Genomic DNA, 115,036 nt, shown 5'->3' with positions numbered 1-115,036 from the left:
TCGAGACCGGAGACGGCCAGCAGCAGCGCGTCCGCCTCACCGGCGGCGAGCTTGGCCAGGCGCCGGTTGGCGTTCCCGCGGAACGGCACGCACTGAAGGTGCGGATGGGTGGCGGCCAGTTGGGCGACCCGGCGCACCGAGGAGGTGCCGATGCGGGTGCCGGCCGGGAGGTCGTCCAGGGTGAGCCCACCCGGATGCACCAGGGCGTCGCGGATGTCGTCCCGCTTCAGGAACGCGGCGAACACCGTCCCGGCGGGCAGCGGCCGGTCGGCGGGCACGTCCTTGACGCAGTGCACCGCGAGGTCGGCCGCACCGGCCAGCAGCGCCGCGTCCACCTCCTTGGTGAACGCGCCCTTGCCCTCCACCGCGGCGAGATCGCCCAGCCACTTGTCGCCGGTGGTCTTCACGGGGACCACCTCGGTTCTCACCTCGGGGTACAGGGCGGCCAACTCGGCCTGGACACGAGCCACCTGGGCGAGCGCCATGGGGGAGTCACGGGAGACGACGCGGATCACTGCGGGGACCGGCATGCGGACACGATAGTCCGCCGCCGGCCCCCGCCGCTCACGGGATGGCGGTTCAGGCGTTGGGGTCGAACGCGATGCCGGACGGCTTCGCCGAGGCGAGGTGGGAGCTGAAGCTGCCGTCCTTCAGGCCGAAGTGGGCGCTGCCGAAGTCGTACGACGTCAGCTTGTCACGCACGCCCGCGGGGTAGCCGTTCCAGCCGACCAGTGGCGGGTACTGCCAGGTCCCCTTGTGGTTCTCCGGCGGCTCGTCGTTGGAGTTGGCGGCACGGAAGCAGTGCGTGCTGATCCCGTCCTTGTGGTAGACGATCTTCGCGTGCGTGTCCTCGAAGCGGATCGTCGAGGCGTTGTGCACGGTGAACGAGCCGTGGTTGGAGGTCGAGACGTACCTGACCTGGTTGTCCTGCACCCACACGACGACATGCTCCCAGTCGTGCCGGTGCCCGCCGAGGCTGGTGCCCGGCAGCGCCTGGTCCTTCTCGAAGTACAGGCCGTACAGGATGCCGCACCAGCCGTTGTTGCACTTGTAGCGCGAGTAGCTGTTGGTGTTGTCGAGGTCCGAGGCGTCCCGGCAGTTGCCGTTCAGCGCCCCGGTCGGGGCCAGACCGCTGTTGACGGTGCCGTCGGCGCTGATGGCGGGCGTCGAGTAGCAGCCGTCCGTGTCGTAGTCGAAGGCCGGCTGGTACGTCCGCTCCAGGCTGTCCGCGTTGGCGGGCAGCGCCGGCGGCGGCGCGGCGAAGGCGGTGGCGGGGAAGGCGACGACGAGGGCCACGGCACCACCGAGTACGGTGAGCCATCTCCTGCGGTGTAGGGCGGACTTCTGCGACGACACTGCGTCCTCCTCCAGGTCCGGGCCAGCCCAACGGCTGTGGGGGGAAAGGCAGTTCAGCTTCCCGGCAATCCCCGTCCGCGCCAAGAGGTCACAGGCGTCCCGCTGGTGAAGGACAGCTCAACAATTGTCTGCCGACACGGCGTCAGGCCAGGTGGTCCGGCAGATCGGCCGTGGACTCCCCGGGCGTGAGGTCGGGTCGCAGCCGCAGCCAGGACGGCTGGCGCAGCAGTCCGGCCCGGGTGCGCGTGCTGTAGCGGACCTCGCCGACCAGCCGGGGCAGCACCCAGTGCGCGCCCGGCGCGGCCGGCGCCGGGACGAAGGGGCAGACGTCGCTGGCGTGCTCGCGCAGCAGCGCCGCGAGTTCCGTGCGCTCCGCCTCGCTCCAGCCGGTGCCCACGCTGCCGACGTACCGCAGCCGCCCGGCGGCGTCGCGCTGGCCGACCAGCACCGCGCCCGGCAGGCCGGTCAGCCGCCCCTTGCCGGGCTGCCAGCCGCCCACGACGACGTCCTCCCCATGCATGTTGCGGATCTTGATCCAGGCCCGGGAGCGCACCCCCGGCTCGTACACCGAGTCCAGCCGCTTGCAGACCAGGCCCTCCAGACCGTGTTCGCGGGTGGCCTGGAGGGCCTGCGCGCCATGACCGACCAGCGCGCCCGGCGTGGACCAGAAGGGACCGGCGAGACCCAGCTCCTCCAGCCGGGCGCGCCGGCGGGTGTAGGACTGCCCGATCAGGGAGTGCCCGGCCAGGTGCATCACGTCGAACAGCACCAGATGGACCGGCACCTGGGCCGCCCGCCGCGCCGCACGCGCCGGGGCGTGCGCGAGACCCATGCGGGACTGGAGCAACTGGAAGTCGGCGCGTCCCTGTTCGTCCAGGGCCAGCACCTCCCCGTCCAGCACCGCGGCCGTGCCGCCGAGTGCGGCTCCGATCGGCAGCAGTTCCGGGTAGGCGGCGGTGATCTCCTCACCGGACCTCGCGCGCAGCACCACGCTTCCGTCGCCGGGGAGATACACCACCACGCGCTGGCCGTCCTGCTTGGTCTCGTACGCCCACCGCGCGTCCTGCGCGGCGGGCGGCAGGGTGCCGGGCGTGGCGAGCATGGGGGCGATCAGCGGCAGGGTCACGGCTTGAGGTGTCGACGGGGCGGGGCGGCCGCACGCGCCCCGCGCGCAGGTTTCCCCTGAACGGCGGGTGGGGTCAGCGGGCCCCGGACCGCGGCGGTACGGCTCGCACCAACCCCGACTGGTGGGCGATGACGACCAGTTGGGCGCGGTCCCGGGCGCCCAGCTTCGTCATCGCCTGCCGGACGTGCGCGCGTACGTCCGACGGACCGACCAGGAGCTTCTCCGCGATCTCCGCGTTCGACTGCCCCTCGGCCACCCGGCCCAGCACCTCGCGTTCCTCGGCGGTCAGCGCGGCGAGGTCCTCGGGAGTCGCGAGCCGGTCCTCGGCGGAGGCGGCCAGGTAACGCGTGATCAGGGCGCGGGTGGCGAGCGGGGAGAGCAGGGACTCGCCGGACGCCACCGTCCGGATGCCGTCAAGCAGCGCGTCGGCGGTGGCCTCCCTGCCGAGGAAACCGCTCGCCCCGGCCCGCAGCGCCTCGGCGACCTCCTCGTCCATGTCGGAGGTGGCGAGGACCAGCACGCGCGTGGCGGACAGCTCCGGGTCGGCGCAGATCGCCGTCGTGGCGGCCAGGCCGTCGCTGCCGGGCAGGTGGATGTCCATCAGGACGAGGTCGGGCCGGTGGGTGCGGGCGAGCTCGATCGCCCGGGCACCGTCGGTGGCCTCGTCCACCACCTCCATGTCGTCGCAGGAGTCGATCAGGATCCGGATGGCGGCCCGGAGCAGGGCCTGGTCGTCGGCGAGCAGCACGCGGATGGTCATGAGGTGCGTTCTTCCCTTGCCTCAGGGGTGGGTACGGCGGCAGTCGGGTGGTGACCTCGCCGGTGAGGTGATCGCCAGCTGGTCGGGATCTCCGGTCGGGTCTGGTCCCATGGTGGGCGATCTTCACCGGGAAAGACGGGCGGTGGCCGCACGTGTCACGAGGCAGGTGCCGTCTCACTCGGACACGTCAGCCGTTTGACTCGACCGGCTTCCGGGGTTTGCCTGGTGGTGCAGCGAACGCCTGACCTCAGGAGGGCGCATGAGCCCCGGTGACCCCGAGCAGCCGCTGACGTATCCGATGTACGGCCGTACGGCCCTGGCCGCCCCCGAGGCCTGGGAGCGGCTGCGGCAGCGGTGCCCCGTCGCCCGCGTCACCCTGCCCAGCGGGGACGAGGCCACCCTGCTCACCCGCTACGACGACGTCCGCCAGGTCCTCGCCGACCCCCGGTTCGGCCGGCTGCCGACCGCGGACGGCGCCGCCCGGATCGCCGAGAACGAGTCCGGCGGCGTCTTCGGCGGCGAGATGGCCACGGCCGTCCCCCAGCGCGGTGAACGCCACCAGCGCTGGCGGCGGACGGTGGGCCGGTGGTTCACCGCCAGGCGCATGAACGCGCTGCGCCCCGGCATCGAGGCGATGGCGGGACGGCTCGTCGAGGAGATGCGCGAGCACGGCCACCCCGCCGACCTGAGGGCGCACCTCGCCTTCCCGCTGCCGGTCCGGGTGATCTGCAAGCTGCTCGGCGTCCCCGACGCCGACCGCGACCGCTTCGCCCACTGGTCGGACACCCTGCTCAACCTGACGCGCTACACGCAGGAGGAGATCGACACCGCGCAGGCCGACTTCACCGCGTACATGTCCGCGCACATCGCCGCCGAACGGCGGCGTCCCGGCGACGACCTGCTCGGTGAGCTCATCACCGCCGAGGACACCGACGGCCACCGCATGTCGGAGCGGGAGCTGGTCGCCACCGGCCAGGGGCTGCTGGTCGCCGGGCACGAGACCACCGCGAACATGATCGGCAAGATGGTGGCGATGCTGCTGGCCGACCGGCGGCGCTGGGAGCGCCTGCTCGCCGAACCGGCGCTGGCGCGCTCCGCCGTCGAGGAGGCGCTGCGCTTCGACGCCAACCCCGGCATCGGCATCCCCCGCTACCTCGACGCACCCGCCGAGGTGGGCGGCACCGTCCTGCCGCCCGGCACCACGGTCGTGTGCAGCATGGCCGCCGCCAACCGGGACGACAGCGCGTTCGAGGCGGCCGGTGAGATGGCACTCGACCGCAGCCCGAACCCCCATCTCGCCTTCGGCGCCGGCCCCCACGCATGCCTCGGCCAGGGACTCGCCCGCATCGAGCTGACCGTCGTCCTCGACATGCTGTTGCGCAGGCTGCCCACCCTGGAACTCGCCGTCCCGGCGGCGGACCTGCGGCCGCTCGAAGGGCTGGCCGTCGGAGGGCTGAGCGAGGTCCCCGTGCGGTGGTGATCACGGCGGGGCACCGTGCCGGTGGTGAGCGTCGGTGCCCCGCCGTCGCCGCTCAGTGCTTCAGGTCGATGCGCGTCAGCAGGTCCGCGCCGCCCTCGCCGGCACAGGACTTGTCGGCCACGTACGCGCGGCCGTCGGCGATCTCGACGTGGCGGGGGTCGACGTGCCGGCCCGGGGGTCGACGTGCCGGCCGCCACGCCATCGATCGGATCCGGGACGTCGGGGCACGCGGCATGCAGCTGGCGCTGGCGCACTGGTCGCCGAGGAACGGGGCGACTCGCGGCACTGTTCCACCGCATGGTCGACGACTCTCTTGCCGCGGCGAGCGACGACGACCCCGAACCGCGGACCACCGCCCGGGCGTGCACCTCCTGATCGCGCGGCCACGCACCGGGTGCCGCCCTCGCTCCACCGCCGAGTAGGATCACGCGGAAGGCGATCCGAGGAGGAACCGTGCCCCCGTCCCAGCCACAAGTCGGCGACGCGATCGAGGACTTCGAGCTGCCGGACGAGACGGGCACGCCCCGCCGGCTCACCGAACTGCTCGCCGACGGACCGGTCGTGCTGTTCTTCTACCCCGGCGCCCTCACCGCCGGCTGCACCGCCGAGGCCTGCCACTTCCGCGACCTGGCCGCGGAGTTCGCCGCGGTCGGCGCCCGGCCCGTCGGCGTCAGCGGTGATCCCGTCGAGCGACAGGCGGAGTTCGTCGGACGGCACACGCTCGGCATGCCGCTGCTGTCCGACACGGACGGCGCGATCCGCGAACGCTTCGGCGTGAAGCGAGGCTTCCAGCTGGCCCCCACCAAGCGGGTCACCTTCGTCATAGCCCAGGACCGCACCGTCCTGGAGGTCGTCCGCAGCGAACTGCGCATGAACGCCCACGCCGATCGGGCCCTCGCCGCCCTGCGCGCCCCGCGCACCCCGTGAGCCGCTGACCGACGCGGCCGCGTCCGCGATACTGACCCCATGCGGCTGCGAGGCAAGGCCTGCGTCACCGCCTCACTGGTACTGGCGGCCGCGCTCGGCTGCGCGAACGGCGACGGCGACGCCACCCCCACCGGCACACCTTCCCCGCCGTCCACCCGCGCCGAGCGCCCGAGCACGGCGGCCCCGACACCGAAACCGCCCGACCCCGTATCCATCCCGGGCCTCATCGCCCGCGAGCACCGGGGCGGCGACCTGCGCCTCGGCGCCGTACGCGCCCGGACCGACGCCTACACCCAGTACGCCGTCACCTACCGGGCGAACGGCCTCACCATCTCCGGTCTCATGAACGTGCCCGAGGGCGAAGGCCCCTTCCCGGCGCTGGTGCTCGCGCACGGCTACATCGACCCCGCCGTCTACACCACCGGCCGCGGACTCGCCCGCGAGCAGGACCTCCTCGCCCGCAACGGCTACGTCGTCCTGCACACCGACTACCGCAACCACGCCGGCTCCGACGACGACCCCGACAACGACGTCGGCCTCCGCCTCGGCTACACCGAGGACGTCATCGCCGCCGTCAAGGCCCTGCGCGGCTCCGGACGCCCGGAGATCGACGGCGACCGGATCGGCCTGCTGGGGCGCTCGATGGGCGGCGGCGTCGTGTACAACACGCTGGTGGTGGCACCGGGCCTGGTGGACGCCGCCGTGGTCTACGCGCCGGTCAGCTCGCGTCCCGAGGAGAACATCGACCGGTTCCAGCGGCCCCGCGGCGACCCGCTCGTCGCCGAGATCGAGGCCGAGCACGGCACACCCGAGGAGAACCCCGCCTTCTGGCGGGCGGTCTCACCGGTCACCTACGTCGACCGGGTGACCGAGCCGCTCCTCATCCAGCACGGCACCGCGGACGACACCTGCCCGCTGACGTGGTCCGAGCGGACCGCGGCCGCGTTCGAGGCGGCGGGCAAGGACGTCCGGCTGGTGAAGCAGCCGGGGGAGGGGCACACGTTCTCCACGCGGTGGCGGGCCTCCATGGACACCACCATGGACTTCTTCGACCGCCACCTGCGCTGACGACCGGCACGGCGTGCCGGTCCCGGCCGGGCGGGTCGGCGCCCTCGGCCGTCCGCGGCGACCTGGGCGAGTGTTCGGCCGCTGCGCACCGAGCGGGCCCGCCGTGGATCGGGCGTGCCGCGCCCCCGTCCGTGCCCGGCCCTCACCAGCAGCCAGGCCTCGGCCTCGCCCGGACCGCCGCGGAACCGGGTGAGCGCGTACTCGCCGCGCAGCGTCGACCCGTGGAGCCGGAACCTGGCGTGCCCCCGCTCCAGCGACTCCCCCAAGTCGACCGGCCGCCCGGCGCGGTCGTGGCTCAGCGGCTCGTACGTACCGCTGTCCCGGACGATCACGGTCCCACCGCCGTACTCGCCCGCCGGGATGACGCCCTCGAACTCCTCGTACTCCAGCGGATGGTCCTCCGTCGGCACGGCGAGGCGCTGGTCCCTCGGGTCGGCGGACGGCCCCTTCGGGACGGACCAGGACTTCAGGACGTCGTCGACCTGGAGCCGGAAGTCGAGGTGCAGGGTGCCCGCGTCGTGGATCTGCACCACGAACCGCGGCGCGCCGCCGGTGGCGTGCGCGCGTCCCTCGGGCTCGCCAGACCTGGACATCCCGTTTCGCGCGGTGGGTCCGCAGCCGGTCGACGTCTCCCACCTCGGGACTCCTTCCGTGCCGCCCCGGCCGCCGGGTGTCCCAGGGCTCCTGAGTCAGAACTCCTCGTGGACCGCGGGGTCCCCGCCGGTGCGCCGGGGATCGCGGTCGGCGAGGGCCTGCATCTGCGCGGGGCTCAGCGTGAACCCGAAGACGTCCAGGTTCTGCCGCTGCCGCTCGGCGTCGGCCGACTTGGGAATGGGCAGCGCGCCCAGCTGGGTGTGCCAGCGCAGCACGACCTGACCCGGCGTCACGCCGAGGGACTCGGCGACGGTCACGACGACGGGGTCCTGGAGCAGCCCGGTGCCCGGGCCCAGCGGGCTCCAGCTCTCGGTGACGATGTGCTTCTCGGCGTGGAACGCGCGCAGCTCCTCCTGCGGGAGGTACGGGTGCAGCTCGATCTGGTTCACCGCGGGCAGCACGCCCGTCTCCTTCTCCAGCCGCTCGATGTGCTCGACGGTGAAATTGGAGACGCCGATGGACCGGACGAGGCCGTCCTTGCGCAGTTTGATCATGGCTCGCCAGGAGTCGACGTACTTGCCGACGCGGGGGAGCGGCCAGTGGATCAGATAGAGGTCCACCTGCTCCAGCCCCAGCCGGCGCCGGGACTCCTCGAAGGAGGCGAGGGTCTCGGCATAGCCGTGGTGCCGTCCCGGCAGCTTCGTCGTCACCACGATCTCCTCGCGCGGGACACGGCTGCGGGCCACCGCGCGACCCACCCCCGTCTCGTTGCGGTAGTTCGTCGCCGTGTCGATCAGGCGGTAGCCCAGATCCAGGGCGGTGAGCACCGCCCGCTCGGCCTGGGCGTCGTCCAGCGGCCAGGTGCCCAGCCCGATCGCCGGGAGCGTCGTGCCGTCGTTGAGCGTGTGCGCCGGAATGCCGTTCACGGTCCACCCTTCAGCCGCGCTGTGCCGTACCGACAGTATGGGCGGGCCCGGCAGCGTTCGCCGCCGCGGTGCGAGCGCCCGTGTGCGCCGCACCGCCCCCGGCGGCCGGCACACCGCTCGCTGCGTCGGAACGCGTGCAGCGCGGACGAGGCGCTGTCGCCACGGCGGGAGATCGCTGCCACGATCGTCCGGAAGGCCTTTCCCGGTTCGGGACGGCGGCGGCGCGTCGCCGACGGCGGTGCCGGAACCTCACGGGCCTTGGGCTGAGCCGACCGGACGACCATCGGAGCGCGCATGACGACGGACGGGGCCATGGCGGGGGAGCGGGCCGCGGGGGTCGAGGTGAACCCCGTCGCCGGGCACATCGGAGCGGAGATCACGGGCGTCGACCTGGCCGGTGAGCTGGACGACGCCCACGTGGCCGCCGTCCGGGAGGCGGTGCTGCGCTGGAAGGTGGTGTTCTTCCGCGGGCAGCGGCTGGACCACGCCGCGCACGTGGCGTTCGCCCGGCGGTTCGGCGAGCCGGTGGCGCTGGGGCGGCGGGGCGGCGCCTCACCGGCCGGCTTCCCGGAGATCGAGACGACCGCCGACCGGCTGGAGTTGGGCGGGCGGTTCGGCATGGAGCACGACGAGTGGCTGCGGCGCCGCCGGCACACCCTGCTGCGCGGCTGGCACTGCGACCACGGCGCCCGCGTCGACCCGCCGGCCGCGACCATCCTGCGCGCGGAGACCGTCCCGCCGTACGGCGGCGACACCACCTGGTCGAATCTGGCCGCGGCGTACGCCGGACTGTCCGCGCCGGTGCGGGAGTTCGTGGACGGACTGCGCGCCGAGCACCGGCTCGGCGTCGGCTACCAGCCCCGGCCCGGCGACGACGCCTACCTCCGGCACCTGCTCGACCACCAGGTCGCCTCCGTGCACCCGCTGGTGCGTGTCCACCCGGAGACGGGCGAGCGGGTGCTGTACGTCAACGGCTACTACGTCGAGCAGATCACCGACGTCTCCCGCGCCGAGAGCCGGCTGCTGCTGGAGATGCTCTTGGAGCAGGCCGTGCGGCCCGAGTACACGGTCCGCTTCCGCTGGGAGCCGGGCAGCGTGGCCTTCTGGGACAACCGCGCCACCATCCACCTGGCGCCCAGCGACAACGCCCACCTCGGTCACCCCCGGATCATGCACCGGGTGATGCTCGCCGGTGACGTGCCCGTCGGAGTGGACGGCAAGCCGTCGCAGCCGATCACCGGCACGGAGCCGGGACGTTGGTGAACTCCGGTGCCCAAGCCACACGGACCTCGGGGGCGTCGAGGGCGCCCGGCTGACGGCCCTGCTCCACCGGGTGGGGATTTCCGGCTGGTTGGCGCAATGCGCGCCTGCCCGGCGTGCCGCCGCCCGCCCCCGGTGATTGTGTGCCGCTGAACCTCCGGGCCGCGGCCCGGCTGGTCCGCGCCACTCAGCCGAGGAGACAGCATCGTGAGTTCCCCCGAGGCCGCGTCCCCGGGCGTGCTCGCCGCACATCTGCTCAAGGGGCAGAAGGCGCTGGTCACGGGTGCCAACTCCGGCATCGGCAGGGCGACCGCCGTCGCCCTGGGCCGGGCCGGGGCCGACGTGGTCGTGAACTACGTGACCGGGCCCGAGGAGGCGGACCGGGTCGTCGAGGAGATCACCGCCTTCGGCGTGCGTGCGGCGGCCTACGAGGCGGACGTCTCCGACGAGGACCAGGTCGTCGCCATGACGGACCGGATGATCGAGGAGTTCGGCACCATCGACATCCTGGTCGCCAACGCCGGCCTGCAACGCGACGCCCCCTTCACCGAGATGACGCTCGCCCAGTGGCGGAAGGTCCTGGACGTCAACCTCACCGGGCAGTTCCTCTGTGCGCGCGAGGCGGCCAAGGAGTTCCTGCGGCGCGGGGTCGTCCCGGAGGTGTCCTGCGCGGCAGGCAAGATCATCTGTATGAGTTCCGTGCACCAGCTCATCCCGTGGGCGGGGCACGTCAACTACGCCGCGTCCAAGGGCGGCGTCCGGATGATGATGGAGACGCTGGCCCAGGAACTCGCGCCGCGGAAGATCCGGGTGAACGCGATCGCCCCCGGAGCCATCGGGACCGCCATCAACCGCGATGCCTGGGAGACCCCCGAGGCCCGGTCGGACCTTCTCCGGCTGATCCCCCGGGCGCGTCGGAGACCCCGAGGACATCGCCCGGGCGGCCGTCATCCTCGCCTCCGACCTGATGGACTACGTCGTGGGCACCACCCTCTACGTGGACGGCGGGATGACGCTCTTCCCCGGGTTCACCACCGGCGGCTGACTCACCTCGCCCGCGTCGGCCCCGAAGAGAAGGTTGCCATGCGCGACACGGCCCACTCGCCGGTGCACGCCCCGCCTCGATCGTGATGCGGGACGGTGTCGTCGGCCCGGTCCACCGGGGCGGCCCGTCCCCCGACAGCGAGGGCGTGGTCGCCCCGTACGCCGTCGGCGACACCGTCTTCGGACCGCATCTCGTCCGGCACGTCCTGGCGTCCCGCCCTGCGCGGGGCGCCGTGTTCCGCGTGCGGTCCGCCGCCCTTCCCCGTCCGCCGGGACACGAGGCGCTGTTCGTGGTCCGGGTGGACAGCCGGCTGGAGCCGGTCACCCGAGGCGGTTGTGGTCACCGCCGGAGAGGGTGACCTGGTGCCCCTGGGGCCCGCGCGGACGCCCGGCGCGATCCCGGCCGGGTGAACGGCCGCGGCCCAGGGCTGGGCGGGCGACGCGTTCAGGGTGGTCCCGCGTCGCGGCGAGTGCGAGAGCGGCGAACGCCTGCCGGGAGTCGCCCTCGACGGCACGCGGGGTCGGTCTCTCGGGCGAGGACGACTCGCCCGTCGTTCCCGGCGAGGTCGGGCTACCGGTCCGGCCCGGCCACCGACCGCAGGGCCGCTGCCAGAACCTCCCCCGGGCTGCCGGACGCGTCGACGGTCAGGCCCGGCTCGTCGGCCTGGAGCGGGTCGAGGATGGCGTACTGCGAATCGAGCAGCCGCGGGGGCATGAAGTGGCCCTTGCGGTGTGCGATGCGCTCCCGGGCCACCGCACGATCGAGGGCCAGGTGGACGAACCACACGTCGGCCCCCGTGCGCCGGAACTGGTCCCGGTACTCCCGCTTCAGCGCGGAACAGGCGGCGACACCGCCGCGCCCGCTCGCCGCCGCCGAGCTGATCCACTCGGTGAGAGATGCCAGCCACGGCCGGCGATCATCGTCGTCGAGGGGGTGCCCGGAGGCCATCTTGGCGAGGTTGGCCGCGGGGTGGAGCTCGTCGCCCTCCAGGAACGGCACGCCCAGGTGCTGCGCGAGCTGTGTTCCGACGGTGGACTTCCCGGGGGCCGACACACCCATGACGACCACCACCCGTGCCCCGTGATGGATGCCGGTCAACGATTCTCCCTCGAGCGGTGGTGGAGGACTGGTACCCGTCCACTATCGCCCGTCACGCCCCGGCACGCGGCGCGAGGCCGTCCGCAGCACACCCCGGCCGGCTCCGAGCCCTCACCGGGCGCATCCGCCCATCGGGCACGGACAGCGGAGCCAGGAGCTGCGAGGAGCACACGCTCGGCACGATCAAGTCGCGCGCCGGGGCGGGGTCTGTCGAGGGCCTGTCGGACCCGCCGGTCGACGAGTGGCATCGGCACGTCGGACGAGGCGGTCCGCGCAACCGGGCTGCGGCGCGGCTTCATCGTCGTCCACCGACGCTCCGGCCGCGCAGCACAGGGACACGCCGTTCGGTCCCGCACGCGGACGGTCCGCGTGCGGGAGCCGGAGTTCAGGTGAGCGGATCGAGCGTCAGATACGCCTGCTGCGGGTTCCCGTCGTGGACCAGGGACTCGTGGTGGCCGACGTCGTCGAAGGCGAAGGCGTACGCCTTTCCGTCGGCCGTCCGGTCATGGACGATCCGGGCGTAGTGGTTGGTCACCGCGTCCTGGTAGAAGTTCGCCGACGAGGTGTCCGGCTGGTTGGGGTTGGTGAGCAGCGTCGAGCGGTTGAAGCCCGCGCACAGGGTGCGGGATATGGGGCCGCGTACCTGGTCGTTGGGGGCGTCGAGAAGCCGGTGGCAGCCGAAGACGCTGCTCGCGTCGGGTTTCTGGAAGCTCGTGACGACCGCGCCGGAACCGTTGGTGAAGGTCATGACGCCACCCGAGACGCGCCCGAAGTACTTGGTGTCGGGCTGGTCCCCGAACGGTGTGACGGTGAGCGTCGTCGTGGCGTACTTCTGCCAGACCCGGTCGATGTAGTCGTTCATGACCGACGCCGGAAGGGCACCGGTCTCCACCCCGTACAGCGGCGACAAGGCGCGCAGCACCGTGCCGTCCGACCGCGTCTGGACCAGCCCGCCCCAGCCGCCCGGCTGGGCCCGCAGCGCGTTGAACACCCCGGTGTAGCCGCCCGGCTTCAGTCGGCCGGTGGTGCTCACGCTGCCGTCGGCGCGCTGCACCCCGACCGCGTAGGGCGCCGAGAACATGTCGACCTGCGTGCTGTTGAGCCACAGGCCGGAGTCGTTGAGGGTGTACTCGGACCAGTTGAAGAGGATGTTGCGGTTCGGGTCGCTCGGGTTCTGCACGGCCGGCTGGACCAGACCGCCCGTGGTGAGGCGGAAGTCGAGCTTCTGCCCGTACGAGAAGTAGATCCGGCCGGACAGCTTGGGGATGCGGACCGTCTTGGACTGCCCGGCGGCCGGGCCGGGGATCGACGCGTCCGGTGCCGGGATCGGCGGGTTGCCGCCGGCCGGCCACGCGTGGAAGACGCCGCTCGCGTCGGCCCAGCCCTGCTGCCCCGTCGTCAGCGAGGTGCCGAGCGTGTAGACGTACACCGGGTCGCCGCGGCCGGAGCTGTTGGTGATCTTCAACGGGATCGTCGCGGGCACCGCGGCGTCCGCGGCCGGCGCGGAGCCGAACGTGAGCAGGGCGCCGAGCAGCGCGGCCGCCGAGGCCGCCGTCAGGAGCCGGTGTTTGAGGCTGGTGAGCACTCGCCACCTCCGTGCGGTGTGGGGGGAGTTGGTTCGGTGGGTTGGTCCGTACCTGTGGGTGAGAGCGCTCTCAGATTCGCGCCAGGGCGCGTGCATGTCAATGCGTGTGATGGCTGTCCACGCGTGCGACAGGGGACAGGCGGTGCCCGCCTGATGCGGACACCGCCCGGGGGTCGTTGAGGAGGGGGCCGTCAGAAAGTGCGCTCCAGCAGGTCCAGCAGCGCGGCCCAGTGCCGCTTGTCGCCCTCCGCGTGGTACGAAGCGGTGTCCGCCTGCGTAAAACCGTGCGTCGCATGGGGGTAGACCTCGCAGCGGTGCCGTACGCCCGCCGACGTCAGCGCGTCCTCCAGGCGCCGGACCTGCTCCGGCGGCATGGACGGGTCCTGGTCGGCGTGACCGAAGTACACCTCCGCGGTGATCCGGTCCGCCAGCAGGTGCGGGCTGTCCGGCGTCTCGGTCGCCGGCTGGGCGCCGTGGAAACCGGCCGCCGCCGCGACGCGCTCCGGGTACGTCCCGGCGGTGAGCAGCGCCAGCCGCGCGCCGAAGCAGTAGCCGGTCACCGCGACCGGGCCGTCCGCCACCTCGGGAAGCTCCGCCAGCCAGCGCAGGTACGCGCCGGCGTCGCGCATCGCGAGCTCGGGGGTCAGCGCCTGCCCCATCGGCATGATCTGCCGGAGCAGCCCGCCGCGGGCCTCGGCGTCGATGAAGTCGGGCAACCCCACGACCGGGGCGCGCCCGTGACGGCAGAAGACGTTCGGCACCAGGACGGCGTACCCCGCCTCGGCCGGCCGGTCGGCCATCGACGTCAGCTGCGGCCGCAGGCCGAAGGCGTCCATGAAGAACAGGACCGCCGGACGCGGGCCGTCGTCGCCGGGGAGGGTCAGGCAGGCGTCGGTGGTGCCGTCCTCGGTGGGGATGTCCACGACTGTTCCCCGTACGGCTGTCATGGGTGGGTGCGCCTCTCCGCGGGGTCGACGACGAAGGCCCGCCGGTTCGGCGGGCCCGACGGCGGCCATCGTGACACGCGCGGGCAAGAACCCCGTCGCCCGCCCCGCCCGCCGCTTACCCGTACTGCTCGAAGCGGGTGATGTCGCCCGCCCCGCGCCGTACGATCTCGGCCTCCCCCTCGGAGAAGTCGATCACCGTCGTCGGTTCGGTGCCGCAGTCCCCGGAGTCGACCACCCCGTCCAGGACGTGGTCCAGCCGGTCCTTGATCTCCCAGCCCTGCGTCATCGGTTCGTCCTCGTCGGGCAGGAGCAGTGTGCTGGACAGCAGCGGCTCGCCGAGCTCCGTCAGCAGGGCCTGGGTGACGACGTGATCGGGGATGCGCACGCCGACCGTCTTCTTCTTGGGGTGCTGGAGCATGCGCGGCACCTCCTTCGTCGCGGGCAGGATGAACGTGTAGCTGCCCGGCGTGGAGGCCTTGATCGCGCGGAACACGTTGTTGTCGATCCGCACGAACTGGCCGAGCTGCGCGAAGTCCTGGCACACGAGGGTGAAGTGGTGCCGGTCGTCCAGCCGGCGGATGGACCGGATCCGGTCGATGCCGTCCTTGCTGCCCAGACGGCAGCCGAGCGCGTAGCAGGAGTCGGTGGGGTACGCGATGAGCGCCCCCGACCGGACACTGTCCGCGATCTGGGAGATGGTGCGCGGCTGGGGGTTGTCGGGGTGCACGTCGTAGTACTTCGCCATCTGCCGAGCTTATGCCGGGGAAGCGGGCCCGGCGGACATGCGGTGCGGGTCCGTGCCGCCGGCTGCCCAGGGCCGAGACCACCGCCGCTCCCACATGGCCACGTTGACATCCCGGGTCCGCCGGGGAATTCGTGTCCGCCCGCACGGCACGCGCCCTCGCCCGTCCCGAGCCCGGTCGTCCCGGGAATCGCCCTGCCCGTCCTCCGCGGCTTCTCACCCCCCGTCCGCGGTCCACCCCGCGAAAGTCCCAGGCCACGCAGTTGACCTTGAGGTAAGGTCCCCGACCAACGTGCCCGACGCGGGCGCGCCGTGACGTGGAAGGAGCGGGAGAGACGTGGCCGGCCGAGAGGGTGAGGGCCGTGGCCCCGACGGGGCGGACGGCGTGGACGCGACGTGGGCGCAGGAGTTGCTCGACCACCTGCGGCCGGCCGGACGCGATGTCCGCAAGGTCGTCGCCTGGCTCGCCGACGCCGCACGCGCGGACGTGGCGCTCCAGGACGACACCGGCACGCTCCTCGCCGGTACCCCCGCCCCGCTCGACGAGGCCCCGGTCGCCGACATCACCTCCGGCCGGCTGGCCTCCGCCGCACTCCAGGACCACGGGCGCCACCTGCGGCTGGTCAGGGTCGAACTCCCGCATTCCGCCGCGGCCGGCGTCCTCGCCGTCTCCCGCCCCGCCCCCTTCGACCGGCGTACCGCCGACATCGTCGCCCACACCGCCGGGGTGCTCGAGCTGCTGCTGCGCGCCCGCGAGAGTGCCGCGGCGGTGAACCGGCTGCGACGCGCCACGTCGGATCTGCGGCTGGCGATCCTGCAACTGCTCATGGTCGAGGACACCGTCTCCGCCCGCCGGGTCGCCGCCGGGCTGTGGCCCGGTCTCCTCGACACGGACACGGCGAGCGTCCACGTCGCCGAGAGCCGCCCCGAGGACCGCGACCGGCTCGCCGAGGAGTGCCTCACCGCCACCTCGGAGCGGGCTCTCGTCGTGCGCTGCCCGGCCATGGACGCGCACGTGATCGTGGTGACGCCCGGCGAGGCCGCCGCCGCGGAACTGCGCAGGCTGGTGAGCGGCCGGCCCGGCACCTTCCTCGGCGGCAGCGCCCGGCAGAGCCTCGCCCAGACGGCCACCGCGTACGGCCAGGCCGTCAGCGCCCTGGCCGTCGCGCACTTCCGCCCGGACAAGTCGGCGGTGTACGCCGAACGCACCCACCCCGAACGCCTCATGGACCCGGCCGCCCTGCGCGGCTGGGCGGCCCGCGTCCTGCGCCCCCTCGACACGCTGCCGCACCACACCCGCGCCGAACTCCTCGCCACGATGCGTCTGGGGCTGGAGTTCACCGCCGTCAACGCGGCCTTGGTGCTCGGCGTCAGCCGCAACACCGTCCGCGCCCGCATGGAACGCGTCGAGGGACTGCTGGGCGCCGACCTGTCCGACCTCACCGTCCGGGCCGCCGTCCACCTGGCCCTGAACACCCAGGCCGGCCTCGCCCAGCAGCCCGACGGCCAGGACGGCGCGGACACCCGGCTGGCCGATCTGCTGGACGGGCCCGCCCTGCACACCTGGGCCGGCGAGCTCCTGGGCCGCCTGGACAGCGACACCCGAAACCCGCGCCGCACCCTGCGCACCTGGATCGCGGCCGGCGGCAACGCGGAACGGGCCGCACAACTGCTGGGCGTCCACGCGCAGACCGTGCGCGAGCACGTGCGCAGTGCCGAACCCGTGCTCGAACGGCAGCTTCTGGCCGGGGGCAGTGACCTCTACGAGGTGGTGCTCGCCCACCTGGCGCTCGGCGACCTCGACCGGCCGGCCCTGTAGGGGCGAATTCGGGCCATCCGGACGCACCTGTGCACGGGTGAGTCCTCGCGGCGACCGATCGGGCATGGACGCGGTTCACAACGAGCCGACCCGGCACGTAGGTTCGAGACGGGCCGCAGGGGCACGACCGGAACGGGGGACCGGTCGCGCCCCGAGCGGCCCGGCCGCACGCCCCGCGCCCCGCCGCCGGCCGGCCCGAAGCGATGAGCGACGGCGCACCTTCCGTCGACCGGGGACGCCCGGAACACCTTCACCAGCAGTGAGTTGTCGTCCGACGCGGCCGTCAGCCCCCGCAGAGCGGCGCCAGCACCGACAGGCTGCCGTTGGCCTGACGCAGTGCCAGCTCCAGGGTGGTCGGCGAGTGCAGCTCGCCGGTGCCGTCGGGCGGGATCAGCCACTCCAGGAACCGGGTCGACCGGTACGGCGGCGGCACCGCCACCCAGGAGCCCTCGCCCGCGTGCCGCAGACCGGCGCCGATCCACTTGCTGTCCGGGTCCGGCGGCAGGAAGAAGCCGACCCGGTGGGCGGCCGTGTCCACCAGCGTCGGTCCCGGCACCGGCAGCGTGGGCCGCCACAGCAGGTCCAGGGTGAGCAGGCCCAGCTGGTCCGGAACGCTCAGCACGTCCCAGAAGCGGCCGGCCTCCAGCAGGGCTATGCCCTCGCCCCGGTCCCAGTCCCGTTTGCATGCCCTGGGGTCGGACGCGGCGGCGGCGAGCCACTCCACTCCGCGCGTCCAGACGAGATCGCTCATGTTCCGCTCCGGGGGATGTCCGCTCGACCCGGGTGCGGGCCGATCCGGCATATGCATGCTGGTAGATATTTCTATCCGGCGGAAGGGGTGGCGCGGCCTGGCGTTTGCGGCGGTTCTGTTCGAGGCCCGTTCCCCTGCTCGACGTACCGCGGGCCCGCCTGTGTGCCCGTCGGGCAGAGGGGTACCCGTGCCGCGCTGAGGGGTCCGCGCCCGAAGGATCCCGTCGAACCGGCGAAGGAGGAGGCCCGGATGACCAGTGGCACGGAGACCGGCGGCGTGACCGGCACGCCGGACAAGGACTACAACCTGATCTGGTACGTGGAGGCGTGTCTGAACAACGCGCTGCGCCTGGAGACGTACATCCAGGACGCGGAACGCGACAAGGACTCCGAGGTCGCGGAACTGTTCCGCAAGGCCCAGGCGGACAGCCGCAAGGGGGCCGAAATGGGCAAGGCCCTCCTGCGCTCCCGGCTCGCCGGCGGCTGATCCGGCCCGCCGGACGGCCGGGGCCCGGGCACCGACGCGCGACGCCGGTGTCCGGGCCCGCGTGCGTGTGGGGCGAGCCGTCGGCCGACGGGGTGGCTTTTTGTCGGCCGACGGACGGCTGTCGCCGTGCACCTTGACGGCCAGTGGCGTGTTGCCCCGCCGGATCCGGGGCTCGGCGCGCCCTCCTCCCCCGCGTCACCTCACGGCAGCGGCTGTTCCGCCCAGATCACCTTGCCGCCGGGCAGGTAGCGTGTGCCCCAGCGTTCGGCGAGCTGTGCGACCAGGAACAGGCCGCGCCCGCCCTCGTCGGTCATCGCCGCGTACCGCAGGTGCGGGGCGGTGCTGCTGCCGTCGAAGACCTCGCAGATCAGGCTCCGGTCGCGCAGCACCCGCACCCGGATCGGCGTGCCGCCGTAGCGGATGGCGTTGGTGACCAGCTCGCTGAGGATCAGTTCGGTGGTGAACGTCAGCTCCTCGAGGCCCCACTCGGTCAGGCGTCGCGTCACCGAGGCGCGTACCTCGGCGACGGCCGCCGGATCGGACGGCACGTCCCAGGCGGCCACCCGATCCGGACCCAGGGCCTGGGTACGGGCGACGAGCAGGGCGATGTCGTCGCTCGGCCGGTCCGCCGGCCGTGAGGCCAGCACTGCCCGGCAGGTGTCCTCCGGTGACGGGCCCGCCTGTTCCAGGGCGGTGCGCAGCAGGTCGAGGCCCACGTCGATGTCCCGTTGCCGGTCCTCCACCAGCCCATCGGTGTACAGGACGAGCCGGGTGCCCTCCCCCACCTCCACCTCGGCCGTCTCGAACGGCAGACCGCCCAGGCCCAGCGGGGGACCGGCGGGCACGTCGGGGAACTCCACGCTGCCGTCGGGCTTCACCAGCGCCGGCGGCGGGTGCCCGGCCCGGGCGATCGAGCAGCGTCCCACCACCGGGTCGTAGATCGCGTACAGACAGGTGGCGCCCGTGACGGGCGCGCTGCCGCCTTCGGCCTCCTCGTCCTGGTCGATCCGGGCGACCAGTTCGTCGAGCAGTCCGAGCAGCTCGTCGGGCGCGGGGTCCAGGGAGGAGAAGTTGTGCACCGCCGTGCGCAGCCGGCCCATCGTGGCCGCGGCGTGCAGGCCGTGCCCCACCACGTCCCCCACGACCAGGGCGACCCGGGCGCCGGACAGCGGCAGTACGTCGAACCAGTCGCCGCCGACCCCGGCCTGCGCCGGCAGATACCGGTACGCGATCTCCAGGGCGCTCTGCTCGGGCAGCCTGCGCGGCAGCAGACTGCGCTGCAGCGTCACCGCCATGGTGTGCTCGCGTGTGTAGCGGCGGGAGTTGTCGATGGACACGGCGGCCCGCGCGACCAGTTCCTCGGCCAGTGCCAGGTCCTCCGTGTCGAAGGGCTCGGCGTTGTCGGAACGCCAGAAGGTGACCATCCCGAGGATCAGGGAGCCCGCCCGCAGGGGAGCGGTGATCAGCGAGTGGATCCCGTAGTCCAGGGCCTGCGAGGTGAGGTCGACGTCCTGCGCCTGCCAGCCCGGCGCGTCCCGCAGGCGGGGCTCGAGGGTCGCCCGCCCGGCGAGCAGGCTGCGGGCCTGCGGCGAGGTGTTGACGAACCGGATCCGCCGGCCCACCGGATACAGCGGCGGGTCCTTGTGCACGCCCGCCAGGGCCGTGCGGCGCAGATCGGTCCGGGACTCCGGCTGCTCGCCGCTCAGCACGGCCTCGAACAGGTCCACGGTCACGAAGTCCGCGAACCGGGGCACCGCCAGCTCCGCCAGTTCCTCGGCGGTACGGGTCACGTCCAGGCTGGTGCCGATGCCCGCGCCGGCCGCGTACAGCATGTCGAGGCGTTCCCGCGCCACCTCGGCCCGGCCGGACAGGGCCCGCAGTTCGGTCGAGTCGCGCAGGGTCGCCACGCTGCCGTGCGGGCCGCCGCGCAGATGGGTGCGCCGCTGGTTGACCGCCAGCAGCCGGTCCTTGACCAGTCGCACCTCGTCCGTGACGACCCGCCCGGAGCTCAGCAGCTCTGCGGTGTCCGCCGGCAGTCCGAGGTCGTCGACGCGGCGGCCCTCGGCGTCGTCCGGCAGGCCGAGCAGCCGGCGGGCCTCGTCGTTGGCGAGCAGCAGGTCGCCGTCGGCGCCGACGATGAGCACGCCCTCCCGAACGGCGTGCAGCACCGCGTCGTGGTGCTCGTACATCCGGGTCATCTCACGCGGCCCGAGGCCCCGGGTCTGGCGCAGCAGCCGTCGGCTCACCAGCGCCGTGCCCGCCGTGGCCAGGACCAGCGCGCCCGCCGCGGTGAACAGCACCAGCGGCATCTGCCGGTTGGCCGCGCCGCCCACGTGCTCGGTGGTGATGCCGGCCGACACCAGGCCGACCACCCTGCCGTCGGGCGCCTTGACCGGCACCACGGCCTGCACCAGCTGCCCGATCGTCCCCTCGATCTCCTCGACGACGCTGCTGCCGGCCAGCGCGGGCCCCAGCGAGCCGACGAACTGCTTGCCGATCCGGTCCGGGATGGGGTGCGTGTACCGGATGCCGTCGGTGTTCATCACGACGATGAAGTCGACCTTCGCCGCCTTCCGGGCCGCCTCGGCCCGTGGCTGGAGGATGGCCGTGGGGTCGGGCGCGGCCAGTGCCGCCCGGGTGCCCGGCGCGTTGGCGAACGTCTCGGCGACCGCCAGGGACCGGTTGCGGGCCTCCATCGTGCTGTCGTAGCGGCTCTGCAGGACCAGGGCGACCACGGCCACCACGACCAGCAGGAGGACGATCACGACCTGGAAGACGAACACCTGCCCGGCCACGCTGCGCCCGCTGAGCGCGGAGCGCACCGCCGCGGCGGGATTTCGCCACGGCCGGTCACCCCGCCGTCCGTCCGGCCCACCGCCTGCGGCCGACCGCGACCGTTGCGTGCTCAGCCCGGGGGCAGGCGTGCCTGCGGCGGGCGCTGGAGCGGGGGGACGGGTGGGCCGAGTCCGGGATCGGCCCAATTGCCGGACCATGTGCCCTGTCTACACTGCCGAGCCCGGGGAGGCGAGGGAAGTCACGCCCTGCGGTGTGGCGGGCGCGACCTGTGAGGGCGCCGGCGCACGGTGCTCAGCCCACCGTTGCGGTCCGGCGGGCGGCGAGGAGCAGCGCGATGTCGTCGGGCCGGTTCGAGGCGCGCCGGGCGGTCGCCGTCAGCCGGTCGGCCACGGTCAGCAGGGAGCGGCCGCCCGGTAGGCCCGACGTGGCACCGGCCTTGGCCAGCGCCGTCCGCAGCGCGCTGATCCCCTCGTCGATGTCGCAGCCGGCCCGCTCGACGAGCCCGTCCGTGTACAGCGCCAGCACGGCACCGGGGTCCATCACCAACTGGCTCACCGGGTACTGGGCGAGCGGATCGACCCCGAGCACCACGCCGCCGGGAAGGTCCAGCACGAGCGTGCGGCCGCCGGGCCGGCGCAGCAGCGGCGGCGGATGCCCCGCGCGGGCCACCATGGCCAGCCCGGTGACCGGGTCGAGACGGACGTAGCAGCAGGTCGCGAACTGGCCGGGGTCGAGATCGATGAGCAGGTGGTTGGTGCCGCTCATCACCTCGTCCGGCGGCCGGTCGTCGAGCGCGAACGCGCGGACCGCGCTGCGCAGCTGACCCATGGTGGCCGCGGCCTGCACCCCGTGCCCCTGCACGTCGCCGATCACCAGGGCGAGCCCGTCCCCGGCCTCGACGACGTCGTACCAGTCGCCCCCGACGTCCATGCCCTGCGTTCCCGGCAGGTACCGGCCCGCCGTCTCCACCCGGGGATGGACCGGCAGCCGCCGGGGGAGCAGCGCACGTTGCAGACCGCGGGCGAGCGCCGCCTCGGTCTCGTAGCGCTGTGCCTTCTCCATGGCGTGCGCGACCAGCCCGGCGAGCGCGGTGAGGACTGTGCGTTCCTCGGTGCTGAAGCTGCGGGGGCGGTCGAAGCCGAGGATGCAGGAACCGATCGGGCGCCCGGACGCGATCAGCGGCAGGAAGGCGCGGGCGCCCTCGACGGCGTCCAGCGGGATGCCGGGGTAGGTGTCCGCCAGCTGCCGCATCGAGTCGAAGAACAGCGGACGGCCGGTGGTCAGCGTCTCCACACCGGGTAGCCGGGCGTCGAGGCCCACGCCTTCGAAGGGTGCGAGGAACCCCGGTGGGAAGCCGGTCTCCCAGGCCAGGTACAGGTGCCGCTCCTGGAGCAGGTAGATGGCGAGGCGGCGGCCGCCGAACGCGGGCAGCACTTCCTGCATCACCACGGCGGAGACCTGCCGGGCCGTGGTCGCCTCGGTCAGCGCGATGGCGAGGGCGATCGGCCGGTGCACCAGTGACCTCGCCGCCACGTCGTCAGCGGCGGCGTCGGCCGCCGGCTCGGGTGCGACCGGGTCCCGCGAGCCGCGCGGGGCAGGGGCGATGACGCAGGTCAGCAGGTCGGGGCCGGGGTGGACGGAGAGGGACAGCCAGTCACCGTCGTACGGCTCCACGTCCCGGGTCTCGCAGGCCCGTTCGCCCGGCGGTGGCCGTCGGACGCGGAAGTGCACGGGCTCGGGCGACAGCAGCGCCGCCCGCAGATGGTCCTCGCACGCCGGCTGGCCCAGCCACGGCACGCCCTCCCACAGCGCCTGCCCGAGGAACCGCGCCCGAGGCTCGGCCAGCAGTTCGGCGGCGCGCTGATTGGCGTACACGATCAGGCCCAGCCGGTCCAGGCAGAACACTCCCTGGGGCAACTGGTCGGCGGCCGCGCCGGCCACCGAGCCCGTGTCCAGCACGATCCCGCCGACCGGTTGGTCCGGATCGGGGAAGGCGGCCTGCGGACACCACAGCTCCACCAGCCGGGGCGCGCCCTCGGCGGTCCGCAGGTGCAACGGCCCGGACGGCTGTTTGCCCCGGGCCGCCTCCTGCAGCAGTTCCACGAGCCGGTCCGCGTCCTCGGCGGCCACGGCCCGGACCAGCGCGTCCGCACTGCACGGCTGTTCCCCGGCGGTCAGCCGCATCAAAACGCGCGCGCTGTCGTCCACCGTGACGACGTCGGTCGCCGGGTGCCAGTCGAAACGGCCGATCCCTCCCGCCGTCGGACGCGTCCCGGGCGGACGCAGGCACAGCGGCTCGTCGTCCCAGGCGAGCGGCACTCCCGCGGCGTCCAGCCGCCGCATGGCGACCCCCAGCTCATCGGCGATGGCGGCCAGCCGGTCCTTCTGGGTCAGCAGTTCGCCGACGTCGCACACCGGCGGCACCAGCACGGTCAGGACGCCGCACGGCGCGGACTTCCCCATGACGGGCACGTTGATCGTTCCCACGGCGTACGGCAGCGCGGCCGCGAACTGCGGATAGCGGCGCATGCTCTCGGTGGTGTTCGGCAGCATCACCGTCACGCCGAGCCGGTAGGCGTCCGAGACCGGGAACCGGCGGTCCGCGTGCAGCCGCCACCAGGGCCGGTACAGTCGAACGGGCAGGCCCACGAGGACGGCCAGGCGCAGCACACCGGGAGAGCCGGAGGGGAGATAGACGCCCGCGGCGCGGCCGTCGGCGGCGCGGACCGCTCGGCCCGCGGCGTCGGCCAGCAGCGCTGCCGGCCCGCCGGGTGTCGCGTTACCGCCCTCGGCGCTCCCAGTCATCGGCCCTACCTCGTCCCTGCGCGCGTGGCGCAGGCGACACAGCAAGGATGCGCCTCGACGGCCCTCGGGCGCACCCGGGCGGGCATGAGTCCGGGGCCGCACGCGAGGGTCCGGCGCGGAGGAGCGGCCCGGACAGCGCGGGTCCGCCGGACGGTGGACCGGATTCCGAGCGGCTGCCCGGAGCGCCTCAGGACGTCCGCAACGTGCGTTTCGCGAGCTCGTACGCCGGAAGCATCGCCTGGTGCTCCGCCGTGTCCAGCCCGCCGAGGTGCAGGACGACCGGGCCGTCCGGCGTGGTCACCGCGAGGGCGCGCTCCGTCTTGGTCCCGTCCGTCAGCTCGCTGTCGTACAGGTACTCGACCTCGGTGCCGTGGAGGTCACCCGTCGCGAACGGCTGGTACGTCTCCTCGCCGACGCCCTTGTCGGCGGCCAGGAACGCCTCCAGTACGGCACGCGTGTCGGTGTCGCCCGGCTCGCCCGTGAAGACCCGCAGGAAGCCGATGTGGCCGGCGGGCTTGGCGTCCACCTCGCAGGCCGCGGTCACCGGTCCCTGCCGCCACACCAGGTCGGCGAGCTCCTTCGGCGCGTCCTGCGCGACGGCGACCGACTCCGCCTCCCAGCGCGCGGCGATGTCGAAGGTGACGGGCAGCTCGCAGGCCGATCCCACCGTCCCGATCGTGCCGCCGCTCTCGGCCTCGCCGGACGCCGGGGTCGCGGTCGCCGGGTCCGCGGCGGCCGATGTGCTCGCCGCCGCCTCGGCGTCGCCCTCCGCCGGCCCGCCCCCACATCCCGTCAGCAGCCCTGCCACCACCGCCGCGTGGACCAGCCCCCGCCACGCGTTCCCCGCCCCCACCAGCACCGCCGTGTCTCCTCCCGGTCGAGGCGGGCACTGTATCCCGGGCGCCGCCCGGGACAGCCCGCGGGCCCGTGACTCAGCGGGCCAGCGCCGCCCGCGCCGCCCCGACCGCCTGCTCGGCGTAGGACCGGCCGAACAGCACGGCGTGCACGAGCAGCGGGAAGAGCTGGTGCAGCGGGACCCGTTCGCGCCAGCCGTCGGCGAGCGGGGCGGCCTCCTGGTAGCCGTCGAGCACCTCGTCCAGGTGGGGACAGCCGAACAGACGCAGCATGGCGAGGTCGGTCTCGCGGTGCCCGCCGTGCGCGGCCGGGTCGATGAGCCAGGCGTGCCCGTCGGCGCCCCACAGCACGTTGCCGTTCCACAGGTCGCCGTGCAGCCGGGCGGGCGGCTCGGGGGGCCCGGCGAGCTCCGGGAGCCGCTCGCAGACCCGCTCGACGACGCTCGCCTCCCCGGCGCGGAGCGTGCCGTCGTCCACGGCGGCGCGCAGGTACGGCAGCACGCGGTGCTCGGCGTACCAGCCGGGCCAGTCGGTGCCGGGCACGTTGCGCAGGGGAGCGAGCCCGATCGAGGCGTCGCGCGGTCCGCCCGGCGGCGCGGCCCCGAACGCCTCGGCCCCGCAGGCGTGCAGCGCGGCCAGGTCCCGCCCGAACCGCGAGGCCGTGCGTCCGTCGGGCCGGCCCTCCGGCACCCGGTCGGTCACCAGCCAGCGCCCGTCATGGCCGTGCACGGCCGGAACCCGCACCGTGCCCGCGGCACCGAGCCACCGCAGGCCCGCCGCCTCTGCCCCCACCCCGCCCGGCGCGTCATGGCGTTTCACCATCACCACCCGGCCGTCGTCGAGGATCGCCTCGACGAGCGTGCCGGACAGCGGCCGCAGGCCGGTCACCGCCCGCCCGGTGAAGCGGGCCGCCGCGCCCTCGGGCCCCTGGTCGCTTCCGTGCACGGCCCCACCGTACGACAGCGCGGAACCGCCGACTTGCGGTATCGGCAAAGGCATTTGTCCTGGAGTCCCGGCCGGGTGAGGCTCGGTCCCAGGACGCCGCACCGGCCCCGACAGCGCCCGAGGAGAGGCCATGACCGAACTTCCCGCACCCACCGAGCCCGCCGCCTTCTGGGAGGCCCGCTACCGCGACACCGACCGTGTGTGGAGCGGCCGCCCCAACGCCCTGCTCGTACGCGAGGCGGCCGACCTGGAGCCCGGTACCGCCCTCGACCTCGGCTGCGGGGAGGGTGCCGACGCGGTGTGGCTGGCGTCCCGGGGCTGGCGGGTCACCGGTGTCGACATCTCGTCCACCGCGCTGGAACGGGCCGCGCTGCACGCCGCCGACGCCGGGGTCGGCGACCGCACCGCCTGGGAACGGCACGAGCTCGGCCGCACCTTCCCCAAGGGCGCCTTCGACCTGGTGAACGCCCAGTACCTGCAGTCCCCGGTGGGCCTCGACCAGCAGGGGGTGCTGCGACGCGCCGCCGAGGCCGTCGCCGACCACGGCACGCTGCTGATCGTGATGCACGCCGGCTGGCCGTCGTGGCAGACGGAGCCGCCCTTCGAGGCCGTCTTCCCGACCCGGGAGAGCGTCCTGGCCGAACTGGCGCTGCCCGAGGGTAGCTGGACCGTGAAGACGGCGGAGACCGTACGGCGGACGAGCGTCTCACCCGAGGGGGTGGAAGGGTTCCGGGAGGACAACGTGTGGCGGCTGCGGCGCCTGTGAGGAGTCACGGCGGGAAGCCCGCGGGAAACCCCGCGAGTCCCTGAACTGCGCGAACCGGCACCGGCGGCCCGCCCCGAGGAGGCACCGGCACCTCACACGGACAGCTCCGTGTGACCGGCAACCGCCACGGGAACTCGTCGGCCATGACCGAGCAGGCAGCACTCCACGCGTCGTACTGGCTCGACACCCTCCCGCCCGGTGACCCGGCACCGCCGCCCGCCGACGACGTCACGGTCGACGTCGCCGTCGTCGGCGGCGGCATGGCCGGGCTCAGCACGGCATGGGAACTGACCCGGCGCGGACACGGAGTCGCCGTGCTGGAGGCCGACCGGATCGCCGCCGGCGTCACCGGCCACACCACCGCCAAGATCAGCGCTCAGCACACCCTCATCTACGACCGGCTGCGCCGCACGCGCGGCAAGGACGGGGCGCGCCTGTACGCGCGCTCGCAGACGGAGGCCATCCACCACGCCGCCGAGATCGTCCACGAGCTGGGCATCGACTGCGAATGGGAGGACACCGCCTCCTACACGTTCGCGCTGGGCCGCCGCCGCATCCCCGAACTGCGGGCCGAGGCGGAGGCCGCCAAGGAGGCGGGCCTGACCGCCGAGTTCCTCACGGAGACGGACCTGCCGTTCCCCGTGGCGGGGGCGGTCCGGGTCGCGGACCAGGCCCAGTTCCACCCGCGCAAGTACCTGCTGGCGCTGGCCGACGCGATCCGCGCCGGGGGAGGGCACCTGTACGAGGGGACGCGCGTCGTCGGGCTCACCGAGGGCGAGCCGTGCGTGCTGACCACGGAGGAGGGCACCCGGGTGACCGCCCGGGCGGTCGTCGTCGCCACGCACTACCCGGTCTTCGACCGCGCCCTGCTCTTCACCCGCCTCTCGCCCCGCCGGGAGCTGGTGATCGCCGCTCCCGTCGACGCCGTCAAGGCGCCCCAGGGTATGTACATCACGCCCGAGCACAACACCCGCTCGGTGCGCACGGCACCGTACGCCGACGGGAAACGGCTGCTCATCATCACCGGCGAGCACTTCACTCCCGGCAGCGGCGAGGACACCGAGGAGCTCTTCGCGACGCTCACCAGCTGGGCCGAACGCCACTTCGGCCCGCTGCGCCTGAGCCACCAGTGGGCCACCCAGGACAACGAATCCACCGACCACGTGCCGCTGGTCGGCCCGCTGCACCCCGGGAGCCGTCACACCTACGTCGCCACCGGCTTCGGCGGCTGGGGCATGAGCGGCAGCATCATGGCCGGCCGGCTGCTCTGCGACGAGATCACCGGGCGCGAGGCGCCGCCGTGGAGCGAGTTGTACGACCCGCGCCGCATCGCGCCCGTGGTGCGCGAGGGCGGCCAGTTCATCCGTCACCAGGCCAAGGTCGCACGGCACTTCATCGGCGACCGGCTGCCGGGCCTGACCCGACCGGGTCCGGACGACCTCGCCCCCGGCGACGGCGCCGTCATGCACGTCGATGGCCGGCGCTGCGCGGTTCACCGCGACGAGGACGGTCGCCTGCACGCGGTGTCCGCGCGCTGCACCCATCTGGGCTGCCTGGTGTCGTTCAACCGTGCCGAGCAGGCCTGGGAGTGCCCCTGCCACGGCTCCCGCTTCGCCCCCGACGGCGAGGTCGTCCAGGGCCCGGCGGTACGGCCGCTGGAACAGCGGGACATCTGAGACGCGGCAGCCCGCCGGAGACCGCCGACAGCGCCCGGGCGGGGCCCGGAAACGCCGCCGAGGGCGTTCTCGTCGCCTCGCGCGCAGGTGCGGGCGACATGATCTGCACGCGACCGGCATCCGGAGGGCCACGCACGCCATCGGTGACGCGGCGGTACGCCACGTCCTCGACGTGGTCGCGGCCCTGGGCCCCGGAAGCCCGCGGGGCGCATCGCGTGGAGCACATCGAGACGGCGGGACGACCTGCGCCGCGCTTCGCCGAGCCGGGCGTGGCGGCGTCCTGCAGCCGCCGCACACCGCCTGCACCCGCCCCGACGGCACCGACGAGTGGGGTCCCCCGCCGCCGGGGCTCCGGGAGGCCGCGCACGCCTGGCGGCTGCGCGACCTGCGCGACGCGGGCGCCATGGTCGCCCGCGGGTCGGGCGGGGTGAGCGGCCGGGCGTTTGGGCCGCGCCCCGGGGGCCACCCGGACAGTGACAGCGAACTCCGCCGACGGCTTGGAGAACATCGTGGCGCGAGAGAAGAAGGCCAAGGCCAAGATGGAACAGGCCAAGGGGAAGGCCAAGGAGGCGGCCGGCCGCGCGGTCGGCAACGAGCGGATGACCGCCGAGGGCAGGATGGAGCAGTCCAAGGGCGATGCTCGTCAGGCCAAGGAGAAGACCAAGGACACGTTCAAGCACTGATCGGGTGAACGACGAGGAGCGGGTCTCCGGCGGGTGCCGGGGACCCGCTCCACGTGTGCGCGGCGACTCGGATTCCGCACGGAGGACACGGACCAGAACTGGCTCGCGCGATGGTCGACGTGCGTATGGTCGCCGTGTCCGGGACAGTCCGGGCCGGGGCTGCGCCCCGAAGGCCGTGGTCGCGGCCCGCCCGGCCGGCGTGCACGGGGAGTCCCGGCCCCAGGGCGGGACCGTACCCGTGCCTGCTCAACTCTTCCTCCACCTTCGCGGTCGACCGGCCATCGGCATGACCACTGATCAGCAACGGGGAGCGCACGCGAACCCTTCCCCTCGGACGAGCCCGGCGTTCGACCGTCGATACGAGCGTTTCCGGCCGAATTCACCGCGTGACTGGGCAGACACGTGCCGTGCGGACGGCGCGAGTCGTCCGCACCGACCTGTTCCTGCCCGAGATGTTCGAGGCCCCCGGCTACACCTCCCCAACGACGCCGCGCAAAGGCGGTGAAGAACCTCAGGGGCGTGCGCGTGAAGGTCCGCGACACCCCGGCGATCCCATGCGCCGGTCTGCGCGTCCCGCAACCGGGGCCACGCCGCGGTCTCCCCCGCGACCGCCGAAGGAGCCGCCGCATGACCACCGCCATCGACACCGCCGGCGCCACGGACCCGCTCGTGTGGCGTGCGGGCTTCATGAAGCGCGTCCCCCGAGCGGTTGCCGGTGGCCCGGTGGCACGGCGACGTCCCCGTCCCGCCGGCGCGGGGGACGGGGACGTCCGTTCGTCATTCTCGGTCCTGGGCGACCAGCGCCGGCGTCGACGGCGTCAGCACCTCACCGCGGAAGAAGGCCGGGCTGCGCCACCGCATCACGGTCATGATCACCAGGCCCAGGGCCAGCAGCCCCACGCCGATCACGAACACCGAGCCCACACCCAGCACGGACGAGCCGCTGCCGTACGCCGGGTCCCACATGTCGATCAGCGTCTTGGCGAACACCGCCGCCAGCAGCACGCCGCCGAGCACCGGGAACAGCCCCTTGAACACCAGGTCGCGGCCGGAGCGCAGCAGTTCGCCACGGAAGTACCAGGCGCACGCGAAGGCCGTCAGAGCGTAGTAGAAGCAGATCATCAGGCCGAGCGCGTAGATGGTGTCGACCAGCACGTGCTCGCTGACCAGCGTCATCACCGCGTAGAACACGCCGGTCGCGACGCCCGCGGTCACGGTGGCCCGCCCCGGCGTCTTGAAGCGGGGGTGCACCCGGGCGTACGACGCCGGCAGGGCCTCGTACGTCGACATCGCCAGCACCGTACGGGCCACCGGGATGAACGTGGTCTGCAGGCTGGCCGCGGCCGACGCGAGCACCGCGACGAAGAGCAGGATGCCGAGCGCGGGGCCCATCACCGGGCCGGCCAGCGCGGCGAAGACGTTGTCGGAGGTCTCCGGGTTGGCGAGGCCGAGCCCCTGGTCACCGGAGCCGACGACCATCTGCGCCGCCACACCGGTGGCGAGGTACGAGCCGACCAGCACCACCATGGCGACCAGCGCCGCGCGGCCGGGGGTACGGGTGCTGCCGCTGGTCTCCTCGTTCGCGGTCAGGCAGGCGTCCCAGCCCCAGTACATGAAGATTGACAGCGACAGGCCCGCGGTGAACGCGCCGAACGACTGCACGGCGAACGGATTCAGCCACGACCACGAGAACTCCGCCGACGTCGGGAACTCGGCGCTTCCCGCCTTCCCGAAGGCCATCGCCACGAAGACGGCCAACACCAGCAGCTGCAACGCCACCAGCGCGTACTGCACGCCCTTGGTCGCGGTCATCCCGCGGTAGCTGATCAGTGTCGCGACCGCGATCAGCGCGAGACAGGTGACGATGTGGACGGCCTTGTTCCCGTCCAGCGCGGCGACGGACTCACTGCCCGTGATCTCGCCCGCCAGCAACCAGAAGTACGAGGTGGCCACGCCGGCCAGGTTCGACAGGACGATGATCGTGGCGATCACCAGGCCCCAGCCGCACATCCAGCCCAGGCGCGGCCCGAACGCCTTCACCGTCCAGGTGAAGGAGGTGCCGCAGTCGGGCATCGCCTTGTTCAGCTCGCGGTAGGCGAAGGCCACCAGCAGCATCGGCAGGAAGCCCGCGAGGAAGACGGCGGGCATCTGCACGCCCACCTCGCCGGCCGTGGAGCCGAGCGTCGAGGTCAGGCAGTACACCGGGGCCACGGTCGACACACCGATGACCGCGCTGCCCAGCAGGCCGACGGAGTTCCCGCTCAGGCCTTTGGCGCGCATCCCCTCGGTGGGGGGCGCGCCCTTGTCTCCGGCCGGGGGCCGTACGTCCAGCTGAGTCATGAGCAGGACGTTAATTCCTGCGGTTTTCGTGCCAACTCCTCGTGACGCCGACCTCGACGGCCTCGAGAGAATCGACTATTCATTGGTGGACATCGCATTTGACCTGGGATTGGAAGGCTCGCCGTCCACTCGGTGCGCCACTTCCCAAGCCGACGTCTGGGTGTCCGATATTCGGTAATCGCAGCGAGGCCCGATGCGGAGGGTTCCAGTTCTTCCCTGTGATCCGCGCCACGTCGGGCCTCACCCTCGTTCACACGCGTGCGGCGAACCGCTGCCAGACCCGGTGACTCTTCAGCAGCCCCGTGACCTCCTCGAGCGCCCCGGTGCCCTCCTCGCCGGTCACCACGCCGGGGGCGTCGGTGGGGACGCCGGCGGGTAGGGGTCGCGCTGGGCCCGCGGCTGCGGGTCGGCCCCGGTCGGGGCGCCGGTGGGGCTCACCGTCGCGGGAGCGGCCTGATCGGGCTAGGGGGGCCAACAAGGTAATGGGGGAGCGGCCCGCTGGGCTCGGTGGGCTCGTGCACGGTCGGTGACTCGGCTCCGGGCCGGCCCGGCACCCCCTCCGCGGGCCCGTCGTCGCCCAGGGCGGCCGCGGCCTTCTCGGCCACGGCCCTTGATGCACCCGCCGCTTCCGCGCCGGGGATCCGTTCGTGGCCGCCGCGTACGCACTGCTCGCCGAGGAGTGGCGCGGGGCACGCCGCCCCGTGCGAGGCGCCACCGGGCGCGACAACGCCCCGCGTCCGGTGCCACCAGTCCCCGATCCCCCGAGACGTGCCGGTACGACCGTCACATGCGCTGCCACAGCGCCGGCGTCCCGGCCGGCGTCCAGGCACCCTGCGCCTGGTGGGCCTGCAGGCACTGGTAGACGACGCCGTCGTGCGTCACCGTGGCCCCGACCGGGTAGACGCGCCCGGCGGCCCATCCGTCGCTCCCGCCGCCCTGCGGGTCCGGCGTCGCCGCACCGGTGGACGCCGTCTTCAGCGTGAGCCCGAAGTCGCTGAGGACCGGGTTGATCGGCTGGTAGAACGTGGTGCCGCCGCTCGTGCAGTCACCGGTGCCGCCGGAGGTCATGCCCTGCGCCTGCGCGCCCGCGATGAACGGGCCACCGGAGTCGCCCGGTTCGGCGCACACCGTCGTCCGGGTCAGCCCGTCGACGACGCCCTCCGCGTAGCTGACGCTCGTGCCGTGCTGCTCGACCTTGCCGCAGTGCCAGCCCGTGGTGGAGCCGGACCGGCACACCGACGCGCCGACGAGCGCCTCGACCGAACCGCCGACCTGCACGGTCTCGCCGCCCTCGCCCTTCACGTCGGCCGTCGCGGTCCAGTCGTTGTTCACGCCGACCCACGCCATGTCCTTGCGGGGGAAGGTGGAGGCCTGGAAGGTGCCCTGTTCGGCCTCGTTGTGGCCGGTGGTCCGGTCGCCGGGGTCGCCGCAGTGGCCGGCGGTGGCGAAGCCGCGCTGCGCGCCCTTGCTCACCGAGAAGCCGACCGAGCAGCGGGCCGCGTCGTTGATGTAGTAGGCGTCGCCGCCGGTGATGTTCTCCAGCAGTCGCGGCCGCTTCGTCGTCACCCGGACGTCCACCTGCTCGGCGTCGAGGCGGGCCGCCGCGGCGAAGGTGGCCGCGGTCGTCCTGCTCGCCGCCTCGATCACGACCCGGTTCTTCGGCATGTCGACGTACCACTGCGGCGTGTAGCGCGTGCTGACGCGGGTCGCGGCCTTGTCCAGCCGTTCCTTGACGGCCGTGAGATCGCTCAGGGACGCCTTCACCACGGCGGCCTTCGCGCCCTGCCCCTGGATGGTGGTCACGTCCGCCTTGCTGGTGGTCGCCACGGTGAGCGTGCTCGAGGTGGCGCCGGTCACCCACGCGCCGGCGAAGCGCTCGCCCAGCGCGAGCCGGAGCCGGCCCGCACGGGTGCCCGCCTCCGCCTCGTTCACCAGCCGCGTCGCCGCCTGCTGCGCGGTCAGGCCCAGGTCACGCTCCAGGGCACGCAGCACCTGTGCCGACGGTCTGTCGGCCCCGAGCGTCTGCGTCGCCGAGGGCGGCGGACCCGCCGCGGGCGGTGGCTCGGCGGCCGCGGTCGAACCGATTCCGCTGAGCACCAACGTGCCGACCGCGACCAGCACCGTACGGCGCCCGGTCGCGGCATGTCTGTGCAGCATGCGCATGGTCTCCTTCCAGTCAGGTACGGGGAGAATCCGTCCCGAAGCCCTAGGGCTTGCCTGGAAGGGGCCGCGCGATGTCCTTCGCGCGGCGGTTTCGCGCTTTGGTGACGGGCAGGAGCGCCAAGTGCAGTACGGCGCGCCCGGGCGTGGCGTCCGTCCACCCGCGGTTACGGCACGCGCGCGTTCACCGGTACGTGGTAGACGTGGAAGGCGCGGCCGATCACCGGCTGCGCGACATTGCGGACGCGAACGCCGCCGCTGGTCATGCCGTGCTCGGTGCCGGCGTGTGCGTGCCCGTGCACCGCGAGGTCGGCGCCCGCGGTGTCGATCGCCTCGGCCAGCAGATAGCTGCCCAGGAACGGATAGATCTCCAGCGGCTCGCCGGCCAGCGTCTCCGGCACGGGGGAGAAGTGCGTCAACGCGACCCGCACGTCGCAGGTTTCGCCGGCCAGCTGCTCCAGCGCCGTGCGCAGTCCGTCGGCGCACCGGCGCGAGTACCGCACGAACTCCTTCATCAGCGGCTCGCCGAACTCACCGGCGTTGCGCCCCACGAAGCCGCCGCCGAAGCCCTTGGTGCCGGCCACCCCGATGCGCATCCCGCCGGCGGTCACGACCGTGGCCCGTCCCTCCAGCACATCGGCACCGGCGTCCTCCAGGATGGCCGTGACCTCTTCGGGGCGCTCGTCGTGGTGGTCGTGGTTGCCCAGCACGGCGACGACGGGCACGCCGAGGTCCGTGATCTCCCGGGCCACCACGCGGGCCTCGTCCGGCGTTCCGTGCCGGGTGAGGTCCCCGGCGAGCAGCAGCACGTCGGCACAGTCGGGCAGCGTTTCGAACGCAGGGCGCAGCGCGCCCTGGCTGTCGGGACCCATGTGGATGTCCCCGACGGCGGCGATCCGGATCATGCGATGTCCTCCGCGTGATCGGGCGACGAGCAGTCGGTCACCACGAGGTCGTCGTGCACCGGCAGCCCGGTGAGCTCCTCCTGGGCGATGCGGCGCACCTCGTCACGGCACTGGGCGGAGGGCACGGTGCCGGTGAGCAGCACCGCCTCGCCGCGTACCTCGATGCGCACGCCCAGCTCACCGAGGTCCCCGGCGGCGAGCCGGTCACGGAGGTGGGCGACGCGGTACTCCAGGTGCTCCGGGCCCGCGGCGGCGGGCGCGCGCTGTGCGTCGGGGCCGGTCATGGCTGCTCCTCCCGAGGAGTGATCACGTTCAGGCGTTCGAGCAGGAACAGGAAGGCGGCGGCCATCGCTTCGTCCCCGACGTCCCCGCGGATCCGCTCCCAGTCGACCTTCTCGCGCAGCGCACGGGCGATCGGCAGCACCGCGCCGAAGTCGCAGTGGTGCTCCGAGAAGGCGGCGAGCAGGCTGGACAGCAGGTCGGTCGGCGCCAGCACCGGCATCCGCACCGAGTCCACCGGGATCTCCTCCGACCGTTGCAGCATGCCCGTCGACACGGGCCGGTGCGCCAGCTCGAAGATGATGTCGATGTCCTGCCCGAAGCACGTCGACTTCAGCAGCCAGTCCTCCGGCGGCGTGCGCACCGGCAGCCCGGCGTCGCGCAGCGTGGCCGCGACCGCGTCGGCGTCCTCCGGCCTGATGCAGAAATCGGCGTCGTGCTGCAGGTTCTCGCTGGCCCCGTGCGCATAGGCGGCCACACTGCCCGCCAGCGCGAACTCGTGCCCGCCCCGCTTCAACAGCGTGCCGACCTGCTTGGCGGCTTCGAGGATCGCCTGGTTGCGATCTCGCGGCAGTTCGTGCGTCTCCTCCGGTCCCGGCTGCTCGACGGGCGGCTGTGCCGCCAGCCGGAGACCGGCCCCCTCGGCACGTGGGGCGAGCGTCGCGTCGTCGCCGTTCTGCACCATCCCGATCACTCCCTCCGCGCAGCCCTGTGTACCCGCCCCGCACGGTTCGACACAGCCCCGTACGGGCGCACTCACTGTCTGCTCTGGGCATGGACACAGCAGGCCGGGACGCCCGTGGGACGCTCGTCGCCCTGTGGCGGGCCGCCGAACGGTTGCGGGCCATGGCGTACGACGTCTTCCTGGCGCACCAGCCCGCCGTCGCCTGGAGCGAGTTCGCCCCCTGCGGAGCCACGCCCGGCATGCAGGCAGTGGGCGTCGTCGTCGACCTGCGGGACGGCCGCGAGATCTTCTTGGACCTGACCGTCTCTCCGGCGGACGAGGCCTTCTTCGTCGAGGCGGACATCGGCCTGTACGGCCTGGACGACGAGGAGAACGGCGGCTACCGCTGTCTGCTGGAGATCCCCGACGCGCGGGCCGACTCGCTCGACGACCTCGTGGCGACGATCGAGGACCGTGTCGGACGGCTGATCGAGGCGGGGCCGGACGCGGTGCGCGGGGTCGGGGCCTTCTCGCGAGATGCCTTCCGCGTGTTCGGTCAGGGGCGGACGGGTACGGGGCGGGCCGCCCCGCGCGTCGGTAGCGTGCCGGTATGGACTGGATGCGCTGGGCCGACCGCAGCTGGCCGCTGCTGGCTCGGGTGACGCGTGCGCACGTGGCGGTCTACCGGGCGACGCGGGGCGTCGTCGGGCACCGGTTCCCGGGCGGGCCGCCCATGCTGCTCCTGGAGCACCGGGGTGCGCGGACGGGGCGTCTGCGTACGGTGCCGCTGGTGTACGGCGTCGTCGGGCGTGACCTGGTCGTGGTGGCGTCCAAGGCCGGCTACCCCCGGCACCCGGCGTGGTTCCACAACCTGCGGGCCTGCCCCGAGACTCACGTGCAGGTCGGGGCGCGACGCCTCCCTGTGCGTGCCCGTGTCGCCGATCCGGCGGAGCACGAGCGTCTGTGGCCGGTGATGGTCGGTCTCTACCGGCCCTTCGAGACCTACCGGCGGCGGGCGGGGCGCGAGCTTCCCGTCCTGGTACTCGAACCGAGGCCGTGAGCGCCCCGGCACCCGGGCGGCCGGCCGTTCGTGCGGCCGCGCGGCGCGGGCGTCCGCCTGACGACCGGCCCCGCCGGGTCGGGGCGATGGTGTGTTCCCGCGTGTGGCGGCGAGCGTTGTCGATGTGCGGCGCGGTCCGCTCGGCCACGTCCTGGGCGAGGCAGGCTTCCGCCTTCCGGCGCAAGGCGCCGACAGCTGATGTGCGCCGCCATCGCCGTGTCCTGGCCGGCGGCCGGCTACGACGACGCGACATCGGCGGTGACGCTGCTGATCGCCGGGCCTTGTCGGGATGCGGGACGCCGCCGACTCGCGCAGCGTGGAAGGAGGAACGCCCGAGAGCCCGGCCCGGGTGCCCGCCTTCACGAGGAGAACCGCATGGCGAAGGACAAGAAGCGGGACGAGAACCTCAAGAAGGGCGACGAGGTCGCCTGGAGCAGCCACGGCAGCGAGGCGGAGGGGAGGGTCGAGAAGAAGATCACCAAGCGGACGAAGGCCGCCGGCCGGACCGTGGACGCCTCGCCCGAGGAGCCGCAGTACGAGGTGCGCAGCGACAAGTCCGGGAAGTCGGCGGTGCACAAGCCGTCGGCCCTGCGGAAGAAGAAGTGACGCGGCGTGCGCGACGAGGACAAGCGTGAGACGTGGGAAGCGTTCAGCGAGTTGGTCAACATGACGCCGTCGGCGCTCGGTGACTGGCTCGACTCGGACGCCTCCCACCAGGCGGGCCAGCACAAGGACGGTGGTGAGTCCACCGGGCACGCGTCCGGGCGCCGCATTCTCGACATCCTGCGCAGCACGAAGGGCGACCTGTCGGACGACGACTACCAGCACATGCGCAAGGTGGTCGGCTACATCCGCCGCCACCTCGCCCAGCGTCCCTCGGGAGACGTGAGCGATTCCCGTTGGCGCCACTCGCTCATGAACTGGGGCCACGACCCCCTCGCCTGAGCGGGCCGCGCGAGCGAGGGCGAAACACCCGGAGCTGCGGAAAAGGTCGTCGTGGCCCCCGCCGGCAGCGGGTGAGCACCGGGCCGCGCGGCGCTTGCCTCCCGCGCGTCCGGCCGAGCCCCCGCCTGCATCAGGCGCGCCGCTGCCTCGCGGAGGTGGCGCCGAGGTGCGCCGTTCACTCCGTTGATCCGCAAGCTCGGGCGTCCGGGCGGCGACGCGGGCGGATCCGAGGGCGGGGACATCTCATGCCCGTACCACGGGCCGGCCACGGGGCCACGCGGGCGCCCCCGGATTCCCTCGAAGGCACCCGCCGACGACCGCAGGGCGGCCGACCATGGTGCCGTACCGGTTCCACGCCTGCGCGCCGCCGCCGTGCCCCGCCTGGAGCACGCCCGCTCAGCCGACGCCCGCCGGCGGGGCTAGCGTGTTTTTCAAGGATGGGTCAGCCGAGGACGGGGACGCAGACCATGGCCACTGACGACCGGCACGACGCCACCCGCTCCACCGCACCGGCCGGCCGGCTCCCCGACGATCACGTCATCGTCATCTGCGGGGCGACCGGCGACCTGGCGCGTCGCAAGCTGCTGCCCGGCCTGTTCCATCTGGCGAACGCGGGCCTGCTGCCCACCCGGTACCGCATCGTCGGCACGGCCCCCGCCGCCGACGCCCTCGGCGACGAGGAGTTCCGCGAGCACGCCCGGCAGGCCGTCGCCGAGTTCGGGCGGGCGGCCCCCGAAGGTCCCTCGTGGCGGTCGTTCGTGGAGACGCTGTCCTTCGGGGCCGCCGACCCCGGCGACCCGGCACCGCTGCTGGCCGCCGTGCAGGAGGCCGAGCGCGCCGTCGGCGGCAGCACGCGGCGGCTGTTCCATCTCGCCGTACCGCCGGTGGCGTTCGGCTCCGTCGTGACGATGCTCGGCGCGACCGGGCTGTCCGACGGCGCCCGGGTGATCGTGGAGAAGCCCTTCGGCACGGACCTCGCCTCCGCCCGCGCGCTCAACGACACCCTGCACGCCGTCTTCGACGAGTCCCGCGTCTTCCGCATCGACCACTTCCTCGGCAAGGAGTCCGTCGACAACATCCTCGCGCTGCGTTTCGCCAACGGACTGTTCGAGCCGGTGTGGAACCGCGACCACATCAGCCATGTCCAGATCGACGTGCCGGAGAGCATCGACATCCAGGGCCGTGCCCGCTTCTTCGAGGGCACCGGCACCTTCCGGGACATGATCGTCACCCATCTCTTCCAGTTGCTCGGCTTCGTGGCGATGGAGCCGCCGCCGAGGCTCGACGCGCGTTCCCTGCGGGAGGAGAAGACCAAGGTCTTCCGCAGCCTGCGGACCCTGGACCCGGCGAACGTGGTGCGTGGCCAGTACGAGGGCTACCGCGACGAGCCGGGTGTCGCCCCCGGCTCCGACACCGAGACCTTCGCCGCGCTGCGCGTCGAGATCGACAACTGGCGCTGGGCCGGCGTGCCCTTCCACCTGCGCTCCGGCAAGGCACTGGCCGAGGGACGCCACATGGTCACCCTCACCTTCCGCCAGCCACCCCTGCGCATGTTCCCGGCGACCGCGCCCGACGGCACGACCCCCCGCCCCGGCACGCTCGCCATCGACTTCGACGACCCCGGCCGGATCACCGTCCGCTTCCTGGCGAAGGAACCCGGCCCCGACATGCGGCTGGGCCGGGCCGAGATGGTCTTCGACTACGCAGGCTCCTTCGCGCAGGAGCATACCCTGGAGGCCTACGAGCACCTGATCCTGGAAGCCATGCTGGGCGACCAGTCCCTGTTCACCAGCGCCGAGGGCATCGACCGCCTGTGGGAGGTCTCCGAGCCCCTGCTGAAGGACCCGCCGCCGGTCGAGCCGTACCCGAAGGGCTCCTGGGGGCCGGACAGCATCCACCGGCTCGTGCGGCCCCACCACTGGTACCTGCCGGACGGGAGGTGAGCCGTGCTGGGCCTGCCCGATCACATCCGTGCCTGTCTGTTCGACCTCGACGGTGTCCTGACGCAGACCGCGAAGGTCCACGCCGCCGCCTGGAAGGAGACCTTCGACGCCTATCTCCGGCAGCGCGCCGAACAGGAGGGCGGCCCCTTCGTGCCCTTCGACTCGGGCGAGGACTACGACGCCTACGTGGACGGCCGGCCCCGCGAGGACGGCGTGCGCACCTTCCTCGCATCGCGCCGCATCGAGCTGCCCGACGGAACGCCCGACGACGGGCCGGACCAGGAGACCGTGCGCGGTCTGGGCAACCGCAAGAACCACCTGGTGCTGCGCATGATCCGCGAGCGGGGCGTGGAGCCGTACCAGGGATCGGTGGCCTTCGTCCGGGCGGCCCGGGACGCCGGTCTGCGGCGCGCCGTCGTCTCCTCCAGCGCCAACTGCCGCGACGTGCTGGTCGCGGCCGGGATCGAGGACCTCTTCGAGGAACGCGTGGACGGCATCACCACGCGCGAGCAGGGCCTGCACGGCAAACCCGCGCCCGACACCTACCTCGCGGGCGCCCGTCTCCTCGGCGTCGAGCCCGCCGCCGCGGCCGTGTTCGAGGACGCCCTGGCCGGTGTGGAGGCCGGGCGGGCCGGCAACTTCGGTGTCGTCGTCGGCGTCGACCGGGTCGGCCAGGCGGCCGAGCTGCGCCGGCACGGGGCGGACCTCGTCGTGACCGACCTCGCCCAGTTGCTGGAGGGCGCAAGGTGATCACCCATCCGTCCTTCGCGTGCGAGCCCTGGAGTCTGCGCGAGACCGAGTTGAGCCTCGACGTCCTCGCCCAGAGCGAGTCCGTGTTCGCGCTGGCCAACGGGCACGTCGGCTGGCGCGGCAACCTCGACGAGGGCGAACCGCACGGGCTGCCCGGCGCGTACCTCAACGGCGTCCACGAGGTGCATCCGCTGCCGTACGCGGAGGCGGGCTACGGCTACCCGGAGTCCGGTGAGACGGCCATCAACGTCACCGACGGCAAGGTCATCCGGCTGCTGGTCGACGACGAACCGTTCGACCTGCGCTACGGCCGGCTCGTCGCGCACGAGCGCCTGCTGGACTTCCGCACCGGTGTGCTGAGCAGGACCGTCGACTGGGTCAGCCCGGCCGGGACCGGGGTCCGCGTCGTCTCCCGCCGCCTGGTGTCCTTCACCCAGCGGGCGATCGCCGCCGTGGAATACCAGGTGGAGGCGCTCGACACCCCGGTCACCGTGGCCGTCCAGTCGGAGCTGGTCGCCAACGAGCAGCTGCCCCGCACGTCCGGCGACCCCCGGGTCTCCGCCGTGATCGACGCGCCGCTGCGGGCGGAGGAGCACTTCGCCCAGGACACCCGGCTGCGCCTGCTGCACTGCACCGGCCACAGCGGCCAGCGGGTGGGTGCCGCGGCCGACCACCTCGTGGAGGGGCCCGACGGGACCTCCTGGTCGGCCGAGAGTGAACCCGACGTCAGCCGCCTCACCATCACCGCCACCCTGGCCCCCGGCGAGCGGCTGAGGCTGGTGAAGTTCGTGGGCCACGGCTGGTCGGCCCAGCGGTCGCTGCCCGCGATCCGGGACCAGGTGGAGGGGGCGGTCGCGGCCGCCCGCAGTTCCGGCTGGGAGGGTCTGCTCGCCGAGCAGCGGGCCTACCTCGACGACTTCTGGTCGCGGGCGGACGTCGAGGTGGACGGCGACGAGGAGATCCAGCAGGCCGTCCGCTTCTGCCTGTTCCACGTGCTGCAGGCGGCCGCCCGGGCCGAGGGCCGCGCCGTACCGGCCAAGGGCCTGACCGGCACCGGCTATGACGGCCACGCGTTCTGGGACTCCGAGTCCTTCGTGCTGGCCGTCCTCACCTTCACCGCTCCGGACACCGTCGCCCCGGCCCTGTGCTGGCGGCACGAGACGCTGCCCGCGGCGCTGGGGCGGGCCCGCCAGCTCGGCCTGTCCGGAGCCGCCTTCCCCTGGCGGACCATCAGCGGCGCGGAGTGCTCCGGCTACTGGCCCGCCGGTACGGCCGCCTTCCACGTCAACGCGGACATCGCCGACGCGGTCGTACGCTACGTGGCCGCCACGGGCGACGAGCGGTTCGAGCGAGGGCCGGGCCTGGAACTGCTGGTGCACACCGCCCGGCTGTGGCGGTCACTGGGCAGTGCGGACGCCGAGGGCCGCTTTCACATCGACGGTGTCACGGGGCCGGACGAGTACAGCGCCGTCGCCCGCGACAACCTGTACACCAACCTGATGGCCCGCCAGAACCTGCGGGCGGCCGCGGCCTGGGTGCTCCTGCATCCCGACGAGGCGGCGGCGCTGGGGGTCACGCCGGAGGAGGCCGCCGCCTGGCAGGGCGCCGCGGCCCGCATGGTCGTGCCGTACAACGACAGGCTCGGCGTGCACGAGCAGTCGGCGGGCTTCACCACCCTCAAGAGGTGGGACTTCGACCGGACGGCACCGGAGCAGTACCCGCTGCTGCTGCACTTCCCGTACTTCGACCTCTACCGCAAGCAGGTCGTCAAGCAGGCCGATCTCGTCCTGGCCATGCTGACCTGCCCCGACGCCTTCACTGACGAGGAGAAGGCCAGGAACTTCGCCTACTACGAGGCCCTCACCGTCCGCGACTCCTCCCTGTCCGCCTGCTGCCAGGCCGTCCTCGCCGCCGAGACCGGACATCTCCGGCTCGCCTGGGACTATCTGGGCGAGGCCGCCCTGGTGGACCTTGAGGACCTGGAGCACAACACGCGCGACGGACTGCACATCGCCTCCCTCGCGGGCACGTGGATCGCTCTCGTGGTGGGGCTGGGAGGCATGCGCCAGTACGGCGGCGCCGGTTCCGGCGAGCCGATGGTGGGGTTCGCGCCCCGCCTCCCCGAGCAGCTGGCCCGTCTGGCCTTCACCCTGCTGATCCGGGGCCGCAGGCTGCGGGTCGAGATCACCGACGGCACGGCACGCTACGTCCTTCTGGAGGGCGAGCCTCAGGACCTCTTCCACCACGGTGAACGCTTCACCGTCACCACCGGCGAACCGACCGGGCGGCCGATCCCGCCCGCCCCCGCCCGCCCGGAGCCCCGTCAGCCATGGGGACGTGCGCCCGAGCGGCGCGAGCCGGCCGGGCCACGGACCCTCCGGCTCCCCTGACTCGCTTGTCAACGCCCTCGCTCACCGGAGGCGGTCACGGAGCACGGACCGCTGCCGCCGCGCGCCGCCCGCGTAGCCGCCGGCCAGTACTTCGAGGCCACCGAGGACGGCGGTGCGTTCCTGTACCGCGTGACCGACGCAACGGCCCGGTTCGTCGCCCGCGCCGACGACATCGGCGGGAGGACCTGACGGGCCGAGCGGCACTCCGCCGGGCCGGCGGGCGAATCGTCCGAGCGCACGAAGCAGACACCGGGCCCGTGCCCGGTGAACAGTCCTCGGCTCGTGGATGACCGGTGGGTTGCCGCTCCGTATACTCCGCCCGAGCACCGCCCGTCCGAGCACCCGGCCAGAGAGTCCGCATCCCGTCATGAAGAACGCCCTGCCTCCGCTGTCGCCCAACTACGCAACGCGGAGAAACCGCGCCTACCAGGAAAGCGTGGAGGTGCACGGGAAGTGGCCGGTCGAGTTCCAGTTCCGCCCGGCTCAGGGCGACCACCGGCACCTGCTGGTGGTGTTCTCGTCCGTGGGCAGCAAGTACGGCTTCGGCAACGCCCTGGACAGCGTGAAGTGCAACGTCCTGCGGATCCGGGACCACTTCGACGGCGGGGCCTCCTACTACGTGGCCAGGAACATGGACTTCAGCGTCACGGACTCCATACAGGCCCTCATAGAGGCGCACATGCGGCGACTGCGGGTGACCAGGGACGAGGTGACTCTCCTCGGTGCTTCGAAGGGCGGCAGCGCCGCGCTCTACTACGGCCTGAAGTACGACTACAAGAACATCGTGGCCTCGACGCCGCAGTATTTCCTGGGCAGTTATTCGAAGGGCCACGGTCAGCTGGGGGACGCCGTCCTCGGCGAGGGGCAGTCCGACGAGAACGTGGCCGTCATGGACGCCGTCATGAAGGACCTCCTCGAGAAGGACGCGGACCTCAAGAGGAACATCTACGTGGTGTCCTCTCCCGGGGACTACCAGTACGAGCAGGAGGTGGAGCACTATCTCCCCGCGCTGCGGGAGTACGAGAACTTCAACTTCCTGTTCGTGGAATCCCCCACGGTGCGCCGGCACGACGAGGTGGTCCGGCAGGCGCTGCCCTCGATCCTCAGCATCGTGTACTCCCTGACGGAGGGTGCCGCGCCGCGATGGGGCGAGGTCCGGACGGGGACCGATGCCGAGGACCCCGAGGCGGCCACCGCGTACCTCGCCGAGCTGCGCAAGAGCGACACCGCCCTGGCCACGCTCACGCGCGCCGAGTTCACGGACGGGCAGCTCCAGTTGAAGGGTCACGCCTTCCTGCCGGGCGTGTCGCCCGACGGACCGACCGCCGAGACCAAGCGGCTCGTCCTGGAGAAGGACGGGAAGACCTGGGTGTACCCGCTGGAGACGACCAAGGAGATCAGGCTCTACCGGGACTACTTCGACGAGTACTTCTGCGAGTACGCCACGGGCGGGTTCGCCTCGCGGGCCGACCTGACGTTCACCGATCTCCCGCAGGGCACCTACGACGTCTCGGTCTGCGTCACGAGCGACGACGAGGGGATCGAGCGGCGCACCCGGCTGATCTCGCACAGCGCGGTCGACCGGCGCCAGGCCGGCGGTGACGCCGAGCTTCTCTTCCGGGGCGGCAAGGGCGGCCTCAAGCTGGTCAAGAGGAGCATCGTCGGCGTCGATTCCCCGGGCGTGTGCTTCACCGCCGTCAAGGCGGAGGAGCGCGACCGGAAGGTCCATGCCGAAGGCGTCTTCTTCCTGCCCGGAAGGAACGCCGACCGCGACGCGCACGCCTTCTACTACCTCGTGCTCCAGGGGAGGTCCGGATGCCACTCCTTCCCGCTGGGCGCGAGGAAGAACCCCGATGCCGTGCGGCCGCACAAACTGCCCGGAGACCTCGGCACCTACGACTTCGGGTACTTCACCACGGGGGCCGCAGGCGTCGACGTCTCCGGAGTTCCGGAAGGCAAGTACAACGTGCTCGTCTCCATGAGCGCCGGTGGTGCCCTGTTCACCAAGAAGGCCGGAAAGGTCACCCTGAAGAAGCCCCGCTGAACGAGCAGCAGACCATCTCATGATGAGACTGTTATGGTCGAACGCATGAGACGGACGTCGTTCGATGGCTGGCCCTGCTCCATCGCCCGCACGGTGGACATCCTGGGCGACGGCTGGACGCTGCTCGTGCTGCGCGAGGTCTTCTACGGCGAGTCACGCTTCGACGGTTTCATCGGCTCGCTGGGCATCGCCCGCAACACCCTCGCGGACCGGCTGCGGCGCCTGGAGGACGCGGGGCTGCTGCGGCGAAGCGTCTACCAGACCGAGCCGGTCCGGCACGAGTACCTGCCGACGGACAAGGGCCGCGACTTCTTCGGCGTCCTCGCCGCGATCAACGCCTGGGGCGACCGCTGGCTCGCCGCCGAGGAAGGCGTCCCCGTGGTCATGCGCCACACCACCTGCGGCCACGACACCCAGGCCAAGGTGGTGTGCTCGTCCTGCGGCGAGCCGCTGCGGCACGGGGACGTGGCCCTGCGCACCGGGCCCGGTTACCCGGCGCGCCTGCTGAAGCGCCCCGACGTGCAGGCTCGCTTCGGCACCGGCCCGGGCCCGCAGGAGGTCGCCGACGGACGCACAGGTTCGTGAGTCGGCCCGTCGCCTCGCGTTCGTGCGGGGCGACGGGACCGTCAACCGGTCCGCGGCGGGGCCAGGATCACGCCTCCCCGTCGACCTCCCGAACCAGCTCGATCGCCCTGCCCAGCGTGTCCAGCCGGGCCTGGAGGCTCTCGCCCGCCGGATACATGCGCACGGTGTCCACCCCGGCGTCGCGCCACACCCGCAGCCGCCGCCGGACCATCTCCTCCGTGCCGATCAGCGTGGTCGCCAGCACCATCTCGTCGGTCACGAGGGCGGCCGCGCCGTCGCGGTCACCCGCCTGCCACCGCTGCCGCACCTCCGCCGCGACCTCGGCCCACCCCTGGCGGCCGTAGGCCCGGTTGTAGAAGTTGGTCGAGGCGGAACCCATACCGCCCAGGCTGAAGGCGAGTTCCTTCTTGCGGCCGGCGACCAGGGCGCCGAGCGCCTCCTCGTCCGGCGCGAAGGCCACCTCCGCGCCCTGGCAGACGTCGAAGCCGGCACGACGGCGGCCCGCCGCGGCCAGGCCCCGACGCAGGGGGGCGAAGTAGGCCTCCGCGGCGCCCTCGGGCACGAAGCTGGTGCCGAGCCAGCCGTCCGCGACCTGCCCGGTGAGCTCGAGCATGGCCGGTGACAGTGCGGCCAGGTAGAGCGGGACGGGATGCTCGGCGCGCAGGGAGAGCCGCATGGGGACGGCGTCCCCGCCGGGCAGCGGAATCCGGAACTCCGAGCCCGCGTAGGAGATCTTGCCGCCCGCGACCGCCTGCCGGACGATCTCCACGGTCTCGCGGACACGCGCCAGGGGGCGGGCGAACGGCACGCCGTGCAGGCCCTCCATCACCTGGGGGCCGGAGGGACCGAGGCCCAGCAGGAAGCGTCCGCCGGACAGGTTGGACAGGGTGATCGCCGTCTGGGCCAGGGCGACCGGGGTGCGCGTGCCGACCTGCATGATCCCGGAGCCGAGCAGCATCCGTTCGGTGCGGGCCGCGTAGAACCCCAGGGCGGACGGGGCGTCGGAGCCCCAGGCCTCGGCCACCCAGCAGACGTCGAGCCCGAGTTTCTCCGCCTCGACGACGAAGTCGGCCTGCCCGGACCAGGTGCCGAAGCCCGACGCCTCGACCGTCGTCGCCGTGCGCATCACGCCTCCGCCCACGTCTTGATGTGCCGGAGCGTGGCCGTCATGTTGCGCTCGAACTCGCGCATGCGCACGAACACGATCTTCTGCTCCTTGTCCGGCATGGCCGCGATCGCGAAGGACAGCCCGGAGGGGGCGGGTCCCAGTTGCATCCACTGCGAGAGTTCGGTCCCGCCGTCCCTGGGCGCCAGCCGGAACCGCCAGACGGCCGAGGGGTTCTCCGGGTCGACGACCGCCCAGGCGAAGACCTGCGGAGGCTCGCACTCGACGACGGTCGACACGGTCTCCCACTCGCCGAGGTCGGGGTGCGCGCTGCGGCCGACGAACCGGGCGCCCACGCACGGCCCGTCGGCTCCGTCGACCCATTCCACCGACCGCAGCTCCGTGCTGGTCCCCGGCATGCGCCGCACGTCCGAGACCAGCTCCCACACCCGCTCCGGCGGGGCGTCGACCCAGGTCGTCACCTCGACCGTCGGTGTGTCCGCATACCGCGCGCCCGTCCACTCCATCGTGTTGGCCTCCTCGTCGGCAGGGGTCGCTGCCGGTAGAGTTGCTTAATAAGACTTAGATGGTCAAGGGGTTGTGCAACGAGCGGACCAGCGTCCGGTCACCGCCTCACGCCTCCCGCACGCTCACGCCCGCGCCGGTAGGGGCCGCCGCAGCAGGTAGGCGGCCGCGGTCGAGGCGAGAACGGCCATGCACGCGATGAACACCAGTCCCGCGTCCGGCAGGCCGACCGGGCCGGTCAGCGCGCCGACGCCGATCACCGGAACCGAGATGCCCGCGTAGGCCACCACGAACAGCGTCGAGATGACCGCCGCGCGCCGATCGGCCGGTGACGCCTGTGCCACCGCGGTCAACGCAGCCCGGAACGCCAATCCCTGCCCGATTCCGCCGACGAGCGCGCTCAGCACCACCAGCGTCATCAGGTCCCAGTGCAGCGCCCCCGCCAGCAGCGCCAGCCCGGCGAGGAGCGCGGCGCAGCCGAGCGGCAGCGATCGCCGCGCGCCGACCCGGCCGACCGCCAGTTGCCCGGCGGTCGAGGCGAAGAAGGCCAGCGCGACGACCAGCCCGCTCACCGCGTGGCTGTCCACGTCGAGGGACTGCGCGAGGAACGCCGGGCTGACCGAGGTGAACACCCCGAACAGCGCGAAGCCCACGAACGAGGCGATCGCCGCGGGCGCGAACACCGCCCGCACCTGCGCCGGCAGAACGGGGCCGTGCGGCCGTACGGTGCTCAGCGGCCGGCGCTCGCGGACGGTCTCCGGAAGGCGCAGCAGGACGGCGGCCGAGCAGGCCACCAGGGCGAGGTGCACGACGAACGGCAGGTACAGCGGCCAGGGGGCGTACTGCGCCAGCACCCCGGCGAGCAGCGGACCGCAGCCCAGTCCGCCCATGTTGGCGGCCGTCGCCACGAACGTGGCCCGCGAGGAGCCGCCGTGCGGCGCCAGTTCCATCACGTACGCCGTGGCGGCCCCGGTGAACAGGCCGGCGGACAGCCCCGAGAACAGCCGCCCGGCGTACAGCCAGCCCAGCTCGGTGGCGCACAGGAAGCAGACGGCGCTCGCGGTCGCGCAGCCCAGGCCCCACAGCAGCACCGGGCGCCTGCCGACGGTGTCCGAGGCGTTGCCCACCAGCAGCAGCACGCCGATGACGGCGAAGGCGTACACGGCGTACACGACGGTGACGGTCAGCTCGGAGAACCCGAACTTCTCCCGGTAGAGGGGGTACAGGGGCGTCGGCAGCGTGGTGCCGGCCATGCACACGGCGAACACCGCGCCGCCGAGCGCGCAGGCGCGCCACCCTCGGCGGTCACCGTTCATGCCGCTGACGGCGACCCTGCGCGCGGTTCATGCACCGGACGCGCCCGGCGTGAACGTGACCGGCAGCCGCACCGGGCCGCGCAGACCGCCGGGCCGCCAGCTCAGCTCCGTCGGCGGCACGGCCAGGGCCAGGTCCGGGAGGCGGCGCAGCGCCGTGCCGATGGCGATCTGGCCCTCCAGCCGGGCGAGCGGCGCGCCCAGGCAGTAGTGGATGCCGTGCCCGAACGCCAGGTGGCCGTTGTCCTGCCGGGTGACGTCCAGCCGGTCGGGGTCGGCGAACCGTGCCGGATCGCGGTCGGCGATGGCGGAGGCGATCAGTACCGTCGCGCCGCGCGGAACGGCCACGCCCGCGATCTCGACGTCCTCCCGGGCGAACCGGGCGATGCCCGGGCTGACCGGGCCGTCGTAGCGGAGGAACTCCTCGATCGCGCCGGGCAGCAGCTCGGGATCGTCGCGCAGCAGCCGCAGCTGGTCGGGGTGGGCGAGGAGCGCGGCGATGCCGCCGCCGATCAGGTTGACCGTCGTGATGTAACCGGCCACCAGCAGCAGGAACGTCATGGCGATGAGCTCGTCCTCGTTCAGCCGCTGCTCCTCGTCGCGGGCGGTGATCAGCGCGCTGAGGAGGTCGTCGGCGGGCCGGGCGCGCTTGGCCTCCAGGAGCTTGGTCAGATACGCGCGCATCCGCTGCCACGTCTCGTTCACGACCACCGGGTCCGGCATCTTTTCCCCGCGCAGCAGCAGGTCGTCGGTCCACCGCTGGAAGTCGTACCGGTCGTCCACCGGTACGCCGAGCAGTTCGCTGATGACCGTGACCGGCAGCGGCAGCGCGAAGTCCGCGACCAGTTCCGCCCGGCCCGCCGGAACCACCGCGTCGAGCAGCCGGTCGGCGATCTCCTGGACCCGGGGCCGCAGCTCCGCGACCCTGCGCGCGGTGAACGCCTTGGAGACCAGGCGGCGCAGCCGGGTGTGGTCGGGCGGGTCGGAGCGCAGCATGTTGCTCATCATCGACTCGCGCTCGAACTCGGGCAGCTGCTCCATCAGCCGGGTGTCCGACGCGTCGCGGACGTCGCTGCTCAGCCTCGGGTCGGACAGGGCCGCGAGACCGTCCTCGTAGCGCGTGACCACCCAGGCGTCCAGGCCGCCCGCGATGATCGCGCGCCGGACCGGGCCGTCCTCGCGCAGCTGCCGGTAGAGCGGGAAGGGATCCGCCACGAAGGCCGGATCGGAGTAGGGGAGAAGGACCGGCTGCTGGGTCATCACGCCTCCCGGGCACGCACCGCCGATGCGGGGCGATTTGCTGCTACTTGTGGGTATGCGTACCAGTGTGACCGATCGGTGGCGCCGACGGAGGGACGGAAACGCGATGGACGGGACCAACTCCTTGGAAGCCGCGGAGCGGACCACCTGCTGCGTGGTGGGGGGCGGGCCCGCCGGCATGGTGCTCGCCCTGCTCCTGGCCCGGGCCGGGGTGGAGGTGACGGTCCTGGAGAAGCACGGCGACTTCCTGCGCGACTTCCGCGGCGACACCGTCCATCCGACCACCCTGTCGCTTCTGGACGAGCTCGGTCTCGGGGAGCGGTTCGCCCGGCTGCCGCAGCGCCGGGTCACGACCATCCAGCTGCCCCTGGGCAGGGACGGGACGCTGGTCACCGTCGGGAACATCGCCGCGCTGCGGCGCCGGTACAACTACATCGCGATGGTGCCCCAGTGGGACCTGCTCGACCTCCTCGCCGACGAGGCCGGCCGCGAGCCGGCCTTCACCCTGCGCATGGACACCGAGGCGACCTCCTTCCTCGTGGAGCGGGGGCGCGTCACCGGGGTGGCGTACCGCACGTCCGACGGCCGCACCGGCGAGCTGCGGGCCACCCTCACGGTGGCCTGCGACGGCCGCGGCTCGCTGGCCCGCTCGCTGCCCGAACTGGGGCTGCGCCGGTTCCGCTGCCCGATGGACGCCTGGTGGTTCCGGCTGCCCCGGCACGACGGCGATCCGCACGGGCTGGTCGGAGGCGCGGGCGACCGGTTCATCAGCGCCATGATCGACCGCGGGGACTACTGGCAGTGCGCCGCGCTGATCCCCAAGGGCAGCGACGCCACGCTCCGCGCAGCGGGTCTCGAACGGTTCAGGGACACGTACGGGGCCGCCGTCACGTGGGTCGCGGACCGGATGGACACCCTCACCTCGTGGGACGAGGTGAAGCTGCTCGACGTACGGCTGGACCGGCTCCGGCACTGGCACCGGCCGGGGCTGCTGTGCATCGGGGACGCGGCGCACGCGATGTCGCCGGTCTTCGGCATCGGCATCAATCTCGCCGTCCAGGACGCGGTCGCCGCCGCCCGCCACCTCGTCGGACCGCTGAGCGGCAAAGCGGCCGGCCTGCCGGCGGCCGTGCGCCGCGTCCAGCGCCGCCGCCGGCCCACCACGGCCCTCACCCAGGGCCTGCAACGCCTCGCCCACGCCCGCGTCATCGAGCCGGTCCTGGCGGGCCGGCCGCCCCTCGGCCGGCCGCAGCGCGCCAAGCGCGTGGCCGAGCTGGTCACCACCTCGCGCCGGCTGAACCGGGTGCCGGCCTACTTCCTGGCCTACGGCGCCCTGCGAGAACGCCCTCCCGCGGCGTCCGTCCGACGAGACTCCCGTCCCGAAGGGGCGGGCTCACCGTCCTCCCGGTCGGACCCCGGCCACACGTAGGGCAGATCGTCCGGTACGCCGGGGAACGCCTCCGCGTAGGCCTGTGGGTCCTTGCGGACGAGGGCCGAGCGGTGACTGCGGTGGAAGGCCTCGTCGCCGAGCCACGGCGGCAGCTCCCCGGCGGCCGCGAGGGCGGACTGGTCCCGCACGGGAGCGCCGGGACGGCTCGCGCCGAACCCGGCGACCAGGGAGGCGGCACAGCTGTCCTGATGTCCCTGCTCGCGCCACACCCGGCAGACCTCCAGCCCGTACCGGACCAGGGCCTCCTCGTACCCGCTCCACATGCGCACGGCCGGATGTCTGCGCCACCCGTAGCCCGGCACGGTCAGGCCCCGCAGGACCTGCAGCGCCTCGACCCGCTGCTTGCCCAGACGGCGACGGTCGAGGAGCAGGGCGGAACGCCGGAAGTCCGGATCGGGCAGGAACGTCTGCATCATCGCCGTCCTGACGTCGGGGGAGCGGGGAGGGCGGGCGCCCACCCGGGAGCGGCCCGATCGGCCGTGCGACCGGGCACTCAGGGGGCGTGGTCCGCCGCCGCGCGGTCGGCCTCGCCGCCCGCGCCGAGCAGTCCGGTCGCGTGGAAGGGCTCCTCCGCCTCCAGACGGGGCAGGCGCCTACGGGACACGCGCAGCACCAGCGGAGGCAGGGCGGCACGCACCGGCTGCACCAGCCGCAGCCAGGACGGCGCGTACACCGCCGTGCGTCGGCGTTCCAGGCCGCGCACGATCCGTTCGGCGACCTCCTCCGCGCCGTACACGCGCCGGGCGGGCGGCGGCATGTGGAGCCGCAGCTGCCGCAGGACGGCGTACCGGTCGGCGTCGCGCACCATGTCGGTGTCGATCCAGTTCAGGTAGGCGATGCCCACGCTGACGCCGTGGTGCGCCACCTCCGCCCGCAGGCTGTGGGCGAAGGCCTCGACGCCGGCCTTGGAGGCGCAGTAGGCGCTCATCAGGGGGGCCGCCCCGAGGGAGGCCAGTGACGCCACCTGCAGATAGTGGCCCGCCGTGGTGATCAGGTCGGGCAGGAAGGCGCGGGCGGTGTGCGCGCTGCCGGCGAGGTTCACGTCGATCACCCGCTGCCAGGTGGCCGGGTCCGAGGTGAGGAAGGGGCCTCCCTCGGCGATGCCGGCGTTCGCGATCACCACGGAGGGGGGACCCAGGCGGGCGCGTACGGTGCGGGCGGCGCCGGCGAGGGCGGCCGGATCGGTGATGTCGACCTCCAGGGCCACCGTCGCGGTGGGCAGAGCGGTCGCGACCGCCTCCAGCTCGGGCCCCTCGTGGCCGAGCAGGGCCACGCGTGCGCCTCGCCCGGCTACCGCGCGGGCCAGCGCCGCGCCCAGTCCCCGGGCGGCTCCGGTCACCACGACCGTCCGGTTGCCCAGCGGGCTGCTGTGCATCGGTGGTCCCTCCTCACCGGCTCGACACAGGTCCCTGGATGCCTTCCCGTCCCGGGGCGTGGCCGGATGCGCCGGGAACGGCTCATGTCTCCGGCACGGGCGGCACGGCGGTGTGGTCCGGGTGCCCGATCGTGCGGCGGGCCTCCTTCATCTCCGCCTCGTACAGGTGGTCGCGGCCCTGCGCCAGCTCCCGCACCGCGCTCGACTCCAGGTCGTGGAAGGGGCGGTAGTAGGTGGCGTCGTAGGCCTCGACGATCTGGAACGTCCAGTGCCCGGGAATGACGTTGCGCCCCAGGATCTCCGTGCGGACGCGCTGCGCCCACTGCGGGTGACCCGCCTCGTGCAGCAGCTCCACCGCGCGATCCAGTTCCAGATCGGCGGTGCCGGTCAGCTGGTGGAAGTCGTACAGCCGTCCTCTGGCCCGTTCCGTCGTCTCCAGAGCCTTGGACAGCGCGCCGAGCGCTTCGACGGTCTTGTCGCCGACGCCTTCGGGGCGCCGGTGCCGACGGTCGGGGCCGTCCGCTTGTTCGTTCATGGGTTCTCCTTCACAGAGTGGTGCGGCCGGTGCGCCGCCGAGCGGAGCTTCGCGGGCGCTCAGCGTTTCGCCCCGGTGCGGTCGCGCCGGGCGAGCAGCCTCTGGGCGTCGGCCAGACCGGGCGGCCGACGCCGGTGCAGCGCGGCGCGGGCGGCGTTGGCTCCCGGGGCGCCGTGCACGCCACCGCCCGGGTGCGCCCCGGACGAGGCCAGATAGAGCCCCGGAACGGGGGTCTCGGGGCGCCCCGTGCCGGGCGTCGGCCGGAAGACGAGTTGCTGGTGCAGAGCCGTCGTGCCGCCGTTGATGGCGCCGTTGATCAGGTTGCCGTCGAGCGCCTCGAGCGTCGGGGGCGCGAGGATGCGCCGGGCGCGGATCAGCGCACGGAATCCCGGGGCGAAGCGCTCCACCTGCCGTTCGACCCGGTCGGCCATGCGCTCCTGGTCCTCGGTGTCCCACCGCCCGGTGACGCCCTCGTCGGCGGCGTCGGCACGGACCTCGTGGGGCACGTGCGTGTACGCCCACGCGGACTCGGTGCCGGCCGGGGAACGGACGGGATCGGACGTGGTCATCTGGCCGAAGAGCAGGAAGGGCCGGTCCGGCACCTGCCGCATGGCGATCTGCGCGGCGAAACGGGTCAGCTCGTCCACCCCGTCCGACAGGTGCACCGTCCCGGCCCCGCGCGCCTGCTCCGCCCGCCAGGGCACCGGACCGTCCAGCGCCCAGTCCATCTTGAAGGTGGCGAAGTCCCACTGGAAGCGGCGCAGGTCGGCCAGCACCTGCGCGGGCACGTGCTCGGCGGCCACCAGTTCGCCGTACAGGGCGGGCACCGACACGTCCGCCAGGACCGCCCGCCGCGCGGCCACCGACCGTCCGCCCGCCGTGCGCACGCCGACGGCCCGCCCGCCCCGCACGACGATCCGCTCGACACGCTCCCCGCAGCTCAGCCGGGCGCCGCGCGAGCGCAGCCGTCGCACGAGAGCCTCGGTCAGCGCACCGGAGCCGCCGACGGGAACCGGGAAGCCGTGCGTCTGGCCCAGCATCGCCATCAGCCAGCCGAACCCTCCGCTCCCCGCCGCCTCGGGGGCCAGATCGGCGTGCAGCGCGTTGCCCGCCAGCAGCAGACGGCCGCCCTCGCCGCGGAACTCCTCCTCGCCCAGCCGGCGCACCGGCAGCACCAGGGAGCGGGCCGTGCGCAGCCCGCCCGCGGTCCGGAGCCGGACGGCCAGCCGGGCCGTCGCACGGACCGGGGGAAAAGGCGTGAACAGGGCGTTGAGCAGATCGGGCTCCAGGAGCTGCCACAGCTCGTGCAGCCGGCGCCAGGCAGCCCCGTCGCCCTCGGCGAAGGCGTCCAGTGACGCGGCCGTGACGTCGACGTTCCGGTTCAGCACGGCGCAGCTGCCGTCGCTGAGCGGGTGGGCCAGCACGCTGGGCGCGTGGCTCCAGCGCAGCCCGTGGTCCTCCAGCCGCAGCCCGGCGAGGACGGGGGAGGCCGCGGCCAGCGGGTAGAAGGAGCTGAAGAGATCACTGACGAAGGCCGGATCGACGCCCCGGTCGTGACGCACCGCGCCTCCCGGTTCCGGTTGCTCCTCCACGACCTCCACGCTCCACCCGGCGTCCGCCAGCAGGTTGGCGGCCACCAGCCCGTTGGGCCCGGCTCCGATCACGACGGCATCAGGCACGGCCGGCCCCGCCCGTGCCCGGGGCGGCCGCGCCGGCGGCGGCCGTACGGGCCGCACCTCCGCGGGCCTCCTCCTCGCACAGCCGGGCGAGACGTCTGAGCATGGCGCGGTGCCGCAGCTGGATCAGCACCTCGAAGCCCGCGTTGTGCAGCGTGCCGCCCGCTCCCTGGAGCGGGTGCTCGTCCACGAGTACGAGGCAGTGTTCGCCCCACGGCCGCAGTTCGATGTCGATCCGCGCCGTGCCCAGCGGGCCGGCGTGGGCCTCCAGTTCCAGACCGACGCCCTCCTCGCAGCGGCGCACGACCGTCTCGTTGGACAGCCGAAGCGGCCCCACCGGGATCTCGTAGCGGATCGCGGCGTCCTTCTGCGGCCACTGGCCGCGCACCGGCTCGGCCCCCGAGGGCCCCACCACCCATCGCGGGTAACTGTCCGCGTCGGCCAGAACGGCCCACACCTCGGCCGGACGGGCTTTGATCAGACGATGACGTACGGCCACGTGTCCCTCCGTGCTGTGCGGGAAACCGGCTGCCCGGCCGGCCATCGCCGAGTGCCCTGCGCGGCAGCGGTCCAACCAGCACCAGGTGAATCGGCTGCGGCGGCACGCGCAGGGGCGGCGCGCGTACCCGATCCGATCGGGCACAGGACGTCGGGTGGCCGCTCCCTGGCGTGGTGAGCGCGAAAGAGGAAGGAGGCCCGGAGTGCCGGAACGTCTCAACGAGGCCCTGGATCACACCGAGTGCCACCGCGACCAGCAGGTCGACGTGGCCGAGCGGCGCGGATCGCGGCGACCTCGGAGTACCACCTGCGCCGGACGTTCTCCGCGCTCGCGGGCGTGCCGCTGTCGGAGTTCGTGCCGCGTGGCCCTCGGCGGACCTCGGCCGGCAGCCCGGCCTCGATACGGGCGAACTGGGCGGTCAGGCCGCGCAGCCACATGTCGAGGTCGACCAGCGCGGGCAGCGGCGGCCCGGCGGGCTGCGAGGAGGTCGGCGGCGGGGGCATCGACGGCACGGCCGCGCCCGGCGGCCAGGGCGTCGGTGGCACATCGCCGGTTTCCGAGGCCGTCCGCCGCGCCCCGTCCGCGCCCGAGGGCCGCCCCGGACGCGCCCCGAGTGACGGCGACGGCACTGCCTGCTCTCCGTCCGGCCGGGTGGGCGCCCCCTGGTTCTTGTCCGGTGGGGTGGGCACCGCGTGCTTTTCCTCTGGCCGGGTGGGCACCGCGTGCTTTTCGTCCGGTGGGGTGGGCACCACGTGCTTTTCCTCTGGCCGGGTTGGAGCCCGCTGGTTCTCGTCCGGTGGGGTGGGCGCCGCGTGCTTTTCCTCTGGTCGGGCTGGCGGCCCCTGCTTTTCGTCCGGTGGGGTGGGCGCCGCGCGCCTCCCCTCCGGCGGCGGCCGGTCGTCCGCGCACAGGGCGGCGACGCGCTCCATGGTCTCGGCCAGCGTTCGGGCGCCGGCGCGTGCCCAGGCGGCGGCGTCCGGGGACAGAGCGCAAGCCGGCAGGTCGAAACGGGGCAGCCACTGGGCGCCGAGCAGGACGTGGTTCGCCGTGATGAGCACGGCTTGCCAGTCGGCCCGGGCGGGTACGCTGCCCGCCGGTTCGCTGCGGAACTGGGCGTAGGCGGACTCGGCGAGGCGCAGCCGGTGCAGTGCGGGGAACGTCGGCGGGGGAGCGGCCGAGCCCGGCGGCACGGCCGTCAGCACCGCGACGGTGCCCTTGATCAGCGAGGCGCACTCCCGCAGCAGCCCCGCCATGGTCCTGCGCACCTCCCGCCGGGCGCCGGCCGGCCAGGCGAGCATCGCGCACAGCAGACCGATGGCGCTGCCGGTCAGCACGTCCACGATCCGCGCCCCGGCCAGGTGCCAGGACGCCGGCGCGATCTGGGCGAACGCGGTGGCCACCACCAGCGTGAACAGTCCCTGCGCCCAGGCGATGCCGAGCAGCGGCCCCAGCGCGAAGGCGATCAGCATGCCGGGCGCGAGGATCGCGGCGTACGCCTCGGGGTGCGCGCCGAGACCGATGAGCAGTGCACCCGCCACGACGGCGCCCACGAGGTTCCCGGCGACGGCCCGGCGGATGGCCGTCCAGGTCGCCCCCACGGTCGTCCGGCTCAGCGTCAGCACCGCCAGCAGGACCCAGAAGCCGTGGGTCAGGTCGAGCGAACCGGCGACGAACCGCGCGGTCGCGAGCGCGACGGCGGTCCGCAGGGCGTTCTGGAACTGCACCGAGCGCACCGTCATGTTGCCGGTGATCCGGCGCACCCACAGGTACGGCGTCGACGCCTCCGTGTACCAGAAGAGCTCCCGCGGCTCGATCGGCGGCGTGCGCCGTCCGTCGAGCCCGACCCGTACGGAGATCTCCAGGATGCGCACCGACTCGGCGACCGCCAGCAGCGCCGCCTGCCGACGCAGCACCGGCACCGGCGGAACCTCGTCGGCGGGCCCCGTGACCTGCCGCATGCGCACCTGCTGGAAGCGGAGGATCGCGTCGTCCATCCGCTGCGGTCCGGGCGAGGGCCGACCCTCCCGCAGGGCCGCGGCGGTCCGGTGGCACAAGGACGCCACCTGCGGCAGCAGCGATCCGGACGCCGTGTCGGGGCGGGCCGTGCCGTCTTCGCCGTCCCCGGAGCCGCCCCGGACGAGCTCGCGCAGTTCGCCGGTGTCGGTCAGATGTGCCAGCTGTTCGAGCAGCCGGCGCGCGGCGGACCCCGCCTGGGACAGGCCGCGGTCGGCGCGGCCGGGTCCCGCGGGGCGCTCGGCGGGCGGGACCTCGGACAGGCGCAGGCGCTCGCCGGCCGCCCGCAGCGCGCCGGGGGAGAGGTCGCTCCGGCCGGCGATGGTGTCGCCCGCCGTCGCCAGCGCCTTCGCGAGGCTCGTCCGGTACGCCGGTCCCGGCGGCTGCGGCAGCAGGAACCGCTCGCACAGCGCCAGCACCACCACGCCGTAGGTGAGCCCGGCCAGCCGCAGCCACAGGGTCTGGGGCTCGTACGGCGGGAAGCAGGCCAGGATGTAGAACAGCTGGAGTCCCGGCGCCGCCCCGGCCGGCCGTGGCCCCGCGATCGCCGCGAAGGCGAGGAGGAAGCCCACGACGAGCATCCCGAGCACCGCCGCCCAGGTCGCCACCGCCAGCACGGTCCCCAGCGCCACCAGCACCAAGGCCACCGGCAGTGCCTTCAGCATCACCTCGGCGCGCTGCCGCCCGGACCCGGGGATCGAGGACAGCATGCCGAGGGAGATCGGCGCGAACAGCGCGTACAGCGCCGGCACCGGCTCCTGGAGCCCGTACAGGAAGGGGTAGAAGCCCGCGGACGCGGAGAGCGTCACCCGCACCGACCGGTGCACGACTTCCGTCCGTCGCGATCCGCCCTTCACGGCACACGCTCACCGCGGGACGCGCCGAGTATCGGCGCCCGGCCGAGGACCACGAGCCGGTGACGTACCGCCAGGAGGACGGAGGAGCCCGCCAGGATCACCGCCCCGCCGCACCGCAGGTCCGGGTCGTACGCCGTCCGCGGCCCTCGCCGCGGTGTCCTCGCCGTGACCGCGGCGGCGGCCCCCGCGGGCGCGCCGCCCAGGATGACCGGGGACATCGACTGGACGCCCGACGCCGCGCAGGCCCGCTCGGGCACCACGAGCCGCACGGCCAGGACCGGCACGGCCAGGTTGAGCGCGGAGATGTCGAACTGGACGCAGAACAGGGCGACCGCGACCGCGATGAACGCCCCCCTCCGCGCGGCCGGCGAAGCCTCAGCGCGCATGTGCACGCTCCTCTCGGGCGGCGCCGCGGTGTCGTGGGCGGGGCGGACGTGCGACCCACTGCCCATTGTCGACCGGCCCCGACGGGACCGCAGCCCGGACAATCCCGTCCCCTGCGGGCCTGTGCCGGGCCGACCACGAGGGCGGAACGGCGACTGCCGCGCCGGCCCCGCGCCCCGCCTCCCCGGGTCCCGGCGCGCGGCCGGGACCGGGACCGGAGGCCGGGATCCCCGGCGCTCATGTCCCGTGCACGGGCGCCGGCCTCGTCACGTCCGGTAGCCGAGGATGGTCATCATCCCGGACTCCGAGTGGTACTGGTTGTGGCAATGCAGCATCCACAGGCCCGGGTTGTCGGCGTAGAAGTCGATGACGAGTTTGCGGTGGGGCAGCACGTGGGCGGTGTCCTTGCGGGCTCCGACCGCGTCGATGCCGGTGAGGGCGAACGTGTGGCCGTGCAGGTGCACGGGGTGCCACATGTCGGTGGCGTTGATGAGGGAGATGCGGACTCGTTCGCCCTCCCGGATGGGGATGCGTTTCTCGATGGAGTAGGGCTCGTGGTCGAAGCCCCAGTCGAAGTTCTCCATGCCGCCGGTCAGCTTGAGGCGCATCTCGCGGTCCGGGTCGTCGTCGTTGAAGGCGACCGACTCGTGCGGCACGAGCCGTCTGGCGGGCACGAGCCGGCCGTCGAGCTCGTCCGGGTGCGCGGTCGGCCCGGGGACCCCGCCGCTGCTGGTGCGCAGGACCGCAAGGGCCCTCGCGCCCTTGCCCTCCGCGATCGCGACCAGCGGGAACACCCCGTCCTTGGCGGTGACCAGCACGTCGTAGCGTTCGGCCATGCCGAGCAGCAGCGCGTCCGTCGTCGTGTGCTCGACCGGGTAACCGTCCGTGTGCGTCACCGTCATCTCGTGACCGCCGAGCGCCACCCGGAACGCCGTGTCGCCCCCGGCGTTGATGATCCGCAGCCGGATGCGGTCCCCCGGCCGGGCCCGGAAGACCGAGGGGGCCCGCGGGAGACGGCCGTTGACGAGGTAGTGCGGATAGTCGACGTTGCCGCCCACGCTCTGCAGGATGCGGCTGCTGGAGTTGTGCAGAACGCGTGAGGGGCCCGCGGCCCGGGCGGAGGTCGACTCGTGCTCGCCCGCGGACTCGTCGCTGCCCGGACCGTGCTGTCCGTCGCCCTCACCCATGTCCATCGGCGCGGCATGGCCGCCCCGCAGCTGCGCGAGCACGCCGTCCGGGGTGGAGCCGGACACGCCGTCCACCCAGTCGTCCAGCATGACGACCCACTCCTTGTCGTAGGACAAGGGCTCCCTGGGATCCTCGACGATCAGGGGGGCGTACAGGCCGCGGTCGAGCTGCATGCCCGAGTGCGAGTGCAACCAGTAGGTGCCGGGGTGCGGGACGGCGAAGCGGTAGGTGAAGTCCGCGCCGGGCTTGATGGACTGCTGGGTCAGGCCCGGTACGCCGTCCATGTCGCAGCGCATCCGCACACCGTGCGAGTGCAGCGTCGTCGCTTCGCGCAGATGGTTGGCAAGGGTGAGATCGAGGACGTCGCCCGCGTTGATCCGGATCTCCTTGCCGGGCAGCGTGTCGCCGTACGCCCACGACCTGACGGTACGTCCGCCCAGATCGAGGGACGTCTCGATGGCGGTGAGCGTGAACGTGCGGACAGGACCGGTTCCGCGTCTCCTCTCGGCGGCGAGGACCTCGGGGCCGGACGGGTTGACATACCCCTTGGGCCCCTTGGGGACGAAGCCGCCGCCGCTGTGCCTGCCGCCCCTGTGGCCGGTGGGCCCGGCCTCGGGCGGTGCGTCGGATCCGGAGCAGGCGGTCAGAGCTCCCGAACCGGCGGCCACGATCGATGCACCGAGCAAGGTGCGCCGCGTATATTTCTGCATGTATGAATAAGACCTGTTTTGTGCCCTTATATGTGAGAACCGAAGCGGCGCGTCTCGCGAATCGCCGACACCGCCCGAGGGGAGCATCGTCGGCTGCGCCGCCGAGCAGCCGCCGGCCACGCGGTGCGGCCTGACGGGCCGGCACCCGTGCGCGGGAACACTATGAACACAAAAGATCAGGCCATGGCTCCGCGTCCTGCCCGTTCCTAGCATCGCTGCGCCGGTGCAAGGGATGCGCCGGCGGAGGCAGGGAGCAGAACCTTGATCAGACGCACCCAAGCGGCCCGTCGTCTCCCCGGAAAGCTGCGCACGGCGCTGGCCGTCGGCGCGGCGGGCGTCCTCGTCGGCACGCTCACCGGCGCGACGCCCGCCGCCACGGACGCCCCGCGCCCCGCTGCGACCGTCTGTCCGGACGGCCTTGCCGGAAAGGCCACGTGCTACACCGGGCAGGACGCGAGCGGCGCCCACTACGCGATCGCCGTGCCCGAACGGTGGAACGGGTCGCTCGTCGTGCACGCCCACGGCGGCCCGGATCTGGGCGACGCCTCCGACCCCCAGCGCAGCCTTGACGACCTGGGGCGATGGTCCGTCATGGTGGACCAGGGATACGCCTGGGCCGGTTCGTCGTACCGCCGCGGGGGCTACGGCACGCGGATGGCCGCGGCCGACACCGAGAACGTACGGCGGCTGTTCGTGTCCGAGTTCGGCCGACCGGACCGGACGTACGTGCACGGCCAGTCATGGGGCGGGAACGTCGCGGCGAAGGTCGTGGAACTCCACGGCGGGAAGAACGGCCCCTACGACGGGGCGCTGCTCACCAACGGCGTCCTGGCCGGCGGCTCCCGCGGCTACGACTACCGCGTAGACCTGCGGGTGGTCCACCAGTACTACTGCGGCAACCACCCCCGGCCCGGCGAACCGCAGTACCCGCTGTGGCAGGGACTGCGTGCCGACTCCACCATGACGGCGGCCGGCCTGCGCGCCCGCCTTGAGGAATGCACCGGCTACGCCTCCGCCCCGCAGGACCGCACCGCGCTGCAGCAGCGCAACCTCGACGACATCCTTGCCGTGACGCGGATCCCCGAACGCACGCTGGAGTCCCATCTGCGATTCGCCACCTTCACGTTCCGCGACATCGTGCACGCGCGCCTCGGCGGCCGGAACCCGTTCGGCAACGAGGGCGTGCGGTACTCCGGATCGCACGACGACGCGGCACTCAACGCCGGAGTCGAGCGGTTCGCCGCCGACCCGGCCGCCGTCCGGGACCTGTCCTGGGACAGCGACCTGACGGGCCGGGTCGCGGTTCCCGTCCTCACCCTCCACGCGATCGACGACCCCACGGCGTTCGTCGAGCACGAGGCGGCCTACCGTGCCACTCTGGAGGGCGCCCACCGCGACCGTCACCTCGTCCAGACGTTCACCGACGAGCACGAACACAGCGAGCTGAGCAACGCGGAGTACGCCACCTCCCTGGCCGCGCTGGACACCTGGGTGCGCACCGGAAGGAAGCCGACCCCGCGATCGATCGCGGCGTCCTGCGCGACGTTCGACCGCGCCTACGGCACCGGCTGCTTCTACCGCCCCGACTTCCGTCCGGCTCCCTACGCCTCCCGGGTCACTCCGCGCCCCGGAGGCACGCACTGGCCCGCCATGACCGCGAGGCAGGAGAAGGCCTGGAGCCGGGTCGAGGGCGTCGGCATAGCGCCGTAGCGCATCCGCCCCGGTGACGCCGGCCGGCCCCGGCCTCCCCGGCCGTGCGGACCGCGCCGCTCGTCAGCCCGCGATCGAGTCGAGCTGTTCGGCGGCCGGCCGCACCGGCCACAGGTTTCCTCCCGGCGGTGCCTCCAGCCACGGGACGGCTCGCCTCGCCGCCGTGTCGCCTGCGTCCGCGGCCGCGCGGGCGACGTCTCCGGCCGCGTACCGGTGGAACTCCAGCTCCGGATGCGGCCAGTCGGCCGCGCCGGTCGCGGCGGGCAGCAGATACCGCACGGCCGCCGCCAGGTTCTGGCCGTCGGGGCCGCGGTGGGCCCACAGGTCCACGCCGACATGGCGGCCGACCGCGGCCAGTCGGGTGTGGGCGACGAGGGCGAACGCCGAGTAGTGCCAGCTCCTGGTGCGTGCCAGTTCCAGGGGCTGGCTGCCGTCGGCCGCGATCTGGGTGTCGATCCGCTTGCCGGCCGCCGCCCGCACAGTCGTGCGGGCCAGCGCCTCGTCGCCGGTCGAGAAGGCGAGGGCGGCGACCAGCAGGTCGTAGAAGGTGCCGTGGTTGTTGGCGGCCGCGGCCTCCTGCGCGCCGAACGCGCTGGTCGTCAGCCAGGTGAGGAAGGCGGTGTTCCACCGCCGCATGCCGTCGCGGTCGCCCCGGGTCCAGCCGGGAGCGCCGGTGTCGAGGATGGCGAGGGCGTCGACGACACTCGTGTACGACTGGGAGAAGTCGATGATGCCGATGGCCCGCCCGTCGAACCTGCACGGAATGAACTGGGCGTGGTCGAGGTGCGGGTTCATCCGCGTGGCCGGGTCGAGGAACCAGGTGCGCAGGATCTGCGCGGCCTTCTGCGCATACCGCCGGTGACCGGTGTAGTACCAGGCGAGCGCGAGGTCGTAGGTGGAGTCGAAGACCTTCTCGACGTCCTGACGGTCGGTGCCCGAGTCGACCTCGGGGTTGCGTTCCCCGTCCCGCTGCACGTACGGACAGCCCCATGGGTTGTCGGGCGCGGGGGTCGTGGTAGGCCACCAGTAGGGCGCCTGGCTCAGGTAGTCGTGCACGTCGCCGCTCGGCGCGGGACGCGGTTTGTCCACGACCGTCCACGGCCCCTGATCCAGCCACCCGTCGGCGCGCCGCGTCAAGGCCGACACGGCGCGCCGGAGTTCGGGATCGCCGCGCCGAAGGTCGGCCTTCGCCTGCCGGAGCCGGAAGCCGTCGAGAACCGCCGTCCTCGGCGTGGCGGGCGCCGCGTGCGCGGAGGCCGAGGGGACGACCGCGGCCAGGAGAGCCGTGATCAGCGCCAGGACCACGGCCCGCGCAGACCTTCCAGCCATCGCACCCCCATTCATATGAGTGAACAGAATTCACGTTCAAGGTCGTGCGAGCGTAGGCGTGCCGAGCGTGCGGGGCAACAGGTCGCACAGGAGAGGCGCATCTGAGCCAGGGTTTGTCTGCGGGGTTGACGTGGCAGAGGTGGCGGTCCACGTTATAGCTCGCTCGTCGGTAAAGTTTCCCAACCTTCGACTCGACGCATCTCGATGTTCATGTGGGTGAATGGCGGAGTCGCGGTACGGAGTCGCTCGTGCGGGACCCCGCAGGAGCCGAGGACGCGAAGGGAGTCGGCCCGTGACGGCAGACCAGCGCCGGGGCAGCGGCACAGCCCCCGTCGGAGGGATCACCAGACGGGGGCTGCTCGCCGGGGCGGCGCTCGTGGCGGCCGGCGGCACGGCCGAGGCCGCCACCCGCGAACCGGGGCAAGTCCCCACCATCTGGCGGGAGTTCCTGAGCGATCCCTACACCCACCCGCAGATCCCCTTCGTGGGCCGCGCGGGCTGCCGCGGAGGCGCCGTGCGCCTGCCCCGCCGTCCGGTGGTGGCCGACGTGTGCGACCACGGAGCCGTGACGGACGGCAGGACCGACTCCGCTCCCGCCATCAACCGTGCCATCGCCGCTGCCGCACGGGCCGGCGGCGGCACGGTCGCCATTCCGCCCGGCACCTACCGCATCGACGACGTCATCCGCATCGGCCACTCGAACGTCGTGCTGCGGGGCGCCGGCAGCGGCCGGACCACCCTCCTCGCGACCCGGCACCTCACCGAACTGATCGGCGCCTACGGCTCCCGGTACGGCGGCGACAAGTCGTCCTGGTCCTGGGCGGGCGGCCTCATCTGGCTGGCGCCCGAGGCCCGTTGGACCTCGCTGGTGGCGGCGATCAGGGCACGGGAGTGGCCCTTCGAGGGCTGGACCGGCAACCGGCGGGACGAGTGGCGCCCCCTCACCGCGGTCGAGCCCGCACGGCAGGGCTCCCGGACCGTGCGCGTCGCCGACCCGTCACCGCTCCGCCCCGGCGCTCTGGTCCTGCTCCGCCTCACCGACGACGCCGACCACACACTGCTGGAACACATGGCGGGCGACGGGCCCGGCCCGCAGGCGTACTTCTGGGACGACAAGACGAAACTGACCTCGTACGTGCCCTACGAGTGGCCGGTCCGCATCACCCGCGTCCGCGGCCGGGACGTCACCCTCGAGCGTCCCCTTCCGCTCGACGTACGCCCCGAGTGGCAGCCGTGGCTGACCACGTCGGTCACGCCGCTCACGGGGGCGGGCGTCGAGGGCCTGACCCTGGAGGCCGTGGAAACCCCCCAGTCCCCGCATCTGCTCGACAAGGGCTACAACGGCGTCGTCCTCCAGTGCGCCTACGACTGCTGGGTCGACGACGTGACGGTACGGCACGTCGACAACGGATTCGGCCTGGTCGCCGCCTCGGCCTGCACGGTGCGGCGCACGCGGGTGGCCGGACGCGGCACCCACCACCCGTACTTCTGCCGGGAGGGCTCGCACGACAACCTCGTCGAGGACTTCACGATCGAGCAGCGCACCACTCCCGCACCGTCCAACACGCAACTGCACGGCATCAACGTCGAGGGCCTGTCCTCCTGCAACGTGTGGTCGCGCGGCGTCATGGAGATGGGCACCTTCGACAGCCACCGGGGCATGCCCTTCGCCAACGTCCGCACCGACATCACCGTCAACAACAACGGCCGCCACGGCGGCGACGCGAGCGCCGGCCCGCTGTTCGGCGCACGCTTCACCCACTGGAACATCCGCGTCACCAACGGCCGCGCGGGACTGATGAAGATCGACGGCCTGGCGCCCTGTTCCGCCACGGTCGGCATCAACCAGGTGCGGGAGTTCGACCAGATCGACGTCCCCGACTTCACGGGCGACCTGAACTCCCGCCTGGAGCTGTACGGCACCACGGACGCGGTGCGCCCACGCAACCTGTACCGCGCACAGCGGGACCTGCCCGACGTCTGACACGCGACCGCCCCGAGCCTGCGGGTGCGCTCCGCGAGGCACCCGGAACACCCCTCCCCATCCCCCACTTGACGGAGTAGGCAGCCATGAGTCTTACCCGGCGTAATGTCCTTGCCACGGCGGTCGGCACCGCCGCCGCGGTCGGTGCCGCGGCCCCACCGGCCGGCGCCGTCGAGGCCCGGTCGCAGGCGTCGACCGAGAGCGAACTGCGCGCGGCCGCCGACTACGCGGTGGAGAAGATCTCCTCGGTCGCGCCGGGCGTGCGGGCCTTCCCCGTCGGGACCAGGTTCGAGAAGTGGGTGTACTCCCAGAACGGCGACTGGGTGGGCGGGTTCTGGCCGGGCACCCTGTGGATGGCGCACCTGCACAGCGGAGACGACGCACTGCGCACCCTGGCGCTCGACTCGGCACGGCGGCTCGCTCCCCGCCAGTACGACACCACCACCCACGACCTCGGCTTCCTCTTCTACCCGTCCTGGGTCACCACCTGGCGTCTGACGGGCGACGACAGCTGGCGCGCGGGCGCCGTCAGAGCCGCCGACTCCCTCGTCCAGCGGTACAACCCGCAAGGGCGGTTCATCCGCGCCTGGGGGGCGCTCGACGATCCGAACAACGCCGGGCGCGTCATCATCGACACGATGATGAACCTGGATCTCCTCGCCTTCGCCAGTCGGCAGACGGGCGACGAGAAGTACCTCGACATCGCCGTGCAGCACGCCACCACGGCCCAGCGCGTCTTCCCGCGACCGGACGGCTCGACCCCGCACGTCTTCGACTTCGACCCGGGCACCGGCGCACCGATCGGCCCGAACACCGTGCAGGGCTACAGCGCCACGTCGTGCTGGGCGCGCGGACAGGCATGGGGCCTCTACGGGTTCACCACCATGTACCGGCGCACCGGCAACGCACAGTTCCTCGCCACCGCACGCAGACTCGCCGACTTCGCGATCGGGGCGCTGAGCGCGGACCACGTGCCCGTCTGGGACTACCGCGCACCCCAGCAGCCGAACGACATCAAGGACGCGTCGGCCGGCGCGATCACGGCCTGCGGCCTGCTCGACCTGGCCGCCGCGACGGGCCGTACCCACTACCGGGACGTGGCCCTGCGGCTGCTCACCGCACTGGCGCGGACCTGCCTGACCCGGAAGTCCCCCCGGGCCGAGGCGGTGGTGGCGCGCTGCACCCGCAACCGGCCGGCCGAGGACGGGATCGAGATCTCGCTGCCCTACGCCGACTACTATCTGCTGGAGGGCATCCTGCGCGTCCTCCGCCCTCAGGACGTCGACCGCGCGATCGACCTGTCGACCGTCTGACGCGGACGACGGCCTCGCCGGTCGGCGGTGCGCGCAACCCCCACCGCCGACCGGTGACGCCGCCGGGGCACCTCAGGTTCGATCTGGCGGAAATTTCCGGCATACCCCTGCCACATACATCCCCAACCGGGCATTCTGTAGAGCCGTTCCGGCCTTGTTCCACAGGGGGGTCCGTCATGGCTGGTGGAAATCGTGGCGCGCTGGGGCAGTTGGTCAGAACCCTGAGCCTGGCGACCCTGGCGACCGTCTACGTCGGCAGCCTGCTGATCACCTACCGGCAGCTCCACGCGAAGCCCGTACTGGAAGAGGTCATAGGTGCCCCCGACTGGACCCGCGCGGTCCTGGTCATGGGCCTGGTGGTGGGCGGCGGCCTGGGCACGGCGGCCGCGATCGTCGACGGCCGCCGCGAGTTCTCCTCCTGGTTCCTGACGGCCGTCGGGGTGGCCGCGGCCCTCGCCTGGAGCCTGTGGGCCTCGCACAGTTCGGGAGAGGCCGACGTGCATCTGCTGTTCGCGGCGGCCGCACCCGTGACCAGCCTGCTGGTGTGGGCGGAGCTGATGAGGCAGTTCCGCAACCGGCGCACGCAAGCCGCGCCGGTGTAGCGGGAGATCAGCCCACCGGCGACGGACGTCGGCCGAGGGTGTCCACGTGCGTCGCCCCGGTGAACTGCCCGGTGTCAGCGCTGCAGACGGACGGTGAAGTGCCGCTCGGTCTCGCCGGCGGGAACGGTGCGGACATGGCCCCGCGCGGTGCTGTAGTCGCCGGACCCGCCGGTGATGCCGACGTCGACGGACGACGGGGCGGGCAGGTGCAGCAACGACTGGGCGGTGAACTGCCCCTCGGGGAGCGCGAAGGTGCCCAGGCACTGCAGGGCGGCGGGACTGACCTGGGTGTAGGTGCAGACGGCGCTGTGATCGCCCACCTTCCTGCCGTCACGGTAGAGATCCTCGTGCACGATCCGCTGGTCCCCCACGCTGACTCCGGGCTCTCCCACGTCGACCTCTCCGGACGAGGTCTGCTTGCCGACCAGCCGGAAGGTCTCCACCCGGTGGTTCTCGGCGGGCGCGTCGGCCGCCGCCGAGGGCGCGAACGCCGCACCGCCGACGAGGGCCGCGGCCGCGGCGACCACTGCGCCCAGGGAGCGCAGCCTTCTTGTCCCGGTGATGTTCGGCATCTGACTGCTCCGTTCACCTGTTTGCGTGCAGATGTGCGGACGTGCGGACGCGGGGATGACGAGGTTGGCCTGAACAGTCTGTGTCACCAGCATAGGCGTGCCGCACGCCCGTTGGCGGGTGGGGCCGGCGGCGCCGGGCGGCGTCGACGCAGGTGCGGCGGGGTGCGCCGCCCCGGATCGCCCCGAAGGCGTCGCCCCGTCATCCTGGAACGGTAAGGGCTCGCCTCGCTGTCGGAGGGAGGGGCGATGAAGGCCGTACGAACGCACGAGCGCGATGCCGGTGTGGACGGCCTGGTCGTGGAGGAGGCACCGTACCCGTACGCCGGTGAGGGCGACGTCATCGTGAGGGTGCGCGCGGCCTGTTTCACCCCGGACGAACTGAACTGGCCGGCCACCTGGGTCGACCGGGGCGGCAGGGCCCGGGCGCCCGTCATCCCGGGACACGAGGTGTCCGGTGAGGTCGCCGAGGTGGCGGTCGGCACGACCGGGCTGTCGGCCGGTCAACGGGTCGTGGGGCTGACCGACTGGAACCGGGACGGCACGCTCGCCGAGTACGTGGCGGTGGAGGCGCGCAATCTTGCGCCGCTGCCCGCCGGGATCGACCACGTGGAGGCGGCGGCGCTGCCCATGCCGGGCCTGACCGCCTGGCAGGGCCTGTTCGTCCACGGAGGGCTGGAGGCCGGGCAGAGTGTGCTGGTGCACGGGGCGGGCGGGGGAGTGGGCATGGCCGTGACCCAGCTGGCCCGCGATGTCGGGGCGCGCGTGATCGGGACCGGGCGGGCGAGGAGCCGGGACCTGGTCCTCGAGCTCGGCGCGGAGGTGTTCCTCGACCTGGAGCATCCGGCGTGGGAGGAGGCCGTGGGCCGCGTCGACCTCGTCTTCGACGCCGTCGGCGGGGACGTGCTCGACCGCTCGGCCGCCCTGCTCCGGCCCGGGGGCACGCTGGTGAGCATCGCCCAGCCGCCGACCGTGCGGCCCGAGGACGGTCGGGCCATGTACTTCATCGTGGAACCCGACCGCGACCACCTCCGGGAGATCGTCGGCAGGCACCGTCAGGACCGGCTGCGCCCGTTGGTGGGCGCCGTCCACCCGCTCGACCGTGCCCCGGAGGCGTTCCGCGCGAAGAAGGGAACGGCCGGCAAGACGGTCATCCGAATCGAGTGAGCTCGGCCAGGTCTCCGTCAGTCGCCGGGGCCTTCCGGACGCACACCCTCGACGAAGGCCGCCTCGACCTGGGCGACGCGGTCGGCCTCCTCGAACACGCTGAGGACCTGGGCGGCGGGGACGACGAGAGCGCCGGACGCGTCCGCGAACACGTAGTCACCCGGGCGGACGGTCACGCCGCACACGACGACCGGCCGGTTGGCCTCGAACGGCGTGACGACGTCACCGCCCCACTTGCTCGTCTGCCCCCGGCAGTAGACGGCCAAGTCGTACGTCGCGATCTCGGGGAAGTCCCGGATGCGCCCGTCCGCCAGGACGCCCGCGAGATCCTGCGCCGCCACCAGCGCCAGCTTCGACCCGCCGCCCAGGGACACGTCGGGATGCCCGTTGCCGGCCAGGACCAGCACGCGGCCCCGCGCGCCCTCTCGGACGGCGTCCCGGAACAGCCGGGAGAAGCTGTACTGCTCGGGCGGCAGGATCTCCTGGCAGGAGGGGAGGAAGGAGATCGTCACGGCGGGGCCCAGGAGGACACGCCCCGGCGTCGGGCTCACCAGGCCGTCGATGTGACACCGGTGGCGGTGCATGCGTCCCATGGCATCGACGACGTCTGGGGTCCGCACGCGCGCGGCGAGCTCCCGCACGCGGTCGTTCCTGTCTGGCATGAGGTCTCCCGAGCCTGCGTACGGCCGGTGCGTGGGCGGTGGGAACGAATTCGGAGCGGCGGGCCGTGGCGGTGCACTCCGCGTCAGGCCGGTACCGGCATCTGGACGTACGCCAGTCCGCCGGCGTCGAGCCACATCTGGGAGGGGGAGCGGACCAGGCGCATGAGAACGCCCTCGCAGCCGGGACACCGCAGCACCATGCCGGGACCGCCGAGGTACGCGTGCGCCTGGGCAAGCACCATCTCCTCGTCGCAGCCGCGGCACCGTCCGGAGGCCATGGTCATGTCCGTCCCGAACACGGACTGCAGCTCTCCGGCGGCGGCGTTGCCGTCGAGAAAGTCAGGCGTCTGGCTCATGGGGATCACCTCCCTCCCGGGCTTGCGTACTGCTCATCGACTATTGACTGGGCCCGAAACGCTCGGTCCGGATGCGCGCGGGGTGGTGACCGAGGGCCACGAGCAGGCCGGCGGCCGTTTCGACGAAGCCCGTCGAACCGCAGACGTAGCAAGTGGGTTCGAAGTCCGGCGGCCACCCGGCGCTCGACAGGTCGGAGGCGGTGAACCGCCCGGGAGGACGCGGCCACTGCGGTGGGGTAGAGCGGCTGTAGAGGTACGTCTTGTCCAGACCCGGGTCGTCCAGTCGCAACTCCGACACGAACAACTGGTGCTCGGGGCTGCGCACGGAGTACACCAACCGGAACGGCGTACGACTGCCGACCGCGCGACGCATGCGGATCATCGCCATCAGGGGCACCAGCCCGGATCCGCCGCCCACGAGCAGGATCGGCTCCTTCTGCTCGGGACGCCACACGAACCAGCCGCCGACCGGGCCGCGCAGCTCCACCACGTCACCCACGGCGAGATCTTCCGTCAGGTACGGGGAGACTTCACCGTCGTCGACGCGCTGCACGGTCAGCTCGACGTGCTCGCCATCGGCTGCTGATGCCAGTGAGTAGCTGCGCTGTGTGCTGTAGCCGTCTTCCGCGGTGAGCCGGACATCGACGTGCTGCCCGGCCAGATGGCCCGGCCAGTCCGGCACCTCGAACACGAGGGTGCGTGCGACCTGGGACTCGACGCGCCGATCGGTCAGACGGGCGGGCTTCCAGCGCAGCCGGCCCCCTAGTCGCCTTGGTACCGCTGCTCGCGCCATGGGTCCCCATAATTGTGGTAGCCGACGTTCTCCCAGAAGCCCCGCTCGTCCTCGTCGAGCAACTGAATGCCGCGCACCCACTTCGCGGACTTCCAGAAGTACAGGTGCGGAACCAGCAGTCTGGCGGGGCCGCCGTGCTCCGGATCGAGTTCCTCGCCGTCGAAGCGGTACGCGATCCACGCCTGTCCGTCGAGAAGGTCCTCCAGGGGCAGGTTGGTGGTGTAGTCGCCGTAGGAGTGAACGAGCGCGTACTCGGCGCCGGTCTCGACGTCCTCGAAGAGGACGTCCAGGGACACTCCCTGCCACTCCGTGTCGAACTTCGACCACTTGGTGACACAGTGCAGGTCGACGGTCGGTGTCTGGCTGGGCAACGCCATGAGCTCGGCCCAGTTCCAGATGTGCCGATCGCCCGTCTCCGTGCGAATGGTGAACTCCCATTCGTCCAGGTCCACTCTTGGTGTGGGTCCGGCGGACAGGACGGGGAATCCCGCCGTCTCGTACTGCCCAGGAGGAAGTTTGTGCCGCGCATCCCGCTCTCGGCCGTGAAATCCGCGTGAAATGATGGGCATGTCGTGCCCCCATTCTCAGAACCGGGCCTTCTCCATTCTCCCGGACGGCGCCCGGCTCAGCATCTCGCGGGCCGAGGTCCGTCGCAGAGCGGCCTGGTCACCGGTGACGCTGCGAGGTGGAGCGGGCACGGAACGGGCGCATGGCGGATGTGCGCCGGCTCGGCGGATACGGGTGACGACGGACGCTGCCCCGTTCCGCTGTGCTGTGGGCCGTTGATCGTCCTAGGCTGATGGCACGAACTCCTCCTACCGGGCCGCCACGAGGCACGCGGCGTTCCGGACCTGAACGCCCGCTGCGTCCAGGGCCGCACTCAGCCAAGGAGATCGATCGATGGCCGCCAGCAATCTGGTTCTTCTCGGCAACGCCGGCGGCGTGGGCCGCACGGTATTGCGGCAACTGCGGGAGCACGGCGTGCCGGTGCGCGCGATGGTGCGCCGCGACGACGACCGTGCGGCCGAGCTGCGCGGGCTCGGCGCGGAGGTCGTCGTCGGCGATCTGACGCGGCCCGAGACGGTTGCCGCGGCGCTGGACGGCGTCGGCAGGATGTACTTCGCCATGCCCGTCTCACCGGACCATCTGCTGGCCGCGACCGTGGTGGCCAGCGTGGCACGCGAGCACGGAGACCTGGACGCACTGGTGGGCATGTCGCAGATGACGGTGTCCCAGATGACCGCCACCAGCACCGCCGAGTCGCGCCAGCAGCGCCTGCACTGGCTGGCGGAGCAGGTGCTGAACTGGTCGGGGCTGCCGGTGGTGCACATCAGGCCGACGTCGTTCCTGGACAATCCGCTGTTCACCGTGTTGCCGGCGCGCACGATCCGGGAGAACGGCACGATCGCGCTGCCGTTCGGCACCGGGCGCACCTCGCCGGTCGCCGTCGAGGACGTCGCCCGAGTCGTCACGACCGTGCTGCGCGACCCGGGCCCGCACATCGGACACGTCTACGAGCTGACCGGCCCGCGCTCGGTGGACATGACGGAGATGGCCGAGGAGTTCTCCCGGGCGCTGGGGACTCCGGTGTCCTACGTGGACGTCCCGCCGGACCGGTGGCGGGCCGAGATCCTCGCGAAGGTGGGCCTGCCGGCGCACACCGAGGAGCACATCGTCACGATGGCCCGACTGCACCGGGAGAACCGCTACGACCGTGCCACGGACGACGTCCAGCAGCTCACGGGCGTGCCCGCGCGATCGGTCGAGGAGTTCGTGGCCGCTCGCAAGGACTTCTACCTGGGTTGAGCGCGGCAGGCGGCACGTTGTGCGACGCCTGTGCGTGGCTGATTCCGCACGTCGTGTGAAGAAGGTCGTCCTGGGACTACTGTCGGCAGCATGAGCGAGACAACCCAGCGTTCCGTCGTCGTCGAACGCACAGGCAACGGCCAATTCGTCGCGACCAACGCCCGCGGCGGAACGATCAGTTTCGGTACGGCGTCCGATGCCGGCGCGGACACCGGGTTCACCCCGGTCGAACTGTTCCTCGCCGCGCTCGGCGGCTGCACGGCCGCGGACGTCGACACGGCGACAAGTCGCCATGCGGAGCCGAGCGAGTTCTCCGTCGCGGTGACCGGAGACAAGAGCAGCGACGATCTCGGCAACCGCATGGTCGACCTCAGGATCACCTTCACCGTCGCCTTCCCGGACGGTGAGGGCGCGGATCGGGCCCGCGCCATTCTGCCCCGTGCGGTGAAGACCTCCCATGACCGTCTCTGCACGGTCAGCCGCACGGTCGAGACCGGCACGCCCGTGACCGCGACGATCAAGGACGCCTGAGGTCGGAAGACGCCTGAGGTCGGAGGACGCCTGAGGCCGTCGGCCGACCTGTTCTCCCGCCGGTCCCTGCCGACGGGATGCGCACGGATTCCCGCCGGTGCATGGTGGATTGGTCTGCTGCTGAGGCTGTGCCTGTGGCTGCCCGGCCGGCCTCGTCATTCTTCTCCAGGCCCAGGTAGGTGATCGACGTGGATGAGACTGCCCGGCAAGTGATCATCGTCGGCTCCGGTCCGGCCGGCTACACCGCCGCCCTCTACGCAGCCCGTGCTCTGCTGAGTCCGTTGGTGTTCGAGGGGTCCGTCGCCGCCGGCGGTGCGCTGATCAACACCACGGACGTGGAGAACTTCCCGGGTTTCCCGGAGGCGGTGCTGGGCCCGGATCTGATGGACAGGATGCGGACGCAGGCGCATCGCTTCGGCGCGGAGATGGTCCCCGAGGACATCGTGGAAGCCCGTCTGGACCAGGAGGTCAAGGAGGTCGTCGACAGCGCCGGAAGGACGCACCGGGCCAGGGCGGTCATCCTCGCGACCGGGTCCCGCTACCGCGAGCTGGGTCTGGAGAACGAGAAGCGGCTGTCCGGGCGCGGCGTGAGCTGGTGCGCCACCTGTGACGGCTTCTTCTTCCGCGACCAGGACGTCGTGGTCGTGGGCGGCGGCGACTCCGCTCTGGAGGAGGCCACCTTCCTCACGAAGTTCGCCCGCTCGGTCACCGTCGTGCACCGCCGGGACAGGCTTCGCGCCTCGAAGATCATGCAGGAGCGGGCAGGTCGCAACGACAGGATCCGTTTCCTGTGGAACCGAGAGGTGGTCGACGTGCTGGGGGAGGACAGAGCCACCGGCGTGCGCCTGCGTGACGTGAACACCGGGGAGGAGAGCGACCTGCCGGTGACCGGGGTCTTCATCGCCATCGGGCACGATCCGCGCGTCGAACTGGTCAAGGACCAGGTCTCTCTTGACCACGCCGGCTACGTCGCCGTCGAGGGCCACTCCACGCGCACGAACCTGAACGGCGTGTTCGCCTGCGGCGACGTCGTCGACCACGAGTACCGGCAGGCGATCACCGCCGCCGGGACCGGCTGCGCGGCGGCCCTGGACGCCGAGCGGTACCTCGCGGCGCTCGACGACTGCATGACCGCGGACGAGGCCCGCCTCGAGGCCGTGACCGTGGCCGAGCTCGTGCACTGAGACGGTCGCGGTCTTGGCGGGCGGCGAGGAACTCGACGACGCGGTCCTCGCACGCTCCGCTATTCAGGGGCGCGTGACATGGGTGACGTCACCCGCCCGTCGTTGATCAGGACGCCGCGCGCTTCGGCAGCCGCCAGTTCGGCCGCGGGAAGTGGCAGGTGTACCCCTCCGGGTACCGCTGCAGGTAATCCTGGTGCTCGGGCTCGGCCTCCCAGAACGGTCCCGCCGGCACGACCTCGGTGACCACCGTGCCCGGCCACAGGCCGGAGGCGTCCACATCGGCTATGGTCTCCTCGGCGATTCGCCGCTGCTCGTCATCCACATAGAAGATGGCGGAGCGGTAACTGGCGCCGATGTCGTTACCCTGCCGGTTCTTCGTCGTCGGGTCGTGAATCTGGAAGAAATACTCCAGAATCATTCGGTAGTCGGTTGCCGCGGGATCGAAAATGATCTCAATCGACTCGGCGTGGTTTCCGTGATTGCGGTATGTCGCATTGGGCACGTCGCCGCCGCTGTATCCCACCCGAGTGGTGAGTACGCCGGGAAGCGCTCGAATGAGATCCTGCATGCCCCAGAAGCAGCCGCCCGCAAGCAGCGCCTTCTGTTGTACGTTAGTCATGAACCGTTTCTTCCCTCTTCTGTCGGGGGACTGTCCTTCTTCCCCGTGTGGCTCAACCATGGCCTCGGGGGAGATATTCCTGGTGACGACGCTCACACACCCGCTTCTCAGCGCCCGCTTTCCACTTTGCCCTTCTCGCACCGGATGTTCCCGAAAAGGGTGGAAATCTGCGGCACCGAGCAGCGCGATCACCGCTTCGAGCCCGTCGTGCCCCCGAACGGGATCATCCGGGTTCGCTGGCGTATTTGTGGATCAATTGATTGACTCAATCCTCATTTTGATCGAATGTGCCTAGCTGTCCATTTTCGGCCGTTGATACTTTAAGCTTCCTTGCGTCACGCCAGGGAGCGCGCTGGGGGCGCGCGTCGCAGGGGGAGCTGGTTGTTGTGCGCCGTGGATCGCGTTGTGCGGCCCTGTTGGGCTGTACCGCCCTTTTCTTTTCGTCACTGCTGGTCGCGGTGCCCGCCCACGCCGCGGATCCGACCGCTCCGTACGCCGAACTCGCCCCGGATTCCGGCCGCCTGGTGCCCGGAGGGCAGCCGCTGAGGGTCGACGCCCTGTTCCACAACACGCTGGACGCCGACGTCACCGACAGCTTCATCGTCGCCGTGGGCGCCCGACTCGCCCCGCCGCCCTCGGCGCTGACGCCCGATCAGATCACCGTGGAGTGGTTCGACGCGGCCGCGTCCGTGTGGCGCTCGGTGGAACTGACGTCCGGCGACACCGCGCTCTCCGGCTACCTCAGCACCGACGACGGACTGCCGTCCGTGGGTTCCCTCCCGGCGGGCGAGACCGCCCGGATCGGCCTGCGCATCTCGCTCGCCCGCGCGGTACCCACCTCGACCACCCTCCAGTTCGTCGCCCAGGGCCTCGTCCAGCCCATCCCGGGGGTCGACCCGGTACCCCTGATGGACGGCAAGGCGTCCTACTCGGTCGTCGCCGAGGCGACCGCCACGCCGTCGCCCACCGCCACGGCCACCAGTTCGGTCAGCGCTTCACCCAGCGACTCCGCGAGCCCGAGCCGCAGTGTCTCCGCCTCCGCCACCACCTCGGTCTCCGCCACGCCGTCCACGCCTTCCACGTCCTCCGCGCCCCCCGCGCCGGCTCCGTCGTCGTTGTCCGGCGGCAGCGGAGGGGACCAGCTCGCTGACAGCGGCACGCCAGGACTGGCCCTGCTCGTCGGCACGGCCGCTGTCGTGTCCACGGGCGGTGTCGCTCTGGTCGTGACCCGGCGGCCGCGCCGGGACTGAGGCCGCGCGGCCTTCGGACGCGTACACGGCGCCGCCGGCGCACCCGGCGTCTCATATCGCGCGTCCCGGTCCTGGGCCCGATCCGCACGTCCTCGTCCCTTCACGTCTCACGGGAGATCCCCATGCACCAGCGCACGGGCCAGGACGTCCTGCGCGACGTGGTCCGCAGTGTCGTACCGGCCGAACTGGACAAGGTCGACGCGACCTGCCGGGCCTATGCGGCCAGGCCGTATCCGCCGCAACGCCTGCACCGGTCGGCCGGGGACCCGCTGGGCACCGGCATCGAGACCGCCGTTCTGCTGCCGGTGCTCGTGGCGGTGGTCGCGCAGGTCCTCGCCGACCTCGCCTCCGGGCGCATCCGGGCGGGCGGCGCCCGGGTCGCCCGGTGGTGGCGCAGGCGCCGGCAGCGCGAGGAGGCCGAGGGCCGGCGCGTGGCGCTGACCTCCGCCGTGCCGGGGCTGTCCGAGGTGACGAGGCAGGAACTCACGGAGTGGGCCCTGGCCCAGAGCCGTGCCGCCGGCCTGTCTCCTGCCGAGGCCGGGGAGTGCGCCCGGATCATCGTCATGGCCGTGGTCCGCTCCGACGCGCCCCCGCCGCCGGGCGGCGCCGAACCGGACGCTCCCGAAGACCCGGGCGCCGCGCAGTCACCGGCGACCGCACCGCCGTCATGACCACCGCGCGGGGCGCCGTCCGGCCGCCCACCGAGCCACGCGACGTCGCCCGCGCGCTCACGACCAGCCCGCTGCCGCTGCCGACCACCACACGCCTGGTCCTGCTGGGCCTGGTCGCGTGCGCCGGCGCCTCCTTCACCGCGTGGTGGTGGCTGGTCCTGCGCCGCGGCAACTGGCCCGGCGCCCAACTCGGCTGTCTGCCCGCCACACCGGACATCCCGGACGCGGTGCTCGCCCGCTTCACCGGCTGCGTGTACGACGTCCGGCTGGCCCAGTCGGCAGTGGTGCTGTGCGGCCCGCTCGCGCTGCTGCTCCTGGCCCTGCTCTGGCGGGCCGCCGGACGCCGGCTGAGCCTGTGGTGGTGGCGGGCGAAACCCGACGCGTCGGAACTGCGCGCACGCCTGGACGCCGTACTGCCCGACGGAGCCGGTCCCCGGCCGGCGCTGTGGGTGCGTGGTCGGCGCGTCGGCGTCCGGGCCCGGGCGTCGGGCACCCGCCGCGCCCCGTGGATCGTGGCCGACTCGAACGTCTTCAACCTCCCCGACGGGCGGGTGGAGGCGATGTTCCGGCACGAACTGGCCCATCTGCGGCTGCGGGACGTGGGCCGGGTACGGCTGGCCTCCGCGGCCTGGTGGATCCTGCTCGTCGGCTGCACCGCGCCGGTGAGCGCCGCTCTGACACGGGAGCCGGGCGCGCTCGGCACCGGTGTGCTGGTGCGGATGACGCTGGTCCTGGTGATCACGGGTCTCAGCCTGTGCGCGGTGCTGCGCGCCCGGGAGTACGACGCCGATCTCCGCGCGGAAGCCGACCCGCGCGCACCGCGCGGCGCGACCGCCGACTACATCGGCTCCGGCCGCTCGCCGACCCCTCGCGAACGCCTGCTGGCGCGGGCCGGACTCGCCAGCCATCCCACCCCCGCGAGCCGCCTGGACACACTCGCGGACCCGGTGCGGACCTGGGGACTGTCGCCCTTCGACTGCTTGGCCACCGGGCTCGCCGCAGGGCTGATCCTCACCGACCTCGCCCTGCTGGTCGCCGCCCTTACACCCGAACGGACCCAGCTCGCCTACACCGTGGCGGGCGCCCTGACCGGCTGGGCCGTCGCCGGTGTGGTGACGGTGGCGTGGTGGCGGGCTGTCGCCGTGGGCCACCGCGACGCGACCGGCCGGCGCGCGGCGACCGCCGGGGCCGCGCTCGGGTTCGGCGTGCTCGCCGGAAGCCAGCTGTCCGGGCGCGCGGCCGGCGCATGGGTACGGGACACCACGACCGCGGACGGACTGGCCACGGAGCTCTCCCTCATCGATGCCCCCTGGCCGCGGGCGACGGCCCTGGCGGCGGTGCTGGTCGCCGGCGGTGCACTGTACGCGGTCTGGACCACCTCCCTCGCCCGTGCGACGCGGGCCGCCGTGTCCGGGCCGCGCTCGGCACCCGCCTGTGCCGCGGCCGTCGTCCTCTCCGGGCTCCTGGTGGCCGTACCGCTGGGCAGCTGGTTCCTGTTCGCCCGGCTGACCGCCGCCGGGCAGGGACACGTGCGGTGGGGTGTGATCGACACGCCCTGGTGGGTGGCCGGGGTGGCGCTGAGCGTCGTCGGCGCGCTGCTTCCGCTGGTGGCCGCAGGGAACGTCCGGCAGGCAGCCGTACCGGACCCGGCCGCCGTACGACGGCCCCGACCCCCGGCCGTCCTCGCGGTCGCCGGAGCACTGGTCCTCACGGGAGCCGTGTGGGCGACGGTCGGCGGCGAGTTCGCCGAGGAGGCGGCGCCGCGGTCATCGCAGTCCGCGAGCTCCGTGGTCTCCGGGGCGCCCGGCGTCGGGCAGCCCTCCGAGCCCTCGGGCAAGAGCAGCGCTCCCTCCGGTTCCCCAGCCACCGGCGACGTCGATGCCGATGTCGACGAGTCAGTCCCGCTGGACCAACTCCCAGATCTCCCGCCCGAGCAGGAGCGCACGCCCGAGATGCGCGCCGACCCGGCGCTCGTGTGCCGTGCGCTCACCCTCGGCGGCACCGCCGTCTGGAGCGACCCGCGACATCGGCGCGACACCGCGGAACTGCTGGGCGGCGTCGACGACACCGTGCTGCGGTCCGCGTCGGCCGTGCTGCGGCGCGACCCTTCCGGCCCCGTCGACCGCGACGCAATGGTCGCCTCGCTCCTCCGCTGCGACCTGTACTTCCGCTACCACCGCTGATTCACGGCACCCGAAAGAACCGACCGGCCCCCGCAGGAGGTACGTGTGAGCAGAACCCCCGCCCGTCTCCGCCTCACCGCTGTGCCGGTCGTGGTGGCCGTACTGGCCGCGGTGCTCACGGCGTGCGGTGACGGCGACGACCGCGCGGACGGCGTCGTACCGACCGGGTCGTCGTTGACCGTCCCGTCCCACACCGCTGGGACGGCGACGAGTTCCGGCTCGCCGTCGCCGAAGCCGTCCACCGGCTCACATGCGCCCAGCCGGACCCCGGGCGAGTCGCGCACGACTGGTGACACGGCCGGCAACAGAGGTTCCGGAGGCGGTGGCGGTTCCGGAGCCTCGGGCGGACCCGGAGGCTCAGGTGGGTCTGGGGGACCGGCGGTCCCGGCAGGCTCCGGCGGCTCCGGTGGCTCCGGTGGATCGGGAGGCTCGGGCCGGCCACCCGCCAGGACGACCGCTCCCGCTCCCGACGGGCCTCCCGCCTCCGCCGCTCTGTCCGCCGCCCTCCTGACGACGGCCCAACTGCCCTCCGGCTATGTGAAGACCGTGCTGGAGAACGATCCCCCCACCCGCTCGGACCGCTCCGAGTGCGTCAACACGCTCAACGCCCTGGAGTCCTACCGCAGCACCCGCCCGGGCGCGGTCGAGAGCCGGGTGACCTTCGCCCAGAGCAAGAGCGGACCGTTCCTCCAGGAGGTGCTGCGCTGGTTGCCGGCTGCGGGAGCGCGTCAGGATCTCCAGCAGGCGGCGGACGTGCTGTCGGGATGCGGGAGGTTCAGCATCGGCTGGAGCGACGGCACCACCGGCACCGAGGGGGTGGTGGCGCACGGATCGGCGGGGATCGGTGACGCCTCGTGGCACGCCACGGTCACCGTCACCGCCGAGACGTTCACCGTGCAGGAGACGCTCGTCCTGGTGGTCGTGGGGAAGACGCTGGTCGTCCTCAGCGAGGCGGGCAGTCCCACGGCGCCCTCCCGTTCCCGCACACTGGGGCTTGCCCGTACAGCGGCGGCACGCGTTCCCTGACCGGGGTTCGGGGGCACGGCCGACCGAGTCGCACGGGCGCGGGCTGAAACGGCGGCGTCGAACGCCGCGCGCGGGCGGAACGCTCCGCGGTCACCCGCCGCGGCTGAACGCCGCGCGGTCGGGGAGGTGGCGGACGAGCAGCACCGTGTCCCACGCCTGCCCCTGCTCGGCGACCAGGGGAGTGCCGCCGTCGCCGGCGTACAGCAACTCGCCTGCGTACCGCTCGAGGAAAACGCCCGCCCGCCGCGAGTACTCGTCGTAGGAGGCGCGGCCGTCGGGAGCGAAGCGCAGCAGGTTGAGCATGACGACGGGGACCGACCGGGTCCTGCGCCATCAGCCGCGCGAGATCGGCTCCCTCGGGGGCGACGGCCAGGCGATCCCCTTGTGGGCGCGGCTGCTGCGGAGGCTCGGGCAGAGGCCTGGAGGCCGCGCACCCTCCCCGCACACCGTCTGGTCGGTCCGCCTTGCGGGGAGACTCGGCGGCCGCAAGGCCCTTTGGTCCGTGGGTAGTTGCCTGTGCGTGGCTCATGCCGGAGCACGGCGAAGGGTCCGGGCGCGCGGGTGCGCCCGGACCCGTGACTCACGCGGCGAGAGCGTGACCGGGGTGCAGTACCACCTTGGTATAGCCCTCGATGCGCTTGTCGAACTTCTCGTACGCCTGCGGAGCCTGATCCAGCGGCAGCTCGTGGGACACCACGAAACTGGGCTTGGCCCGCCCGGCGATGATCATGTCGCGCAGCTGGCGGTTGTACCGCTTGACGTTGCACTGGCCGGTGCCGACCTTCTGGCCCTTCTCGAACATCCTGCCGATCGAGACCAGGAGTTGGCCGTGCTTGGCGTGCTCGTCGGGTCCGCCCGGGTCGGACGGCACATACAGGCCCGGTACGCCGAGCCTGCCGGTCGCCCGCACCGTTTCGACCAGCTCGTTGAGGACGATCGCCGGTTCCTCGTGGCTGGCGTCGTGCGCCTGGGCCTGGTAACCCACGGCGTCCACGCCCTTGTCGGTTCCCTCTCCGTTCATCTGTTCCTTGATCTGCTCGGCCGGGTCTCCCTGGGTGAAGTCGATGGGGATGGCCCCGATCTCCTCCGCCTTGGCGAGCCGCTCGGGCACGCGGTCGACCGAGAACACCTTCGCCGCACCGCGCAGCAGCGCCGAGTAGGCCGCCATCAGGCCCACTGGTCCGGCGCCGTAGACGGCCACGGTCTCGCCGGGTGTGACCTGTGCGAGCTCACAACCGTGGTACCCGGTCGGGAAGATGTCGGCGAGCAGCACGAAGTCCGTCTCGAACTCCTCGCCCTGAGGCAGTTTCAGGCAGTTGAAGTCGGCGAACGGAACCCGCATCCGCTCCGCCTGACCGCCCTTGTACGGGCCCATGGCCACGTAACCGTAAGCGCCGCCGGCGAAGCCGGGGTTCACCGTCAGGCAGAATCCCGTCTCTCCGGCGAGGCAGTTCTTGCAGAATCCGCAGGCGACGTTGAAGGGCATCACGACGCGGTCACCCTCGGACAGGGAGGTCACGCCGCTGCCGACCTCCTCGATGACACCGAGGTTCTCGTGTCCGAAGACGATGCCCGGCTCGGCCGCGGTGCGGCCCTCGTACATGTGCAGGTCCGAACCGCAGATGGCGGTCGACGTGACCCGTACGAGCACGTCGTTGGGGTGCTGGATCTGCGGATCGTCGACGTCCTTCACCGTGACGCTGAAGGGCCTCTCGTAGACAACGGCTTTCACCCGTGTCACCTCCCGTCGAGCGCTGGAAGGCGGCTGCGAGGGGCCGCGGCCGGGGACGCACATCAGGCGTGGGCCCTGGATGTGCGCCGGGCTGTCGGGCCCGCCTCACCGCCGGTACTTCCAGGTAACGCCCGCGGGTCAGGGGGTGCAACCCGCCTCGGGGTCAAGGCCGGAACGGTGCGTCGAGCGGCGCTTCCGCCCAACGGCACGCGGGGCAGATGATCTGGGCGCCGCGTCCGTAGCGGTGCGTGAGCCCCTGACAGCGCGGGCAGTATCCGACCTCGTCAGGGGCGCAGCCCAACAGTCGCGCGGCGGCCGTCCGGTCTGTCGCGGGGTCGATGCGCTGGGGCATCTCGTCCATACGTCCGAAGGTACGTCCGGCTCGCACGCCGCGAGCGGTCCGGCGCCGTCGACTCCCCGGTGACGACGTGCTGCCAGTGATCGGCGACTGTACGAAGCGGAGGCGCGCCGAGTGCGGTCGGAGATCGGCTCCGGCTGCACTCCGAACGATCGGGCGGCCTCCCAGGGGCACCGGCGGTACGGGGAACGGGTCCCGGAGGGAGGCTCGGTCCACGGGATGGCCGGGCTCGACACGGCGGGCTTCGCTGAGCCGCAGCAGCGGTTCACCCGAACCCTCCCGCGCACCCCACTCGACCGGGTCCGGCACGACCCCGACGATGTCGCCCGCACCGGCGCGCCCCACACCCCGGCCGACGAACCACGCCTCGGTCTCCTCCAGCACGACGGCTCCGCCGTGCCCCTGTCGCCGGAAGGTGTTCACCGGCGAGCCGGCCCGACCTGCGCAGCGCTCGGTCTCGGTGCCGGCCCACACCGTGTCGGCGTCGGGCGGGCCCGCCGAAAGGCGTCAACGGGGTGGGATCGCCGCCTCGGCCGCCGCCTTGATCCGGGCGCCGAAACCGGCGGCGTCCTTGCGGAGAGTTGCTCGGTGACGCCGCTCGGCGGGATCTGCCTGTGCGTCGTCCACGACGGGACCGTGCGGGACCACAGCTTCCCAGGGATCGACGACGAGGCCTTCGGGCCCGGCGACGTGGTGCTGTTCGCGCCTCCCGACCCGCATGGCCGACGCCCTGTGGCAGATGGCCGGCCCCGGCCCGCGCCTGCGGGAGCTCTACGAGACCGACCCCCGGCTCGGCCACGCCGTCGTCGAGGTGGAACCCCGCCTGTGCCGCGTCCTCGCCGCCTTCCTCACCGGAATCGACGCCGGATGCCCCGCGACGGCCGGGGGAGCGGGTGAGGAGTGAGCGGATGGTGCGGATCACCTGAGTGCTTGTTTCTTGGGTGCTCGGTAGCTCTAACCTCGCGCTTTCACGAGGTGGGGTGTCCGAGGTTTGATCAAATAAGCGGAGAGTGCTCCTGACCTGCAACGATGGGACTTGTCTAGGGTCCTGTCGGCTGCACTGAAAGAAGCACTCTCCAGGTGAAGAAGCGTATCGGGTCCTACCCGCGTGTCCGCATCGAGGGCGGCGGCCGCCAGGTGGTCTCCCAGGCAGGGGGCGTGCTGCTGGTCGAGACCGTCCGCAAGGCCGGCTTGGACACCGCGATATCAGCGGCGCTGACGCCGTGGCGGAAGGCTCGTGCGGTGCACGATCCGGGCAAGATCCTGCTGGACGTGGCCCTGGCGATTGCGCTGGGCGGGGACTGCCTCGCGGATGTCGCCATGCTGCGGGCCGAGCCGGCAGTGTTCGGGCCGGTGGCCTCCGACCCGACGGTCTCCCGCCTCATCGACACCCTCGCAGCCTCCGGAGAGAAGGCCCTGCGGGCTATCCGGGCCGCGCGGGCCGAAGTCCGGCAACGTGTCTGGTGGTTGGCCGGCCGGGAAGCGCCTGATGCGGGCGGCACGGTGACCGTCGACCTCGACGGGGTGCTGGTGATCGCGCACTCGGACAAGGAGGACGCCGCACCCACGTGGAAGCGGACCTACGGGCACCACCCGCTGATGGGGTTCGTCGACCACGGACCAGGCGGCACCGGTGAACCGGTCACGGCCCTGCTCAGACCGGGCAACGCGGGCTCGAACACGGCCACCGACCACATCACCGCCACCCAACTGGCCTTGGCCCAGCTGCCGAAGAAGTACCGGCGCGGACGTCGGACCCTGATCCGCACCGACTCCGCGGGCGGCACCCACGACTTCGTCGCCTGGCTCGCCCAGCGGGGACGGTGGCTGTCCTACTCGGTCGGCATGGTGATCACCGAGGCGATCCACCAGCATGTGCTGAAGGTTCCGGCATCGGCCTGGACGGCAGCCGTCGAGGCGGACGGCGAGATCCGCGACGGCGCCTGGGTCGCTGAACTCACCGGCGACGTCCTGGACGGCTGGCCGGAGGGCATGCGGCTGATCGTCAGGAAGGAACGACCGCATCCTGGAGCCCAGTTGCGGCTCACGGATGCCGACGGCATGCGGCTGACCTGTTTCGCCACCAACACCTCGGGCCGGCCGATCGCCGCCCTCGAGCTCCGTCACCGGCTGCGGGCCCGGGCCGAGGACCGCATCCGCGCCGCCCGGGCCACCGGCCTGCGCAACCTGCCCCTCCACCGCACGGCCCAGAACCGGATCTGGCTGGAGATCGTGCAGATCGCTCTCGAGCTGCTGGCCTGGATGCCGATGCTCGCCCTGACCGGCAAGGCCCGCCTCTGGGAGCCCCGCCGACTACGGCTTTGCCTGTTCACCGCGGCCGGACAGCTCGTGACCACCGGCCGCCGGCGGATCCTCCGCCTGGCCGGGCACTGGCCCTGGACCAGCCACCTCACCGCCGCTCTCGAACGGCTCGCACTCCTGCCGAACCCCGGCTGACCAGCAAATTCCCCGTCCCTACTACAGCACCTCACCACCCGGAGCAGTGGAACCCGGCGCCCCCGAGACGACACTCGGGCCCTCAGCCTGCCCAGCCTCCGCCACCCGCAACAAGATGGTCCGCCGACTCCGTCAGCGGACCATCAAGAAAGATCGAGGCTAAGCTCTGCGGATGACCTTGGAATGGGAACAGGTAATCGTTCACTCGGAAGATCCGGCGGCCCTGGGCCAGTGGTGGGCCGAGGCTCTGGGGTGGGTCGTGGTCCAGTCCTCCGACGACGAGTTCGAGATCCGGCCGGAGCCGGATCGCCTGCCGGGGTTGGACTTCGTCCGTCTCGACGAGAGCAAGAAGTCCAAGAGCCGACTGCACCTGGACTTCAGGCCGGACGATCAGGAGGCCGAGGTGGCCCGTCTCGTGGCTCACGGTGCGAAGCGTGTCGACATTGGCCAGGGTGATCAATCGTGGGTCGTACTGGCAGACCCCGAAGGCAACGAGTTCTGCGTCCTGGGCCGGCGGCGTCAGTGAGGCTCATGCCTGGGCGCGGTCGACCGTGAAGCACCGGGGCAGGGTGGGTTGGTGCCTGATCCGGTCGCGGAGTGCTTCGAGGTTCGGACGGGCCCCACTGATCGAGCAGCACGCCCAAGCGGTCGGTTCGAACGGTTCAGCCGCACGGCGCGCGACCCGCGTCCGCGCCCACGGCGACGGCACCATGGCCACCCCCGAGGTGTTGAGGGCGGATGCGTCCCCTCGACCCTTATCGCCGTGGGCACCGGACCTGGCGGTTCGACGGTTCGCCGAAGCCGCACCTCCTCCCGCCCCCCGGACGGGAGGCCCCCGGAAAACGCGCGTGCGTTCGGAATCCGGCCCGTGCCAGGATGGCGCCGGGAAGCGAGGTGTCGTGGACGAGTTGAGGCGATTCCGCCAGGCACTGGTCGCCTGGGCGGCCGGTGGAACAGCGGCGGACGCGGCGGCCGCGGTGGCGCGGGAGCTGGCCGACGGCCGTGTGCGGACGGTCGTGCTCGTCGAGGGGACCAGTGATCAGGCCGCGCTCGAAGCGCTGGCCACGCGCTACGGTCGCGACCTCGGTGCGGAGGGCATCGCGGTGGTACCGCTCGGAGGGGCGACGAACATCGGGCGCTTCCTGGACGTGTGCGGTCCGTCGGGCCTCGGCCTCCCACTGGCCGGCCTGTGCGACATCGGCGAGGAGCGGCATTTCCGGCGCCATCTGGAGCGGGTGGGGCTCGGGACCGGCCTCACGCCCGTCGGACTGGAGGCGCTCGGGTTCCACGTGTGCGTCGCCGATCTGGAGGACGAGCTGATCCGCGCCCTCGGGCCCGAGGGAGTACGGCAGGTGATCGAGGCACAGGGCGAGACGCGTCCCTTCCGCACCTTCCAGGGCCAGCCCGCGCAACGGGAACGGCCCGTCGAGCACCAACTACGACGTTTCATGGGCACGCACAGCGGCCGCAAGGCACTGTACGCGCAGGCACTGGTGGCGCACCTGGACCTCCAGCACGTACCCCGCCCCCTGGACCGCCTCCTCACCCACGTGTGACCCGCCGTGCCCAGCACGGCGTGTTCTGTCTGCGCGCAAGCCGATGGCCGGGTCCCGAAGCGTCTACCGTCACCGATCAGGACCGGTCGTTGACGGGCGCGGCCGGAGGGCGGTGGGCCCGGACGAGGGTGCACCAGCGGTCACGTGATGGATATCAGGGACGGAACCGGCTGCGGAAGCGGGACCAGGAGGGCTCGGAGGAGTGCGTTGCGCGCGAGAGTGGTGCGGACGTCGCACCGTCGGGGCAATGGAACACCGGTGTGTGCGACGGCGACCCGAGCAGGGCGGGGGGACACCGCGCTGCCGGCAGCGACGCGACGAACCGTGTGTCGCCTGGAAGACGGACTCCGGCCGTTGGCACGGCCCCCACCAGACGGTCGGTTCCCACACCCCTGCGACGAGCGCGGCTGCCGGCATCGGAAGCATCCGGAGGCATCTGAGCAGCGGATGACGAGCGAGGCGGCCTGCCGGACGACTCGCGGGCGCCGGGCAGGCCCAACTCACTCACTGGAGCGTTACGAGAGTCACTGCATGATCGTCCGCGGTAGGTGGGAGGGCGTGCCGACGCAGTAGTAGACCTGCAGGGTGTAGCCGCGCCCGATGGTGACCATGGTGGGTTCGTGGGTGGTCCGGTACGGATGCCCGGTCGGCTTCTCGCCGTCCTCGCTGTCCTGCCCCTCCTCGACCGGACGCCAGCTGCCGGTCGCCCCGTCCCACTCGCTGCTGCCGATGGTGAGGAGGGCTTCCACGGGCCCGCCGCACTCGCCGCAGTGCAGTTCGTCGGAGTCCGCCGCATCGCGGAAGGTGAATGCGGCCGGCCATCCGCCTGCCTTCCAGCCGGGTGCGACGGACAGATCGTTCCCGTAGTCCACCGACTGCTCCTCGGACCACTTCAGCAGACGCGCCGCCCATTCCTCGTCGAGGAGGTGGGACGGGGGGAACTCGCGCACCGGTTCCGGATGCAGCAGGCACGGCTCCGGGACGTGGTCGCCGTCCTCGACGCAGGCCGGCTCGGGCGGAGCGGCCAGAACCTGCTCCACCTGTGAGGACAGCCGCCATCTCAGCTGCACGGCCGGGGAGCATCCCTCGATCTCGGCGGACGGCACCCACAGCACCTGCAGCAGGTCCGTCCCCTCGGGGAACGGAAGTCCGGGTACGTCACGGGCGTAGAACTGCGCGAGCGGAATCAGCGGCTGCGGCCCCGGCGGCAGTAGTTCCGCAGAGTGTCCCGCGTGTATCCGGTCCACGAGTTCCTGCTCCCGCTCGTTGAGCAGGTTCTGGCGAGGTCCCCGGGGCCGTGACCACGCCCGCGTGAGAACGGCCCGCAACGTGCGAACGTCCTCCAACGTGGTCAGTCGCCCGGAGTACCGGTACGTCGGCTCGTGCTCCGGCCAGGGCTCGTCCGCCGGCCACAGCAGCGGTCCGCCAACCGAACTGTCGTGGACGGTGGGTGCACCCGGGAGGGGGTGCAGCCGGACGGCCGTCCTCGCCAGGCTCGCCAGTTCCGGAAACGCGACGGTCACGTCCAGCGGGCGCGACGGTGTTGTACGTGTCATGTCATCCCTTCCCAACGCCGGTCCTGTATCCAAGCACGAGGCACGGACAGTCCGGTCGGGCGGCGTCAGCGTGCCCGCTGTGGCCGGCTGCTGTGGCTGCGGCCGAGCCCTGGTGCCGGGGAGCGCAGAGGGAGTTGCCCTTCCCCGAGCCCGTACGGCGTCGCCCTGCTGCCGTGCCCGGGGAGACCCCGAAGGCCGGACTCCTACGCCGACGTCAGTACGAGCGCTTACTCCCGCCGTCAGACGCTCCGTACCCCCGGTGCCCGGCACGGTGGTGCGTGTGAAACTCAGCCGCCCGGCACGCCGGGCCTCACTCGTCGTTCATGTCGTCGCCTCCGCGGGCTGGCTCGGGCTCACGTCCGGGTTGCTCGCACTCGCCGTCACCGCCTCCGCCACCGGATCCGCGGTGACGGTGGAGGCGTCCGTGCGGGCCATGAAGCTCTTCGCCGACTGGCTCCTGCTCCCCGTCGCGCTGCTCACGCTCCTCAGCGGCCTGCTGCTGTCCTTGGGAACACCGTGGGGGCTGGCGAGGCACCGATGGGTCTACACGAAGTTCTGGCTGACCCTGGCCACGATCACCGCCACGGCGTTCGCCCTGCGCCCCGGGGTGAACACCGCGGTCACCGCTGTGGCGGCCGGTGAGGGGCTGCCGGAGTCCGGGGACATCCTCATGGGACCGGTGGTGTCGCTGTCCGCCTACCTCTTCATGACGGCGATCTCGGTCCTCAAGCCCTGGGGACCGACCCGCCGGGGCCGCAGGCTGCGCCCCGCGGCGCGCGGTCCGGCGGCCGCCGGGCGCGCAGCGGAGACGGTGTGACCACCGGCTCCGCCGTGCCCCGTGAGGGATACGGCCGTACGGCGTCCCGGTGCTGGTGAGCAGTACGTTCTGCGGCGGCGTGCCACCAGCCGGGTGGAGACGGACCGACGACCGCGGAGGTGGGCTGGTCGGGATGGAGCCCGAGCCGTCGGAGCGCGTCAGGGGCGACGCGTACACCGAACCAGCCCTGCCAGTGGCCGTCCGGGCCGATGCCGCAGGTCAACTCCCACTGGATCTCGTCCGGGCCGAAGGGCATCCAGTCGATGCCGCGCTCGCGCAGTCAAGCGCCGGCGGCTGCCATCGGGTGGGGGCGGCCCGGCAGGTTCTCGTATGCGGCGATGGTGATCCACGCTTCGCTGGGTGTGTCCACGGCGTCCATGATGCCGGGCCTCCGGCCGTCCGTCCTCCCCATGCGTCGGGGACGACGATGGGGACAGCGGCCCCGTGGATCGTGCACCGGGAGAGGCTTTGACGGAGTGGGCCGCGATGAAGGAGCACGCGCAGGAGCAGAAGAAGGCAGCACGTCGCGGCTCACGTGCGGACAAGGCCGCGGAAGCGGAGCGGGACGTGCTCGCGAAGATCGCCGAGACGCCGGACTCCGACCGGATCCTGGCCGAGCGCGTCCATGCGATCATCACGGCCGACTCCACGTGACGGCGCAGGGGCCCTGAACCGACGGCTCAGGGCCCAGTGCCCCCAACGGACCGCTCAGCGTCTCCTACTGCCGACTCGACGCCGCCTCCGCATGCCTCGGTGCCGTCTCCCGGAGTGGTTCGGCGCAGGTCTGTCGTCCGTCACCACGCTCGCCCCGCGATCGGCGCGGATGAGTGCGATCACCGTGTCGGCAGTGCGGTCGAGGTGGCTTCGGCCGTCGGGCAACTGCGCCGCCGGGCTGATGTAGCTGCGCGGCCCGACGTGTGTGGCCGGGTCCAGCGGATGGTCGGTGATCTTCCCGGCACGCCAGGCCCGGTTCCACGCGCTGCCGCGGAACAGCCGCCAGCGCTGCGGGAACATCCAGGTACCGACCCGCTCGATCCGGTCGCTCGCGCTGGTCAGCCGATGCACGTGCTGGGCACGCGAGAGGTCGTTCGCGCCGTTGTGGAACCCACCGAGCATGATCAGCAACAGCGGGCAGCGCAACTGGGCGTGCAGTTCGTCCACGGCACCGCAAGCGACCTGGGCACCCCCGCTGTAGCTGAGCAGGACGACGGGGATGCCGCTGTCGGGCCGGTACCCGGCGAGCCGGAGCTGCGTGGCGATCTGCGAGCCGACGGCCCGGTTGTACAGGGGCCGGTACCGGTGGTCGGCGGCGACGAAGATCTGCATGACGTTGTGCAGGAACAGCAGCAGTCCGATGCGGCGCTGCAGCCACGCCCACACCGGCCGATCGGCCAGCGGGTCGGCCAGTGGCGAGTAGGGCTGCACCTGACCCAGCACCCGCAGTTCGGGCGCTCTGGCGAGCAGGGCCTTGACCAGCTGGCCGCCGTCCCGGCTGTCGCGGACGCGGCGCTTGCCGATGCCGTCGAGGTACACCAGGTAGGCACCTGGGGGACCGTCAGGGGCCGCGCCCCGGGCGTAGGGCACGCCCTTCGGGAGCACGGTGGTGGGGGACCGCCAGCCGGCGCCGTAGGCCAGCACCTCGTAGCGGGCCAGCAGAGCTTCGGCGAGCAGGGCCGGTCCGATTGCGAAGGCCCAGAGCACGAAACCGTTCATGCGATCGACTCCCTCGACTCCCTCGCCTCCATCGCGCTGAGCCCGACGACCAGACGCCGTACGGCCTCCACGGCGACACCGAGACCGGCGCCCGCGGCGGCCACGCAGCCGACGGCACTCCACCATCCCAGCCCGGTCGCGGCGGCGAGCGGGCCGGCCAGGCCGGCCCCGACCCCTACGAACAGGCAGAGGTGGAGGAAGGGTCCGAGCAGGGGAAACGCGAGGACGGCGGCGAGCACCAGCGGGGCGGCCAGGCCCGGCGTCCACACCAGCCCGTCGGCCGACGGGGGAGAGGACAGCACCAGTTCGGCCAGGGTCCACGCGGTCAGCGGCCACAGCGCGAACACCACGCTCTCGACGAGGCCGCCGGCCACCAGCAGCCCGGCCACGAGGGTGCGCGGCATGCCGGGTCGGCGGACCGCCAGGGGAAGGATGCGCCCGGCGGCCTCCGACACCCCGGCGAGGACCAGCAGGACGACAACGACGAGCGACATCACTCAGCCTCGCTGCGACGGATGGACGGCGTGCGGACACCGGACGAGCCGGCCGCGTGGATGTAGTGCTCGAGTTCGTCGGCGGCGCGCCGATATCCCCCGGCCTCCCGCTGGGCGATCCGCAGGGCGGCAGCGGCTGCCCGGAAGCGCGGGTCGTCGAGCAGCCGCCCGGCGAGGTCGCGCACGGAGGCCTCGGAGACCTTCGGGTTACGGATCGACAGGCCGGCGCCGAGCTCCACGACGCGACGGGCCACCATCGGCTGGTCGGCGCCCTGGGGGACCACCAGCATCGGCACCCCCGCGTACAGGGCCTCGTTGACGCTGTTCATCCCGCCGTGGGTGACGAACAACGCCGTACGGTCCAGTACTTCCGGTTGCGGGACGAAACGGCGGGCGAGCACGTTGGCCGGCAGGGGACCCAGCGCGGCGGGATCGGTGTGCCCGGTCGAGACGACCACGGTGCCGCCCAGCGGGGCGAGCGCCAGGGCGAAAGCGCGCAGCAGCTGCGGGTCGGTGTCGAACACCGTGCCCAGCGACGCGTACAGCACCGGGTCCCGCAGCTGGTCGGCCGGGAAGGAGGGGTCGTCCGGGCGGGCGCCGATGCTGGGCCCGACGAACCGGTAGGACTCGTCGAAATCCTCGGCGGCGGGCTGGAAGGCCCGAGAGGTGAAGACCAGGTTGAGCGGTTGGCGGATGTTGCCCAGGTCGAGCCAGGGCAGCCCGCGCGTGTCGAAGTCGTGGCGCAGGCCCCGGCGTGATCGCAGATAGCCCTGGAGGCTGCGTGGCCGGGCCGTCGCCGCGGCCAGCAGGGCCCACGAGCCGCGGGTCGGGCTGGGCACGCGCCGGTCGTACGCGAAGGTGGTGAACGACGACACGGCCGGCACCCCGAGTTCGTGGCCGGCGACGGCGCCCCATGGACAGGCGTTGTCGTGCACGATCAGGTCGGGCCCGATGCGGCGCAGATCGCTGAGCACCGTGGGCAGCAGGCGGACGGCAGTGCTCGCCAGCCCCGCGATCAAGGTCGCCGGTATCGGCGGGTCGGGCAGCGGCTGCTCGCCGCCGGGGTAGAGGTGCACCATCGCCCCCGCGGCGGCGATCTCCTCCCGGAACGAGGGTGTCGTGTGGTACGTGACGGTGTGGCCGCGTCGAACGAGTTCGGCCACGATCGGCAGCGTCGGGTTGACGTGCCCGCGCATGGCGATGTTGAGGAACGCGATGGTGCTCACTGGGCGACTCTCCACGGGGAGGAAGCCGATGCCCTGTCCGGGTCGGCCTGCGGGGTGAGAACGTCGTCGATGCGATACAGGCCCGGCCCGCTGACCCGCAGTCCGTCGAGGAAGTGTCCCGCGGTGCGGGAGGCGGTGCTGATCAGCCGCTGCGCATGGCCGAAGTCCCACGGGGCGGGCCAGGCCTCGACGCCGGTCGGCAGGACGACGGTCGGGATGTGTCCGGACACCTCGCGCAGATCACGCTCGATCCGGTGGTGCGCGAGCAGGAGCCGGGCCCTGGCGGCGATCGCGCCGGGACGGCGGCGCGGGACGGTCGGGCGCAACGGCGAGTTCTCCGGCCCGGTCGCCAGCACCACCACGCTGGCCGCCCCGGCCCGCAGAGCCGCGAGTACCGGAACGTGCGCGATCACGCCGCCGTCCACGAGGGTCCTGCCCTCCCGGTCCACCGGGGGCAGCATCCCGGGAATGGCGGCGCTGGCCAGCAGTGCGGACTCCAGGTCGCCGTGGTCGAGTGACACCGGGGCGCCGGTGCGCAGGTCCATGGCCACCGCGGTGAACGGGACGGCCAGTTCCTCGATCCGGGACGGCAACCCGGAACGGGCGATGAGCCGGCGCAGGCCGCGATCGGTGAAGATGCTGGTCCGTGACGGCAGGTAGCCGAGCGGATACACCTCACGGCGCCGCAACCGGCTCCACACGCCGTCCAGCCATGGCGCGGCCCCGGCGGGGTGGGCGGCCGCGATGGCCCCGACGAGGGCGCCCACCGAGCTTCCGATGATCATGTCGGGGACGAAGCCGCGCTCCTCCAGCGCGTACCCGCCGCCGACGTGCGCGGCTCCCAGCACGCCACCGGCGCTCACCACGACGGCCACGGGCCGGGGAAGGGCGTGCAGGCCCTCGGAGGACACGAGGCTCCCGGGCGGCGGGCTCGATGACAGGCCGAGCGTCCCTTCGACGCCGGTCGTGGCGCGACCGACGCCGGTCATGGTGCGACGTGTCCCCCGGTCACGGCCGGAGCCACGCGTCGAGTCGCCCCCGCCGAAGCCCGCGCGAGCCCATGGGACCGGTATCCGGCCACCAGCAAACATCTTCATCCACCTCTCTCACCACGGCACGGGATCGGAGTGCCGTGTCAGCCGCCTCCGGGCGGCAGCCCGACTTGCGACGCCAGCCGCCCGACGCGTCGGGCGAAGCCATCGCTGAGACGTGCGGCGACGCGCCGCAACGGTCCGGAGCGAGGCGCATGGCGTTTCGCGGGCGCCGTGGGCGTGGTTCCCGCACCGTGAAGCCTTGAGGTGGAGCCGGTCGCCGCCGTGCCCTCCGGCAGGGGGACTGGCTGTGCGGCGTCCACCGTGTCGACGAACGCGACCGTCTCGGCGAGGGGCGCCCGGCCCGTGCGGAAGCAGCGTGCCGTGTCGTCCTCGAATCCGATCGACATGCCGCAGAAGAGGATGAGCTGGTCCGGTGGTGACAGGATCTCCGCCACGGTCGTGTGGAACTTCGCCCAGGCCATCTGCGGGCAGCTGTGCAGCCCTTCCGCGCGGAGCAACAGCATGACGGTCTGCAGGTACATGCCGACGTCGGACCACTGGGCCGGGCCCATGTCGCGATCGACGTAGCAGAAAAGGGCGGCGGGCGCGCCGAAGCACTCCCAGTTCGCGGCAGCGGCCCGCTGGCGGGCCTCCAGATCCTCGCGCGCTATGCCGAGCGCGCCGTAGCGCTGCTCACCGAAGGCGGATCGGCGCTCGCGGTACGGGGACTTCAGGACGGGCGGGTACTGCTGGTACTCCGGCTCGTCCCAGGCGTCGCCCGCGGTCAGGCGCCTGCAGGTGCGCTTCTTGAGTTCGGCCAGCGCTCCGTCGGTCAGCACGTAGACGTGCCACGGCTGGAGGTTCGATGCGGAAGGCGTGCGGGTGGCGGCGGACAGTACGCGGTCCAGTGCTTCCCTCGGGACGGGCCGGTCGGAAAAGGCCCGCACGGCCCGTCGGCTGGTGACCGCCTCGTAGACATCCAACATCGCCCACCTCCGGGCTGCTCGATGTTCATCGTTCGTTACACCCGAGATAATATCATTCGTTACCATCTCAAGCGATACTTTCATTGTGCATGAATCAAGCCGGGTGTTAAAGGGGCGTGAGCGGCCCGACGGGCGATGTCCTGATGGTGGACAGCCCGCGCATCGATACGACGGCGACGGATGTCAGGGGTGAGGGCCGCGTACGCCGTCAGGGGTGCCCCGCGGCGCCGGGCAGGGGTCGCGCTGACGCGTGCTTACGCTTCTTCGCCCGCGGGATGGGCGAAGCGGGTCAGCAGATCCATCAGCTGCTGGGCCTCTCCGGGCTCCAGTTCGGCGACCAGGCGCTTGGTCAGGGGCTCCGCGGCCACGTGAGCCGCGTCGAAAATCTCTCCACCCTTGGGCGTGATCTCCACCGCGCGGGCTCGCCGGTCGCCCGGGACGGCCTTGCGCACGGCAAGCCCTTTGTGTTCCAGGTCGTCCACGACCCGCATGATCCCCGCCTTGTCCGTCCCCGTCGCCGCGGCCAGGTCCCGCTGCATCGTGGAACCGCGGTTCACCAGCACGACCAGGACGGCGAAGTGCCGCAGCTCGATGCCGAGCGGCCGAAGGGCCTCCGTCATGACCGCGGCGGCACGCCAGTGCGCCCGGCGCAGCAGCAGACCGAGGGCGAAGGGCGATGCGTCCCCGGGCCGGTCGGTCGCGCGCGGGACGGTGCTGTCATGAGGGGCGTCGGCGGTCATGGCCGCACAGTACCAGCCGTCTTTTCACTCGATACGGTATCGCTTGAAACCAAGCGCGACGGTTGTCCGTCTCCCCGTCGAAGGTCGGGGCGACGCGGAGACGGACAACGTGTCCGGCCGGGCCGGACGCGGCGGCTGGCTCAGCCGAACTGACCGGGCTGGTAGTCCCCGGCCGGCTGCTGGTTGATGACGTTGATGCGGTTGTAGGCGTTGATGATGGCGATGAGGGACAGCAGGGCGACGAGCTGGTCCTCGTCGTAGTACTTGGCGGCGTTCTGCCAGGCCTCGTCGGTGACCCCGCCGGCCGCGTCGGCGATCCGGGTGCCCTGCTCGGCCAGCTCCAGCGCGGCGCGCTCGGCGTCGGTGAAGACCTTGGCCTCCCGCCACGCGGCGACCATGTGGAGACGCTCGTGCGTCTCCCCGGCGTGGATCGCGTCCTTGGTGTGCATGTCGGTGCAGAAGCCGCAGCCGTTGATCTGGCTGGCGCGGATCTTGACCAGCTCCTGCGTCGCGATCGGCAGCCCCGACTCCGACACCACCTTGTTCGCCGAGTTGATGTGCCGGAGCACCTTGCCCGCGAGGGGGTTGCCGAAGAAGTTGAGACGCGGATCCATGTCGATCTCCTTGCTGGGTTGCGATGACACACTTCCGACCGGACAGCGCCGCGGTCTGTGACAGCGGTGTGTGTGGCGTGCGTCACCAGTGCGGCCCCGCCGGGCCACTCGTCACCCGCTGACTCGGGGTGCTGCCCGAACCGGGTGTCACGCGGATCCGCCAGGAGGGCACCCGAACGGAAGGCGCGGGGTCAGGCCGCGGCGGAGTGCTCTTCCGGCTCGGTCGCGTCGTTGCCGGTGGCCTTGCCGCCGGGGAGGAGACGCAGATGGCGGGGCCGGGCGTGCCGGGCGGGGTGCGGTTCCCGCTGGAGCGTGTCCTCGATACGGCTCATGACGACCAGCAGCAGGCTGAGTCCGGGCAGCAGCAGGACGGCGAGCGTGAGCATGGGCTTTCCCCTCCCTGTATGGCCGTGACAGGCGGGTGCCCGGGAAAGCCGCATTGATAGACGGCGCGACACGAAAAGCACGCGACTTCTCGGCGAGCCGCGCTCACGAGCTCACCGGAGGCACGCGCACGCAGCCGAGTTGGCGGAGGAGCAGACCCTCCACCAACTCACTGACGTACGCCTCACCAGGCGGGCGAGCTCAGTGCTGCTCCGGCAGGTCGCGCTCGGCCGGCACCGGAACCCGGTCGTCCGTGGGCGCGGTGGCGGAGCGCGCGGACGACGCGGGCGTCGGCTTCTTCCCGCAGAACGCGGCCTCCAGCGTGCCGCCGAGCGCCGTGTTGGCCTCGCCGCGATTGGAGGTGTTCGCCATCGCCGACAGGCTGCGACGGCCGTCGCGGGTCGAGAAGGCGTACGTGTAGTAGCCCTGGACCGTGCCGGTGTGGCCGTACACCTGCGTGCCGCACGACAGGTCGTAACGGCGCAGACCGAGCCCGTAGAAGCGGGTGTTGGTCGTGTCCGTCGGCGTCACGGTCGTCATGGCCCGAAGCATGGCGGGGGACAGCAGCCGACCGCTCATGAGTGCGCTGGTGAAGGTGTTCAGGTCGGCGGGGCTGGAGACGACGGCCCCCGCGGACTGCGCCCACGACACGGTCTGCTCGGTGGAGTCCACGAGCGGCGCGCCGGCCTCGTCGGAGTGCAGGTAGCCACGTACGTGCAGTCCCTTGATGCGTGTCTGCGGGTGGACGTACGAGGTGTGCCGCAGCCTCAGCGGCTTGATGATGCGGCGCTGGTAGGCGTCGGCCACCGGACGGCCCGTCAGCTTCTCGATGAGCATGCCGACCACCACGAAGTTGGTGTTCGAGTACTTGTACGCGGCGCCGGGTTCGGTGGTGGGGGGCTCGGCGAGGGACAGGTCGACGAGCTCCCGGTAGCTGAACACCCGGTTCCGCACGGCTTCGAAGCCGGGCACGGTCTGGTGGAACATCGCCTCGGTGTAGTCGGCCAGGCCGCTGCGGTGGGTGAGCAGGTGCCGGACGGTGATGCGGTCGTCGGGCAGCAGCCCCGGCAGGTACTGATTGACCGAACGGTCGAGCTCCAGCCATCCCTCCTGCACCAGTTGGAGCAGCACGACGCTGGAGAACGTCTTGCTGACGCTCCCGATCCGGAACCGCGCAAGCATGTTCATCGGCGCCCCGGAGGCCCTGTCGCGGACTCCGGCGGTACGGCTCCTGACGCCGTCCGGCGCGGTGTAGCGCGCCATGGCGCCCGGCGCGCCCTTGGTCATCGCGGCGTTCAGCGCGGCGACCACCCCGTCCATGTCGGGTGCGGGCGAAGCGGGCGCGTGGTCGACGGCGGCGGGGACGGCACGGGGCGCGGCTGGAGCGGCCGACGCGCTCGCCAGGGGAGCCACGCCCCCGGCGAGCGCGGCGATCACGGTGACGCTCACAGTCAGGCGTCGGTGCGGCGACAGGGGCACGATGACTCCTCGGTTGCTTCCTGGACACGTTCGACACGGCGCTTCGGCGATCGGCCCACGGCGGCGGCCGGCCGCGGACACCCATGGATCATGAGTGCCTGAACACCGCACTCGGTTGCCGACACGCGACGCGAATCGCAAGTCGCCGCGAGGGCGAAGGGGTTCGGTCGGACGCGGTCGTGCGCGATCAGAACGCGCTGACAACCGTCGAGGAGGTGCGCCGCACCGAACGCCCGAGACGAGGAGTCGTGCCCGGGCGGCTTCGGGGGCCGGTCCACGCATCCGGACGCTGCCGGTGACCGGCCGACGGGAGTGTGACGCGCGGGAGTTCACCGTCTCCCGCGCGTCACGGTCGGGTCAGATGCCGAACGCGGCGGCGTAGTGGACGGTGCCGCTCGGCAGCGGGTGGTCGTTGTCGAGGCTGAGTGCCATCACGGCCTCGTCGGGCACGTCGATGGTCAGGCCGATGCCGTGGTCACTGGCGCGGGTGAACCCGAACCGTGGGTAGTAGGTCGGATGCCCCAGGACGACCACATGGTGCTCGCCCTGTGCCCTTGCCGCGGCCAGGGCAGCGCGGACGGCCGCGCTGCCCGCACCGGTGCGCTGCCGCTCCGGGCGGACGGCGCACGGGGCCAGGCACAGGGCCGCTGTGGTGCCGATGTGGCAGCGGGTCAGCAGGGCGTGGCCCGCAGGGCGGCCGGTCTCGTCCGCCGCGACGAGGGAGAGGCCCTCGATCCAGGCGGTCGGGTCGGCGCGCAGGGCGTCGACGAGGTCGGCCTCGGCGGAGGTCGGGAAGGCGGTGAGGTTGATGTCGCGGATGGCGGGGATGTCGGCGCTGGTTTCGGCGCGCGTGATCCAGGTGTTGCCCATGACGGTGGAAGGTCCGTTCCAGAAGATGTCCGTGTGGTGGTGCCCCGCGAGCTCACGCTCTCAGCGAGGCGAGGCAGGAGTCAGGCCACGGCCCGGGACGTGAGGGAGACCCGGACACGACGCATGGTGGCCTTCAGCACGGTCATCAACCCCACCTCCCTCTTCCTCGGCTCCAGATCCGGCACGGGCACGGCAACCCTACACCGCTGAGACGGCCCTACCACCCGTCACGCCGTACGCTCACGGGTCTCCCCGTCGGGATCACCCGCCGACTGGGCGCGCAGTTCCAGGGCGACGTGCGGCGACAGCGCGCGGAGGAAGTCGGGCGCGTCGAAGATCTCGCCGGCCGAGGCGACGCCGGTCGCCCTGATCCGGCCCGTGAGGATGCGGTCGACCGCTTCCACCGCGAGCGGCGCGGTGACGGCGTAGATGTCCTGGCCCGTGGCCACCGCGCGCCGTTCGCTGTCGCCGGAGCGCACGACGGCGTCGACGAGGAAGGTCTGCGCGGACCGGCCGTGCTCGTCGGCCGCGGTGGGCGCCGGGGTGTCGGGGGCCGACAGCTCCCTGGCCGCCTCGACGGTCATGTAGGTGCGCACTTCGGGTATGGGCAGGTGGCTGGGCACGGTGACGACGTCGGCCATCGTGAACTCCCCGATGACGGCGCGGGGCCCCATCGGGTCGGGGAACGCCCATTCCACGGTCCGCAGGTCGTCCTGGTGGTACTCCAGCCGCCCGTTCCTGTAGCGGACCTTCCGTCCCCCGCGCCGCCGACCGGAGACCGCGCCCGCGGCACGCGTCCCGGCGGTGGGGTGCCAGCCGCTCAGCCCGTACGCGACGTGTGCCTCGTCCGCCTTCGTCCAGTCGCCCATCGCGGTGCTGATCAGCAAGTCGCCGAGGCCGCCGTAGAAGGCCATCGCGGGGACGACGACCGCTCCCTCGGCGCGGGCGCGGTCCGCGAAGTGCGTGAACGTGTCGACGTTGGCCTCGATCTCGGCCGCGACGTCCACGTACGGGATACCCGCGCGCAGGGCCGCCTCGATCACCGGCGCGGCCGTCGTGGCGAAGGGCCCGGCGCAGTTGATGACCGCTGCCGCACCGCCCAGTGCACGCTCGAGCGCGGCCGGGTCGTCGACCGACGCCGGACGGGCGTCCACACCGGCTCCGAACTCCTCCGCGAGCCTCGTGAGCCGGTCGGCGTCACGGCCGGAGAGGACCGGGACGAAACCGCGCTCCCGCAGGTGTGCCACCACGAAGCGCCCGGTGTGTCCGTACGCGCCGTACACCGCGACCTCGAGCCCCGCTGTCATGGGTGTTCCTTCCCTCGCACTGATCCGCGTTGTCGTGCCACGACCATGCTGTCGGGAACAGACGTCCCACACGAGTGTCCGGAACGCCATGACCCGTACAATTCCGGACGTGAAGAACACTGTCGCGCTGGCGCTCACGGACGGGATGCTCCCCTTCGAACTGGCGATGGCCCAGGAGGTGTTCGGCTCCGCCCCGGCCGAGGTGGCGGAGCCCTGGTACGACCTCGTGGTCTGCGGGCCGGGTCCCGTGCGGGTGGGCCGGTTCCTGCTGGAGCCCGACCACGGCCTCGACCGGCTCCCGCATGCCGGCACCGTGATCGTCCCGGGCTGGGCCGACGTCGACCAGGCGCCGCCCGCCGCCCTGGTAGACGCGGTGCGCGCCGCCCACGAGGCCGGCGCACGCGTGGCCTCCCTGTGCACCGGCGCGTTCGTGCTGGCGGCCGCCGGCCTGCTGGACGGGCTCCGCGCGACCACGCACTGGGCGCACACCCAGGTCCTGGCCGACCGCCACCCCCGAATCGAGGTCGACCCGGACGTGCTCTACGTCGACAACGGCCGCGTGCTCACCTCCGCCGGCAAGGCCGCGGCCATGGACCTGTGCCTGCACCTGGTCCGCCTCGACCGCGGTTCGTCGATCGCCAACACGGTCGCCCGCCGCCTTGTCGTCCCGCCGCACCGGGACGGCGGACAGGCCCAGTTCGTCACCACCCCGGTGCCCGCCCCGGACAACCACCCCCTGGCCGCGCTGCTGCCCTGGGCACTCGAACGACTCGACCAGCCGCTGACCGTGGAGGACCTGGCGCGCCGGGCGAGGATGAGCTCGCGCAACCTGGGCCGCCACTTCAGGGCCGCGACCGGCACCACCCCGCTGCAGTGGCTGCTGACCCAACGGATCCGCCACGCCCAGGCGTTGCTGGAGACCACCGACGACAGCGTCGACACCATCGCGGCGGCCACGGGGATGGGCACCGCCACGACACTGCGCAGGCACTTCCATCGCACGGTCGGCGTGCCTCCGGACACCTACCGCCGCACCTTCCGTGCGAGGAACCGGCCCGGGCCCCTGCCGCAGCAGACCAGCGCCTGACGCGCCCGCGACCCTGCCGCTCGGATGCGGCGGCCACCCGCACCTGGGTTCTGCCCCCGTGCACAGCGAAGGCCCGCTGCCGACCGCCCCCGGCGGCGACAGCGGGCCATTCCCGCTCGTGACGGTTCAGCGCGTCACGACGTGCCGCTCGTTGGGTACACAGTGGGTCATGGTCAGGCCCGTGACATCACGCGGCGGGTTCTTGCCCAGGTTGCCCAGCCGCTTGCGGTCCTCGTCCGTGAGGTCCTGGCCGGCCAGCGGCTCGAGACCGGCGACGTCCTCGGGGCCGATGCCGAGGCCCTCGCCGACGCGCAGGCCGAGGTCGTTCTCGACCAGCAGGAAGTGCCAGACCATGCGCTCCTGCACGGGGCGGTCGCACTGGGACAGCAGATCGGTGAAGTTCCGCACCAGGTCGTCGCGCTCCCACTCCTCCATGAGCAGGTAGCGCTGACCGGCCTGCATGTAGTCGTTGGTACGCGGGATCCGCTTGCGGGTGAGCCTGCCGTGGATCTCCGGGCCCTGCTCGTCGTGGGCCGGGTACTGCGCCTCGCGCAGACCGCCGGTGAGGGACGGCTCGTAGTTGACGTGCGGGTTCTCGCCCGCGCCGTCCACGTGGTACGTCATCAGGCCGTCACGCTGGTTGGTGCGCACATCGGCGTTCTTGGCCTGGTTGACGGGGAGTTGGAGATAGTTCGGGCCGACCCGGTAGCGCTGGGTGTCGCTGTAGGAAAAGGTCCGGCCCACCAGCATCTTGTCGTCCGAGAAGTCCAGGCCGTCGACGAGGACGCCGGTGCCGAAGGAGATCTGCTCGTTCTCGGCGAAGAAGTTGTCCGGCATCCGGTCGAGCACCATCCGGCCCACCGGCTTCGGCGGGAAGTCCTGCTCGGGCCAGGTCTTGGTGTCGTCGAGCGGGTCGAAGTCCAGCTCCGGGTGCTCGTGGTCCTCCATCATCTGGACCAGGAGCTCCCACGCGGGGTAGTCGCCGCGGGAGACCGCCTCGTACAGGTCCTTGGTGGCGTGACCCAGGGAGTCGGCCTGCACGTTGGCGGCGTCCTCCTCGGTCATGGAACGCACGCCCTGCTTGGGCATCCAGTGGTACTTGACGAGAACGGTGTTGCCCTCGGCGTTGACCCACTTGTACGTGTTCACGCCGAAGCCCTGCATGTGGCGGTAGTCCGCGGGGATGCCGCGCGGGCTGAACAGGTTGACGAGCATGTGCATCGACTCGGGCGTCTGCGACATGAAGTCGAAGATGCGGCGCGGCTGCTGCTCGAAGGTGACCGGGTCGGGCTTGAGGGCGTGGATGACGTCCGGGAACTTGATCGCGTCGCGGATGAAGAAGACGCCCAGGTTGTTGCCGACGAGGTCCCAGTTGCCGTCCTCGGTGTAGAACTTCACGGCGAAGCCGCGGGGGTCGCGGGCGGCCTCGGACGAGTCGCGTCCGCCGATGACGGTGGAGAAGCGGACGGCCAGGTCGGTGCGATTGCCGCGTTCCTGGAACAGTTTGGCCCGGGTGTAGCGGCTGATCGGCTCGTCACCCCAGCTGCCGTAGGCCTCGAAGAAGCCGTAGGCCGTGACGCCGCGGGCGTGCACGACGCGCTCGGGGATGCGCTCGCGGTCGAAGTGGCTGATCTTCTCCAGGAACTGGTAGTTCTCCAGGGTGGCGGGGCCGCGGGCGCCGACCGTGCGCTGGTTCTGGTTGTCGTAGACCGGGTGGCCCTGGCGATTGGTCAGCACCCTGCGGTCGTCACCCGGAGCGGGTCCGGTTCCGGATACGTCCGTCATGTTCTGGGGCTCCTTCGGCTTGTGGCAGGTGACAGGCCCCGGCGCGGCGACTCGGGCCGGTGGCGTCGGACCGGGCGGGTACCCGGCCGGTCGGCGACACTCACGCATCCGACCGCACATCAACGGGCGGCGCGACCGCTGACGGCCCATCGGGGGACGCGGTCCGGATCCGGCCTCGACCGCTCAGTGCGGGCCGGGTCAGTCACCGGTTCGACTCGTGATCGCGGTCGTCCGGGAGAGCGCGCGTGCTGCGGCGGGTGTGCCGCGTACGCCGCGGCGCCCGGTGCCGACGGGAAGGCCGCGACGGCACCCGACGTCTTGCCCGCCGACACGCGTGCTCCTCACCACCTGGAATCGGTGGCGCCGACGGTCACTCCCCAGGTGCTCGGGAGGAGGCGGATCGGCGTGTCGCTGGGACAGACGGGTGGCGCGATGACACGGCTGGACGGCTCGGATGGTGAGCGGTGGCGGCCTGGTTGACGGTGGTTCATGTCGAGGCCGGGTCTATTCGAGCTGATGCCCTGTCCGCTGCCCGGCCACGGCGGAAGGACACCGATATGCGTTCTGCCCGCATTCTTCTCGCCACGGCGGCCGCCTCCGCCGCCCTCGCCTTCGCCACGCCCGGCGCCGCTCTCGCCGCGCCGGCCGGCAGCGAAGGAGGGGACTCCTCGTACAGCAGCGACCACGACAAGGGCGACCACGACAAGGACAAGGACAGCGACTACGACAAGGACAACAACCACGACGAGGACTACGACAAGGACAACAACCACGACGAGGACTACGACAAGGACAACAACCACGACGAGGACTACGACAAGGACAACAACCACGACAAGGACCACGACAAGGACCACGACAAGGACTACAGCAAGGACTACGACAAGGACAGCAACCACGACGGGCCGCGCGGCGGAATGCACACGGGCGGCGGTGCCCTCGCCGCGGTGCGGGGCGACGACTGGAGCTCGGACCACGACGGCGGTAAGCACGACTCCTCCGACTCCTACAAGGACAAGGGCGGCAAGGAGGAGTGGGGCGGTGACGACCACGGCAAGCCGCGCGGCGGCATGCACACCGGTGGTGGCGCCCTCGCCTCGCCCGGGGTCACCGCGGGTGGACTGGCGATGGTCGCGGTAGGCGCCACCGGCCTGTACGCGGTGCGCCGTAGGAAGGCCACCGACCCGGCTTCCTGACCGGTCCTACGTACTCACCAGGGATGCGGCCGCCGCCGGCGCACACCGTGCTGGCGGCCCGCGCTCCCGAGCCCCGAAGCCCGTGCTGCCGTGCCCGAGTGAGGTGATGTCCGATGGCAGCAGATCCCTCCTCCACGCCCTCCGCTCAGCCTGCGGCGAACGGGCAGTATTCCGGCCAAGGCGGACGACTGACCCTGTGGGGCGTGGCGATCGTCATCATCGCCGCCAGTGTGTTCGGCGACCACCAAGGGCCCGGAACCGTCCCGGCGACCTCCGCCTCCGCACCCGCGACCGCCTCCATCTCTCCCGACGCCGACACGCGCCGGGCCGCGCGTCCACTGCCCCGTGCCACACCGATCCGGTTGCTCATCCCGAAGATCTCCGTGGACGCCCCCTTCACCCCCCTGGCCATCGGCGCCTCGGGGCAGCTCGAGCCTCCGTCCGCGACCGACACCAATCTCGTCGGCTGGTACGCCAAGGGCGCCTCGCCCGGCGAGCGGGGTACCTCGATCATCGCCGGGCATGTCGACACGGCCACCGCGCCCGCCGTCTTCGCCGGCCTCTACGAACTCCGGCGCGGCGACCGCTTCTCCGTCGACCGGTCCGACGGGCGCAAGGCGGACTTCGTCGTCGACCACGCCGAGACCTTCCCGAAGGACGACTTCCCCGACGAGCGCGTCTACGCCGACACCGCGCGCTCCGAGGTCCGGCTCATCACTTGCGCGGGGGACTACGACCACTCGGTGAAGGACTACACCGAGAATCTGGTGGTCTTCGGCCACCTTGTGTGATGTGGCTCGTGGCTGGTGCGCGTCCGGCGGCGGACTCCGCCGCCGGACGCGCACGCTCGCCCGGCGTGTCCGCGCGGTCCCGCGGCGGTCGCCGTCGAGCGGCCTGTCCCGGTCGACCGACGCCGACCGGGCGTCTCGGCCGGCAGGCCCGGCGCACCCGCCGTCAGAGCAGCGAGTCGGTGATCACGGCCGGCCGCCGCCGACATGCCACGTCGTAGGCCTCGGTGGCGGCCCGGGCTTCCCGCTGACCGTCGGAGTACCGTCCGGTGACCCCGGCCGGGTCGGGGGCGTCGACCGGACGGCGGGTGGCGATCACTCCCTGCTCGAGTGAGCCGACGACGTCGATACCGGTGTGCCGGGGCAGGCCTCCCTCGCCGCCGGTTCGGGGGTGACGGTGCTGCCGAGCTACCTGTGCGAGGACGATCCCGCGTCGGGGACACTCGTGGCCCTGCTGTCCCCGGAGGACCCGCCCATCAACTGCGACTGTTGCGGTTGCCCATCCGTCACGACGCCGACAGGGTCATGACGCCGGGACCGCCGAAGCGGACATCCGGCGCCGCCCGGCCCCGTCACGGGCGCCGACGGACACCTCGCGTCCCGGTTCGAGCAGCGTCACGGTGCGCGCGTGTGCAGCGCCGGCGGATGCCTTATCGCTCCCGCACCCGTGAGCCGTGGTGCGGGCGAGCGCCTCGCAGTCTCTCCCGCTGGGCGGCCACGCTGTCCAGGAGCATCTGCAAGGCGGTCGGGTACGCGCTGGTGATCATGCGGGAGGCCAGCAGGGGCGCCGCCTCGGCGATGCGGGGGTAGGTGTCGGCGGGCAGCGTCGCGTACGTCGAGCGCCACATGTCCTCGTCCGACCGCAGCGACTCCTTCGGCAGCGCCAGCGACGCGGCGTCGAGGGCGGCGAAGGCCAGCGTCTGGTCGATGAACGCGTGGTAGATGCGGACGGTGTCCTCCAGCGGGAAGCCGGCCGTGCGGAGGATGTCCAGGACCGCCTCGTCGGCGGCGAGTTCGTTGGCCCGCCCCGAGACCCGGCTGGAGGTCAGCTGGGCCGCCTGCGGATGGGCGACGTACGAGGCGTGGATGCGAAGGCCCACGCTGCCCAGGTCGGGCCGCCACTGTCCCGTGGGCTGCCAGCCCTCCAGCGCCTGCCCGATGAGCCGGTCGCCGATGGCCAGGATCAGGTCGTCCATGCCCCGGAAGTAGCGGTACAGGGTGCTGGGATCGCAGTCGAGGACCAGGCCCAGGCGGCGAGCGGTGAGCCCGGCGCTGCCATGTTCCCGCAACAGGCGCAGGGCCGCGTCGACGAACAGGTCGCCGGACAGCACGGTGCCGCTCCTGGTGGGGCGGCGCCGCCGCCGGTTTTCCTCGGGGACGACGGACTTCGGCAACTGCGGCTCCTCGGGCGGGGGCCTTATGCCAACGTCATTGACCTTAGACGGGCGCGGCGCCTTTGATTCCGGCAGGGGCCCCTGAGCTTCGACCGACACTCGACCGATGGGCGGAACTGATCATGCGCGTACTTCTCGTGGGAGCGGGTGGCGTGGGCACGGCGATCACCCGCATCGCGGCCCGCCGGCCGTTCCTCGACACCATGATCGTCACCGACTACGACCGGGCGCGGGCCGAGGCGGCCGTCGCGTCGCTGGGGGACCGTGGCGACCGCTTCCGGGCGGAGCGGGTGGACGCCGGGGACGAGGAGGCCGTCACGGCACTGCTGCGTCGCCACGCGTGCGACGTCCTGCTCAACGCCACCGACCCGCGCTTCGTGATGCCCCTGTTCCGGGCGGCGCGCGCCGCGGGCGTCACCTATCTGGACATGGCGATGTCGCTGTCCCGGCCGCATCCCGAACGCCCTTACGAGGAGTGCGGGGTGAAGCTCGGCGACGCGCAGTTCGCGCAGGCGGCCGAGTGGGAGGGCAGCGGCACCCTTGCACTGGTCGGCATGGGCGTCGAGCCGGGCCTGTCCGACGTCTTCGCACGTCATGCGGCCGACGAACTCTTCGACGAGATCGAGGAGATCGGCATTCGCGACGGCGCCGATCTCACCGTCGACGGCCTCGTCTTCGCACCGTCGTTCAGCATCTGGACGACGATCGAGGAATGCCTCAACCCGCCGGTGGTCTACGAGGCGGAGCGCGGCTGGTTCACCACCGAGCCGTTCAGCGAACCGGAGGTGTTCGACTTCCCCGAGGGCATCGGCCCGGTCGAGTGCGTGAACGTCGAGCACGAGGAGGTCCTCCTCGTGCCGCGGTGGATCGACGCGCGGCGCGTCACCTTCAAGTACGGCCTGGGCACGGAGTTCATCGACACCCTGAAGACCCTGCACCTGCTGGGACTCGACCGCACGGAACCCGTCACCGTCGCGGGCCCCGGCGGCCCGGTCGCCGTCTCGCCCCGCGACGTCGTCGCGGCGTGTCTGCCCGACCCGGCCGCACTGGGCGAGCGCATGCGGGGCAAGACCTGTGCCGGCACCCTGGTGCGCGGCCTCAAGGACGGGAAGCGGCGCGAGGTGTACCTCTACCACGTCGTCGACAACCAGTGGTCCATGGCGGAGTACGGCTGCCAGGCCGTGGTGTGGCAGACGGCGATCAACCCGGTCGTCGCCCTGGAACTCCTCGCGTCGGGCAACTGGACCGGCAAGGGCGTGCTCGGTCCGGAGGCCTTCCCGGCCCGCCCCTTCCTGAACCTGCTCACCGAGTACGGGTCCCCCTGGGGCATGCGGGAGCAGTGAGCGGAGCGAACGGCCGGCGCGGCATGAGGGCGTGCGCACGGCTGGAGGCGCGGACGGGGGCGCGGTGGCCGAGTGCGGTGAACGGACCCTCGGCGCTGGCGGATACGGGGGGCGGCCGGCGGAGCGGCCGCCCTCGGCCGCCCACCCTCGCGCGCCGGCGTCACCGGACGGTCGTGGCGCCCCACACGTGTCAACTCACCAGGTCACCCGCCCTGTCCGTGACGTCCGAGGTGTCCAGCCGTCCAGCACCCCCGTCGCCTGTCGCCCTTGCGACATGTCCCACCTGTGCCACGAGGAACCGGTGACACGGAGTTCGGCAGCGGCCGATTCTGTGCAGCACCAACTGTGCAGCACCAACGGCAGCGAACAGCCGTGTGGCCGGCAGGGGACCGCGGCGCCAACGCGTCGCATATACGACGGAAGGTACGCATCTGATGAGACGGATACGCCTCGCGGCCGCGGCGGCGGCGGGGTTGACGATGCTCGCCGGCGCGGTCTCGCCGGTCGCGGCGGGGGACTCGGACCCGAGGGCGGAGCAGGCCGCCGTCCCGACGACGGCCGACGGTGCTGCCGACGTGCGCCTGATCACCGGCGACCGTGTCACCGTCACCATGGGAGCCGACGGCCGCCGAACCGCATCGGTGCAGCCGGGGGAGGGCCGCGAGCGCATCCTCTTCCGCACCGTCGAGGAGGACGGGCGCCTGCTGGTCCTCCCGTCCGACGCGGCCGAACTGGTCGCGGCGGGACGCCTGGACCGCAAGCTCTTCGACGTCACCGCGCTGATCGCCCAGCGCTACGACGAGGCGCACACCGACACGCTGCCGCTGATCGTCGGGGACGCGGAGGGCGTGGCCGACGCGAGGCTGCGGAACGTGACCGCGCTGGCCGCGGAGGGGACACCCGCCCGACGACTGCGGAGCATCGACGCCCAGGCCGTGCGGGTACCGACCGAGCACCTCGGCTCCTTCTGGAAGCGTCTGCTCCCCGCCGGGGAGGGCGCCGCCCGTGCGGCCGGCACCCCGAAGGTGTGGCTGGACGGCCGGGTGCGTGCCTCCCTCGACCGGAGCACCGCGCAGATCGGCGCGCCGGAGGCGTGGAAGGCCGGCCTCAAGGGCGACGGCGTCAAGGTCGCCGTCCTGGACACCGGTGCGGACCCGACGCATCCCGACCTGGCCGGACGCATCAGCGAGGCACAGGACTTCTCCGGCAGTTCCGGCACCGGTGACGCCTTCGGGCACGGCACGCACGTCGCGTCCATCGTCGGCGGCTCCGGCGCGGCGTCCGACGGCAGCCGCAAGGGCGTGGCCCCCGGCGCCGACCTGCTGATCGGCAAGGTGCTGGGCGACGACGGCTACGGCAGCGCGTCGCAGGTCATCGCGGGCATGGAGTGGTCCGTCGCCCGGGGCGCCAAGGTCGTCAACATGTCGCTCGGCTCCAGTGAGCCCACCGACGGCACCGACCCGATGAGCCAGACCCTGAACGAACTCTCCGAGTCCACCGGCACGTTGTTCGTCGTCGCGGCGGGCAACTCGGGCCCCGCCCGGGGCACGATCGGTTCCCCCGGCGCCGCCGACGCGGCGCTGACCGTCGGCGCGGTGGACCGGGACGACTCCCTCGCCGACTTCTCCAGCCGTGGTCCCCGGGCCGGCGACGAAGCCGTCAAGCCCGAGGTGACCGCACCCGGCGTGGGCATCGTGGCCGCCCGGGCGACCGGCACCACCATGGGAGAGGTGGTCGACGGTTCCTACGTGGCCGCTTCCGGCACCTCGATGGCGACCCCGCACGTCGCGGGAGCGGCGGCACTGCTCGCCCAGCAGCACCCGGACTGGTCGGCGACCCGGCTCAAGGACGCGCTGACCAGCACGGCACGCACCATCGCCGGCCAGCAGGTCACCGAACAGGGCGGCGGCCGCATCGACCTCGCCGCGGCCACCCGGACTCCCGTCACCGCCACCGGCACCCTCGCCCTGGGCACCTACGGGTCCGACGAGAGCGGCACGCACACCCGCACCGTCCGCTACACCAACCACTCAGACAAGGCCGTCACCCTCGGCCTGCGCGCCGGGCTGGCGACCAGCAGCGGCCGCGAGGTCGGCTCCGGCGCCCTGCGCCTGGACGCGGCATCCCTGACCGTGCCGGCGGGCGCGACGGCCGAAATGCCGCTCACCGTGGACCCCTCCCGTGCCGTGAAGGGCGACTACTACGGATACCTGACGGCGTCCACCGCGGACGGCACCGTCACCGTGCACACGACGCTGAGCCTGATCGTGCGCGGCCCCGTGCACAAGCTCACGATCGTGTCCTACGACCGCGACGGCCGGCGCGTCCACGCGCTCCCGAACATCTGGGGGGCCGAGGGATTCGTGGGGTACACCGACCGTGACAACGCCGTAGCCGAGGTCGAAGAGGGCACGTACCAGGTGACCTCCGGAGGCATCGAGCAGGAGAACGGCAAGGAGGTGCTGCGGCACATCGTCCTGCCGGAGATCCGGGTCACCAAGGACACCACCGTCGTCGTCGACCCCCGCAGGACCACCAAGGTCGAGATCCGCACACCCAAGCCGGCCGAACAGAGCGGCATCCTGAGCTTCCAGACGTACCGGGAGATCGACGGGCACGGCTGGCTCGACGGCACCATGTACTTCGACGTCGCCGAAGAGCTCTACGTCAGCCCCACCGAGCAGGTCACCGACGGCACCTTCGAGTTCGCCTCCCGCTGGCAGATGGTCGCGCCCCTGCTCCAGACCGAGGTCGTCGGCGATCGCAAGGACCTCGACGCGTACTACATGCCGCAGTCGCCGCTCTTCGACCCGCGCGGCGCGAAGCTCACCGCCGTCGACGCCGGCACCGTGACCGAGCCCGACTTCCGCGACGTCCGCGGCAAGCTCGCCGTCCTCACCGACGAATCGGGGGTGGGCGGAGCCGAGTTGACGGAGCAGGCCGCTGCCGCCGGCGCCCGCGCCGTCATGGTGGTCCACTTCAGCGACATCGGCTGGACCCGGTGGACGCCCCACGGGGACCGCTGGAAGATCCCCACCGTCAGGGTCGGCGCCGGCACGGGAGCGGAGTTGCTGCGGCGGATCGCGCGGGGCACCACCACCATCGCCTTCAGCGGCACCGCGCGCAGCCCGTACCTCTACGACGTCATGCAGGTGGCCGAGCAGCGCATCCCCGAACGCGTCGTCCACACGGTCTCCGAGAGCAACAGCGCCGTGGTCCGCTCCACGTACGCGGACAACGGCGGTGAGCCGTGGGCGGCGGAGCAGCGCTTCGCCCGCCGGCCCTACCAGGAGTTCATCTGGCTGCAGTACACCCGGCACGCGCCGACCGCCTTCACCCGCACCGAGTACGTCACCTCGGGCGACACCGAGTGGCACCAGGTGGTCCACCACCACACCCTGGCGGACGTCGACACCCCGCTGAGCGCCGGCCTGCGCGAGGCGCCGCGTACCTACCGGGCGGGCGAGCAGGTGCGCAACACCTGGCAGGGAGCCGTCGTCCGGCCGTCCATCCCGCGCGGTGGAGAGCCCAGCACGCGCAGCGGGAACATGCTCCGGCTGCGGATCCCCGAGTTCACCGACTCCCAGTCCGGCCACTGGTCCCGTCTGATCCAGACCGGCGGCGGAGGCATCGGCACGCGGGAGGTGACGACGATCGACACGGCGAACGCGGAGCTGTTCCGCAACGGCGAGAAGGTGATCGATCTCGCGGACGCGTGGCGGAACGTCGAAGTGCCCTCCGGGGACGCCGCGTACCGGTTGCGCCTCGAGACGACCCGCGAGTCCGGCGACTGGGACTATGCCACCTCCACGGACACCTCCTGGTCGTTCCGCTCCGACTCGACCACGGAGGCGACGCGGCTGCCACTGCTCCAGGTCGACTACGACGTACCGGTCGACGCGCGCAACGCCGTGAGTCCCGGCCGCTCGTACTCGCTGGGCCTGACGGTGCGCAACCAGGACGGGCTCGACGCTCCGCGGGGCGTGCGCACGGTGGTCGAGGTCTCCTACGACGACGGTGAGCACTTCAGCAAGGTGCCGGTCGAGGCCCGGGGCGGGAACGTCTTCTCGGCCACCGTCGTCAAGCCGGCCTCCGTCCGGAGCGACGCCTTCGTGACGCTCCGCGTCACGGCCGAGGACGCGCAGGGCAACTCGATCCGGCAGACCGTGAACAGGGCGTACCTGCATCGCGGCTGACCTTGGATGAACGGGTGGCGGGTGAGAGGGGCAATGCGCCCTCTCACCTGCCACCATGGCGTAGTACGGTCCTCAACGATTGGAGTGAGTGAACATCATCCTGTCCCAGGAGGACGCTTTGACGCTGGAGGCCGCTGGAGTCACAGGCACCGAGGAGACCATCTACCGCCTTCTCGTGGACGTGGGCCGTGCCTCCGCACAGGATGTCGCCGACCGGTTGGGGCTCCAACCGGCAGAAACCCAGCGACTTCTGACCGCGCTGGCCTCCAAGGGCATGGTCAGCCAGAACGACGTACTGCCCCGCCAGTACGTCGCCACGCCCCCGGACGTGGCCCTCCTGCCCCGGCTCAAGCGCTCCGCCGAAGCCCTCGATCTCGCCCGCGCCGAGGCGGCCGGGCTCCTGGAGACCTACCGCGAGAACCTGCGCCGGCGGGACGCCGGTCATCTGATCGAGGTCATCACCGGAGCCGAGGCGCTGCGCCTGCACCTGCGGCAGATCCAGGACGGGGCGCGCGACGAGTTGCTCTGGTTCTGCAAGGCGCAGTACGTGGCGATGCCGTCCGGCACCAATCGGGCCGAGTTCGAGGCGCTGGCCCGCGGCGTGCGCTACCGGGTGCTGTACGAGAAGGCCTTCTTCGACGACGAGGGTGCCGTCGATAACGTTGTCGAGGGGGTGCGGGCGGGCGAGATCGCCCGATCGGTGCCCCATCTGCCGCTGCGGCTGGCCGTGGCCGACCGTGCCATCGCCGTCTGCCCGCTCGTGCCGGGCGGCCCCAACGGCAACCCGGACGAGCCCACTGCCGCGCTGGTGCGCGACAGCAATCTGCTCGCCGCCCTGATCGCGCTCTTCGAGCGCTACTGGGAGGACGCGGTGCCGCTGGTCGTGGACGACACCGGATCCGTCTCGGGCACCGACGGCGCCGGCGCGTCGGACCCCCTGTCCGCCACCGACCGGCGCCTGCTGTCACTGCTGGTGGCGGGAGTGGCCGACAAGGCGATCGCGACCCAGATGGGGCTCAGCCGGCGCACGGTGCAGCGGCACGTCCAGCACATGATGGAACTCGCCGGAGCCACGACGCGCATGCAACTCGCCTGGCAGGCGGCCCGGCGGGGCTGGTTGTAGCGGGGCCGGCCGCGCGGGACACGCATGGCCCCGGGACATGTCGAGGCACGATGCCGGACAGCGCGACCGGCGAACGGCCTTGACGGCGTGTCCCCGGCGGGACGGGGACACGCCGTGCGCCGCGCGGCAGGATCAGGGGGCGGAGAAAGAACCGGGGCGCGGTGTCGTCGCTCACGGAGGCGGCTTCACCGTCGTCCAGGGAGACGTCCTTGGTCTCCCTGCCGAGCAGGAGCGCGGTCGGCGTCAGCACCGCCATCGCGGAGAGGCAGGGGCCGACCAGCCACGGAGAGCCGTCACCGGCCTCCCGCAGCGCCACTCGCGACGGCGTTGGATCGGCGAGGGGCAGACCCATTGGCGGTCGGTCCGGTCGCACGTGATCAGCACCTGGCCGGATCGGCGTACGCTCTTCGGTCCGTGCACTGGTGGCAGGTGCTCTGGCGAGCCGAAATGGACACTCGGGTGTCGCCCGTCGGCCGTGGTGTGGGTCATGAGGTTGCTGTGAATCGGTGAGCCGGTTGAACACACCCGCTTCGGGGCGCGTATGGCACGCGGGGGAACTCATGCCCGGCCGACCAACGCGTAGGAGTACAAACCGTGAGACACAACACGCGCAGACGTCCAACCGGCGCGCGGCGCGCGACATTCGCCGCTGTCGCGCTGATGCTGGGCGGCGGAGGGCTCGTCGGTGTCAATGTGTACGCCTCTGCAACCGACGGCGGTTCGGGGGGCGACGTCGGTGACACCACGAGCGCGTGGGGTACTGCGACGATCGACTGCCCCGACGTCGGGGAACGGCTGACCGCGGTTCCCGACGCGGCGCGGGCGGAGGTCGACAAGGAACTCGCCCTGCTCGACCAGCAGATCGCCGACGCCTACCGGCAGTTGCAGCAGCAGTCGACCGGCTCCGCCGAGGAGGCGGTCGTGCAACCGCTGACGGAGCAACGCGCGGCGACGATCGAGCGCATCGCCCTCGCCCTGGACAACGCGGGCGAGCGGCCGGACGGGCTCGAGGCCCTGGCGGCCTGCACTTTGCAGGAGGTCGAGGGCGCGCAGGACCCCGAGGGTGAGGGCCAGGCCGGTGACGGCTCCGCCGGCGCGGAGGGGGACGGGCAGGCGGACGGGGGTGATCAGGCCGGCGACGGACAAGGGGGAATCGGCGGCCAGGCCGGCAACGGCCCCGTCGCCGCGGACTACGCGGACATCACCGGCGTCCAGCCCAACGTGCCCGCCCCGCAACAGACGGAGGGCGCTTCACGTGGCACCTTCACGACCAGCTGCGGTGTCAACGCCGAGGGCCTGTTCAACTCGGACAACGTGATCGTCGCCCCCGGCGTCACCAACGGAGCGCACCACTTCCACGACTACGTCGGCAACCAGGCGAACAACGCGTTCGCCGGCGACGAGGATCTCGCGGCCGCCGAGACCAGCTGCGTGGACCCGGGGGACAGGTCGTCGTACTACTGGCCCGTGCTGCGACTGCAGAACGGTACGCAGGAGCAGGACGCCCAGTCGCCCGGCGGCGGAGTGGAGGGCAACGCCGGTGAGATCGTGACGCCGAAGGAGGTCACGCTGACGTTCGTGGGCAACCCGCTCGGTGAGGTCACCGCGATGCCGCGGCTGCTGCGCATCATCACCGGCGACGCCAAGGCCTTCGTCAACGGCCCCGCCAACGCGAACGCCTCCTGGAGCTGCACCGGCTTCGAGGACCGCCAGCTGAAGGACAAGTACCCGCTCTGCCCGTCCGGCAGCGACGTGGTGCGCACGTTCCGCTTCCAGAGCTGCTGGGACGGCTCCAACATCGACAGCGCCAACCACCGCACGCACGTCGCGTTCGCCGACGCCTCCGGCAACTGCCCCGCCGGCTTCCGCGCGATCCCGCAGCTGGTGCAGCGGATCGTCTACGACGTCGACGCGCCGAGCCTGAACGACGGCGGCCGGACGACGCCGCTGTTCGCGGTGGACTCCTTCCCGGAGCAGCTCCACAAGCCGGTCACCGACCACGGCGACTTCATCAACGTCTTCGACGAGGACCTGATGGCGGAGATGGTCGACTGCATCAACGGCGGGCGGCAGTGCCAGGCGGGCGCCGGAGACGGCGACGGCGACGGCGGAGGCCAGGACGAGCCGACGGATGCTCCTCAGGATCCGGGCGCCGGCGACGGCGGGGCGGAGCAGCCGGGTGACGGCGGCGCGGGGGAGCAGCCTGCTGAGCCGGGTGACGGCGGTGGCGAGCAGCCTGCCCAGCCGGGTGACGGTGGTGGGGACCGGCCAGGCGACGATGCAGGGGGTGAAGCCGGTGCTGGTGTCGAGCCCACCCAGGCACCGGACGACGAGGCTCCCGCCCCGTCGGACGGCACCCCGGAGACGACCGCACCGCGTCCCGTGGAGCCCAAGGCGGCGAGCACGTCGGCTGTTCCGTCACCGGCCGCCACGTCCCGGGCGCCCGCAGCCGCCGCTGGGACCGGCGGCTCCGTCACCGGGGCGTCGGCCGGACAGCAGGTCGCCGCTCCGCAGGGGGAGCAGGGCGGACTGGCCGAGACCGGCGCGAGTCTGTGGCCCGCCGCAGCCGGCTCCGCACTGCTGCTCGCAGGCGGCGTTCTCCTGATGCGAACCCGGCGCCGTCAGAGGTGACGACACCGGGCTGACCTCGACGTGCCCCCGGCGCCCGCAGCATCGGTGTCGGGGGCACGCGCGAGCGCGATGCCGAATCCGTCGCTTGAACCGCAAGGCGGCTCCCACCGGACAGCGGGCGAACATGACTCACTGTCGGTGCCGCATGCCACGATGGCGCACATGGGGATCTTCGAGTGGGAGCCACTGCTCGAGCGGTGGAGCGATGGGCGCCCGGAAGCGCTGGCCGCACGGGAGCCGGAGTCGCTCCAGGTACTGGACGAGGACATCGTTCGGCACCGTCGGCTGGGATTCGCCTCTGCCGATTCGTCTCGGACGACGGCCCTGGACGAGCGCGTCCTGGCGCTCGGGATGGAGCAGCCCCTGCCGCCGTCCCTCCGCTCCTTCCTCGAGACGGCGAACGGCCGGCGCGACGCGGGCCGGCTTCGTCCACCGGCTCGCGGGGGCGGAAAGCATCGAGCCGTACGGAGGTGCTCCTCGCCGGCATGTGGGGACGGGCCCTGCAGCTGGCGCTCGACTCGGACATGACGGATGTGCTGCTCGGCCCCGGCGATGTGGGTGCCGAGTGCCGTGCCCTGGGCGCCATCGCGGCGACGTTCGGTGTCTCGCTGCCCCGGTTCGCCCTGGACCACGGCGGACTGCCCACGCTTTCGACACGGCCGTGGATCGCGATGCCCGGTCCGGGGGAGTCGTGTGCGACGCTCACCGGGGTCAGGTACAGGTCCGGGCCGAGGTGAGGGAGCCGACCGATGTACCGGACGCCGGCGCATCACGTTTCCTTCAGCGGCGCGTCCGGCGCTTCGACCCCGGACCTCCTGAACGCAAGGAGGGGATGGGGGGCCATCAGGGTGGTCGCGAGCCGTGTCGGGTGTCTGCCGCGGGCACCGTTGGCCATGCTGGGCCACGAGTGGCGGCACCCCACCAGCGACAAGGAGCACGGCATGCCGACGGATGCGGTCGGACGA

General features: G+C 72.5%; 100 protein-coding genes and 6 pseudogenes (2 of these 106 only partly in view). 48 read left to right on the top strand and 58 right to left on the bottom strand.

Annotated features, from left to right (window positions below; genetic code table 11):
• The 4 genes from hemC to IPT68_RS02745 all read right to left on the bottom strand — a co-directional run.
• Positions 1–530, bottom strand: the 5' portion of a protein-coding gene (gene hemC, locus IPT68_RS02760) for a hydroxymethylbilane synthase (protein WP_189701554.1). It extends 403 nt beyond the left edge of the window; the window shows 530 of its 933 coding nt (coding positions 1–530); it begins with the start codon at positions 528–530; its stop codon lies beyond the left edge, outside the window.
• Between the two features lie 49 nt (positions 531–579).
• Entirely contained in the window at positions 580–1,356 is a 777-nt protein-coding gene (locus tag IPT68_RS02755) for an NPP1 family protein (protein WP_189701555.1), read from the bottom strand.
• Between the two features lie 142 nt (positions 1,357–1,498).
• Positions 1,499–2,482: an ATP-dependent DNA ligase gene (locus tag IPT68_RS02750; protein ID WP_189701556.1), complete on the bottom strand. Its 984-nt coding sequence runs from the start codon at positions 2,480–2,482 to the stop codon at positions 1,499–1,501.
• Positions 2,483–2,555: 73 nt separating this feature from the next.
• On the bottom strand, positions 2,556–3,242 hold the full coding sequence (locus IPT68_RS02745) for a response regulator (RefSeq protein ID WP_189701557.1): 687 nt from the start codon (positions 3,240–3,242) through the stop codon (positions 2,556–2,558).
• 259 nt (positions 3,243–3,501) lie between these two features.
• Between IPT68_RS02745 and IPT68_RS02740 the strand changes: the two genes are divergently transcribed.
• Complete coding sequence (locus tag IPT68_RS02740; protein WP_189701558.1) at positions 3,502–4,722, top strand: cytochrome P450; 1,221 nt, start codon at positions 3,502–3,504, stop codon at positions 4,720–4,722.
• Positions 4,723–4,774: 52 nt separating this feature from the next.
• Here IPT68_RS02740 and IPT68_RS02735 read toward each other — a convergent pair whose 3' ends face one another.
• Positions 4,775–4,924, bottom strand: coding sequence for a hypothetical protein (locus tag IPT68_RS02735; protein ID WP_189701559.1), 150 nt, complete (start codon positions 4,922–4,924; stop codon positions 4,775–4,777).
• Between the two features lie 251 nt (positions 4,925–5,175).
• On the opposite strand from IPT68_RS02735, the gene IPT68_RS02730 reads away from it, so the two are divergent.
• Both IPT68_RS02730 and IPT68_RS02725 read left to right on the top strand, forming a co-directional pair.
• Entirely contained in the window at positions 5,176–5,649 is a 474-nt protein-coding gene (locus tag IPT68_RS02730) for a peroxiredoxin (protein ID WP_189701560.1), read from the top strand.
• Between the two features lie 39 nt (positions 5,650–5,688).
• Entirely contained in the window at positions 5,689–6,717 is a 1,029-nt protein-coding gene (locus tag IPT68_RS02725) for an alpha/beta hydrolase family protein (RefSeq protein ID WP_228040209.1), read from the top strand.
• Positions 6,718–6,767: 50 nt separating this feature from the next.
• Here IPT68_RS02725 and IPT68_RS02720 read toward each other — a convergent pair.
• Together IPT68_RS02720 and IPT68_RS02715 are read right to left on the bottom strand one after the other, a co-directional pair.
• Positions 6,768–7,353: pseudogene (locus IPT68_RS02720) on the bottom strand (DNA polymerase ligase N-terminal domain-containing protein); the annotation flags it as partial.
• 53 nt (positions 7,354–7,406) lie between these two features.
• Positions 7,407–8,237 carry an aldo/keto reductase gene (locus tag IPT68_RS02715; RefSeq protein WP_189701561.1) on the bottom strand — a complete coding sequence of 277 codons (831 nt, stop codon included), beginning with the start codon at positions 8,235–8,237 and terminating at the stop codon, positions 7,407–7,409.
• Between the two features lie 294 nt (positions 8,238–8,531).
• Here IPT68_RS02715 and IPT68_RS02710 point away from each other — a divergent pair, with 294 nt between their 5' ends.
• From IPT68_RS02710 to IPT68_RS02700, 3 genes and pseudogenes are all read left to right on the top strand, one after another.
• A complete protein-coding gene (locus tag IPT68_RS02710; protein WP_189701562.1) occupies positions 8,532–9,500 on the top strand; it encodes a TauD/TfdA dioxygenase family protein in 969 nt (322 codons plus the stop codon).
• Positions 9,501–9,749: 249 nt separating this feature from the next.
• Positions 9,750–10,542 (top strand): annotated as a pseudogene (locus IPT68_RS02705) (SDR family oxidoreductase).
• A gap of 85 nt (positions 10,543–10,627) precedes the next feature.
• Entirely contained in the window at positions 10,628–10,900 is a 273-nt protein-coding gene (locus tag IPT68_RS02700) for a hypothetical protein (protein ID WP_189701563.1), read from the top strand.
• Positions 10,901–11,112: 212 nt separating this feature from the next.
• Here the strand turns inward: IPT68_RS02700 and IPT68_RS02695 are convergent, their stop codons facing one another.
• From IPT68_RS02695 to IPT68_RS02680, 4 genes are all read right to left on the bottom strand, one after another.
• Positions 11,113–11,601: a gluconokinase gene (locus tag IPT68_RS02695; RefSeq protein ID WP_189701621.1), complete on the bottom strand. Its 489-nt coding sequence runs from the start codon at positions 11,599–11,601 to the stop codon at positions 11,113–11,115.
• A 424-nt stretch (positions 11,602–12,025) separates the two neighbouring features.
• Complete coding sequence (locus IPT68_RS02690; RefSeq protein ID WP_189701564.1) at positions 12,026–13,225, bottom strand: glycoside hydrolase family 64 protein; 1,200 nt, start codon at positions 13,223–13,225, stop codon at positions 12,026–12,028.
• Positions 13,226–13,416: 191 nt separating this feature from the next.
• The gene (locus IPT68_RS02685; protein ID WP_189701565.1) at positions 13,417–14,172 is read right to left on the bottom strand and encodes a dienelactone hydrolase family protein; all 756 of its coding nucleotides are present in this window, start codon (positions 14,170–14,172) and stop codon (positions 13,417–13,419) included.
• Between the two features lie 115 nt (positions 14,173–14,287).
• A complete protein-coding gene (locus IPT68_RS02680) occupies positions 14,288–14,917 on the bottom strand; it encodes an L-threonylcarbamoyladenylate synthase (RefSeq protein WP_189701566.1) in 630 nt (209 codons plus the stop codon).
• 334 nt (positions 14,918–15,251) lie between these two features.
• Between IPT68_RS02680 and IPT68_RS02675 the strand changes: the two are divergent.
• Positions 15,252–16,774: pseudogene (locus tag IPT68_RS02675) on the top strand (helix-turn-helix domain-containing protein).
• 242 nt (positions 16,775–17,016) lie between these two features.
• On the opposite strand, the gene IPT68_RS02670 reads toward IPT68_RS02675, so the two are convergent.
• Positions 17,017–17,484: a hypothetical protein gene (locus IPT68_RS02670; protein ID WP_189701568.1), complete on the bottom strand. Its 468-nt coding sequence runs from the start codon at positions 17,482–17,484 to the stop codon at positions 17,017–17,019.
• A 249-nt stretch (positions 17,485–17,733) separates the two neighbouring features.
• Here IPT68_RS02670 and IPT68_RS02665 point away from each other — a divergent pair, with 249 nt between their 5' ends.
• Complete coding sequence (locus IPT68_RS02665; protein WP_189701569.1) at positions 17,734–17,970, top strand: hypothetical protein; 237 nt, start codon at positions 17,734–17,736, stop codon at positions 17,968–17,970.
• A 200-nt stretch (positions 17,971–18,170) separates the two neighbouring features.
• Here the strand turns inward: IPT68_RS02665 and IPT68_RS02660 are convergent, their stop codons facing one another.
• The 4 genes from IPT68_RS02660 to IPT68_RS02645 form a co-directional block, all read right to left on the bottom strand.
• On the bottom strand, positions 18,171–20,765 hold the full coding sequence (locus tag IPT68_RS02660) for a SpoIIE family protein phosphatase (protein ID WP_228040718.1): 2,595 nt from the start codon (positions 20,763–20,765) through the stop codon (positions 18,171–18,173).
• A 292-nt stretch (positions 20,766–21,057) separates the two neighbouring features.
• Positions 21,058–23,571, bottom strand: a complete 2,514-nt coding sequence (locus IPT68_RS02655; protein ID WP_189701571.1) for a SpoIIE family protein phosphatase — start codon at positions 23,569–23,571, stop codon at positions 21,058–21,060.
• Positions 23,572–23,758: 187 nt separating this feature from the next.
• On the bottom strand, positions 23,759–24,430 hold the full coding sequence (locus IPT68_RS02650; RefSeq protein WP_189701572.1) for a lipoprotein: 672 nt from the start codon (positions 24,428–24,430) through the stop codon (positions 23,759–23,761).
• A 73-nt stretch (positions 24,431–24,503) separates the two neighbouring features.
• Entirely contained in the window at positions 24,504–25,370 is an 867-nt protein-coding gene (locus IPT68_RS02645) for a fructosamine kinase family protein (protein ID WP_228040207.1), read from the bottom strand.
• 130 nt (positions 25,371–25,500) lie between these two features.
• Between IPT68_RS02645 and IPT68_RS02640 the strand changes: the two genes are divergently transcribed.
• The 3 genes from IPT68_RS02640 to IPT68_RS02630 all read left to right on the top strand — a co-directional run bounded on the left by IPT68_RS02640 (position 25,501) and on the right by IPT68_RS02630 (position 28,495).
• Entirely contained in the window at positions 25,501–26,136 is a 636-nt protein-coding gene (locus IPT68_RS02640) for a class I SAM-dependent methyltransferase (protein WP_189701574.1), read from the top strand.
• Between the two features lie 143 nt (positions 26,137–26,279).
• Positions 26,280–27,812: an FAD-dependent oxidoreductase gene (locus IPT68_RS02635; protein WP_189701575.1), complete on the top strand. Its 1,533-nt coding sequence runs from the start codon at positions 26,280–26,282 to the stop codon at positions 27,810–27,812.
• A 539-nt stretch (positions 27,813–28,351) separates the two neighbouring features.
• Positions 28,352–28,495, top strand: a complete 144-nt coding sequence (locus IPT68_RS02630) for a CsbD family protein (RefSeq protein ID WP_407699470.1) — start codon at positions 28,352–28,354, stop codon at positions 28,493–28,495.
• A gap of 777 nt (positions 28,496–29,272) precedes the next feature.
• On the opposite strand, the gene IPT68_RS02625 is transcribed toward IPT68_RS02630, so the two are convergent.
• From IPT68_RS02625 to IPT68_RS02605, 5 genes are all read right to left on the bottom strand, one after another.
• Positions 29,273–30,835 (bottom strand): APC family permease, encoded by a 1,563-nt coding sequence (locus tag IPT68_RS02625; protein WP_189701576.1) that lies wholly within the window; start codon positions 30,833–30,835, stop codon positions 29,273–29,275.
• A 783-nt stretch (positions 30,836–31,618) separates the two neighbouring features.
• Positions 31,619–32,992, bottom strand: coding sequence for a carbohydrate-binding protein (locus IPT68_RS02620; RefSeq protein WP_189701577.1), 1,374 nt, complete (start codon positions 32,990–32,992; stop codon positions 31,619–31,621).
• A 170-nt stretch (positions 32,993–33,162) separates the two neighbouring features.
• The gene (locus IPT68_RS02615) at positions 33,163–33,900 is read right to left on the bottom strand and encodes a metallophosphoesterase family protein (RefSeq protein WP_189701578.1); all 738 of its coding nucleotides are present in this window, start codon (positions 33,898–33,900) and stop codon (positions 33,163–33,165) included.
• Positions 33,897–34,184 (bottom strand): BON domain-containing protein, encoded by a 288-nt coding sequence (locus IPT68_RS02610; protein WP_189701579.1) that lies wholly within the window; start codon positions 34,182–34,184, stop codon positions 33,897–33,899. The genes IPT68_RS02615 and IPT68_RS02610 overlap by 4 nt, the downstream gene beginning before the upstream one ends.
• Positions 34,181–34,864 carry a nucleotidyltransferase family protein gene (locus IPT68_RS02605; RefSeq protein WP_189701580.1) on the bottom strand — a complete coding sequence of 228 codons (684 nt, stop codon included), beginning with the start codon at positions 34,862–34,864 and terminating at the stop codon, positions 34,181–34,183. Before IPT68_RS02605 ends, IPT68_RS02610 begins: the two co-directional genes overlap by 4 nt.
• 89 nt (positions 34,865–34,953) lie before the next feature.
• Between IPT68_RS02605 and IPT68_RS02600 the strand changes: the two genes are divergently transcribed.
• The 9 genes from IPT68_RS02600 to IPT68_RS02560 all read left to right on the top strand — a co-directional run bounded on the left by IPT68_RS02600 (position 34,954) and on the right by IPT68_RS02560 (position 44,560).
• Positions 34,954–35,505: a hypothetical protein gene (locus IPT68_RS02600; protein WP_189701581.1), complete on the top strand. Its 552-nt coding sequence runs from the start codon at positions 34,954–34,956 to the stop codon at positions 35,503–35,505.
• Positions 35,454–35,903 (top strand): nitroreductase/quinone reductase family protein, encoded by a 450-nt coding sequence (locus IPT68_RS02595; RefSeq protein ID WP_189701582.1) that lies wholly within the window; start codon positions 35,454–35,456, stop codon positions 35,901–35,903. The genes IPT68_RS02600 and IPT68_RS02595 overlap by 52 nt, the downstream gene beginning before the upstream one ends.
• A 375-nt stretch (positions 35,904–36,278) precedes the next feature.
• Complete coding sequence (locus tag IPT68_RS02590; RefSeq protein WP_189701583.1) at positions 36,279–36,509, top strand: hypervirulence associated TUDOR domain-containing protein; 231 nt, start codon at positions 36,279–36,281, stop codon at positions 36,507–36,509.
• 60 nt (positions 36,510–36,569) lie between these two features.
• A complete protein-coding gene (locus tag IPT68_RS02585; protein WP_407699469.1) occupies positions 36,570–36,848 on the top strand; it encodes a DUF3140 domain-containing protein in 279 nt (92 codons plus the stop codon).
• 467 nt (positions 36,849–37,315) lie between these two features.
• Entirely contained in the window at positions 37,316–38,791 is a 1,476-nt protein-coding gene (gene zwf / locus IPT68_RS02580; protein WP_189701585.1) for a glucose-6-phosphate dehydrogenase, read from the top strand.
• A 3-nt stretch (positions 38,792–38,794) separates the two neighbouring features.
• Positions 38,795–39,541 (top strand): beta-phosphoglucomutase family hydrolase, encoded by a 747-nt coding sequence (locus IPT68_RS02575; protein ID WP_189701586.1) that lies wholly within the window; start codon positions 38,795–38,797, stop codon positions 39,539–39,541.
• On the top strand, positions 39,538–41,931 hold the full coding sequence (locus tag IPT68_RS02570; RefSeq protein WP_189701587.1) for a glycoside hydrolase family 65 protein: 2,394 nt from the start codon (positions 39,538–39,540) through the stop codon (positions 41,929–41,931). Before IPT68_RS02575 ends, IPT68_RS02570 begins: the two co-directional genes overlap by 4 nt.
• 367 nt (positions 41,932–42,298) lie before the next feature.
• A complete protein-coding gene (locus IPT68_RS02565; RefSeq protein WP_189701588.1) occupies positions 42,299–43,975 on the top strand; it encodes a hypothetical protein in 1,677 nt (558 codons plus the stop codon).
• A 45-nt stretch (positions 43,976–44,020) separates the two neighbouring features.
• Complete coding sequence (locus IPT68_RS02560) at positions 44,021–44,560, top strand: winged helix-turn-helix transcriptional regulator (protein WP_189701589.1); 540 nt, start codon at positions 44,021–44,023, stop codon at positions 44,558–44,560.
• A 67-nt stretch (positions 44,561–44,627) separates the two neighbouring features.
• Here the strand turns inward: IPT68_RS02560 and IPT68_RS02555 are convergent, their stop codons facing one another.
• From IPT68_RS02555 to IPT68_RS02540, 4 genes are all read right to left on the bottom strand, one after another.
• Entirely contained in the window at positions 44,628–45,686 is a 1,059-nt protein-coding gene (locus IPT68_RS02555; RefSeq protein WP_189701590.1) for an LLM class flavin-dependent oxidoreductase, read from the bottom strand.
• Positions 45,686–46,192 carry an SRPBCC family protein gene (locus tag IPT68_RS02550; protein ID WP_189701591.1) on the bottom strand — a complete coding sequence of 169 codons (507 nt, stop codon included), beginning with the start codon at positions 46,190–46,192 and terminating at the stop codon, positions 45,686–45,688. The genes IPT68_RS02555 and IPT68_RS02550 overlap by 1 nt, the downstream gene beginning before the upstream one ends.
• Positions 46,193–46,315: 123 nt before the next feature.
• The gene (locus IPT68_RS02545; protein ID WP_189701592.1) at positions 46,316–47,506 is read right to left on the bottom strand and encodes an MFS transporter; all 1,191 of its coding nucleotides are present in this window, start codon (positions 47,504–47,506) and stop codon (positions 46,316–46,318) included.
• A gap of 27 nt (positions 47,507–47,533) precedes the next feature.
• Positions 47,534–48,763, bottom strand: a complete 1,230-nt coding sequence (locus tag IPT68_RS02540) for a cytochrome P450 family protein (RefSeq protein ID WP_189701593.1) — start codon at positions 48,761–48,763, stop codon at positions 47,534–47,536.
• A gap of 106 nt (positions 48,764–48,869) precedes the next feature.
• On the opposite strand from IPT68_RS02540, the gene IPT68_RS02535 reads away from it, so the two are divergent.
• Complete coding sequence (locus tag IPT68_RS02535) at positions 48,870–50,192, top strand: FAD-dependent oxidoreductase (RefSeq protein WP_189701594.1); 1,323 nt, start codon at positions 48,870–48,872, stop codon at positions 50,190–50,192.
• On the opposite strand, the gene IPT68_RS02530 is transcribed toward IPT68_RS02535, so the two are convergent.
• From IPT68_RS02530 to IPT68_RS02495, 8 genes are all read right to left on the bottom strand, one after another.
• Positions 50,087–50,626, bottom strand: coding sequence for an MSMEG_6728 family protein (locus IPT68_RS02530; protein ID WP_228040717.1), 540 nt, complete (start codon positions 50,624–50,626; stop codon positions 50,087–50,089). The genes IPT68_RS02535 and IPT68_RS02530 overlap by 106 nt on opposite strands.
• Positions 50,627–50,706: 80 nt before the next feature.
• The gene (locus tag IPT68_RS02525; protein ID WP_189701595.1) at positions 50,707–51,588 is read right to left on the bottom strand and encodes an SDR family oxidoreductase; all 882 of its coding nucleotides are present in this window, start codon (positions 51,586–51,588) and stop codon (positions 50,707–50,709) included.
• Between the two features lie 82 nt (positions 51,589–51,670).
• Positions 51,671–52,123, bottom strand: a complete 453-nt coding sequence (locus tag IPT68_RS02520) for a hypothetical protein (protein ID WP_189701596.1) — start codon at positions 52,121–52,123, stop codon at positions 51,671–51,673.
• A 59-nt stretch (positions 52,124–52,182) separates the two neighbouring features.
• Positions 52,183–53,802, bottom strand: coding sequence for a phytoene desaturase family protein (locus IPT68_RS02515; RefSeq protein ID WP_189701597.1), 1,620 nt, complete (start codon positions 53,800–53,802; stop codon positions 52,183–52,185).
• Positions 53,795–54,298, bottom strand: coding sequence for an SRPBCC family protein (locus tag IPT68_RS02510; RefSeq protein ID WP_189701598.1), 504 nt, complete (start codon positions 54,296–54,298; stop codon positions 53,795–53,797). The genes IPT68_RS02515 and IPT68_RS02510 overlap by 8 nt, the downstream gene beginning before the upstream one ends.
• A gap of 215 nt (positions 54,299–54,513) precedes the next feature.
• A complete protein-coding gene (locus IPT68_RS02505; RefSeq protein ID WP_456154423.1) occupies positions 54,514–57,168 on the bottom strand; it encodes an FUSC family protein in 2,655 nt (884 codons plus the stop codon).
• Positions 57,165–57,554, bottom strand: coding sequence for a hypothetical protein (locus tag IPT68_RS02500; protein ID WP_189701599.1), 390 nt, complete (start codon positions 57,552–57,554; stop codon positions 57,165–57,167). The genes IPT68_RS02505 and IPT68_RS02500 overlap by 4 nt, the downstream gene beginning before the upstream one ends.
• Positions 57,555–57,818: 264 nt before the next feature.
• Entirely contained in the window at positions 57,819–59,450 is a 1,632-nt protein-coding gene (locus tag IPT68_RS02495) for a multicopper oxidase family protein (RefSeq protein WP_189701600.1), read from the bottom strand.
• A 261-nt stretch (positions 59,451–59,711) separates the two neighbouring features.
• Here IPT68_RS02495 and IPT68_RS02490 point away from each other — a divergent pair, with 261 nt between their 5' ends.
• A complete protein-coding gene (locus tag IPT68_RS02490) occupies positions 59,712–61,160 on the top strand; it encodes a hypothetical protein (RefSeq protein ID WP_373300739.1) in 1,449 nt (482 codons plus the stop codon).
• A gap of 63 nt (positions 61,161–61,223) precedes the next feature.
• Here IPT68_RS02490 and IPT68_RS02485 read toward each other — a convergent pair whose 3' ends face one another.
• Positions 61,224–62,489, bottom strand: coding sequence for an alginate lyase family protein (locus IPT68_RS02485; protein WP_189701601.1), 1,266 nt, complete (start codon positions 62,487–62,489; stop codon positions 61,224–61,226).
• Between the two features lie 292 nt (positions 62,490–62,781).
• Between IPT68_RS02485 and IPT68_RS02480 the strand changes: the two genes are divergently transcribed.
• From IPT68_RS02480 to IPT68_RS02470, 3 genes are all read left to right on the top strand, one after another.
• Positions 62,782–64,473 carry a glycosyl hydrolase family 28-related protein gene (locus tag IPT68_RS02480; protein ID WP_373300740.1) on the top strand — a complete coding sequence of 564 codons (1,692 nt, stop codon included), beginning with the start codon at positions 62,782–62,784 and terminating at the stop codon, positions 64,471–64,473.
• 86 nt (positions 64,474–64,559) lie between these two features.
• Positions 64,560–65,786 carry a glycoside hydrolase family 88 protein gene (locus IPT68_RS02475; protein ID WP_189701603.1) on the top strand — a complete coding sequence of 409 codons (1,227 nt, stop codon included), beginning with the start codon at positions 64,560–64,562 and terminating at the stop codon, positions 65,784–65,786.
• A gap of 176 nt (positions 65,787–65,962) precedes the next feature.
• Positions 65,963–66,388: a hypothetical protein gene (locus tag IPT68_RS02470; protein ID WP_189701604.1), complete on the top strand. Its 426-nt coding sequence runs from the start codon at positions 65,963–65,965 to the stop codon at positions 66,386–66,388.
• Positions 66,389–66,462: 74 nt separating this feature from the next.
• Here IPT68_RS02470 and IPT68_RS02465 read toward each other — a convergent pair whose 3' ends face one another.
• Entirely contained in the window at positions 66,463–66,960 is a 498-nt protein-coding gene (locus IPT68_RS02465) for an allene oxide cyclase barrel-like domain-containing protein (protein WP_189701605.1), read from the bottom strand.
• Positions 66,961–67,206: 246 nt separating this feature from the next.
• Between IPT68_RS02465 and IPT68_RS02460 the strand changes: the two genes are divergently transcribed.
• Positions 67,207–68,124, top strand: a complete 918-nt coding sequence (locus tag IPT68_RS02460) for an NADP-dependent oxidoreductase (RefSeq protein ID WP_189701606.1) — start codon at positions 67,207–67,209, stop codon at positions 68,122–68,124.
• Between the two features lie 17 nt (positions 68,125–68,141).
• Here the strand turns inward: IPT68_RS02460 and IPT68_RS02455 are convergent, their stop codons facing one another.
• From IPT68_RS02455 to IPT68_RS02440, 4 genes are all read right to left on the bottom strand, one after another.
• Positions 68,142–68,786, bottom strand: coding sequence for an RraA family protein (locus IPT68_RS02455; protein ID WP_189701607.1), 645 nt, complete (start codon positions 68,784–68,786; stop codon positions 68,142–68,144).
• A gap of 83 nt (positions 68,787–68,869) precedes the next feature.
• Positions 68,870–69,142, bottom strand: a complete 273-nt coding sequence (locus tag IPT68_RS02450; protein WP_189701608.1) for a DUF6510 family protein — start codon at positions 69,140–69,142, stop codon at positions 68,870–68,872.
• 40 nt (positions 69,143–69,182) lie between these two features.
• A complete protein-coding gene (locus IPT68_RS02445; protein ID WP_189701609.1) occupies positions 69,183–69,935 on the bottom strand; it encodes a ferredoxin reductase in 753 nt (250 codons plus the stop codon).
• The gene (locus IPT68_RS02440) at positions 69,905–70,504 is read right to left on the bottom strand and encodes a sulfite oxidase-like oxidoreductase (protein ID WP_189701610.1); all 600 of its coding nucleotides are present in this window, start codon (positions 70,502–70,504) and stop codon (positions 69,905–69,907) included. Before IPT68_RS02440 ends, IPT68_RS02445 begins: the two co-directional genes overlap by 31 nt.
• 331 nt (positions 70,505–70,835) lie before the next feature.
• On the opposite strand from IPT68_RS02440, the gene IPT68_RS02435 reads away from it, so the two are divergent.
• The 3 genes from IPT68_RS02435 to trxB all read left to right on the top strand — a co-directional run bounded on the left by IPT68_RS02435 (position 70,836) and on the right by trxB (position 73,456).
• Positions 70,836–71,741 (top strand): NmrA family NAD(P)-binding protein, encoded by a 906-nt coding sequence (locus IPT68_RS02435; RefSeq protein WP_189701611.1) that lies wholly within the window; start codon positions 70,836–70,838, stop codon positions 71,739–71,741.
• Between the two features lie 90 nt (positions 71,742–71,831).
• Positions 71,832–72,272: an OsmC family protein gene (locus IPT68_RS02430; RefSeq protein ID WP_189701612.1), complete on the top strand. Its 441-nt coding sequence runs from the start codon at positions 71,832–71,834 to the stop codon at positions 72,270–72,272.
• Between the two features lie 188 nt (positions 72,273–72,460).
• Positions 72,461–73,456, top strand: coding sequence for a thioredoxin-disulfide reductase (gene trxB / locus IPT68_RS02425; RefSeq protein WP_189701613.1), 996 nt, complete (start codon positions 72,461–72,463; stop codon positions 73,454–73,456).
• A gap of 106 nt (positions 73,457–73,562) precedes the next feature.
• Here the strand turns inward: trxB and msrA are convergent, their stop codons facing one another.
• Positions 73,563–74,075 carry a peptide-methionine (S)-S-oxide reductase MsrA gene (msrA, locus tag IPT68_RS02420; protein WP_189701624.1) on the bottom strand — a complete coding sequence of 171 codons (513 nt, stop codon included), beginning with the start codon at positions 74,073–74,075 and terminating at the stop codon, positions 73,563–73,565.
• 458 nt (positions 74,076–74,533) lie between these two features.
• Between msrA and IPT68_RS02415 the strand changes: the two genes are divergently transcribed.
• The 4 genes from IPT68_RS02415 to IPT68_RS02400 all read left to right on the top strand — a co-directional run bounded on the left by IPT68_RS02415 (position 74,534) and on the right by IPT68_RS02400 (position 79,205).
• A complete protein-coding gene (locus IPT68_RS02415; protein ID WP_189701614.1) occupies positions 74,534–75,325 on the top strand; it encodes a hypothetical protein in 792 nt (263 codons plus the stop codon).
• Between the two features lie 122 nt (positions 75,326–75,447).
• A complete protein-coding gene (locus IPT68_RS02410) occupies positions 75,448–75,996 on the top strand; it encodes a hypothetical protein (RefSeq protein ID WP_189701615.1) in 549 nt (182 codons plus the stop codon).
• Entirely contained in the window at positions 75,993–78,179 is a 2,187-nt protein-coding gene (locus tag IPT68_RS02405; RefSeq protein WP_189701616.1) for a M48 family metalloprotease, read from the top strand. The genes IPT68_RS02410 and IPT68_RS02405 overlap by 4 nt, the downstream gene beginning before the upstream one ends.
• Positions 78,180–78,716: 537 nt before the next feature.
• Positions 78,717–79,205, top strand: coding sequence for a hypothetical protein (locus IPT68_RS02400; protein ID WP_189701617.1), 489 nt, complete (start codon positions 78,717–78,719; stop codon positions 79,203–79,205).
• Positions 79,206–79,295: 90 nt separating this feature from the next.
• On the opposite strand, the gene IPT68_RS02395 is transcribed toward IPT68_RS02400, so the two are convergent.
• Positions 79,296–79,508, bottom strand: a complete 213-nt coding sequence (locus IPT68_RS02395; RefSeq protein WP_228040205.1) for a hypothetical protein — start codon at positions 79,506–79,508, stop codon at positions 79,296–79,298.
• A gap of 277 nt (positions 79,509–79,785) precedes the next feature.
• A complete protein-coding gene (locus IPT68_RS02390) occupies positions 79,786–80,937 on the bottom strand; it encodes a glutathione-independent formaldehyde dehydrogenase (RefSeq protein ID WP_189701618.1) in 1,152 nt (383 codons plus the stop codon).
• Between the two features lie 1,070 nt (positions 80,938–82,007).
• Between IPT68_RS02390 and IPT68_RS02385 the strand changes: the two are divergent.
• The 4 genes and pseudogenes from IPT68_RS02385 to IPT68_RS02370 all read left to right on the top strand — a co-directional run.
• A pseudogene (locus IPT68_RS02385) lies at positions 82,008–82,199 on the top strand (TetR/AcrR family transcriptional regulator); the annotation flags it as partial.
• Between the two features lie 176 nt (positions 82,200–82,375).
• Positions 82,376–83,752: an IS1380 family transposase gene (locus tag IPT68_RS02380; protein ID WP_189702455.1), complete on the top strand. Its 1,377-nt coding sequence runs from the start codon at positions 82,376–82,378 to the stop codon at positions 83,750–83,752.
• Between the two features lie 172 nt (positions 83,753–83,924).
• Positions 83,925–84,278: a VOC family protein gene (locus IPT68_RS02375; RefSeq protein WP_189701278.1), complete on the top strand. Its 354-nt coding sequence runs from the start codon at positions 83,925–83,927 to the stop codon at positions 84,276–84,278.
• Between the two features lie 373 nt (positions 84,279–84,651).
• Entirely contained in the window at positions 84,652–85,308 is a 657-nt protein-coding gene (locus tag IPT68_RS02370) for an ATP-dependent endonuclease (RefSeq protein WP_189701277.1), read from the top strand.
• A gap of 524 nt (positions 85,309–85,832) precedes the next feature.
• Here IPT68_RS02370 and IPT68_RS02365 read toward each other — a convergent pair.
• Positions 85,833–86,864: a hypothetical protein gene (locus tag IPT68_RS02365; RefSeq protein WP_189701276.1), complete on the bottom strand. Its 1,032-nt coding sequence runs from the start codon at positions 86,862–86,864 to the stop codon at positions 85,833–85,835.
• A 280-nt stretch (positions 86,865–87,144) separates the two neighbouring features.
• On the opposite strand from IPT68_RS02365, the gene IPT68_RS02360 reads away from it, so the two are divergent.
• Both IPT68_RS02360 and IPT68_RS02355 read left to right on the top strand, forming a co-directional pair.
• Positions 87,145–87,681, top strand: coding sequence for a DUF2269 domain-containing protein (locus IPT68_RS02360; RefSeq protein ID WP_189701275.1), 537 nt, complete (start codon positions 87,145–87,147; stop codon positions 87,679–87,681).
• 486 nt (positions 87,682–88,167) lie between these two features.
• On the top strand, positions 88,168–88,335 hold the full coding sequence (locus IPT68_RS02355) for a hypothetical protein (protein ID WP_189701290.1): 168 nt from the start codon (positions 88,168–88,170) through the stop codon (positions 88,333–88,335).
• Between the two features lie 54 nt (positions 88,336–88,389).
• Here IPT68_RS02355 and IPT68_RS02350 read toward each other — a convergent pair whose 3' ends face one another.
• From IPT68_RS02350 to IPT68_RS02300, 11 genes and pseudogenes are all read right to left on the bottom strand, one after another.
• Entirely contained in the window at positions 88,390–89,394 is a 1,005-nt protein-coding gene (locus IPT68_RS02350) for a hypothetical protein (RefSeq protein WP_228040203.1), read from the bottom strand.
• Positions 89,391–89,888: a hypothetical protein gene (locus tag IPT68_RS02345; RefSeq protein WP_189701274.1), complete on the bottom strand. Its 498-nt coding sequence runs from the start codon at positions 89,886–89,888 to the stop codon at positions 89,391–89,393. The genes IPT68_RS02350 and IPT68_RS02345 overlap by 4 nt, the downstream gene beginning before the upstream one ends.
• Positions 89,888–91,114, bottom strand: coding sequence for a macrolide family glycosyltransferase (locus tag IPT68_RS02340; RefSeq protein WP_189701273.1), 1,227 nt, complete (start codon positions 91,112–91,114; stop codon positions 89,888–89,890). Before IPT68_RS02340 ends, IPT68_RS02345 begins: the two co-directional genes overlap by 1 nt.
• A complete protein-coding gene (locus IPT68_RS02335; protein ID WP_189701272.1) occupies positions 91,111–92,103 on the bottom strand; it encodes a patatin-like phospholipase family protein in 993 nt (330 codons plus the stop codon). The genes IPT68_RS02340 and IPT68_RS02335 overlap by 4 nt, the downstream gene beginning before the upstream one ends.
• Positions 92,104–92,471: 368 nt before the next feature.
• Positions 92,472–93,131, bottom strand: a pseudogene (locus IPT68_RS02330) (nitroreductase); the annotation flags it as partial.
• 257 nt (positions 93,132–93,388) lie between these two features.
• A complete protein-coding gene (locus tag IPT68_RS02325) occupies positions 93,389–93,874 on the bottom strand; it encodes a MarR family winged helix-turn-helix transcriptional regulator (protein ID WP_189701271.1) in 486 nt (161 codons plus the stop codon).
• Between the two features lie 140 nt (positions 93,875–94,014).
• Positions 94,015–94,488, bottom strand: coding sequence for a carboxymuconolactone decarboxylase family protein (locus IPT68_RS02320; protein ID WP_189701270.1), 474 nt, complete (start codon positions 94,486–94,488; stop codon positions 94,015–94,017).
• A gap of 191 nt (positions 94,489–94,679) precedes the next feature.
• Positions 94,680–94,874, bottom strand: coding sequence for a hypothetical protein (locus tag IPT68_RS02315; RefSeq protein WP_189701269.1), 195 nt, complete (start codon positions 94,872–94,874; stop codon positions 94,680–94,682).
• Positions 94,875–95,073: 199 nt separating this feature from the next.
• Positions 95,074–96,351, bottom strand: a complete 1,278-nt coding sequence (locus tag IPT68_RS02310) for a serine hydrolase domain-containing protein (protein ID WP_189701268.1) — start codon at positions 96,349–96,351, stop codon at positions 95,074–95,076.
• Between the two features lie 357 nt (positions 96,352–96,708).
• A complete protein-coding gene (locus IPT68_RS02305) occupies positions 96,709–97,221 on the bottom strand; it encodes a GNAT family N-acetyltransferase (protein ID WP_189701267.1) in 513 nt (170 codons plus the stop codon).
• Between the two features lie 227 nt (positions 97,222–97,448).
• Complete coding sequence (locus tag IPT68_RS02300; protein ID WP_189701266.1) at positions 97,449–98,528, bottom strand: saccharopine dehydrogenase family protein; 1,080 nt, start codon at positions 98,526–98,528, stop codon at positions 97,449–97,451.
• Positions 98,529–98,616: 88 nt separating this feature from the next.
• Between IPT68_RS02300 and IPT68_RS02295 the strand changes: the two genes are divergently transcribed.
• Positions 98,617–99,615, top strand: a complete 999-nt coding sequence (locus tag IPT68_RS02295; protein WP_189701265.1) for a helix-turn-helix domain-containing protein — start codon at positions 98,617–98,619, stop codon at positions 99,613–99,615.
• Positions 99,616–99,741: 126 nt separating this feature from the next.
• On the opposite strand, the gene IPT68_RS02290 is transcribed toward IPT68_RS02295, so the two are convergent.
• Entirely contained in the window at positions 99,742–101,400 is a 1,659-nt protein-coding gene (locus IPT68_RS02290; protein ID WP_189701264.1) for a catalase, read from the bottom strand.
• Between the two features lie 557 nt (positions 101,401–101,957).
• On the opposite strand from IPT68_RS02290, the gene IPT68_RS02285 reads away from it, so the two are divergent.
• A complete protein-coding gene (locus tag IPT68_RS02285; protein ID WP_189701263.1) occupies positions 101,958–102,596 on the top strand; it encodes a hypothetical protein in 639 nt (212 codons plus the stop codon).
• A gap of 113 nt (positions 102,597–102,709) precedes the next feature.
• Positions 102,710–103,387 carry a class F sortase gene (locus IPT68_RS02280; RefSeq protein WP_189701262.1) on the top strand — a complete coding sequence of 226 codons (678 nt, stop codon included), beginning with the start codon at positions 102,710–102,712 and terminating at the stop codon, positions 103,385–103,387.
• 163 nt (positions 103,388–103,550) lie between these two features.
• Here the strand turns inward: IPT68_RS02280 and IPT68_RS02275 are convergent, their stop codons facing one another.
• Positions 103,551–103,703: a hypothetical protein gene (locus IPT68_RS02275; protein WP_189701261.1), complete on the bottom strand. Its 153-nt coding sequence runs from the start codon at positions 103,701–103,703 to the stop codon at positions 103,551–103,553.
• A gap of 331 nt (positions 103,704–104,034) precedes the next feature.
• On the bottom strand, positions 104,035–104,778 hold the full coding sequence (locus IPT68_RS02270) for a TetR/AcrR family transcriptional regulator (RefSeq protein ID WP_189701260.1): 744 nt from the start codon (positions 104,776–104,778) through the stop codon (positions 104,035–104,037).
• Positions 104,779–104,900: 122 nt separating this feature from the next.
• Here IPT68_RS02270 and IPT68_RS02265 point away from each other — a divergent pair, with 122 nt between their 5' ends.
• The 3 genes from IPT68_RS02265 to IPT68_RS02255 all read left to right on the top strand — a co-directional run bounded on the left by IPT68_RS02265 (position 104,901) and on the right by IPT68_RS02255 (position 111,440).
• Complete coding sequence (locus tag IPT68_RS02265) at positions 104,901–106,121, top strand: saccharopine dehydrogenase family protein (RefSeq protein WP_189701259.1); 1,221 nt, start codon at positions 104,901–104,903, stop codon at positions 106,119–106,121.
• A gap of 434 nt (positions 106,122–106,555) precedes the next feature.
• Positions 106,556–110,317 carry a S8 family serine peptidase gene (locus IPT68_RS02260; protein ID WP_189701258.1) on the top strand — a complete coding sequence of 1,254 codons (3,762 nt, stop codon included), beginning with the start codon at positions 106,556–106,558 and terminating at the stop codon, positions 110,315–110,317.
• A gap of 118 nt (positions 110,318–110,435) precedes the next feature.
• Complete coding sequence (locus tag IPT68_RS02255) at positions 110,436–111,440, top strand: helix-turn-helix transcriptional regulator (RefSeq protein WP_189701288.1); 1,005 nt, start codon at positions 110,436–110,438, stop codon at positions 111,438–111,440.
• 163 nt (positions 111,441–111,603) lie between these two features.
• On the opposite strand, the pseudogene IPT68_RS34925 reads toward IPT68_RS02255, so the two are convergent.
• Positions 111,604–111,756, bottom strand: a pseudogene (locus IPT68_RS34925) (MFS transporter); the annotation flags it as partial.
• Positions 111,757–112,100: 344 nt separating this feature from the next.
• Here IPT68_RS34925 and IPT68_RS02250 point away from each other — a divergent pair.
• The 3 genes from IPT68_RS02250 to IPT68_RS34760 all read left to right on the top strand — a co-directional run.
• Positions 112,101–114,071, top strand: a complete 1,971-nt coding sequence (locus IPT68_RS02250; RefSeq protein ID WP_189701287.1) for a DUF1996 domain-containing protein — start codon at positions 112,101–112,103, stop codon at positions 114,069–114,071.
• Positions 114,072–114,556: 485 nt separating this feature from the next.
• On the top strand, positions 114,557–114,808 hold the full coding sequence (locus IPT68_RS02245; protein ID WP_189701257.1) for a hypothetical protein: 252 nt from the start codon (positions 114,557–114,559) through the stop codon (positions 114,806–114,808).
• Between the two features lie 204 nt (positions 114,809–115,012).
• Positions 115,013–115,036: the beginning of a hypothetical protein gene (locus IPT68_RS34760; RefSeq protein ID WP_189701286.1), read on the top strand. Its footprint extends 201 nt past the window's final position; 24 of the gene's 225 nt are visible here — the first part of the coding sequence; its start codon is at positions 115,013–115,015; its stop codon lies off the right edge, out of view.

Source organism: Streptomyces chromofuscus (assembly GCF_015160875.1).
Taxonomy (GTDB): Bacteria; Actinomycetota; Actinomycetes; order Streptomycetales; family Streptomycetaceae; genus Streptomyces; species Streptomyces chromofuscus.
This window is presented reverse-complemented; position numbering and strand designations above follow the sequence as displayed.

Coding starts and splice junctions, on each gene's coding strand:
- IPT68_RS02745 (WP_189701557.1), bottom strand. CDS start 3,242: ATGACCATCCGCGTGCTGCTCGCCGACGACCAGGCCCTGCTCCGGGCC.
- IPT68_RS02740 (WP_189701558.1), top strand. CDS start 3,502: ATGAGCCCCGGTGACCCCGAGCAGCCGCTGACGTATCCGATGTACGGC.
- IPT68_RS02735 (WP_189701559.1), bottom strand. CDS start 4,924: ATGGCGTGGCGGCCGGCACGTCGACCCCCGGGCCGGCACGTCGACCCC.
- IPT68_RS02725 (WP_228040209.1), top strand. CDS start 5,689: ATGCGGCTGCGAGGCAAGGCCTGCGTCACCGCCTCACTGGTACTGGCG.
- IPT68_RS02710 (WP_189701562.1), top strand. CDS start 8,532: ATGACGACGGACGGGGCCATGGCGGGGGAGCGGGCCGCGGGGGTCGAG.
- IPT68_RS02700 (WP_189701563.1), top strand. CDS start 10,628: ATGCGGGACGGTGTCGTCGGCCCGGTCCACCGGGGCGGCCCGTCCCCC.
- IPT68_RS02695 (WP_189701621.1), bottom strand. CDS start 11,601: ATGGGTGTGTCGGCCCCCGGGAAGTCCACCGTCGGAACACAGCTCGCG.
- IPT68_RS02685 (WP_189701565.1), bottom strand. CDS start 14,172: ATGACAGCCGTACGGGGAACAGTCGTGGACATCCCCACCGAGGACGGC.
- IPT68_RS02680 (WP_189701566.1), bottom strand. CDS start 14,917: ATGGCGAAGTACTACGACGTGCACCCCGACAACCCCCAGCCGCGCACC.
- IPT68_RS02670 (WP_189701568.1), bottom strand. CDS start 17,484: ATGAGCGATCTCGTCTGGACGCGCGGAGTGGAGTGGCTCGCCGCCGCC.
- IPT68_RS02665 (WP_189701569.1), top strand. CDS start 17,734: ATGACCAGTGGCACGGAGACCGGCGGCGTGACCGGCACGCCGGACAAG.
- IPT68_RS02655 (WP_189701571.1), bottom strand. CDS start 23,571: ATGACTGGGAGCGCCGAGGGCGGTAACGCGACACCCGGCGGGCCGGCA.
- IPT68_RS02640 (WP_189701574.1), top strand. CDS start 25,501: ATGACCGAACTTCCCGCACCCACCGAGCCCGCCGCCTTCTGGGAGGCC.
- IPT68_RS02635 (WP_189701575.1), top strand. CDS start 26,280: ATGACCGAGCAGGCAGCACTCCACGCGTCGTACTGGCTCGACACCCTC.
- IPT68_RS02630 (WP_407699470.1), top strand. CDS start 28,352: ATGGAACAGGCCAAGGGGAAGGCCAAGGAGGCGGCCGGCCGCGCGGTC.
- IPT68_RS02625 (WP_189701576.1), bottom strand. CDS start 30,835: ATGACTCAGCTGGACGTACGGCCCCCGGCCGGAGACAAGGGCGCGCCC.
- IPT68_RS02620 (WP_189701577.1), bottom strand. CDS start 32,992: ATGCTGCACAGACATGCCGCGACCGGGCGCCGTACGGTGCTGGTCGCG.
- IPT68_RS02615 (WP_189701578.1), bottom strand. CDS start 33,900: ATGATCCGGATCGCCGCCGTCGGGGACATCCACATGGGTCCCGACAGC.
- IPT68_RS02610 (WP_189701579.1), bottom strand. CDS start 34,184: ATGACCGGCCCCGACGCACAGCGCGCGCCCGCCGCCGCGGGCCCGGAG.
- IPT68_RS02605 (WP_189701580.1), bottom strand. CDS start 34,864: ATGGTGCAGAACGGCGACGACGCGACGCTCGCCCCACGTGCCGAGGGG.
- IPT68_RS02600 (WP_189701581.1), top strand. CDS start 34,954: ATGGACACAGCAGGCCGGGACGCCCGTGGGACGCTCGTCGCCCTGTGG.
- IPT68_RS02595 (WP_189701582.1), top strand. CDS start 35,454: ATGGACTGGATGCGCTGGGCCGACCGCAGCTGGCCGCTGCTGGCTCGG.
- IPT68_RS02590 (WP_189701583.1), top strand. CDS start 36,279: ATGGCGAAGGACAAGAAGCGGGACGAGAACCTCAAGAAGGGCGACGAG.
- IPT68_RS02585 (WP_407699469.1), top strand. CDS start 36,570: ATGACGCCGTCGGCGCTCGGTGACTGGCTCGACTCGGACGCCTCCCAC.
- zwf (WP_189701585.1), top strand. CDS start 37,316: ATGGCCACTGACGACCGGCACGACGCCACCCGCTCCACCGCACCGGCC.
- IPT68_RS02565 (WP_189701588.1), top strand. CDS start 42,299: ATGAAGAACGCCCTGCCTCCGCTGTCGCCCAACTACGCAACGCGGAGA.
- IPT68_RS02560 (WP_189701589.1), top strand. CDS start 44,021: ATGAGACGGACGTCGTTCGATGGCTGGCCCTGCTCCATCGCCCGCACG.
- IPT68_RS02555 (WP_189701590.1), bottom strand. CDS start 45,686: ATGCGCACGGCGACGACGGTCGAGGCGTCGGGCTTCGGCACCTGGTCC.
- IPT68_RS02550 (WP_189701591.1), bottom strand. CDS start 46,192: ATGGAGTGGACGGGCGCGCGGTATGCGGACACACCGACGGTCGAGGTG.
- IPT68_RS02545 (WP_189701592.1), bottom strand. CDS start 47,506: ATGAACGGTGACCGCCGAGGGTGGCGCGCCTGCGCGCTCGGCGGCGCG.
- IPT68_RS02540 (WP_189701593.1), bottom strand. CDS start 48,763: ATGACCCAGCAGCCGGTCCTTCTCCCCTACTCCGATCCGGCCTTCGTG.
- IPT68_RS02535 (WP_189701594.1), top strand. CDS start 48,870: ATGGACGGGACCAACTCCTTGGAAGCCGCGGAGCGGACCACCTGCTGC.
- IPT68_RS02530 (WP_228040717.1), bottom strand. CDS start 50,626: ATGCAGACGTTCCTGCCCGATCCGGACTTCCGGCGTTCCGCCCTGCTC.
- IPT68_RS02525 (WP_189701595.1), bottom strand. CDS start 51,588: ATGCACAGCAGCCCGCTGGGCAACCGGACGGTCGTGGTGACCGGAGCC.
- IPT68_RS02520 (WP_189701596.1), bottom strand. CDS start 52,123: ATGAACGAACAAGCGGACGGCCCCGACCGTCGGCACCGGCGCCCCGAA.
- IPT68_RS02500 (WP_189701599.1), bottom strand. CDS start 57,554: ATGCGCGCTGAGGCTTCGCCGGCCGCGCGGAGGGGGGCGTTCATCGCG.
- IPT68_RS02495 (WP_189701600.1), bottom strand. CDS start 59,450: ATGCAGAAATATACGCGGCGCACCTTGCTCGGTGCATCGATCGTGGCC.
- IPT68_RS02485 (WP_189701601.1), bottom strand. CDS start 62,489: ATGGCTGGAAGGTCTGCGCGGGCCGTGGTCCTGGCGCTGATCACGGCT.
- IPT68_RS02475 (WP_189701603.1), top strand. CDS start 64,560: ATGAGTCTTACCCGGCGTAATGTCCTTGCCACGGCGGTCGGCACCGCC.
- IPT68_RS02470 (WP_189701604.1), top strand. CDS start 65,963: ATGGCTGGTGGAAATCGTGGCGCGCTGGGGCAGTTGGTCAGAACCCTG.
- IPT68_RS02465 (WP_189701605.1), bottom strand. CDS start 66,960: ATGCCGAACATCACCGGGACAAGAAGGCTGCGCTCCCTGGGCGCAGTG.
- IPT68_RS02460 (WP_189701606.1), top strand. CDS start 67,207: ATGAAGGCCGTACGAACGCACGAGCGCGATGCCGGTGTGGACGGCCTG.
- IPT68_RS02455 (WP_189701607.1), bottom strand. CDS start 68,786: ATGCCAGACAGGAACGACCGCGTGCGGGAGCTCGCCGCGCGCGTGCGG.
- IPT68_RS02450 (WP_189701608.1), bottom strand. CDS start 69,142: ATGAGCCAGACGCCTGACTTTCTCGACGGCAACGCCGCCGCCGGAGAG.
- IPT68_RS02445 (WP_189701609.1), bottom strand. CDS start 69,935: ATGGCGCGAGCAGCGGTACCAAGGCGACTAGGGGGCCGGCTGCGCTGG.
- IPT68_RS02440 (WP_189701610.1), bottom strand. CDS start 70,504: ATGCCCATCATTTCACGCGGATTTCACGGCCGAGAGCGGGATGCGCGG.
- IPT68_RS02435 (WP_189701611.1), top strand. CDS start 70,836: ATGGCCGCCAGCAATCTGGTTCTTCTCGGCAACGCCGGCGGCGTGGGC.
- IPT68_RS02430 (WP_189701612.1), top strand. CDS start 71,832: ATGAGCGAGACAACCCAGCGTTCCGTCGTCGTCGAACGCACAGGCAAC.
- msrA (WP_189701624.1), bottom strand. CDS start 74,075: ATGACTAACGTACAACAGAAGGCGCTGCTTGCGGGCGGCTGCTTCTGG.
- IPT68_RS02410 (WP_189701615.1), top strand. CDS start 75,448: ATGCACCAGCGCACGGGCCAGGACGTCCTGCGCGACGTGGTCCGCAGT.
- IPT68_RS02405 (WP_189701616.1), top strand. CDS start 75,993: ATGACCACCGCGCGGGGCGCCGTCCGGCCGCCCACCGAGCCACGCGAC.
- IPT68_RS02395 (WP_228040205.1), bottom strand. CDS start 79,508: ATGCTCAACCTGCTGCGCTTCGCTCCCGACGGCCGCGCCTCCTACGAC.
- IPT68_RS02375 (WP_189701278.1), top strand. CDS start 83,925: ATGACCTTGGAATGGGAACAGGTAATCGTTCACTCGGAAGATCCGGCG.
- IPT68_RS02365 (WP_189701276.1), bottom strand. CDS start 86,864: ATGACACGTACAACACCGTCGCGCCCGCTGGACGTGACCGTCGCGTTT.
- IPT68_RS02355 (WP_189701290.1), top strand. CDS start 88,168: ATGAAGGAGCACGCGCAGGAGCAGAAGAAGGCAGCACGTCGCGGCTCA.
- IPT68_RS02350 (WP_228040203.1), bottom strand. CDS start 89,394: ATGAACGGTTTCGTGCTCTGGGCCTTCGCAATCGGACCGGCCCTGCTC.
- IPT68_RS02345 (WP_189701274.1), bottom strand. CDS start 89,888: ATGTCGCTCGTCGTTGTCGTCCTGCTGGTCCTCGCCGGGGTGTCGGAG.
- IPT68_RS02335 (WP_189701272.1), bottom strand. CDS start 92,103: ATGACCGGCGTCGGTCGCGCCACGACCGGCGTCGAAGGGACGCTCGGC.
- IPT68_RS02325 (WP_189701271.1), bottom strand. CDS start 93,874: ATGACCGCCGACGCCCCTCATGACAGCACCGTCCCGCGCGCGACCGAC.
- IPT68_RS02320 (WP_189701270.1), bottom strand. CDS start 94,488: ATGGATCCGCGTCTCAACTTCTTCGGCAACCCCCTCGCGGGCAAGGTG.
- IPT68_RS02315 (WP_189701269.1), bottom strand. CDS start 94,874: ATGCTCACGCTCGCCGTCCTGCTGCTGCCCGGACTCAGCCTGCTGCTG.
- IPT68_RS02305 (WP_189701267.1), bottom strand. CDS start 97,221: ATGGGCAACACCTGGATCACGCGCGCCGAAACCAGCGCCGACATCCCC.
- IPT68_RS02300 (WP_189701266.1), bottom strand. CDS start 98,528: ATGACAGCGGGGCTCGAGGTCGCGGTGTACGGCGCGTACGGACACACC.
- IPT68_RS02295 (WP_189701265.1), top strand. CDS start 98,617: ATGACCCGTACAATTCCGGACGTGAAGAACACTGTCGCGCTGGCGCTC.
- IPT68_RS02290 (WP_189701264.1), bottom strand. CDS start 101,400: ATGACGGACGTATCCGGAACCGGACCCGCTCCGGGTGACGACCGCAGG.
- IPT68_RS02285 (WP_189701263.1), top strand. CDS start 101,958: ATGCGTTCTGCCCGCATTCTTCTCGCCACGGCGGCCGCCTCCGCCGCC.
- IPT68_RS02280 (WP_189701262.1), top strand. CDS start 102,710: ATGGCAGCAGATCCCTCCTCCACGCCCTCCGCTCAGCCTGCGGCGAAC.
- IPT68_RS02265 (WP_189701259.1), top strand. CDS start 104,901: ATGCGCGTACTTCTCGTGGGAGCGGGTGGCGTGGGCACGGCGATCACC.
- IPT68_RS02260 (WP_189701258.1), top strand. CDS start 106,556: ATGAGACGGATACGCCTCGCGGCCGCGGCGGCGGCGGGGTTGACGATG.
- IPT68_RS02250 (WP_189701287.1), top strand. CDS start 112,101: ATGCTGGGCGGCGGAGGGCTCGTCGGTGTCAATGTGTACGCCTCTGCA.
- IPT68_RS02245 (WP_189701257.1), top strand. CDS start 114,557: ATGTGGGGACGGGCCCTGCAGCTGGCGCTCGACTCGGACATGACGGAT.